Origin of the sequence: Maricaulis sp. (assembly GCF_048270265.1) — a bacterium.
In the GTDB taxonomy this organism is placed as follows: domain Bacteria; phylum Pseudomonadota; class Alphaproteobacteria; order Caulobacterales; family Maricaulaceae; genus Maricaulis.
This window is the reverse complement of the sequence record NZ_JBLWTD010000009.1, coordinates 1-84,117: the sequence shown is the minus strand read 5'-3', so window position 1 is coordinate 84,117 and position 84,117 is coordinate 1. Positions and strand designations below refer to the sequence as shown.

Sequence of the window (84,117 nt, the reverse complement as noted above, 5' to 3'; positions counted from 1 at the left end):
CCAGACTTGTCAGCAGGGGCGGCGTTGTGAGATCGGTCATGGGATTTCCTGGCAAATGGCATGACGCTCGCCATGCCCGGTGGGATTGATCGACAGGAGTATACTGCGCCCATGCCCGATTATGCGATGCTCGATGACACGGACGCGGCCAGCCTGGCCGGTTTCGATCTGATCGTCGATGTCCGCTCGCCATCGGAATTTGCCGAGGACCATCTGCCCGGCGCGATCAATCTGCCTGTCCTGAACGATGATGAGCGCGTGCGCGTCGGCACGATTTACAAACAGGTCTCCACCTTCGATGCCCGCCGTGAGGGCGCCGCCCTGGTGACCCGCAATATCGGCCATCATCTCGAGACCGCCCTGGCCGGGCTGCCGCGCAAATCGCGCGTATTGCTCTATTGCTGGCGCGGCGGCATGCGCTCGCGCTCGATGGCGCTGGTGCTGTCTGCGGTGGGCTGGAAGATATCCCTGCTGCGCGGCGGTTATCGCACCTGGCGCCGCGAAGTCGTGGCACAGCTGGAGCATTCGGAAGCCCCGCTGCCCTTCATCCTGATCGATGGCCAGACCGGCACCGCCAAGACCGCCATCCTGCACCAGCTCGCCGCCAGGGGCGCGCAAGTGCTCGACCTGGAAGGCCTGGCCGTGCATCGCGGCTCAGCCTTTGGCGATTTTTCTGCCACGCCGCAACCGAGCCAGAAACGGTTCGAGACTCTCATCTGGCAGGAATTGCGGGCGATGGATCTGTCGCGGCCGGTCTATGTCGAGGCGGAATCCAACATGGTCGGCCGGCGACAGCTGCCATCGCGGATCTGGGCGGCCATGAAAGCCGCGCCCCGGATCGCGATCTCGGCGCCGGTCGCCGCACGCGCCGCCTATCTGGTCGAGGCCTATCCCGATCTGGTTGCGGACACCGCCAAGCTCAACGCCTCGCTCGACCAGCTCGCCAGCCGTCACGCCAAGACTCTGATCGCCAGCTGGCGCGAACTTCATGCGGCCGGTGAATACCGCCAATTGGCGGCCGAACTGATCTCGGCGCACTACGATGTCGCCTATAACCGGGCCCGCAAGCATCGCGAGGACGAGCCGGTTCTCACCCTGCGCAGCGACAGCCTCGATACCGGGGCGATTGCCCGCCTGGCCGAAGCGATTCTCGAGGCCGGCGTGAAAGCCTGACGGCGAGGATCAGCCGTCGGCGGACTGTTTCAGCGCGGCGGCCAGCATCCAGCGATACAGCCTGTCCATCAAACCCGAAGGCCGGTCGAGCGCCATGCGGGCCAGGGCCTCGTCATCGGTCCGGCCTTTCAGCGACAACAGCGCGCCGGCCAGGGCGAGACGCAGCGTCGAGACCGCCGAGGCGGAGGCATTGCTCATCAATTCCAGCGCCGGCATCAGGCGTTGCTCGACCGGGGTGAAATCGGTGCCGAAGGGGAAGTCGGGCAGATGGCCGGCCTTGCGGGCCCCGTCCAGGGTCGCGCGAATCCGTTCCGGGGTGTTGTTGCGGTAGCAGGCGGGGATTTCGTAATCCGCGGCGATCTTGCCGGCCTGTTTGGCGGTCGCGAGCAAGTCGTCCTGGAAGCGGGAATCGGCGATGTTGAGCAGGCTGGCGACCACATCCGCATCGGATTTGCCGCGCAGGTCGGCGATGCCGTACTCGGTGACGACAATATCGCGCCGATGCCGCGGGATCGTGGTGTGGGGATAGGACCAGACAATATTCGAGACCGTCTTGCCGCGCTTGGTGCGCACCGCATCAATGGTGATGATGAAACGCGCGCCGTCGAGGGCGAAGGCCTGTTCGGCAAAGTCGAACTGGCCGCCGACCCCGCTGACCACCTGGCCGTCACCGGTCGCATCCGAGACCACCGCACCGAGCAGGGTCACCATCATGGCGCTGTTGATGAAGCGCGCATCGACCCGCGCCCGCCGGCGCTCCTCCACGCCGCCATAGAGCGAATTGGTGAAGCTGACCGGTGACATCGCAAAGCGCCGCCGCCGTGCCTCGGGCAGGGTGCGCAGGGCGGTATAGAAATCGCGGCATTCCACGAAGAAGGCCGCATGGGCCACCGCGCCATCGACCTCGCGCTTGAGCACGCCGGCCTTTTCCAGCTGCAGGAAACCGTCAGTCAACATCTCGCTGGCGCCATAGAGTCCCGCCTCGAACGGCTGGTCCTCACAGGCCAGGGCTTCGCAATCGCCGGTGTGCAGGGCCGCGGAGAGCGGTCTGAAGGCATCGTTTTGGGCATGGCGCATAATCAGGCCCTGGGCGACGGCATCGCCGACAGCACCGATGCCGATCTGCAATGTGCCGCCATCGGGGACGAGACGCGCCACCTGCAGGCCGACCGCCTGCTGCGCCATGCTCACGGGCCGTTTGGGCGCGGAATAGAGCTCGAAATCCGTCGCGTCGCTCTCGAGTATATGGGCGAATTCCGACTCCGCGACCTCGGCCGCCGCGCCGCCCATGAAGGGCATCTGGGAATTGACCTGGCCGACAAACATGAAGTCCGCCCGCCCCTCGGCGCGTGCCTGGAGCAGGTCGGGCGTGATGTCGGGATTGCTGCCCAGGCTGTAGAGCGGCCCCGCCTCGCCGGTCTGTTTCGCGACCAGCTGGCCGACCACATTGACGCCGCGGTCGAGGATATAGCGCTGCGCGTCCGTATAATTGGCGCAGATATAGTTCTGCTGCGCCCGCGCGACGCCGCGCCAGCGTCCGGCGAGAAAGAAGAACTCGTCGACGCGGATATTGTCCGGCAGGGAGCCATCGCGCAGGGCCGCCGCATAGGTCAGCGGCGGATAGGCCCCGAACAGACGTTCCATCGCCGGCTCGAGAAAACGCCGCTCCAGCTCGCTGCCGAGCGCCGGGGTTTCCAGAGTCAGGGCCGTGAAGATCGTCAAATCGATTCCCGGATCGGCGATGGCCCGCGCCACCAGCGCGTTGACGATGTGGTTGGGCTTGCCGAGTCCGAGTGGCAGGGCGAGCACGATCTTGCGGCCAACCGTGGCGATGATCGCATCGGCGACGGCGTCCGGCTCGTCATGAAAACGGGGGGCGGATGGCATGGCAGGTCCTCGAACAAGGGATCAGACCAAACCTAGCGCAGCGCGCAGGCACACGCCATGCGGCGATTGCGGCAGGGCTGTGGGCGGGTCGGGCGATCATGTCTTGGAAGACAATGGCGGAGAGGGAGGGATTCGAACCCCCGGAACCTTGCGGTTCAACGGTTTTCGAGACCGCCCCAATCGACCACTCTGGCACCTCTCCGCGGGGAGGCGCTTTCTGTACCAGCCCGATGACAAAATCAAGAGGCGGAAACTGCCAATGCCAGCAGGCTTGTTGCTGTTGCCAGCGTTGACTCTGCCTGTGGCGTGCGTATAACGCCCGCTCCTGTCTGTGCAGCCCGCTGCGCGGACCGGTAATTGTTGAAACAACGCTCCGGGGATACGGGGTGAAGAAAAAGAGCCGCGCCATTGCCGGAAAAACCGGTGAAGGACGTTGCTGAACAAAGGAAACCGAGATCATGTTTGCAGTGATCAAGACCGGCGGTAAGCAGTACCGCGTTGCAGCCGGCGACGAAATTCGTATCGAGAAGCTCGAAGGCCAGCCTGGTGACACCCTGTCGCTTGGTGATGTGCTGATGCTGGGCAGTGATGAAGGCGTGACCGTCGGTTCGCCGGTGGTTGATGGTGCCCAGGTGATCGGCGAACTGCTCGACACCAACCGCGCCCGCAAGATCATTGTCTTCAAGAAGCGCCGCCGCAAGAATTACCGCCGTACCCAGGGCCACCGCCAGTGGGGCACGGTTGTGCGCATCGCCGAAATCGTGATGCCAGGCGCCAAGGCCAAGACAGCCCTGAAGACCACGACTGCGGCCCCGGCCGAAGCCGAGGCTCCAAAGGCTGCTCCGAAAGCCAAGGCTGCAGCGCCGAAGAAGGCCGCTGCGCCGAAGGCCGAAGCCAAGCCTGCTGCTGCCAAGAAGGCCGCTGCACCAAAGAAAGCCGCCGCGGATGACCTCAAGGTCCTCTCCGGCGTTGGCCCTGCCCTGGAAAAGAAGCTGCACGCTGAAGGCATCACCACCTTCGCACAGATCGCAGCCTGGACCCCGGCTGATGTTGAAGAGTTCGGCGAAAAGCTGAGCTTCAAAGGCCGGATCGAACGTGAAGGTTGGATCGAGCAAGCCAAGACGCTCGCTCAAGGAACGGAGGGCTAATCAATGGCTCACAAAAAAGCAGGCGGTTCATCCCGTAACGGTCGCGACTCCGCTGGTCGCCGCCTTGGCGTCAAGAAGTTCGGTGGCCAGGTCGTCATTCCGGGCAACATCATTATGCGTCAGCGCGGCACCAAGGTGAATCCGGGTGCCAATGTCGGCATGGGCAAGGATCATACCCTCTTTGCACTTACCGAAGGCCGTGTGGTTTTCGCCAAGAAAGCCAACAACAAGGCCTATGTATCGGTTCAGCCGATGGCAGACGCCGCTGAATAAACGGTTCGCACATATCGAGCCGTTCGCTGTTACCAGCGGGGCTCGACAGCGCAATCGCGCATCAGGGGAGACGGGTCACCGTCTCCCCTTTTGTTTGCCTCCCCGCAACCCAATGGAGACCATGATGGGTCCGCGGATCGAAACGACGAGATTGCTGCTGCGCCCGCCAGAGATGAGCGATGCGCCGGACATCGCCCGCTATGCCGGCGATTACGATATTGCGAAAATGACGATGCTGATCCCGCATCCCTATCCGGAGCCGGCAGCGGAAATGTGGGTGCTGATGCGCCTGGCCGGCTGGGACAAGACCGCCAACCGCCACCTGATCCTCCAGACGCGCGACGTGGATGGCGGCGAAATGTGCGGCATGGCGGGGGTTTTCAAGCGCTCGCCCGAGGCGGATTGGGAAATCGGCTACTGGATCGCCAAGCCTTTCTGGGGGCGCGGCCTGGCCACCGAGGCCGGGCAGGCCCTGATCGATTATGCCCGCGACGAACTGGCGGCACAGGCCGTCACAGCCGGCCATTATGACGACAATCCGGCGTCCGGCCGGGTACTGGAAAAGCTCGGCTTTCGCTATACGGGCGAGGCCTGCGAGCAATTCTGTCTCGGTCGGCTGGCTCGCGCCAATTGCCTGGATATGAAACTGGATCTGGCGGCGGCCTGAGGCCGGGCGCGGCAATGACGAGAAACGCTTATTTATACCGGGGAAACCGGTATAAGGGGCGCACACAATAGAGATTGTCCGATGAAATTCCTCGACCAGGCTAAAGTTTATGTCCGTTCCGGCAATGGCGGGGCGGGGTGTATGTCCTTCCGGCGCGAAGCCTTTGTCGAATTCGGTGGCCCCGATGGCGGCGATGGTGGCAAGGGCGGGGATGTCTGGGCCGAAGCCGTGGAGGGTCTCAACACCCTGATCGACTATCGCTACCGGCAGCACTTCAAGGGCGATACCGGGGGTCATGGCCATGGCCGCGACCGTTCGGGCAAGGGCGGCGAAGACGTCATCCTGCAGGTTCCGGTCGGGACGCAAATCCTCGATGAGGACAAGGAAGAAGTCCTCGCCGACATGACCGAGCTGGGCCAGCGCGTCTTGCTGGCGCGTGGCGGCGATGGCGGCCAGGGCAATGCCCGCTTCAAGTCGGCGACCAATCGCGCCCCGCGCAAATCCACCCCCGGCTGGCCGGGCGAGGAACGCTGGGTCTGGCTGCGCCTGAAACTGATCGCCGATGTCGGCCTGGTCGGTCTGCCCAATGCCGGCAAGTCGACCTTCCTCAGTGTCGTCTCCAAGGCGAATCCGAAGATCGCCGCCTATCCCTTCACCACGCTCTATCCCAATCTCGGCGTCGTCGATCTGGGCCCGGGCTCGCGCTTTATCGTGGCCGACATTCCCGGCCTGATCGAAGGCGCGCATGAGGGTGCCGGCATTGGCGACCGTTTCCTCGGCCATATCGAACGCTGCGCCTCGATCATCCATCTGATCGACGGCACGCAGGACGATCCGGTCGTGGCCTATCATACGGTGCGCAACGAGCTGGCGGCCTATGGCGGCGGCATTACTGAAAAGCGCGAAATCCTCGCGCTGAACAAGATCGACGCCATTCCCGAAGAGGAAGTCGAGGCCAAGGCGAAACTGCTCGAGGAGGCGACCGGCAAGAAGGTCATGCGCCTGTCCGGCGTCTCCGGTGACGGCGTGAAGCGGCTGTGTTCGGAAGCCTGGCGTATCGTCCAGCAGGTCCGTGCCGGCGTTGCCGAACCCGACGAGGAAGGCTGGACCCCGTGACACGCCCCGGCTTCGACGCGGCCCGCTGCATCGTGGTCAAGGTCGGATCGAGCCTGCTGCAGTCAGGACCGTCCGTCATTGACGCGATCGCAGACGATATCGCGTCGCTGGCCGGGCAGAACAGGCGTGTCGTGCTGGTCTCCTCCGGTGCCGTCGCCCTCGGCCGCCCGCGGCTGGGCCTCGGCGCCGGCTCGCTGACCCTGGAACAGAAGCAGGCCGCCGCCGCGGCCGGACAGCCCGTGCTGATCGGTGAGTGGGAGCGCGCCTTTGCCCGCCATGGCCGCCCCACGGCGCAGGCCCTGCTCACCCTCGACGTCACCGAATCGCGCCGCCACTGGCTCAATGCCCGCGCGACGCTGAACACCCTGCTCGATCTCGGCGCCGTGCCGGTGGTCAATGAGAATGACACCATCGCCACGGATGAAATCCGCTATGGCGATAATGACCGGCTCGCAGCCCGGGTCGCGCAATTGATCGGGGCGGACCTTCTCGTCCTGCTCTCGGATATCGACGGTCTGTTCGACCATGATCCGCGCACCCATCCCGGTGCGCGCCGGATCGGCGAGATCGAACGCATAGACGCCGCGATCCATGCCATGGCCGGCGGTGCCAATACCGAGACCGGTGTCGGCACGGGCGGTATGCGCTCGAAGATCCTGGCCGCCGAGATCGCCACCGCCTCGGGCTGCGCGACAGCCATCGGGCCCGGCGCCGCCGCCCGGCCCGTCCTGGGACTGGCGCAGCAGGAATGTGGCAGCTGGTTCCACCCGACCGGATCAGCCGTCAGCGCCCGTGCCGCCTGGATCGCAGGCGCTCACAGCCCGAATGGTGAAATCCGCATCGATGCCGGCGCCGCGTCAGCGCTGCAGGCTGGCAAATCGCTGCTGCCCGTCGGCACCATCGCCATCGAGGGTCATTTCGAACGCGGCGACGCAGTGCGCATTACCGGGCCGGACGGCGCGGCGATCGCGCGCGGGGTCAGCGGTTATAACGCCAGCGAGGCACGCCGGATTTGCGGCTGCAAGAGCAGCGAAGTCGAAGCGCTGCTGGGCTATCGCCGCGCTGCAGCGCTGGTCCATGCCGACGATATCGTGCTCGCCACTCCAGGCGGCGGCGCCCGTGGCTGAGCGCCGGTCCAGCCCCATGGCACACGGCCGCCTGATCAGCGCGCCGAGGGCCGGCCGGCCCTTGCGCAGTGAGGCGCTGGCCCGCGGAATGAAAATCGGCCTGTTTGGCGGCAGTTTCGATCCGCCACACAAGGGACACCTCCATGTCGCCGAGGCCGCCAAACGGCGGCTGGGGCTCGACCGGGTCTGGTGGCTGGTCTCGCCGCAGAACCCGCTCAAGCAACGCCAGGCTGACGATCTGGAGACCCGCATGGCTGCCGTATCGGCCCTGGCCGACCGGCCCGGCATGGTGATCAGCGATTTCGAGTCGCGGCTGGGCTGCAATCGCACGATTGATCTGGTACGCGCCCTCAACCGGCTCTATCCCGGCGTTCACTTTGTCTGGCTGATGGGCGCCGACAATCTCAAGAGCTTTCATCGCTGGGGCCAGTGGCGCGAGATATTCGAATCGATTCCGATCGCGGTGGTCTCGCGCCCGCACGACGCGGTCCGCGCCCGCCTCGCTCCGGTCGTGCGGATGTATGCGCACTCAAGGATTCGTGAACAGGGTCTCGCCCAGCTGCCCCTGAAAAAGGCGCCGGCGTGGACCTATCTGATAGAACCGTTAGACTGGCATTCCTCGACGGCGCTGCGCGCGCGAAGCTGAAACCTCCAATTCGAAGCAGGCAGGACCTCATCATGACCGATCTCACCCTCGGCCAATCTCCGGTTCATGCCGCGCTGGATTTCTTCGACGACCAGCACCCGCCCGCCGGGGATTTTCTGCGCGATGTCCTGACGGGCCTGGCTGCGACACCCAAATCCATCCCGCCGGTCTATTTCTATGATGCCGCCGGCTCGGCCCTGTTCGACCAGATCACCGGGCTTCCGGAATATTATGTGACGCGGACCGAGCTGGCCCTGCTCGACCGGATCGGGCCCGAACTGGCCGACCTCGCCGGGCCCGGCGCCGTTGTCATCGAACCAGGCTCGGGTTCAAGCGTGAAGATCCGCAAGCTTCTCGACGCGCTCGACAGTCCGGCCGGCTATGTCGGGCTGGATATTTCCGGCGAGCATCTCATCGCGGCCTGCGAGGAGCTGGCGCGCGATTATCCCGATCTGCATACGGGTGCCATATGTGCCGACTTCACCACCGGACTGTCGCTGGACCATCTGCCACTGCCGCAGGGCCGGCGGATCCTGTTCTTTCCCGGCTCGACGATCGGCAATTTCGAGCCCGATGCCGCGCGAGACGTGCTGGCCGGCTTCCGGCAGGGCATGCGCGCGGGCGATGCCATCCTGATCGGTGCCGACCGCGTGAAATCACCGGCTACCCTGGAAGCGGCCTATGACGACGCCCAGGGCGTCACCGCCGCCTTCAACCTCAACCTGGTCGACCGCATCAATGCCGAGCTCAAGGGCACGCTAGACCCGTCACAGCTGAAGCATGTGTCGGTCTGGAATGCGGACAAGTCCCGCATCGAAATGCATCTCGAAGCATTGGAACCGCAGAAGTTCGAAGTGGGTGGACAGGCCTTCTCGCTGGCCAGGGGGGAGCGGATCCACACCGAGAATTCGCACAAGTTCACGCCTGAGAGTTTTCAGACGCTGGCGCGCTCGGCAGGTTTTGACGTTCTCAGGAGCTGGTCCGACCCAGCTGAACTCTTCTCGCTGCATTGGCTCGAACCAAACGCGAAAGCGTGATATAGGCACAAAATTGTATTGGTTGTCAGAAAGGACACCCGCCCTGTCTACGGAAACATCGCGCCGGACCAAGGAAGAAACGGCAGCTGCCGTCCGGGTCATCGGAGAAGACGGTCCCCTCGAGGAAATGGAAGCGCTCATCCTCGAGACTCTCGATGACGACAAGGCTGAAGACGTTGTTGCGATCGATCTTCGCGGCAAGTCCTCGGTTACCGACATCATGATCATCGCCTCGGGTCGGTCTTCGCGCCACGTCAGCGCCATCGCCAATCATCTGATTGATACCCTGAAGGAAACCGGACGCGTCAAGACACGCATCGAGGGATTGCAGACCTGTGACTGGGTGCTGATCGATGCGGGCGATATCGTCATCCATCTGTTCCGCCCGGAAGTCCGCAGCTTCTACAATCTGGAAAAAATGTGGTCCGTCGATCCGGAAACCCCGACATCACCGGACCAGCCGGCCGTCTAGGTGAAGCTCCGCATCGCAGCCATCGGGCGTGTACGCTCCGGCCCGGAGCGCGAGCTCGTCGATGACTACACCAACCGGTGCTCAATCGCGGGCCGGGCCATCGGTCTGGGCCCGCTCACCGAAACCCAGATCGACAATCGCAGCCTCAAGACACAGGCGGATGAGAGCCGCGCCCTCGCGGAAAGCCTGGGCGGGGACGTCAAATTCGTGCTGCTCGACGAGCGCGGCAAGGCCTTCAAATCGCCCGATCTCGCCCGCAAGCTGGGCGAATGGCGTGATGCTGGCTGCCGCGAGGTCGTGTTTGCGATCGGCGGGGCAGACGGGCATGACCATGAGGTCCTGCCCCGGCCCGACCTGATGCTGGCCTTCGGTCCGGCGGTATGGCCGCACAAGCTTGTGCGGGTCATGCTGGCAGAGCAAATCTACCGTGCCGTCTCGATTCTCGCCGGCACGCCCTATCATCGTGAGTAAGCCTTAACCGGGAAGCAGCTAGCGTCAGCGCATGTATCTCCTCGCCCTCACCCTCGTGCTGACCCAGGCTCAGCCGGCTGGCGCCCCGCCAGCCGATGCGGCCACGGCCGAACAGCTCGAGCAGGAGGCCCGCGAAGCGGCCGCGCGCGCCGAAGCGGCCCGTGAACAGGCCGAAGAAGTCGCCGCGGAAATCGCCTTGATGCAACGCCAATTGGTGGAACTGGGCCAACGCGTCGGCAATAGCGAACAGGCCGCCCTGGCCGCCACGGGCGAGCTGGCCCGGCTGGGCAGCGAAGAGGCTGACATCCTGGCGCGGCTCGCCGCTGAACGCGAAACCCTCACCGATATTCTCGCCGCGATCCAGAGAATCGAGACCCAGACCCCTCCGGCTATCCTGGCAGCACCGGACGATGCCGCGCAGGCCGCCCGGGCCGCGACCCTGATGGCGCAGGTTGCTCCCGAACTCCAGGCGCGCGCCCAGACATTGTCCGAGGAGCTGGCGCGGCTGCGCGCGATTCGCAGCGACATCGAGACCCAGAGCACTGTCCTGGCCAGCGCGGAAGACGCGCTGTCGGCCCAGCGGCTGGAGCTGCAGGCGCTGATCGCCGAGCGCCGGGCACTGGAAGCCCGCCGCCGCGATGAGGCGGTGGCCTTCCTCGAAGCCTCCAGCTCGGCCGGTGAACGGGCCCGCTCGATCCGCTCGCTCCTGAGCGAGCTGACGCAGATGGCCGCCGTCATGCCCAGCCTCAATCCGCGCCGAATCGAACTGCCGGACAGCATTCCCGCGCCGCATATGCGCCCGATGCGGGACCTGGTTGCGGCCCGCGCACCCGATGCGCCCCTGGAAACCCTGCGATTTGCCGATGCGCGCGGCCGGCTGAGACCCCCGGCAACGGGGGACGTGGTGCGCCGTTATGCCGAACTGGCTGAAGATGGCACAGCATCTGAAGGAATATTCATTCGGACTCGCAGCCAGGCGCAGGTAGTGTCTCCCTTCGACGGACGCGTCGAGTTCGCCGGACCGTTCAGCACGTATGGTGGACTCTTGATACTCAATGTCGGGGAGGGCTACTATATGGTCCTGTCCGGCATGGCCGTAACTTACGCCAGCGCCGGGCAGAGCGTTCTGGCTGGCGAACCGGTTGGTGCCATGCCCGATGGCGGGCAAACGGCCCCAGAATTGTATCTGGAGCTGCGTAGAGACGGTCATGCAATGGATCCCGGGCCCTGGCTCAGATCCGGCGCACAATCGGAATAGGACTTTCGCGCACAAAGGACGCGAGTTGGTATGCGCATCAATGTCTTCGCTTCAATCCTGGCCTTTGCGCTCGGGGCGGTTGCCATCACCGTGGCTGCCGAGGGGCGGCAGGAGGACCATTCGGAGACGTTCCGTCAGCTTGAGCTGTTCGGTGACGTGCTGAGCCGTATTGAGTCCGACTACGTCACCGATACCGACCAGACCCAGCTGATCGAAGCAGCCATTGAAGGCATGCTGACCTCGCTCGACCCCCATTCCGCCTATCACAATCCCGACAGCTATGAAGACCTGCGCGTGACCACGCGCGGCGAATATGGCGGTCTGGGCATGGAAGTGACCAAGCGCGACGAATTCATCACCATCGTGTCACCAATCAGCGATACCCCGGCCGAACGTGCCGGTCTGCGCACCAATGACCGCATCATCGCCGTCGATGGCGACAGCATTATCGGCATTACGGTCGACAGCGCAGTCGAGATGATGCGCGGTGCCGTCGGCGATCCGGTGACGATCACCATTTCCCGCTCTGGCGAGGACCCGTTCGACGTCACCCTGGTGCGCGACACCATCCCGCTGCGCACGGTTGCCACGCGCATCGAGGAGGATGGCACCCCCTATCTGCGCATTGCCGGCTTCAATGAGCGCACCACGGAAATGGTGCTCGAAGGCATTGCCGAGCTGGAAGCCGAGAATGGCGGACCACTGCCGGGCCTGATCCTCGACGTCCGCTATAATCCGGGCGGTCTGCTCGACCAGGCGATCGGGGTGACGGATGTCTTCCTCGATGGCGGTGAGGTCGTTTCAACCCGCAATCGCGATCCGCGCGACACCCAGCGCTATAACGCCCGCCCGGGCGACCGCCTCAATGGTGCGCCGATCGTGATCCTGATCAATGAAGGCTCGGCCAGCGCCGCCGAAATTGTCGCCGGTGCCCTGCAGGACCGCGAACGCGCCGAACTGGTCGGTATGACCAGTTTCGGCAAGGGTTCGGTCCAGACCATCATCCCGCTGCGCGGCGGCCGTGACGGCGCCCTGCGCCTGACCACCGGACGCTATTACACGCCGGCGGGCCGCTCGATCCAGGGCACGGGTATTGTTCCGGACCTTCAGATCAGCTCCTTCCCGATTTCCGCGGATGAAGAGGACGCCGGTCCTTCGGTGCGGCTTGAGGCCGACCTCCCCGGCGCGCTCGAGAATGAAAACGGCGAAGGCCGAGCGGAAGCCGATATCGCGGCCATCGAACAGCCGCCGGCGGACTGGCCGGAAGACGAGGATTTCCAACTCTCCCGTGCCCGCGAAGTCCTGCGCACTGCAATGGAAAGCCAGCAGGCCGCGCTGCACTAGCTCAACGACAACAACACCCTGCCCGCACACCGTTGTGCGGGCAGGGTTGTGTCACCGGGCGTTAACCGTTTCTTTTCCGGGACAGGGCAGTTTTGACAGTGAATTGGTGCGTCTGATCGGACGCACAACCGGTTAATTCGCTTGTCGAAGATTGCTCCGATGCCCAGTGCTGTCCTGCGTCATGTCGAACCTCTCCTGACCATCAAGGCACCGCTGTTTGCCGGGCTGGGTGCCGCTGTCCTGTTTGGCGGCGTCATCCTGAGCGTCGCCGTATTCGGCGAGGCCGACCTGCAGCCACCGCTCGCCCGGGGCGGAGTTGCACCGGCACCGGCGGAGACCGTCTATCCAGCGGCAGAATTGCGGATTGCCCCGGCAGAGGATGACCCGCTTCCGATCCGTTTCATCGAGCCGGAAGGTGTCGAGGAAGCACATCTGCCCGGCGTCGATGACCGGTTCGAGACGGCTCGCGCTGCCACGACAACGGGCTCGGATCCCGCCGATGCCGAGGCCCGCCATGCCGCCAGCGCCAACAGCGCGGAGGCTCTGGCGCCCGCGCCCTTGCCGGGACTGACAGAAAACACTCCCAATGGGCCCTTGCCGGTGATTCCGCCGAATGGCCTGCGCGCCTCGCGGGCCTATGCCCGCCCCTTCCATGGCGATCCGACCGCGCCAACGATTGCCGTGGTGATCGGCGGTCTCGGTCTCAACCGGACCGTGACCCAGGCGGCGATCGATGAATTGCCACCGGAAATCGCCCTCAGTTTCGCGCCCTATACCCGCGACCTGCAGACTTGGGTCGATCGGGCCCGCGCAGCCGGACATGAAGTCCTGATCGAAGCGCCGATGGAGCCTTTCGACTATCCCAATAATGATCCCGGCCCGCAGACCCTTCTGGCCGACGCTCCTGCAGCGGACAATCTTGCCCGTCTGGAATGGATATTGAGCCGGACAACCGGGTATTTCGCGGTCTCCAACTATCTCGGCGCCCGTTTCTCGGCGTCGGAACCGGCGATGACCCAGCTGCTGCAAGGGCTTGAGTCGCGGGGCGTCGCCTTCCTGCATGACGGTGCCGGACGCCGGACCGTGATCGATTCCGCGGCGCGGGCCACCAATGTCCAGTACGCCATTGCCGACCGGGTGCTCGACGAGGACCCCAGCCCGACGGCGATCGACAATCACTTGCTGACGCTTGAAGCGCTGGCGCTGCAGAATGGCGCCGCGCTCGGGGCCGGCTTCTCCTATCCGACGACCGTGGATCATGTGCGCGACTGGGCCCGCACCCTCGATACGCGCGGTTATCAGCTCGCACCGCCGTCGGCGGTCATGGCCCGCCGGCGCCTGCAGGCCCGCATGGAAGCCGAGGCCCGGGCGCTCCAGCCCGAGCCGGAACAGGTCATCGACAATCGCTGGTCGCGACCTCCGGCTGAAGCATCGAGTGCGGCCGAGCACGCACCGGCGCCTGCCGCATCGGGGCATTGATGCCTGCGTCCGCCGATCCCTGGCCCCATCACCGCGCCAATGTCGGGATCGCGTTGTTCAATGCCGCGGGCCAGGTCTGGCTGGGTCGCCGGGATGACACGCCGCCGCCCTGGAACTGGCAATTGCCGCAAGGCGGGGTCGATGCCGGGGAGGTGCTTGAAACCGCTGCCCTGCGCGAGCTGGAAGAGGAAACCGGCATACGCCCCGACCGCGTGACGCCGCTCGGCAATATTCCTGGCTGGATCGCCTATGACTACCCGCCCGAGGTGCGCGAGGATCCGCGCTTTCACAAGAAGCGCCATCTTGGACAGAAGCAGCGCTGGTTTGCCTTCCGCTTTCACGGCAGCGATGCCGATATCGACCTCCAGCGTCATGCCGAGGTTGAATTCGATGCCTGGCGCTGGGGCGAGCTGGCCGAGATTCCGGACCTGATCATTCCCTGGAAACGGGATGTCTATCTGCAGGTGGCCGAGGCATTCCGCGCTTTCGCCCGCTAGCCTCACCACCGCGAGATCCTTGCCGGCAACCAGCCAACCCCTCACTCCATGGTCACCATTCGCCGTGCGGACAGCTCCGCGCGGTCGATCACCTCGCCGGCGAGAATAACGGTCTCGATCCGGTCATAGGCGTTGACATCAGCGAGTGGATTGCCGCGCAGGATCAGCAAGTCAGCGCGCTTGCCCGGCTCGATCGTACCGATCTCGCCGTCCAGTCCGAAGGCCAGGGCATTGTCGATCGTCATCGCGCGGAACAGGACCGGCAGCGGGATGCCGGCATCGGCCCAGTTCTGCATCTCCCAATATCCGGCCAGGCCCGGCGGCGAGGCCCAGCCAAATCCGCCAACGGCGGTATCGCTGCCGAAAAGGAAGTGTGCGCCCTCGGCCGACATGCTCCAGATCAGGCCCTGATACCGACGCAAGAATGCCGACTGGGCCGCCCCCATATCGGCGGCATCGCCGCCCGGCGCGATCATCTCGCCGAACATGGCGATGAATTGCTCACGCTGGACCTGGGCTTCACTGTGCAGATAGCCCAGATAATCCCGCGGGACCGCATCGGCCCAGGCGGGATCTGCGAGCACGGCAGGATCGAACAGGCTGGCGGTATTGCGGATGGTCTGGATGGTCGGCTGAACGGCGATCGGCGAGCGCGCGACTTCGCGGGCAATCGCCGCCGTTGGCGGCGCCGGCCGGGGGTCGGTGAAGGACTGACCGGTCCACTCCCACATTCCGTGCGCGAGAATATCGATTCCGGACTGAAGCGCGAATTCATGTCCGGCCGGAGTGGTCGCATGCAGCAGGACCGGCAGGTTGGCCGCATGGGCAGCCTCGACTACATCGCGGGCGATCCCGACCGAGGGCAGACGGAAGTCTGGCGCCCCTCCAGGCCACCACAGGGCCTCTTCGTAGTAGAGCTTGATGCATTGACCACCCTGACCAAGAACGGACGCCACAGCGGCCTCAGGCGTGTGCGCCGCCGGATTTTCTCCGGCCGGCACGAGACCGCCAGCATGGCTGTCGATCAGATAGCCTGGATAGGTCTCTCCCACCGGCGCCCCCTCAAGCTCGAGCGCCATGAAGCCGTCCGACAGCACAACGCCCTGGCCGCAATGGACCAGATGGGGGTGCAGCGGTGCGGCTTCGAACCGCGCATTCGTCGGCGCGTCGGCATTGAGCTCGATCACCGTCGTGAATCCATGGAACAGAAAGCTGCGCGGTTGCTGCTGCATGTAATCATCATAAAGCGCGGCGTAATTGTCGGTGTAGCGCGCCCGCAATCCTGTGGCGTGGTAGAGATGGACATGGCTGTCGATCAGGCCGGGGATGAGATAGCCGCGTTCGGCGTCGATCACCCGTGCGCCGCCGGGATCGACGGCGCCGCTGCCAATCTCCACGATCCGGTCACCGCTGACCCTCACCCAGGCATCCTGCAAAGGGGCGGCCCGCTCGGGGCTGAGCAGGGTGGCATGCATGATGACGAGGTCGTCTGCGGGTTCAGACTGGCAGAGCGCTGGCTGGGTTATGACAAGGCCCAGCAACAGGGCAGCGGCGAACGGGGTGCGGGTCTTTGAGCGTTTCATGGCGGGCCTCCTTTGGCGACGCCGCAGACAACACGCTTTCATGCCGGGCCGCGCCCTCAAGCGCGATCGAGGACAGGCCCGAGCGCGATCTTGGACAAGACAGCAAGACGCCGTATCAAGTCAGGATGACGTCAATCCTGCACATCTCGACCGCGCTGTCGGCAATCATCGCCCTCTATCTGGCCAACCTGCGCCCCGGGCCCAGGCTCGCGCACCGGCTGCTGGCCCTGGTGTTTGCCCTGTTTGCGATCCAGCACACGCTCACCAGCCTGGCCCTGCTGGGTCTGATGCCGTCCCTGGTCTGGTGGCGACCGGTCCTTGCCATGGCCATGCCGCCGGCGATTTTCCTGCACCTGCGCACGGCCGCCCGGCCCGATCAGGGCCTGGCCCTGCCCGACCTCGCCCACCTGCTCGGACCGGCCGGACTGATTCTGGCGCGGCTCGTCCTGCCGGATGGCCCCTATCTCGATGCCGCCATCATCGCGGCGCTGGTCTTCTACGGCGTCCATGCGATGATCACGGTCCGGGCCCCGACGCCGGCCGGGCAGCGCTGGAAATACATGGTGTGCGGCTGGCTGTACGCGATGGCCCTGACCGACCTTCTGGTGATGATCGAACTGGTAGGAAATGAGGATCTCGGGCACTCGCTGACCCTGGCGATCACCATCGCCGGCTTCTTTGTCTTCCTCGTCTATTTTCTGCTCACCAGCCTGCACCAGAACGGACCGATCAGCTGGATCATGACCCGAATACGCCGTGGCGGTGCCGGTGGCGAGACGATCCGCGCCCGCCTGGACGCGCACATGACCGAGGCGCGCCCCTGGCTGGACCCGGAATTGACCGTGGCCCGTCTGGCACGCCAGCTCGCCCTGCCACAACGCAGCGTCTCGGAAGCGGTCAATGACCTGCACGGCACCAGCGTCAGCCGCTGGATCAATGGCTGGCGCATTGCCGAGGCCCAGCGCCTCATGAGGGCAGCGCCGGAGCGCCCGCTGGTCGAGCTGATGCTCGATTGCGGCTTCCAGACCCGCTCCAATTTCAACAAGGCGTTCAAGGATGTCACCGGCGAGACCCCGAGCGAGTGGCGCAAGCGGGCCCGCGCGGAGCCCCCCGCTAGCCAAGGAAAAGGGCCGCTCCATCCGGAACGGCCCTGATCATGTTTCAATCGGTGCGCGAAATCAGTTTGCCGCGACCGCCTGCATCGCTTCCAGCTTGCTCACCAGGGCTTCGGCGCTCTCGCGAGCTTCCTCGGTCTTGGCGAAGCCGACATCTTCACGGGCATCAACCAGTTCCCGCTCGACCTTGGCGACATCAATCTCGGAAACCGGGATCGCTTCCTCGGCCAGGATGGTCAGGCCTTCCGGCGTCACCTCGGCGAAACCGCCATGGATGAAGGTCCGCTCGTTCACGCCGTCCCGCGTAATGATGATCGCACCGGATCGGATCACCGACATGAAGGGCGCATGCTTCGGCAGGACGCCGAAATCGCCGTCTTCACCGGGAACCACAACCATATCGACTTCACCCGCAAACAGGCGGCGCTCAGGCGATACGAGGTCAAAATGCAGCTTGTCAGCCATCAGGTTACTCTCCGGCTAGTGCCGGAGACCGCTTATGCGGCCTCCGCAGCCATTTTCTCGGCTTTTTTCACCGCGTCTTCGATCGTGCCGACCATGTAGAAGGCCTGCTCGGGAAGGTGATCATATTCGCCGTCACAGATCGCCTTGAAGCCCTTGACCGTATCAGCCACAGGCACCTGGATGCCCGGGAAGCCGGTGAAGATTTCGGCCACGTCGAATGGCTGCGACAGGAAGCGCTCGATCTTGCGGGCGCGGGTCACCAGCATCTTGTCCTCTTCGGACAGCTCGTCCATGCCGAGGATGGCGATGATGTCCTGCAGGGCCTTGTAACGCTGAAGCGTTTCCTGGACCCGGCGGGCAGTGTTGTAGTGATCGTCGCCCACGATGCGTGGCTCGAGAATACGCGAGCTCGAATCGAGCGGATCCACAGCCGGATAGATACCCTTTTCCGAAATCGCACGGTTGAGAACCGTGGTCGCATCGAGGTGGGCGAAGGTTGTGGCAGGCGCCGGGTCGGTCAGGTCATCGGCGGGCACGTAAACGGCCTGCACCGAGGTGATCGAACCCTTGTTGGTCGAGGTGATGCGTTCCTGCAGCGCGCCCATGTCCGTCGACAGGGTTGGCTGATAGCCCACCGCGGACGGGATACGGCCGAGCAGGGCGGACACTTCGGAGCCGGCCTGGGTGAAGCGGAAGATATTGTCGACGAAGAAGAGAACGTCCTTGCCCTCTTCATCGCGGAAATACTCAGCCTGGGCGAGACCCGACAGGGCGACGCGGGCACGGGCTCCCGGAGGCTCGTTCATCTGGCCGAAGACCAGCGAACAACGCGAACCTTCGGTCGAGCCTTCATGCTCTTTCGGGTCCTTGTTGACGCCTGATTCGATCATTTCCCAGTAGAGGTCATTACCTTCACGGGTCCGCTCGCCAACACCGGCGAAGACCGAGTAACCACCGAACATCTTGGCGATGTTGTTGATCAGCTCCTGGATGAGAACCGTCTTGCCAACGCCGGCGCCGCCGAACAGGCCGATCTTGCCGCCCTTTGCGTAGGGGCAGAGCAGATCGACGACCTTGATGCCGGTCGGCAGGATTTCAGCTTCCGTTGCCTGTTCGGCAAAGGATGGAGCCGCACGGTGAATCGGGGCCGTCATCGTGTGCGGGATATCGCCCGCTTCATCGATCGGCGCGCCGGTCACGTTCATGATGCGGCCGAGCGTACCCGGACCAACCGGAACCATGATCGGTGCGCCGGTGTCGACAACTTCGACGCCGCGTTGCAGGCCCTCGGTCGCGTCCATGGCGATGGTGCGAACCGTGTTCTCGCCGAGATGCTGCGAGACCTCGAGGGTCAGCGGCTTGCCGTCATTGGTCGACAGCAAGGCGTTGAGGATGTTGGGCAGTTCACCATCGAATTCAACGTCGACGACGGCGCCAGTGATCTGGACAATACGGCCTTTAGAAGTGCTCATGATTGGTCTTCCCCTCGTCTAGAGAGCTTCGGCGCCGGAGATGATTTCGGTCAACTCCGTCGTGATTTGCGCCTGACGGGTGCGGTTATAAAGAAGGTTCAGCTTGTCGATCAGTTCGCCGGCATTGCGGGTGGCATTATCCATGGCGGCCATGCGGGCCCCCATTTCGCCAGCCGAATTCTCCAGCAGGGTCGACAGAATTACGGTCGTGACATAACGCGGCAGCAGGACGTTGAGGATGCTCTCCTCGTCCGGCTCGGCTTCATAGATGGCGCCCGCGGTATCGGGCCGCTCGACGCCTTCATCGATGGCATCGAGCGCCGGGATCAGCACTTTCGAGTATGGCTTCTGCGAGATCACCGAAACGAATTCCGAGGCAATGATTTCACAGACGTCAAACTCGCCAGCCTCGAACATATAGGTGATCTTGTCACCGATACGTCCGGCGACAGCGCCGTTGAGGGTTTTCTCGCCCTTGAAATCGACCATCTCGACGATCAGGGAGGCAAACTGGCGCTTCAACTGATCGAAGCCCTTCTTGCCAACGCAGACAATCTTCACAGTCTTGCCGGCGCGCTGCAGCTCATTGATCCGCGTTCGCGCCAGACGGGCGATATTGGTGTTGAAGCCGCCACACAGGCCACGATCGGCCGTCATGACGAGCAGCAGACGTGTGTCGTCCTTGCCGGTGCCAACCAGGAGCGGCGACGCCCCCGGAGTTCCGGCCATGGAATTCGACAGGTTCGCCATCACGGCAGCCATGCGCCCGGCATAGGGACGCGCGGCTTCCGCGGCTTCCTGGGCCCGGCGCAGCTTGGCTGCTGACACCATCTGCATCGCCTTGGTGATCTTCTGCGTGGATTTCACGCTGGCGATACGATTTCGAAGGTCCTTAAGGCTCGCCATTCGGCACTCCTAGCGGTCGTTACGGTTCAAATTCACGCGAAATGTTCGGTGAACTTGTCCAGAACGCCCTTCAGCTTGGCCTCAGATTGGTCGCTCACCTTCTTCTCATCACGGATCGTCGTCAGGAGAGCGGCGTGTTCGGCGTGCAGGTGACGGAGGAAGTCCGCCTCAAAACGCTGAATGTCGCCAATGGCGATACCGTCGAGATAGCCACGCGTACCAGCATAGATCACCGCAACCTGTTCTTCCATCGACAGCGGCGAGAATTGCGGCTGTTTCAGAAGCTCGGTCAGGCGCTGACCACGGTTCAGAAGCTTTTGCGTCGCGGCGTCGAGATCGGAACCGAACTGGGCAAAGGCCGCCATTTCGCGGTACTGGGCCAGTTCGCCCTTCATCTTGCCGGCAACCTGCTTCATCGCCTTGGTCTGGGCAGCCGAACCAACGCGCGACACGGACAGGCCGACGTTCACAGCCGGGCGGATGCCCTGGTAGAACAGGTCGGTTTCCAGGAAGATCTGGCCGTCAGTGATCGAGATCACATTGGTCGGGATGTAGGCCGAAACGTCATTGGCCTGGGTTTCAATGATCGGCAGAGCCGTCATCGAGCCGGAGCCATTCGCTTCGTTCAGCTTGGCCGAACGCTCGAGCAGACGAGAGTGGAGATAGAAGACATCGCCCGGATAGGCTTCGCGGCCTGGTGGGCGGCGCAGCAACAGGGACATCTGGCGATAGGCAACAGCCTGCTTGGACAGATCATCATAGACGATCAGTGCATGCATGCCGTTATCGCGGAAATACTCACCCATGGCAGAGGCGGTAAACGGTGCCAGGAACTGCATGGGAGCAGGATCCGATGCCGTTGCGGCCACGACGATGGTGTAATCCATCGCGCCGTTTTCCTCGAGCGTTTTCACGATCTGGGCGACCGTTGAACGCTTCTGACCAACAGCGACATAGATGCAGTAGAGCTTGGCGCTCTCATCCGTGCCCTGGTTGATCGCCTTCTGGTTCAGAATGGTGTCGAGCGCGATCGCGGTCTTGCCGGTCTGACGGTCACCAATGATCAGCTCGCGCTGGCCACGGCCGACCGGGATCATGGCGTCGATCGCCTTGATGCCCGTTGCCATCGGTTCGTGAACCGATTTGCGGGGAATAATACCCGGCGCCTTGACGTCAACGCGGCGGCGTTCGGCGACATCGGCCAGAGGGCCCTTGCCGTCGATCGGCTCACCGAGACCATCCATGACGCGGCCGAGAAGGCCCTTGCCAACAGCGGTATCGACGATGGAGCCGAGACGTTTGACGGTGTCGCCTTCCTTGATGCCCCGGTCTTCACCGAAGATCACGCAACCGACATTGTCGCGTTCCAGATTGAGGGCCATGCCCTTAATCCCGCCCGGGAACTCGACGAGCTCACCGGCCGCGACCTCATCGAGGCCGTAAACGCGGGCAATACCGTCACCGACGGAAAGCACACGACCGACATCCGAAACCTTAGCTTCGGTGCCGTAATTTTTGATCTGATCCTTCAGGATCGCAGAAATCTCTGCAGCCCGGATGTCCATGGCCTACGCCTCTTTCATCGCATTCTTCATCCCGTCCAGCTTGGTGCGGAGAGATGAATCGAACATACGGGAACCGATCTTGACGATCAGCCCGCCCATTAATTCAGGACGCACTTCCGTGCGAACTTCGATTTCGCGCCCGAAGGCACTTTTCAGAGAAGCCGCAAGGGCTTCAGTCTGTTTCTTGGTCAGCGCTGCGGCCGATGTCACATCAGCCCGGACAATGCCGCGATCGGCATCGAGCAAGGCTGCGAAGATCGTCGCAATATCGCCGAGTTCGGCAGCGCGGCGATTATCCGCGACGACGCCGAAAGCGTTCTTTGTCAGCTCGTTGAAGCCGGCCTTGTCGGCCAGGGCATTCAACACGCCGGTCTTCTGCTCAGCCGAATACAGCGGCGAGGTCAAAAGGTCGGACAATTCGTCCGACGTTTCGAGCGCTGCGCGCAGGGCTGACAGGTCCGCGGCAACCGCATCGAGGCTGCCGGCGGTCTTGGCCAGCTCGAATACTGCTGTCGCATAGCGACCTGCAGCATTGGCTGTGATGGCGTCTTCGCCGGTGCTCACCGTGACGTCACTCTCTGGCTGGGGAAGTGCCTGTAAATCACCGGAAGGTGCAAACACTTGAAAATCAACGATTTGTACGAATGAACGAGTCAACTTGCGCGACCCGTTCCCGGGGTTCGGCGCTGCGATAGCACAGGGCGATCAGCGCAGCAAGCCGGAGCAGGTATCGATTCAGCAGGCGAACCGCTGCCGGGGTGCGACTCACCGGGGGGAAATCGCCGCGGCACGGGGGCCTGGCAGCAGGAAGCGGGTGCTGTTTCGTGAGCGTCAGGGGCCGGTTTATCCTGCCTGCACTGAGGTTTCGGCCCGCGCGCCGGCCCGGCACCGGCGGCAGGCAAACGGGAAACCGGCCGGTCCCGGGCCCGGCCGGGTTTATTTTGAAGCATTCGCGCCTGCCAGCGCACGATGCGGGAGCCGGCTGCAAGGCCGTACCGGAGACCGCTCCGCCGGCGCTAGTGCGCGGCATTGCCCTTCCCGGCACCTGACACGCCCGCCCGGTTCTTCTGGGCGAAAATGTTCAGCACTTCGACGAAGAGCGAGAAGGCGATGGCGAAATAGAGGTAGGCGCGCGGAATATGGAAGCCGACACCATCGGCAATCAGCGACATGCCGATCAGCAGCAGGAAGGCCAGGGCGAGCATTTTCGTGGTCGGGTGCGATTCGATGAAGCGGGAGACGGTGCCCGCGGCAAACAGCATCACGCCCATGGCGATCACCACGGCGGTGACCATGATGATGATCTGGTCGGTCATGCCGACGGCGGTGATGACGGAGTCGAGCGAGAAGACGACATCGATCACCATGATCTGCAGCACGATCATGGCGAAGCTGGCCGAGGCGGTGTTTGTCTTGACCTCGGTTACGCCTTCGACCGTGTGGTGGATTTCCAGCGTGCCCTTGGCCAGCAGGAAGAGACCGCCGCCGAGCAGGATCAGGTCGCGCACCGAGACATCATGCTCGAACAGGGTGAAGAGCGGTGTTTCCAGATGCGCCATCCACACCAGGCTGATCAGCATGAGCACACGCAGGACCAGAGCCATGGTGAGGCCGATGAAACGGGCGCGGGGCCGTTTCTCGACGGGCAGTTGCGCCGCCATCACGGCGACGAAAATCACATTGTCGACCCCGAGAACGATCTCGAGAAAGGTCAGTGTCGCCAGCGACATCCAGATTTCGGGCGAAGTCAGTAATTCGAGCATCGGAGGCATTCCTGTTGGGGATCACATGAAACTATAGGGATCGACATCAATCGTCACGCGGATCGAGGGGGGAATTTTCACCCGCTCCTTCCAGGCCCGCAGATAGGCGGAAATATCGATTGTCTTGTCGGCGCGCACCAGTATGCGCCGCCTGTGCCAGCCGCGGACGAGCGCGCGTGGCGGTTCGGCCGGCCCCCAGATCTCGACACCATCGGTCAGCGGCGCGGCTGCGGCATAACGTCCGGCGGCGGCCTCGACCGCCTGGACATCGCGCGCCTGGAAGCTGATCGCCGCCATGCGTCCGAAGGGCGGCAGGCCAAGCGCCTCGCGGGCCATGATCTCGGTTTCGAGGAAGGCATCACGATCCCCGGCGATCAGCGCCTGGATCGCCTCGTGCTCGGGCTGGTGGGTCTGCAACAGGGCGCGGCCCGGCCGTTCGGCGCGACCGGCACGGCCGGCGACCTGGACTAGGGTCTGGAAGGTTCGTTCGCCGGCGCGCGGATCACCGCCGGCCAGGCCAAGATCGGCATCGATCACCCCGACGAGGGTGAGATTGGGGAAATTGTGCCCCTTGGCGGCAATCTGGGTGCCGACAAGGATATCGATCTCGCCGCGCTCCATGCGGTCAACCAGATCGGCACCGGATGAACTGTCGGAGGAATAGATCTCGATCCTCGCATCGGGGAAGAGATGTTTCGCTTCCTCGGCGACACGCTCCACTCCCGGCCCGACACTGGTGAGACTGTCCTCGGCATTGCACTCGGGGCAGAATCTCGGCCGCGGCATGGAAAACCCGGTGACATGGCAGACCAACCGCCCGGTATAGCGATGCTCGACCAGATAGGACTGGGTGTCCGGCGAGGTCATGCGATGCCCACAGGCGCGGCACAGCACCAGCGGGGCATAGCCGCGGCGGTTGAGATAGAGCAAGACCTGCTCGCCGGCCTGCAGGGTCTCGACCATGGCCGAAATCAGCGGCGGCGAAATCCAGCGCCCGGCCTCGGGCGGATGGTCGCGCAGATCAATCGTATCGACCTGTGGCAGCACGGCGGCACCGGGCCGCGCCGGCAGGCGCACATGCACATAGCGGCCGGCCTGGGCATTGGTCAGGCTTTCCAGCGACGGCGTGGCCGAGGCGAGCACGATCATCGCGCCCTCGATCTTGGCGCGCAGCACCGCCAGGTCGCGGCCCTGATAGGGCAGGCCCTCATCCTGTTTATAGGTCGGGTCATGCTCCTCATCGACAATGATGAGTTTGAGATTGGTGAAGGGCAAAAACAGCGCCGAACGCGCACCGACTACGATCCGCGCCCGCCCCTCGGCGACCTCGCGCCAGCAGCGCCGCCGCGCCTTCGGTCCGGCCGCCGAATGCCAGATCGCCGGGGCGCAGCCAAAGCGCGCCTCGAAGCGCGACAGGACAGCGGCCGTCAGGGCGATCTCCGGCAGCATGATCAGGATCTGGCCCTCGGGGTCGCGGCGCAGGACTTCTGCGATCGCCTCGAAATAGACCTCGGTCTTGCCCGAGCCGGTGACGCCGTCGAGCAAGGCGGCCTGGAATCCGCCGGCCCGCACCAGACGCCGTAGCACGCCGCCGGCCTCGGCTTGCAGCATGGTCAGTGACAGGCCCTCGGCTTCGGGATCGGGAATGCCATAAGGCGGATCGATCGGGCGTGTGACGGCGGTCAGGGCGCCGGCTGTCGCCAGCCCCTTCACGACACCGGCCCCCACGCCAGCCTCGCGCGCGATATCGGCCGCCGAAGCCTCCCCCAGCGCCAGCGCCGCATCGAGCACGGCCGTCCGTGCCGCAGTCATGCGCGGCGGCTCTTCGCCACTGACCGTGTAGAGGGTTTCGGTGGGTGAAGGTTTCAGCGCCTCGGCACTGCGCAACACCGACCGCAGGATCACACCGGGCGGCTGCACGAGATAGCGCGCCAGCCAGTCAACGAATTTGCGTGTCCCCTCCGGCAGCGGCGCACCACCCATCGGCGCCTCGACAGATTTCAGCGCCCGGCCCCCGGCCCCCGGTTTCAGAGCCCAGACGACACCGTGCACCATCCGCTTGCCCAGCGGCGCCAGAACATGATCACCCAGCCCCAGCTCAAGCCCGTCCGGCACGAGATAGTCGAAGGCCTCCGGCAGTGGCAGCGGAAACAGGATCGAGGCGCGGGATGACGATTCGGAGGACACGGCCGCAAGTGTGCCCCTTTGCGCGGGGGAGTTCAAAAGGGAATAGCGTTGCCAGGAGCACCGCGGTCCGGCGCGACAGGGCCCGGGACCGGCCCTGCTGCATTTTCCCTGGCCGGTTTCCTTTTCGGAAACCGAATACGGCAAGTCTGGGCTCTGATCGCTATGGAGCCGAATCATCATGACGGAAAATGCCGAGGGCATGCTTGCCGACCCGCTGGATACCGACCGGGTCCGCAACTTCCTGCTCTCCAATCCGGATTTCGTACGTGAGGATGCCGAGCTCTTCGCCCTGCTGGCGCAGCGCGATGCCGGCGACGGCGTGATTGATCTGGGCGCGGCGGCGCGCGGCAAGCTGCTGGCCGAACTGCGCCAGCTCAAATCGCTCAATTCCAGCATTGTCGAGACCGCCCGCGCCAATCTGGCGACCCAGTCGCAAATCCACATGGCCGTTCTGGCCCTGCTGGAGACGGATTCGCTGGCGGCGCTTGATCGCAAGATGTCCAGCCGGCTGACCGGTGCGCTCGGCGTCGATGTCTGCCGTGTCCTGATCGAGGGGCATGCACCATTGCCGGCCGGCGAATCAATTCTGGGTGCCGCTGAAGGCTTTGTCGGCGAGGTTCTCGGCAACAAGGTGGAACGGCTCGGGCCCGTCAATCCGGCAATCGCGCACGCGCTTTATGGCCAGCAGGGCGCACGCGTGAAATCCGAGGCGATCGTGCGGCTCGATTTCAACGGGCATGACGGCCTGATGGCACTGGCTGCACGCGACCCGGCCATGTTCGAGGCGGGCCAGGGTACCGAATTGCTCAACTTCCTCGCCCGCAGCGTCGAACGGATGGTCACCCGATGGCTGCACGCGAGCTGAACCTCCCCCTCGCCAATGCGCGCCTGGTCTTCGGCCAGCATCTCGCCGGCGAACGCCGGTTGAGCCCGAAAACCGTCGAGGCCTATGGCCGCGATCTCGACCAGTTCGCTGAATTTCTGGGCCAGCATCTCGGCCGCACCATCAGCCTGGATGACCTCGCCGGTCTGAAGGCGACCGATTTTCGCGCCTTCATGGCGGCACGCCGCCGCGACGGGCTGTCGGCGCGCTCGCTGGCACGCTCACTCTCGGCGATCCGCACCTTCTACAGCTATGCCGAGCGGCGTTGGGGCGTCGAGAATGCGGCCCTGACCCTGATTGAGGGCCCGAAACTGGGCCGGTCCAAGCCCAAACCCGTCAGCGAGACCGGTGCCCGGGCACTGATTGATGAAGCCGGCCGGGCCCAGGGGACCGACTGGATCGAGGCGCGCGATGTCGCTGTCCTGTCGCTGCTCTATGGCTGCGGGCTGCGGATATCCGAGGCGCTCGGCCTGACCGGACAGGATCGGGAATTGCGTGACAGCATGCAGATCACCGGCAAGGGCGGAAAGACGCGCCTGGTGCCCATCCTGCCCGTGGTCCGCGAGGCGGTGGCGCATTATGCAGCGCTGTGCCCGTTCGAACTGGCCGCCGACGGGGCCCTGTTTCGCGGCACCCGTGGCGGCGCACTGGGTGCGCGCTCGGTCCAGAAACGTATGGAGACCCTGCGGCAACGCCTCGGCCTGGGGCCAACTGCGACCCCGCACGCCCTGCGGCATTCCTTCGCAACGCATCTGCTGGCCCATGGCGGTGATCTGCGGGCGATCCAGGAATTGCTCGGCCATGCCAGCCTGTCGACCACACAGATTTATGCCGATGTCGAAAGCTCGCGCCTGATGGCGATCTATGACGGCGCGCATCCGCGGGCCCGTCAGCGCTGAGGCTGGCCTCAGGCCGCGAGCTGGGCCCGGTCATGCGACCAGAGCGTCACCTCGAAACCTTCTTCCGGATCCATATGGGTCGGCCCCTGGGTGAAGCCCGCCTTTTCAAGCACCCGGTGGGACGGATTGCGGTCACTTCGGGTGCGGGCAATGACGCGCTTGACCTCGTCATGGGCATAGGCCCAGCCCAGCAGGGCATTGACCGCCTCGGTCGCCAGACCGCGTTCGCGGTAGGAGACCAGCATGGAATAGCCGATTTCCACTTCGCCCTCTTCGGTCGGAGCGCCCTGAAAGCCGCCAATACCCAACAGTCGGTTCATGATCGGCGAAATATAGACCCAGGAATACCAACCGACATGCTCGGGGTGTTCCGCGAGCCGGTCCCGATTCCACTCGATCTGCGGCGTATCCATCAGTTCCGGCGGCCATGACGGCTCGGGTTCCACGCCCAGCGCGGCGAAGAAGGCCTTGCGGTCCGTCAGCTGCAATTCCGCCAATTCCCGGTCGAGAGCGACCAGCCGGAGGCGTTGTGAGACGATTTCGGTTCTCTCAGGCATGGGACTGCATTCCATCTACTCGACCCGCGCACCATTCCACGAGCACGGACGCGCCGTCATCAGGGTGCGTTCACGGCAGTCATGCCGCATTGTTCAAGGCTTGTCGTCACAAGTTTTTGCGAAGTGGCCCTTGCCGCGACGGGCGCGATATTGTCAATCCGGCGCGTCGGAGACAAGCCTGACCCGAACAGAAATCATAGCCGATTCCCGGCGGGCTGTCAGGCCTGCATGCTCCAGCCCTCGACGCCCATCGCCGCCTGGCGCACGGCCTCGGTCAGCGTCGGGTGAGGATGGCAGGTGCGGGCAACGTCCTCGGAAGAGGCGCGGAATTCCATCGCCAGACAGATCTCGGCGATCATTTCCCCGACATTGGCGCCGATCATGTGGGCACCGAGAATCTCGTCGGTTTCCGCATCGGCCAGGATTTTGACAAAGCCGTCCGTGGCGTTGTTGGCCCGGGCGCGGGAATTGGCCTGGAAGGGGAATTTGCCCTTCTTGTATTTACGGCCTTCCTGCTTGAGCTCGTCCTCGGTTTTGCCGACGGATGCCAGTTCGGGATAGGTGTAGACGACGCCGGGAATGACATCGTAATTCACATGCCCCGCCTTGCCGGCAATGCGTTCGGCGCAGGCCACGCCTTCATCCTCGGCTTTGTGGGCCAGCATCGGGCCGGTGGTGCAATCGCCGACCACCCAGACATTTTCCGCCGAGGTGCGGAAATGATCATTGGCGATGACGCCGCGGGCATCGGGCTCGATGCCGACATTCTCCAGGCCCAGACCGGCCGTGAAGGGCCGGCGGCCGATGCAGACCAGAACCGTATCAGCCTCGATCGTCTCGGCCTCACCGCCCTTGGCCGGCTCCAGCGTCACCTTCAGCGTGTCGGGATCGGAACTATCGACGCCGGTCACCTTGGTGCCCAGACGGAAGTCCATGCCCTGTTTGGCAAAAATGCGCTGCGCGGCCTTGGCCAGCTCATTGTCCATGCCCGGCAGGATGCGGTCGAGATATTCGACCACAACGACCTCGGCGCCCAGACGGCGCCACACCGAACCGAGCTCGAGCCCGATCACGCCGGCACCGATCAGGACCAGGCGGCCGGGAACCTTTTTCAGGTCCAGGGCACCGGTCGAGGAGACGATGCGCGCCTCGTCGATCGTTACGCCCGGCAATGGCGTCACTTCGGAGCCGGTAGCGATGACGATGTGCTTGGTATCCAGCACCGAGGTGCCGCTCTCGGTTTCAACCTGGACCTTGCCCTGGCCGAGAATCTTGCCCTTGCCGCGGATATATTCGGCGCCGTTCTTCTTGAACAGGAATTCAATGCCCTTGGTGAGCCCGTCAACGGTCTCGTCCTTGTGGGCGAGCATGGCCGGCAGATCGAGTTCGACTTCACCTGTCACAATGCCCAGCCCGGCAAATTCGGTCGAGGCGGCCTCGAAGAGTTCCGAGGCGTGCAGCATTGCCTTGGAGGGAATGCAGCCGACATTGAGGCAGGTACCGCCCAGCGTGCCGCGCATCTCGACGCAAGCCACTTTCAGGCCAAGCTGGCCGGCGCGAATGGCGCAATTATAACCGCCAGGGCCGCCGCCGATAATGACGAGATCATAGGGTTCGGACATTTTGGGCCTCACAGCTCGGAATGAAAGTCGAAATCGGACACGCTCACTATATGCAGTTTTCTTGCCGCGAACGTAAGACCCGGCCCTGCTGTCCGGACCGGGCGTCGCAAGCGGTCATCCCGACCGTCGCGGCCCATAGCGCAAGGCGGCGGCGCCGAGAAGGGTGGCAAAACTGGCGAGATTCATGATCACATCGTGAAGGAGGAAGGCCGGCCGGTCGACAGCGACGTACAGGGGTTCGGCGATGATCCAGACCCAGTATCCCAAATCCAGGGCAACGGCGGTGGCGGCGGTCAGGAAAGCCAGATTGATGCCTTTCGGCCAGGCCGCGATCAACAGGACAGCGGTCGCCAGAAAACCTCCGATATAAAGGGTCCAGATAATGCGCAACCAGGCGGGCACTTCCTGCAAGGCCGTCAGGATGGCCGGTTCATGCGCACCCAGTGGCAGGAACAGCCAGTCACCGACCCAGGCGGCCAGCAAATAGGGCAGGCTGTAAGTGACCCGGCCCAGCGCAAGTATCACGATTGTCCAGCGTACGATCTGCATTCCAACCACACCAATCCGTCGCTGGTTCTGTCATTCCCCCGGCCAGCTTCTCTCCACCATCTCTGTGTCTTAGAGGTCGAACAGCATGCGCTGCGGATCCTCGAGATTTTCCTTCACGCGCACCAGCCAGGTGACGGCTTCCTTGCCGTCGACAATGCGGTGATCATAGGACAGGGCCAGATACATCATCGGCCGGATCACGACCTGCCCGTTCTCCGCCACCGGGCGCTCCTGGATCTTGTGCATGCCGAGAATGCCCGATTGCGGTGCGTTCAGGATCGGCATCGACATCAGCGAGCCATAGACGCCGCCATTCGAGATGGTGAAGCTGGCGCCCTGCATTTCGTCGATCGTCAGCTTGCCGTCGCGGGCGCGCTTGCCCAGGCGGATGATCTCTTTTTCGATCTCGGCCAGCGACATCTGGTCGGCATTGCGCACCACCGGCACGACAAGGCCGCGATCCGTGCCGACAGCGACGCCGATATCGTAGAAATTCTTGAAGATGATGTCGGTGCCGTCGATCTCGGCATTGACCGAAGGAATATCCTTCAGGGCTGCGACACAGGCCTTCACGAAGAAACTCATGAAGCCCAGCTTCACGCCATGCTTGGCGACGAAGGCTTCCTGGTGGGCTTTGCGCGCATCCATGATGGCGCCCATATCGGCCTCGTTATAGGTCGTCAGGATGGCGGCGGCGTTCTGGGCATCCTTGAGGCGTTTGGCGATTGTCTGGCGCAGGCGCGTCATGCGAACACGCTCTTCGCGTGGACCGGTCTCGCGTGGCGCAGCCGGTGCGGCAGGAGCGGATGGCGCAGCAGGCGCGGCCGGGGCTGCCGGCCTTGCGGCGGGTGCTGCCGGTGCGGCAGCGGCCTGGAGCGCGTCGCCCTTGGTGATGCGGCCATCACGGCCGGTGCCGGCAATGGCGCCGGCATCGAGCTTGTTCTCTTCGATGATGCGGGCAGCCGACGGCATGGCGACGGCATCGCTGCTCGCGGCAGGAGCTGCGGTGGCAGCCGGGCTTGCCGCAGGTGCGGCAGCTGCGCCTTCGGTGATTTTCGCCACGGCATCGCCTGGCGCGACGGTGTCACCCTCACCCACCAGCAGCTCGGCGATCACGCCCGCGGCCGGCGATGGCACCTCGACAGCGACCTTGTCGGTCTCGATCTCGACCAGGGCCTGATCAACGGTGACCACATCGCCAACCTTAACCAGCCAGGCACCGATCGTGCCCTCGGTCACCGATTCGCCCATTTGCGGCACGGTGGCCTCAATCGTCTTGCCGGCAGAGCTGGCCGCCGGTGCAGCAGCCGGCGCTGGCGCTTCGGCCGCAGGCGCGGCTGCGGCGGCGTCACCACCGGAATTCATCGTGGCCAGGCGGGCGCCGATCTCGACGGTCTCGCCTTCCGGGACCAGGATTTCACCGATCGTGCCATCGCTTTCGGCACGGACCTCGATGGCGACCTTGTCGGTCTCGAGCTCGACGAGGACATCGTCTTTCCTGACCGCGTCGCCGGCCTTGACCGACCAGCTGCCGACGGTGGCTTCAGTGACGGATTCGCCCAGTTGTGGAACGGTGATATCGGTCATGATCGTGTCTTTCCTGTTCGCGGCGAGGCCGGGCGTCAGCCCAGGGCCTCGTCAACCAGCGTTTCTTGTTGATGCTTGTGCTTGGCGGCAATACCGGTCGCCGTCGAGGCCGATGGCGGCCGCCCGACATAGACCGGGCGAAGGGCCGAGCCCTCCAGCTTGGCCAGCACGAATTCGAGATTGGGCTCGACGAAAGTCCAGTAGCCCATATTGCGCGGCTCTTCCTGGCACCAGACGATCTCGGCCTGCGGGAAGCGGGCGAGTTCGGCGAGCAGGGCCTTGAAGGGGAAGGGGTAGAGCTGCTCGACACGCATCAGATAGACGTCATCAATGCCCTTGGCTTCGCGCGCCTCGAGCAGGTCGTAATAGACCTTGCCGGTACACAGCACGACGCGGCGGATCGCGGCATCAGGCTTCAGCTCGGTGGTCGACTGGGAAACCTCGCCCTCCGGCCGTGAGGTCTTGTCGGCATCATCCCACAGCACGCGGTGGAAGGAAGAACCAGGCCCCATCGCCTCGAGCGTCGAGACGCAGCGCTTGTGCCGCAACAGGCTCTTCGGCGTCATCATGATGAGCGGCTTGCGGAAACCACGATGGATCTGGCGCCGCAGGATGTGGAAATAGTTCGCCGGGGTCGAGCAATTGGCGACCTGCATATTGTCCTGGGCACACATCTGCAAAAAGCGCTCGGGACGGGCCGAGGAATGTTCGGGACCCTGGCCCTCATAGCCATGCGGCAACAGCATCACCAGGCCGGACATACGCAGCCACTTGCGCTCACCCGAGGAGATGAACTGGTCGATGATGACCTGGGCACCATTGGTGAAATCGCCGAACTGGGCTTCCCACATCACCAGCGTATTCGGTGCGGCGAGCGAATAGCCGTATTCGAAACCAAGCACCGCCTCTTCCGACAGCATGGAATCGATGACTTCGTATTTCTTCTGGTCATCGCCGAGATGATTGAGCGGCGTGTAACGCTCGCCCGTTTCCTGGTCGATGATGTGTGAATGGCGCTGGGAGAAGGTGCCACGGCCGCAATCCTGGCCGGACAGGCGCACCGGGAAACCTTCGGTCAGCAGCGTGCCGAAAGCGAGATGCTCGGCCGTCGACCAGTCGAGTCCCTCGCCGGTCTCGATCGCGGTGCGGCGTGCGCCGATCACCCGGTCCAGCGTGCGATGGATATTGATCCCTTCGGGCACAGTGGTCATCGCCATGCCGACCGCGCGCAAACTCTCCATCGTCGCGCTGGTCTCACCCTTGCGGTCATCGCTCTCGGGCAGGCCGAGACCTGACCAGCGGCCATCGAGCCAGTCGGCCTTCTCGCGCGAGAAGGTCCTGCCGGCATCAAATTCGGTCTCGAGAAAACGGTCGAACTCGTTTTCCATCGCCTCGGCTTCGGCCGCGGTGAGCGTGCCCTCGGCGATCAGCCGGTCCTGGTATTTCTTGCGGACCGGCGGCAGATCCTTGATCACCCGATACATGATCGGCTGGGTGAATGTCGGATCATCGCCCTCATTATGGCCGTAACGGCGGTAGCAGAACATGTCGATCACGACATCCTTGCCGAAGAGCTGCCGGTATTCGGTGGCGATGCGCGTGGCATGCACGACAGCTTCGGGGTCGTCGCCATTGACGTGGAAAATCGGCGCCTGGACCATCAGCGCCACATCGGAAGGATAGGGGCTGGAACGGCTGTCCTTCGGGTCGGTGGTGAAACCGATCTGGTTATTGACGATGAAATGGATCGCGCCGCCGGTGCGGTGACCACGAAGACCCGACAGGCCGAGACATTCCGTCACGATGCCCTGTCCGGCAAAGGCGGCATCGCCGTGCAGCAACAGCGGCAGGACCTTCGAGCGCGGCGTGCCGGCGAGTTCGCGGCAATTCTGCTCCTGCTTCGCGCGCGCCTTGCCGAGCACGACCGGGTCGACCGCCTCGAGATGCGACGGGTTGGCGGTCAGCGAGAGGTGGACCTTGTTGCCGTCGAACTCACGGTCGGAAGACGCGCCGAGATGGTATTTCACATCGCCGGAGCCGAACTCTTCCTCGCCCTGGGTATTGCCGCCCTGGAATTCGTGGAAAATCTGGTGATAGGGCTTGCCCATCACCGCGCCGAGCACGTTGAGGCGGCCGCGGTGCGGCATACCGATGATGATGTCGTCGACACCCATGGCGCCACCGCGCTTGATGATCTGCTCCAGCGCCGGGATCATGGCTTCGCCGCCATCGGCGCCAAAACGCTTGGTGCCCGGATAGCGCTTGTGCAGGAATTGCTCGAAACGCTCGGTCTCGATCAACTTGCCGAGAATCGCCCGCTTGCCGTCATTGGTGAAACGGATTTCCTTGTCCGGCCCTTCAAAGCGCTCCTGCAGCCAGGATTTCTCTTCCGGGTTGGAGATGTGCATGAACTCGATGCCCACCGGGCCGCAATAGGTGCGGCGCAGGATTTCCAGCATTTGCCGCGGCGTCGCGGTTTCGAGACCGAGATAGCCGTCGATGAAGACGCTCTCATCCATCACCGACTCGTCAAAACCATAGGTCAGCGGGTCAAGTTCCGGCTGCGCGCCCTGGTCGGACAGGCCAAGCGGATCGAGATCGGCTGCCAGATGGCCACGCATGCGATAGGCGCGGATCATCATGATGGCGCGGATCGAGGACTGGGTCGCCTTGCGGATCGCGGCCGGGTCGGCCTGCGGCGCGGTGCGTGTCACATGTTCCGCGACCTTCTCGACCATCGTTGCTTCGTCAGGACCGATATCACCCAGCGCCGAAACCATTTCGCCATCGCTGGCGCGCGGCCAGCCGGCGCGCTTCCAGCTTGGCCCGGCAGCCGCGCGTGCGGCATCGGCCGGCGCATCGCCCATGGCAGCAAAGAATTGTCGCCAGCTGTCAGGAACACTCGCCGGATCGGCCGCGAAGGCGGCGGCCATCTGTTCGAGATAGACGGCGTTCGCACCTTGCAGGAAGGACGTGTCCAGGAAGGATTGATTGTCGGAAGAGCGGGTCTGGTCAGACATGGGGGGAAGGCCTGAAATCGCAAAAAGATTCGTAAGGAACTAAGCCGATACGGTTAACAACCATCTATGGCCGTTCTGTGGAAAACAGAAGGTTTTCGCAGGCGACTGGTGCCAACTTGCTGACAGCTGACGCCAGACATGAAAAAGCCGCGCCGGAGTGGTTCCGGGCGCGGCTCCTTCAACTCGGTCAAAAGCCTCAGCCCTTGAGCAATTCCGCCAGCGTGGTGCCAAGACGGGCCGGACTTGGCGAGACTGTGATACCGGCCGATTTCATGGCTTCGATCTTGTCGTCCGCGCCGCCCTTGCCGCCGGAAACGATGGCGCCTGCATGGCCCATGGTGCGGCCTGGCGGGGCTGTGACCCCGGCGATGAAGCCCACCGTAGGCTTGGAACGGCCCTTCTTGGCTTCATCCTTGAGGAATTGCGCCGCGTCTTCTTCAGCCGAGCCACCGATTTCGCCGATCATGATCATCGACTTGGTTTCCGGATCGGCGAGGAAAAGCTCGAGCATGTCGATGAATTCGGTGCCCTTGACCGGGTCACCACCGATGCCGACGGCCGTGGTCTGGCCAAGGCCGACCTGGCTGGTCTGGAACACGGCTTCATAGGTCAAAGTGCCGGAGCGCGAAACGACGCCGACCGAGCCCTTTTTGAAGATCGAGCCCGGCATGATGCCGATCTTGCACTCTTCAGGGGTCAGGATACCCGGGCAATTGGGGCCGAGCAGGCGGGAGTTGGATTTCTCCAGCCGCGCCTTGACCTGGACCATGTCGAGCACGGGAATGCCTTCGGTGATGCAGACGATGAACGGGATTTCCGCGTCGATCGCTTCAATGATCGCCGCGCCAGCCCCTGCAGGCGGCACATAGATCACCGAAGCATCGGCCTTGGTGGCCTCCTTGGCTTCGGCCACAGAGGCGAAGATCGGCAGGCTTGCCGCGCCATCAACGCCGGAAGACCAGGTCGAGCCACCCTTTTTCGGGTGCACGCCGCCAACCATTTTGGTGCCGTAATAGGCCAGCGCCTGTTCGGTGTGGAAAGTACCGGTCTTGCCGGTCAGGCCCTGGACGATAATCCGGGTGTCTTTATTGACGAGGATCGACATCTATTTGGCCTCCTTCACGGCGGCGACAATCTTCTGGGCTGCGTCATCGAGATCGTCCGCAGCGATCACATTGAGACCGGATTCATTGATGATCTTCTTGCCGAGCGCGACATTCGTGCCCTCGAGGCGCACCACGAGGGGAACCTTCAGCCCGACTTCCTTCACCGCGGCGACCACGCCCTCGGCGATGACGTCGCAGCGCATGATGCCGCCGAAGATATTGACCAGAATGCCTTTGACGTTCGGGTCAGCGGTGATGATCTTGAAGGCCGCCGTGACCTTCTCGGTCGTGGCACCGCCACCGACATCGAGGAAGTTGGCCGGCTCGGCGCCATAGAGCTTGATGATGTCCATCGTCGCCATGGCGAGGCCGGCACCATTGACCATGCAGCCGATATCACCATCGAGGGCGACATAGGCGAGGTCATGCTTGGAGGCTTCGATTTCCTTGGCGTCTTCTTCCGTCTCGTCGCGCAGGGCGAGAATGTCGGGATGGCGGAAGAGGGCATTGCCGTCGAAGGAGACCTTGGCGTCGAGCACCCGCAGATGACCGTCCTTCATGACGATCAGCGGATTGACCTCGAGCATGCTCATGTCTTTCTCGGTGAAGGCCTTGTAGAGGATTTTCGCCAGCGAACCCATGTCAGTCCGGGCGGCACCGGTCAGCTTCAGCGCGTCCGAAATCCGTTCCGCATCGGCGTCGGTGACACCGGCGAGCGGTTCGATATTCAGGGTCTGGATTTTTTCCGGGGTCGAATGCGCGACATCCTCGATATCCATTCCGCCCTCGGTCGAGACCACGAAGGCAACCTTGCCGGTTTCGCGATTGACCAGGATGGAGAGATAGAGTTCGCGCTCGATGTCGGCGCCGTCCTCGATATAGAGGCGGTTGACCTGTTTGCCGGCCGGGCCGGTCTGGTGGGTGACCAGCGTATTGCCGAGCATTTCTTTCGCGTTCTTGACCACATCCTCTTTCGAGAAGGCCAGGCGTACACCGCCCTTGGCGTCGGGGCCGAGTTCCTTGAACTTGCCCTTGCCGCGTCCACCGGCATGGATCTGGGATTTGACGACCCAGAGCGGTCCGGGGAGCTGGTCGGCGGCGGCCTTGGCCTCGTCGACGGAGAAAATCGCAACGCCTTCAGCGACCGGAGCGCCAAAGCTTTTCAGGACGGCTTTCGCCTGGTGTTCATGGATATTCATGTGTGCGGGCCTCGCGGGGGAGAGAACGACAGATAGGCCGGGTGAGACCCGCCTTATAACACCCGCCCACGTCAGCGCAATGGCTTCACACGGGTCGGGATTCAATCAGATACGTACGATGTGCGCCTCATCGTCTGGCGGCACGGGCCTGTGTACAATCTCGTTGAATTCAAGCGGCCGGGCCGGCTCCGGGGCCGGCTGGTCAGGCCCGATCAGATCGCCGCTGAACAGCCGCACGCCGGCGCTGACCGAGGCGCCCAGCAGGGACGCGTTCTCGATCTGCGTCAAAAACGTTTCGGCCTTGAGCAACTGGGCTGCCGTCACGAGCGCCAGCACAGCCTGAACCGTGGTCGTCGAGACTTCACCATCACCCAGCCGGTAGGGAATTTCAGTCCCGAATGCCCCGACACCGCTGCCCTCGAAACGGCGCAGATCACTGACACCATAGGGCAGCCGCGCGATGATCTGCGACCCGAACGGGATCATCGAGCGAAACAGTTCCTGCATCTGCGCCACAGGCGCGCCATCGGGGATCGCATCGATCCGCAACTGAAAATGCCGCCGGATCGGTACCGGCACCGCCTGCAGGATCGCGAAATACTGCATCCGCTCGGAGAGCGAGGAAATCGTGTCGTAGTGAACCGGGATGATAATGCCGCAGCTGCCCCCCCCGGCATGGACGCGCTGGAATCCGCGCTGGGCGGCCTTCGCTACGGAATGGTCAAGCAGCCGGTTGAGCGGACGGGAATCGAACACCGGAAAGGTCTCACGGCCGTAGGCCGGCCAGCCATTGATCACCCGGCGGGCGACGCAGAGATGGTGGGTGACAGCATTATTGCGGGCATCCCAACAGGGCTTGAAGACAATCTCGTCCCAGGGCGTCGCCCGGGCCTTGCTGGCAGACTCTGTCCAGCGCGGCACCGGCCGGGCCTCGCCACTTGCCGCCGCACTATCAGGGGTGCTGGCCGGCCGCATTTCGGATTCCTGCGGCTGTGACCGGGTAATGATTTCCAGGAACTCCTCGGTCGAAACGCTGCGGGATTCCGACCCGATTTTGAGCACTTGCATCGCCCGGTCTCCGAGGAAGAATGTGCAGAGTTCAGCCGTGATGTCCGCGACTTTCTGCGCTGCATCATCGCCGCTCAAAACGCTGAAAATGATGAGAAACCCGCCTTGGCAGCGGAAGATCACATCGTCTGGGTCGAGCCGCTTTTCGATGAAATGGGCGCTGACATCATAGATCTTGGTGCGCAGATTGGGCCAGTCCGGGCCAGCACGTTGTTTCACTTCCTCGAGATTGAGAAACTGAAACTGCCCCATCTCGACCTTCGCGCGCCCCGCGAGTGCCAGTTTGAGCTTCATTTTGAGTTCGGGCTGCATCGCGTTCCTGCTCCAGCCGCGCCAGTAAACACCCGTGAGTGCAAACAGACAGTTACGACAGGCGCTGGTCAGGCTTTTGCAGACCGGCTGGCGGCGTCCGGTGCAGGGCGCCTAGCTCACACACCCCAGCAGTGCGCGGTCAGAGTCGCGTATAGCCTCGGCGCGTTCCAGCAATGTTGCGAACGGAACCTCATGTTCGGGCACCGGCAAAACGGAATCGGTGCCGACCGCATCGCCGGCAAATCCGCGCACGCCAACACTGATGCCGGCGACCAGTGCCTCGAAACTGTCAACCTGGTTGAGGGCCGTTCCGGCCCCTTGCTGCTCGGCAGCCTTGGTTCTCCGGTCGAGGAATTCGATATGCGCGTCGGAGATTTCACCGGCGCGGACAGCGGCAGGGATATCAGCTCCGAATATATCGATGCCGCAATCCTCAAACCGGCTGAGATCTGTCTGGTCGAAAGGAACGGTGGCGAACAGGTTCGACCCGAACCACTTCATCGAGCGAAACATATCCTGCATCTGCGCCAGCGGTGCATCGCCGGGAATATGGTCAACCCTCAAGAAGAAGTGCCGCCGCAGATGCACAGGCACGACTTGGAGAATCGAGAAGTAGCTGACGCGGTCAGCGACAGTGCGAATCGTGTCGTAGTGAACCGGGATGCAGATATTGCAGTTGTCGCCGCGGACATACATTTTTTGAAAGCCGCGCTGGGCGGCGATCGCCACGGCGCGATCAAGCGCGGTGTGCTGGTCGGGGGCGCGACTGTCCAGCAGCGTGTCCCGACCATAATACACGGCGCCATCCTTGAAGCGCCGGGCCAGACAGATGTTGGAACAGACCGCATTGTGCAGCGCATCCCAGCACGGCTTGAAAATGATATCATCCCATTGCCGGGGGACATCGATCGGCATCGGTTCCGCCAGCGCGGGCTCACTCATCAAACTGACCGCCTCATCATCGGTCGAGTGCGCAATCCGGTGGTCGCCCCCGGCGCCGGCGCGGCCGGCCACCACGCCAAGGGGGTATTGCGGTTGAGACGATTTTGAAACCGGACCCGCCCGCCATCGCCCTGGCGCCTTGTCTGCGTTTCGGGCCTCCTGCTGCAGGTCGCGCTTCAATGCTGGCGAAGTGGCCTCGCCTCCTACCCATCGGGCGACGGCCTCGGGAACCGGCGATCCAGCTTCGCGTCCAAGCACGGTGCTGGCCTGGTCACGCTGGCCGTCCCGGGTCCATTTGGCATCCTTGCCGGATGCTTCATCAGGCGCCTTCGCCACCCGCCGGCGCCCGCCGGCACTGGCTTCGGCGGGATCGGCCTGGGCGCTCATCTGGATGAATTTTGCGAATTCGGCCGCATTGACCGTGCGCGCGCACGCATTGATATCGAGATTTTTGAGAATCTGGTCCCCGAGGAAGAACACATTGAGCTCCTCCGAAAGGACTTCGAGCCGGGCCCGAGATTCCTCTGCCGACAAATGCGCGAAAATCAGGATGAAGCCGCCACGGCAGCGCACCACGACGTCGTCGGGATGCACCCGTTTTTCGACGAAATGCGACGCGACGCTATAGATCTTCTTGCGGACCTCGATCCAGCGGTCGCCGGTCTCGACCTTGACCATTTCGAGGTTGAGAAACTGAAACTCGTTCATTTCCGCCGGGGAGCGGCCCGCCAGGGCTTTCTTCAACCGCTCCTCAAGTCCCGACGACATCACATTTCCAATTCAACAACCTGCCCAATGGGGGCGAACTTGCGGAATAGTGTCGATGAAGCTCGATCCGATCAAATCATCAATAATGCATCATTATGAAATCGTTTACCTTTTAAAATAGAAGAGGGGCTTTTCCTAGCGCAGGGTCGCCACGATGGCGCCGTCGACCGACAACGCGCCGCCGCCGCGAACGCACAGATAGAAGGCCAGCGCGCCATACACGGCCGCGCTCGTCCAGGCCTGCGGTGCGACCCACCAGGCAAAGACCGCCGTCGCCAGGAGGAGCGCAAGCCCGACAAAACGCGTGAGAAACCCGACCGCCAGCATGGCTGCGGCCAGATGCGCACCCCAGACAGCGGCCTGGGCCAATTGTTCCGGCGTGATGAAAGGCACGGCCCAGATCCGGGCCGCACTGACGACCGAGGGGACCACATCCGGCCAGTCCCCGGCATGCGCCCGGCCCCAGGCCCACAGCCCCGGGATCAGCGACCAGCGGATCGCCGCGCCGACAATCCAGTCGGGCATGAACCGCTCGGCGCGAGCCGTCGTTCTTGTTTCCTGCATGCCAGTCCCCACTTGCCCCGGACTCCATTGGAGACCGTCTCGGGGCAAGCATGCCCGGTGGCCGTCACACTGGCAATCGAATGCACCTAACGCGCGAACCGCGGCCCGGCCCAATGGTCAATCGAAAGCCGGCCAGGGCCGTACGCCGCGATATAGACCGCCAGCACAACCCACAGGGCATGCGTTCCCCACCAGGCGTCCGGATAGACAAACAGCTGGATCACCACGGTCATGCCGAGCAGGGCCAGCGCCGAGGCGCGGGTCAGGACACCCAGCACAAGCAGGATCGGAAAGGTGAATTCCGCCAGGGTCGCCATCCAGGCGGCGATCTCCGTCGGGATCAGGGGGAGCGCGTATTCATTCTCGAACAGGTTGAAGGTTGAAGCCTTCAGGCTCAAAGGGAGCTCGGGCAGACGCAGATGGAAGCGCTGCACCGCGAAATCATTGATCATTTCGGTGTAACCGAACAGGCCAAAGGTCTGGACCTTGGTCAGGAGCGAGCGCCAGAACACGCCCGCCAGGGTGAGGCGCGCAAGGAGGGGCAGGAGATCGCCTGCCAGGAGAGTCCGCCCCCGCTCGAACAGGCCCTGATAGGCTGCATGGCTGCGCGCGAGCAGGCGCGCGGCGGTTGCCGGAAAACTCATGATGTACTCCCTTTGAGGATGGAATGGGTGAGGGCTTCGCCGAACAGCGCAGCTGCATCGCCGGCAGGGTCCAGCGAAAGGAGGCTTTCGGCGGCCGATTCAAGGCTTTGCCCCTGCGCCAGGGCGTTGAAGAACGCGTTTTCGCCCGGTGTCAGGGCGCGATACCGGACCACGCCGCCATGTCGCCAGACCAGGGCAAATTCAGGATCCGGCGTGAGCATCGTCTGCACCGGCTCTGCACCCTCGCGATTGCTGCGCCAGACCTCATAGACCGGCCAGGAGGAAGACCAGAGGCTGACAGAGGGATGCAGCCCAGGCGCCAGCTGCGGCAGATCCTGCGGCGGCAGGCCGGCAATCTGACCCGGGCCGAGGGCCGGCAGGTCGCTGGCATGGTGCGCCTCGAGCCAGGCACGATCGAGACGGGCGATATCGGGGAGATAGACCAGGGCCTCAGCCGGCGCGTAGCCTGCGATAAAGTCCGCGAAACCGGCGCCATACAGGCTCAGTGACGGTTCGACCGGCGGCGACACCTCCCAAAAGGCCCGCGCCATGCTTGCGAAGAATTCGGTCCCGACCAGCCGCGCCACAGCCGGGTAGGCGGCCCGCAGGGCCTCGCTGATCCCGTGCACGATATTATTGCGGTAGACCGCCATCCGCCGCAGCGCCGACGGCGTGGTGAGACGGGCCTCGATGGCTGCTGGATCGCCGGAACGGATCGCGGCGGCGAAATCTTCGTGGAAATGATCAGACATCGGCGTCCGCCTTTTCCAGCGCCGCATCCAGCACGCCCTGGGCCTGCTCGCGCTCGGCCAGGAGCTCGCTGAAGGCGGGCAGGTTATTGTCGCGTTCGATCAGCACCGGCCGCGGGCCGATGCGCTCGATCACCGCCTGGTACAGTGCCCAGACCGGGTCGGCGATGGGGGCACCATGCGTATCAATCAGCAATTCCCCGCCCAGCGCGGCATCGGCCTCGTGCCCGGCCAGGTGGATTTCACCAACGGCGGAGGCGGGAATCGTATCGAGCCAGGCCGGAATGTCGAAACCGAGATTATGGGCGCTGACATGCAGATTATTGACGTCGAGCAACAGGCCGCAGCCGGTGCGGCGCACGGTCTCGGCGAGAAACTCCGCCTCGGGGATTTCCTCGCGCAGGGGCAGATAGCGCGACGGGTTTTCGATCAGGACCTGACACCCCAGCGCCGTCTGCATCGCATCGACATGCGAACAGAAGCGATCAAGCGCCGCGCGGGTCATCGGGGTTGGCAGAAGGTCATTGAAATAGATGCCGGAATGAACCGACCAGGCCAGATGCTCTGAAATCCGCACCGGCTCATAGCGTTCCAGCAGGCGTTTCCAGCGCTTCAGATGCTCCGGATCGGGCGGTTCCAGCCCGCCCAGGGACATCCCCACCCCGTGAAGCGATAGCGGACGCTGCGCCCGGATGGCGTCCAGCCATGCCAGGCGCGGGCCGCCAGCCGACATGTAGTTCTCGGGATGAACCTCGAACCACAGGCCGGCTGTCTGCTCGTCCAGCGCCGGGCGAAAATGCTCCGGCTTCAGGCCGAGGCCTGCTGAGGGGGATGTTTCAGGACTGGACAAGCGATATCGCCTCACGCTGCGCTGGCGGGGAACCAGCGCATTTGCAGGAATTGAGGATCAGGGGCGCTCGATCGGCGTCAGCGAACCATTGCCATAGGGCGTCGCGATATCGACGCAGGTGCCGGCCGGAACATCGGTCCAGGCATTGCCCTGATAATCGATGGTCGAGGTGCCGGCGCAGGTGGTGCCGGGACCGGCAGCGCAATCATTCTCTCCTGCCAGCGCAACGCCATAGCAATGCTCCATCGCAGGCTCACCCTGCCCATCCTGGGCCTGGGCAACGGCCGCAGAGAGCGACAGGGCAAAAGCGGAGGCCGCAAGGGCCGCGATCGTGGCGGTTTGGGTACGGGATTTCATGTGACTTCATCTCCAGCAACGGGCCGGCCGGTGATTGGGGGGGACATGTATGAATGGCCGACAGCCGGACCTTATCCGCAGGTCGGCGGAACACCAGTCACGACCCCGTCCGGCGGCTTCACCAATCCGTTATCGCAGACGTGATGTGGTGTGAGCGCCGGTGCCCAAGCCTCGCTACTGGCCGACATACATCGTCAAACGACCGGTCTGCTCACCGAAGACAACGGTCTCGTAGCTGCCCCGCAAGGGCCGCTCGTTCGGGCAGGTCACGTTGTGGTCGGCACGCGGTATGGCGAGGATCAAACCTTGCGTGTTTTCAGTCATGCAGACCAGCCCGTCATTTTGCACATGGTCGGAAGCGGACACCAGCAGGATCTGCCGGTCACGGGGAAAGCCGCGATAGATCACACGGCACTCGCCGGCGGCCAGCGCCTGCCAGCCCAGGAATTCCATGCTGCCGTCAGGCTTCATTTCACCAACTGTGGTCGGCACAGCCCCAGACACGAGATTGCAGACCTCCAGCTCACGCACAAATTCGGCCATGCCGCGCCGGTCTGTCGGCGCGCCGGGGCAGAGGCCGGCATCGGCGGCCCCCAGGTCCGCACAGCGAACCCGGTGACTGACGCGGCCGAAATTACGGCCGCCCGGCCCCCGGTGACTGGTCGGCTCGATCGGCAGCCGGGTGAAGGCGCGCGCCTGCCGGCCAGCGGCACACGGCGGGGCAGACGCGGGGGTCATCGTCGCGTCAGCCGGCACGCAATAGGTCTGCACGGTTTCGCGTGACGGCCAGACCCAGCTGCCCGACATCACATGCAGATCGAGATCATCCCCGACCACGCCATTGAGGGCCCCGTTGAGACACTCGCCCGGCGCAATCATGAACCAGCTTCGCAGGGTACGCGACTGAGCCGGCGTCGTCCGGTAGGCCGCCGCAGCTGCGACGGCAAATCCGGTCTGGTTACAGACCTCAAGCAGGACATCTCGCGGTGCCTGGGCCTGAACCGGGGCACACACGCCAAACGCAAGAAGAAGGGCAAACAAACCGGCACGCATACGAGTCTCCATCGAGGCGATGTTTGCGGGCCGGCGGCGCAAGGTCAACAAGGAATGCCCTCGGCCTGCACGTTTGCGCGCCGGAACCTTATCCCGCTTCAGCAGGCTCGGGCAGGGCCAGACGGTCTCACCGCAAGGCTCTCGCGAACATGGAGGGGAGATGAACCGGCGATCACAGACTCGCGAGCAGGACCGTGTGCATCAGGCGGCCCGGGATGAAAGACAGCAGGCCGGGAATGATCAGGGCGCCGTAGAAGAGTCCCATGACCTGGCCGCGATGGCCCCTCCGGTCACCCCGGCGGGCCGAGAGGACGAGACGGAAGACGCCGATTATCGTCAGCGGCACGAAGATGTGGATGAAGGAGAAATTGCCGCCATTGATCTGCCGGATGAAAATCGCGGTGATCGCAGCCGAGGTCATCAGCAGGACGAACAGGATCCCCATCGTGCGGTGCGGCAGGTTTCCCTTTGGCGCGAACATCTGGATGGATCCGATCAGCAGCGCCCCGACGGCACTGAAGACATGCAGCTGGACGACGAAGGGGGCGGACAGGAAGGCTTCGGTATTCATGGCGTTCTCCTCGGTTGTTGTGGGCCGTTGAGAAACAGAAAGACCGGTCGCGGCGGCAATTGAAGCGCGATTGCGCAAACGGGCTGATGCGGTACGCGAAATGCGCTAGGTGTTGATCCACGCTTCGTGAATGGACGTCATGATCAGGACTGAATTTATCAACGGCCTGCTGCCAGCCCTCGCCACCATCCTGGTGCTGGGCAGTTTCCTGTCGGTTCTCGGACCATATCAGACACATCAACTCGGATTTCCGGGCGTCTGGTTCTATTGGACCGGCCTGATGTGTGTGGGCTGGTTGTCCAACACCCTTGTGACCCTGGTGCTGCGACGCTTCACCGGAAACTGGCCCCGCCTCGCCCATTATGGCCTCGCCTCATTCCTGATCAGCATCCCCGTCACGCTTGGCGTCGCGACGATCCAGGCCCTGATCTCCCGGCCGTTCATGCTCGGGGCCCTGCCCGTGGTCTTCATCTTCGTCTGGGTGATCTCCGCCGCCGTGACTGCACTGGGCTGGCTCCTGGACCGCCGCAGTACCGCGCCGGACGTGCCGGCAATCGGCCGCACCCTGCTCGACAAACTGCCGCCGCGGCTGCAACGGGCTCAGTTGCTGGCCCTGCAGTCGGAAGATCATTACCTGCGCGTCCACACCGCCGCCGGCGATGCCCTGATCCTGATGCGGCTCAGCGATGCGATGGCCGCCGTCGAGGGGCTGGACGGGCGCCAGACCCACCGCTCCTGGTGGGTGGCGCGCGCAGCGGTCGATACGGTCTCCCGCGGTGACGGACGCGCAACCCTGACCCTGAGCAATAATGTGCAGGCTCCGGTCAGCCGTACCCATGCCCCCGCCCTGCGCGAGGCGGGCTGGTATTGACCGGCGCGGCGGTCTGCGACCGCATGCCGCCTGAGGGCAAGCTTGCCCGAAACGGCACCAGGTCACACACTCACATCCCTACACCACCGACTGCAGGATAACCGCGCCGATGAGTTCAAAAATCGATTTCAGACTGAATCCGGATCTCGATGTCGAGCATTATGCCCGCCTCTATGCCGAGACCGGGCTGGTGCAGATCCCGGGCATCCTGTCGGAAGAGACCGCGAATGCAGTGCATGAATTGCTGGCCCGGCAGATTTCCTGGCGGCTCGCTTTCGTCGCTCCCGATGGCGGTCAGATGGCGGACTACGGATCCGTCGTCTGTCTTGACCAGGCTGAAATGCAGGCGCTGGGCCGCCAGGGAATGCAGAACATTCTCGGCGGCGTGATGGAGATGGCGCGCAAGAATATCGGCTTCCTCTACTCGTCCTATCCGATGATCCAGGCTTATTCGGAGGGCTGGGATCCGGGTCATCCGATCCACCAGCTGACCGAATTCATGAACTCGCCGGCCTTCCTCGATTTCGGCCGCCAGGTGATCGGTGCGCCACGCCTGACCAAGGCCGACTGCCAGGCGACCCTGTATTCACGCGGGCATTTCCTCACCCGCCACCGCGATGACGGCGCGAATAACGAGCGCCGGGCCGCCTACACTTTCGGCTTCACCCGCGACTGGCAGACGGATTGGGGCGGGCTGTTGATGTTTCTCGACGAGCAGCAGGACGTCTCACGCGCGTTGATGCCGCGATTCAACGTGCTGTCGCTGTTTGACGGCCATCGCATCCATTCGGTCAGCCCGGTTTCACCCTTTGCCGGTGCAGGGCGCTATCAGATCACCGGCTGGCTGCGTGACGACCTGCCCGCCTTTTTCTCCTGATCCCGGTTCAGTGGGCCAGGAGCAGGGCGAAAGCCGTGCCGTCGATCAGTCCCGTTGTCTCGTCACGTCCGATTGCCCGCACCAGGGCTGGCGCGCCGAAACCGCCCATGACCAGCAAGTCGGCACTGGCTGAAGTCGCGGCCTCGATCAACGCCTTGGCGGCACTACGGCCCTCGAGGGCCACCGTGCTGGTCGATGTCGCGATACCATGCAGGTCAAGATAGGCGGCGACCGCTGACAGCTGGTCGGACGCCTCGGCATCGCTGCCGGCATGCAGCAATGACACCGCCTTGGCAGCCTCTAGCATCGGCATGGCACCAATCGTGGCGCGCATCGCCTCGAGCGATCCGTCCCAGGCGATCGCCATGCGGTCAAAACCCGCCTTCGCGTCACGCCCGGCCGGCAGCAGCAGGACCGGCCGGCCCGATTGGGTCGCGGCCATGCTGATCGACTGCAATTGATGGGCCCCGGCACGCCCCTCGGGCTTGGCCATCACCAGCAGGTCGCAAAGACGCCCCTCATCGGCGAGCGCCTCATCGGGCAGGCCGACATATTCGATGAATTGGCCGATCACCGTCTCATCGGCCTCATCGGCGACGGTGTTGAAGGCCGCATGGGCGCTGTCACTGGCCGCGGCCGCCGCATCGGCCAGGGCTTCAAGGACGGCCTCCATGCCGTAGGTCGAGAAGGAATCACCGAGGAAGTCGGCCCCGCTGGCCAGGTTGCGGCGAACAAACAGGGCGTCGAGACGCGCTGCATATTGCCGGCAAAGCTCAACCCCCTGCCGCAGGACCGGCGCGTCAGATTCAGATCCGTCGAGCATGACCACAATACGACGCAGTTTCATGATGCTGTCTCCAATCAAGGGTTTGTCAGCGGGGGGCCGCCTTGACCTGCTTGCGGCTGGCACGCCAGTCATCGGCGCTCTGGCCCCAGACATCCACCAGAATGCCAAAGCCGGGAACTTCCACCTCTTCGCCGCTATTGGACGAGCCAAGCCGCGCCGCCACGGCCTGGCTGCCACGATTGTCGGCATGGATCAGATGAATGACACTGTCCCAGCCCAATGTATCGAAGACATAGTCCATGCAGGCGCCGGCAGCCTCGGTCGCATAGCCCTTGCCCCAGCTGGCGCGGTTGATGGTCCAGCCGATTTCCGGCTGCGGCCAGCCATGCGGGTACCAGGGACCGATGCGTCCGAGCCATTGCCCGCTTTCCTTCTCGATGACCGAGAAAAATCCGTAGCCGCGCAATTGCCAGTGGCCGACAATTCCGCACAGGCTGCGCCAGGCGAGAGCGGGCGACTGAACGCCGCCGATAAAGCGCGCGACCTCCTCATCGGCCATCAGCGCGCAAAGGGGTTCGAAGTCGCTGGCGTCCGGCGCGCGAAGCACGAGGCGCTCGGTTTCAAGGATGGGTGTGGTCATGCCCTGAAAGCGACACCACGCCGCCACAAACGTCAAGTAGAAGCCGGGGTAGAGCAGGCATTGCGGTCACCCCGCGGGTTCCGGTTTGCAGCACCGGCCACCGGCATGGCGCAGCGCTTGCAGAGAATGAAGTTGAAACCGCCTTTGGGAGAGCACCCGCCGCTATGGACGCCAAGAACCGTCCCGGAGTGATACGCCTGCTGATCTACATGCTCGTCGCGGCGAGCATGTCAGGCGGATTTGCGGGCTGGGTTCAGTCCAGCGAAGCGGCATTGTGGGCTGCAAATCTGAACACGCCGGACTGGACGCCGGTCGGCATTTGGCCAAACCTCGTGTCGATCCTCAGCATGCAATTGATCGCGATCAGCCTCTGGATCACCCAGCGCAGTGACAGCGGTCCGCTTCGCTTTGTCGCAGCCGGGATGACGCTCGGACTGGTCGTTGGCCTCGTGCTCCAGGTCTGCATCACCTTCGGCGGGCACGATATCGAATCGGGCTTCCTCGCCGCCCTGGCATTGTGGCTCTACGCCCTGTTCACGCTCGCCCTTGTCGGGCGCTGTTCGCGGCCGGCCGGCTGGCTGCTATGGCCGCTCTTCGGCTGGCTCACCTTTGTCGTCGCGCTGAGCTTCGAGGTCATGCGGCTCAACAATGTCGCCTCCTATGTCGGCGGCCTCTGAAGCGAGACCCTGTCGGACAGCAAAACGGCCGCCGGATCACTCCGGCGGCCGTTTGTCATTCTACGCGGACATGGATCAGCCGAGCGACGGGTCCAGCGCCTTGCAAGCCGCTACCAGGCCTTTGACCGAGTCGACGGAGACGTCGAACATGGCCTGCTCTTCAGCATTGAGCTGGATCTCGACCACTTTCTCGACACCACCGGCACCGATCACGACGGGCACGCCAACATACATGTCGTCCTGGCCGAACTGACCGGTCAGGTGTGCGGCGCATGGCAGAACGCGCTTCTTGTCGCGCAGATAGGCGGTCGCCATCTCGATGGCGCTTTCGGCCGGCGCATAGAAGGCCGAACCGGTGCCGAGCAGGGCCACGATCTCGCCGCCGCCACCGCGCGTGCGCTTGACGATTTCTTCCATCTTGGCGTCGGTCGACCAGCCCATCTCGATCAGATCGGGAACCGGGATGCCGGCGACAGTGGAATAACGCAGCAGCGGCACCATGGTGTCGCCATGACCGCCCATCACGAAGGCGGTGACGTCTTCAACCGAGACCTTGAACTCATCGGCGAGGAAGTGACGGAAGCGGGCGCTGTCGAGCACGCCGGCCATGCCGACGACCTTGTTGTGGGGCAGGCCGGAGAACTGGCGCAGGGCCCAGACCATGGCGTCGAGCGGATTGGTGATGCAGATCACGAAGGCGTTGGGGGCGTGCTTGGCAATGCCCTCGCCGACGGCTTTCATGACTTTCAGATTGATGCCGAGAAGGTCATCGCGGCTCATGCCAGGCTTGCGCGGCACACCGGCGGTGACGATGCAGACATCGGCGCCGGCAATGGCGGCATAGTCATCGGCGCCGGCCAGAGTGGAATCCTTGCCGAAAACCGGGCTGGCTTCAGCGATATCGAGGGCCTTGCCCTTGGCAACACCGGCGGCAATGTCGAACAGCACGACGTCGCCGAGTTCTTCACGCGCGGCGATATGGGCCAGTGTGCCACCGATCATACCGGATCCGATGAGCGCAATCTTGTTACGGGCCATGGGGGAGAGCTCCTCTTGAGGGAAGTGAATTGCTGCAGTGCGGTCTAACGCTGCGCGCGCGTCCCTGCAAGGGGAGTTCTCGGGCTGGCCGACCGGTTGGATCGCCGGGAGGTGACCTTCAGGCCAGGCAAAATGCCTGTCGCCGCGGGAAGGCCGCGGGGGCGCGGATCAAACCTGTAGCGCTTCTCCCTCTTCCGGTTCGAGGAAGAAGGCCTCCTCAACCGCTACGCCGAGCGCCGCGGCCAGTTTCAGCGCCAGCAGGGCTGAGGGAATAAACACCCGGTTCTCCACCGTATTGATTGTCTTGCGCGTCACCCCGACCATCTCGGCCAGTTGCGCCTGGGTGAGATTGTGACGGGCTCGCAATTCCTTGAGACGGTTTCCCAGCGGGGCCGGAGCGGTCATTCCACCCCCCCGTCACCGTCCTGCCGATCCAGAATGAGAAAGGCAAATTGCGGCACGCAGACACCGACGATCAACAGGCCGCGTATCATCAGTTCAACGTTCAGCTCGACGAAGTCCGTCAGCACGTAGAGCGCCACAACCGCCGCCATCAGGGCGATATAAGCGATCCGCACGGCCCCGGCCTGGTTGTGGTCGAATAACTCATCCTGGATCGTCGCCTGGGTATTGGTGCGGGTCACCCGGCTGGCATAGACAAGAAACATCACCATGGCCCCGGCAAAGCCGAGACTGCCCACGAGGGCGAGCAGGGTCAGCAAGCCATAGGCACCGGAGTCCGGAAAAATCTCCTGGACAATCTGCATGCCCTGCCAAACCAGGAAGGATGTGGCGGACAGCGCGAGGAAACGATTGCGCATCCGGATGAGGGCGTCGATATCCGACATAAGACAGCTCCATATAACCTTGAGGTGACATGACACCTAAGCGTTACATCGAGATACGTCAAGGTTACATCTCAGTCGCGCTTGACCGCCATCAGGATACCGTCGCCGATTGTGGTAAAGGCCATATCGACACGGGCATCGTCCCGGATCTTGTCGGCCAGGGCCTTGAGCGCTGCGGTATCGGCATCGGCAGCGCAGCGCTCCGGATCAGCGACACTGCCCGACCACAAGACATTGTCGAACAAGACCAGCCCGCCCGGACGCAGAAGCTGCAGCGCCGCTTCGTAATAGGCATCATACCCGGTCTTGTCGGCATCGATGAAAACCATATCGACGCTTCCGGCGATCTCGGCGATCAGTCCGGCGAGGGTTTCGCGCGCATCGCCAATTCGCAGTTCGATCTGCCCATCAAGGCCGGCCTCCTGCCAGTAGGAGTGAGCGCGCCCGGTGTAGTCATCCGAGATATCGCAGCCATAGAGCCGCGCCGCCGGCCCGTGCATGTCGCCCATGGCCAGCATGGTCGCCAGCGCGGAATAGCCGGTGAAGACGCCGATCTCGACGGCCGTCCGGGCCTGCACCAGACGTGCGCACATCTGCAGGAAGGCGCCTTGCTCCGGGCTGATCTGCATCACGGATACCGAGCCCATCGCTTCAGTTTCGAGCCGGCATCTTTGCAGCGCCGGGGTCTCGGTTCGGTTGGCATTGCGGACATAGGCGGTGAGGCGGGCATCGAGCCCGAAGGAAGAGGACATGGTCGGTCTCCGCAAATGGAAGGATCAGATCAGTTGGCCGGTCCAGTGTCGTGAACCTGCCACCGCGCCGCAAGGTAATCATGACTGCGCATTTCCATCAGCCGCGAGGCCGTGCGTTCGAATTCGAAGGCACCATCACCGTCCGGGTAGAGCCGGTCGGGCTCGGCATCGGCGCTCATCACCAGCTTGGCCTTCGCCTCATAGAGCGCATCGATCAGCGTCACGAAACGCTTGGCCTCATTGCGTTTGTCGCGCTGCAGCTGGGGAACGCCGTCGAGCAGCACCGTGTGAAACCGCGCCGCGATGGCAAGATAATCAGCGGCACCCAAAGCGCGCGAACACAATTCTGCAAAGCTGAAACGGGCGACGCCGGCGACTTCGCGTTCGACCTTCAATTGGCGACCGAGAACTTCGATCACGCAGTGCTGCGACGCCGCGCCGTGGGTCAAACGCGCCCAGGCGGCGTCCATCGCGCGCTCGGCATCGGGCCCCAGCGGGGTGTAATAGACCGGCGCCGCTTCGAGCTGGCGCAGGCGGTGGTCGACACCGCCATTGAGTTCGACGATGTCGAGACGCGATTTCAACGCTTCGATGAAGGGCAGGAAGAGCTGGCGGTTGAGACCGTCGAGATAAAGATCATCGGGATGGCGATTGGAGGTCGCGACCACCACGACACCTTCAGCAAACAAATGGTCGAACAGACGGCCGAGGATCATCGCATCGGCAATATCGCTGACCTGGAATTCGTCAAAGGCGAGCAATTGCGCCTCGCGGGCCAGGGCCCGGGCAACCGGCGGGATGGGATCATCACCGGCCTTGCGCACATATTCCGGCCGGCGCCTGCGCTCGGATTCGCTCAGGCCGCGCCATTCGCCGATGCGGGCATGCACATCCTGCATGAATTCGAGAAAATGCGCCCGGCGCTTCGCTTCAACCGGCGCCGTTTCGATGAAGAAATCCATCAGCATGGACTTGCCGCGCCCGACCCCGCCCCAGAGATAGAGGCCGCGCGGCGTGGGCTTCAGCTTTCCGAACAGGGTTTTCGCACCCGGCGTCCAGCCCTGCAGTCGCCCGGACAGATCGGTCAGTGCACGCGCTGCGCGCTCCTGGTCCGCATCCGCCGACAGCACCCCGGAGCCAACCCGCTCCTGCCACAATGAGATCGGCGTCGTCATGGGAGAAGCCTAATGGCGAGGGGTTGCGATGGCGTCAATGGGGGAAGACGGTTCAGGCGTGGGCGACGGCCGGGACCCGCAGGCCCTCGAGCCAGGCGATGATGTCTTCGACCCGTTCCTTCATGCCCTCACGGCCCGATGCGCGCTCGGCTAGCACCCGCATGCCGGTGATATCGGCCTGGAGTTTGCGCGCGAGACGTCCGGGCGATTCTTCGTCGCCGACCTCTCCCGCCGCGATCGCCTCGGCAAAGGCCCGGGTAAAGCCCAGCTCGAAATCCTTCAGCAGGCCTTCGGCCGCCTCGCGCATGACGCCCTGCCCGGAGGGCATTTCCAGAACCGTCTTGACTGCCATGCAGGCCCGGGCCGGCCGGTCGCGATCACACTCGGCGGCCATGGAGCGGATATAGGCCACCAGGCCATCAATCGGGGAGACCTGGCTCTGCATGATCCGCATATAGTCGGCCTTCGCGGCGCGGCCGTAATCGGCCAGGGCCTCGCAGAACAAGGCTTCCTTGCTGGTGAAGGCGGCATAGATACTGCCCGGGCGCATGTTCAGCGCCTGTTCGAGATCCTTCAGCGAGGTGTTGTGGAAGCCCTTCGACCAGAACAGGTCGAGCGCCTTCCTCAGACTTTCCTCTCGCGACTGGTTTGCCGGGCGTGCCATCTCTGCCTCTCCGTTCCAGGGTGCATTCTATAGGGGATGGCGCCGGATAATCAATTCTTGAGCGATCACTAAAAATTGAGTTGAGCAATCGCTCAAGAATGGGCATGTATCGGCTGCCCGCCGCGAATGGCGCTCAGGAACAATCACACCAAGGATATTCGAGATGACCGATTTCACCCTGCATACCGTCGAAACCGCGCCGGAAGGCAGCCGCCAATCGCTTGAGGAAAGCAAGGCGGCCTTCGGTTTCGTACCGGGCCTGCACGCCGTCATGGCCGAGTCGCCGCAATTGCTGGCCGGCTACAAGGCCCTGCACGAGGGCTTCGCCAGCACGAGCTTCAATGCTGACGAGCTGACCGTTGTCTGGCAGACGATCAATGTCGAACATGCCTGTCATTATTGCGTCCCGGCGCACACCGGCATCGCCTACAGCATGAAGGTCGATGCGGCGATCATCGACGCCCTGCGCGATGAGACCCCATTGCCGACCGAGCGGCTCGAAGCCCTGCGCACCTTTACCCTCGCCATGTTGCGCCAGCGCGGCGAAGTGACCGACGCCCAGATCCAGGCCTTCCTGGACGCCGGCTATACGCGCCAGAACGTGTTCGAGGTCATTCTCGGCATGGCTCAGAAATTGATGAGCAATTACACCAACCACATCGCGAAGACGCCTGTGGACGCACCCTTCACCAAATTCGCCTGGCAGAAGGCCGAAGCGGTCGCCGCCGAATAGGGCAACGTCCGGCATGCCCGGGGGCGGTGACATCACCGCCCCTGCGGCACCGCACTAGCCTTGCGGCCACAGACCGGTCACGGCTGCCACGAGCAAGGCCAGCGTCACGACACATGCCACGGCCAGCCAGACCGGTTTCTCAACCTCACGCATGCACAGCCTCCAGGGCTGCGCGCATGGTATCGGGGATCGGCACGGGCCGGCGCGTCTCGCGGTCGACATAGACATGGACAAAATGCCCTTGGGCAGCGGCTTCGGGCTCGCCCGGCTTGAACAGGGCGATTTCATATCGCACGGAAGAGCGGCCGATTTTCGCGATCCGCAGACCGCCCTCAATCAGGTCGGGATAGGCCAGCGGTGCGAAATAATTGCAGCCGGTCTCGACCACGAGGCCGATGACGGCTCCGGCATGGATGTCGAGCCCCGCCTCCTCGATCAGGAAACAGTTCACGACCGTATCGAAGAAGCCGTAATATGCGGCGTTGTTGATATGGCCGTAGATGTCATTATCGGCCCAGCGCGTCGGCAGATCGCGCCAGCGGCCATAGGCGCTGCGGGGCATGGGCCCGGTCACAGCACGGCCTCATAACAGGCCAGGGCGGCATCCTGGGTCATCTCGCGCGGATTATTGACCAGCAGACGCGTCACCAGCATCGCCTCCTCGGCCAGGCGCGGCAGGTCATTGTGGCTGACGCCGACCTGGGAGAGACGCGTCTCGATCCCGACCGATGCCGCGATCCGTTCCATCTCCTCGACCAGTCCCTGGGTCGAGGCATGCAGGCCGAGATGACTGGCGAGCTCGGCATAGAGCGGTTCCGCCACTGGCGCATTGAAACGCAGGACCGGCGGCAGCATCAGCGAATTGGAGAGCCCGTGCGGCACGTGAAACACGCCCCCCAGCGGATAGGCCAGCGCATGCACCGCCCCGACCGGCGCATTGGCAAAGGCCTGGCCGGCGAGCAACGCGCCGAGCAGCATGTCCTCGCGCGCCTCAGCGTCCTGGCCATCCTGGCAGGCTCGCTCGATGGCGCCGTGCAGCTTTTTGAGACCGGCCAGCGCCAGCGCGTCAGAGACGGGGTTCTTCTGCAGCTTGGTCGTATAGGCCTCGATCGCATGCACCATGGCATCGATGCCGGTCGCCGCCGTCGTGCCGCGCGGCAGGCCATAGGTCAGCTCGGCGTCGAGCACGGCAAGATCGCCGTAGAGCGCGGGCGCATTGACGCCCATCTTCGAGCTCTCGCCAACCGTGATCACCGAGATCGGCGTCACCTCCGAACCGGTCCCGGCCGTGGTCGGGATCAGGATCAGCGGCAGGCGCGGACCGGTGGCATTATTGACGCCATACATCTGCGCCAGCGTCTGTTTCGAGCCGAGCAGCATCGCGACCAGCTTGGCCGCATCCATCGAACTGCCACCACCAAAACCGATCACGACCTCAGCACCGAAGGCGCGGGCCTCATCCTCGGCTTGCAGCACAACGTCTTCAGGCGGATCGGCAACCACCCGGTCGAAAATTGCGACGGACAGGCCCGCCGCTTCCAGCGCCGCGACGGCAGGGTCGATCAGGCCGACCGACCGTACGCCGGGATCCGTGACGAGAAATATCCGGCGGCGCTTGCCGATCAGGGGCGCGGCGATCACGGCCAGCCTGGCGGCGGAGCCGGCGCCGACATGAACATGCGGCACGGTGCGAAAATCGAAAGCGGTCATGGTCTTCCCGGGCTTGTCTGACGGACGGGCTATCTGGAGCGGTTCATGGTTGCCCCGTTGCCGGCTCATGGCAAGCGCGGGCCTGACGCTGATGGCAGCCTTCGTCCTGACTGAATCCGGCCGCCCGCCCCGATACCGACGTGCCAGAAAAGGTCAGGTGTGGCGGCCCGATTCCTCACGACAGGTAGACCCAAATCATCAAGAAATACTGGCCTGCCCGCCCGGCCGCCCCTAGGGTGAAGCCAACGCCTTGGAAAGGCTCGGGTCGAGGACGTGCGTATGACGGTCAAGGTCAGCTTCAACGAAGAGACGTCGATTCTGGCCGTCGAGGGTCGCGGCCAGGTCCTGCGGCGCGAGGCGGGCTGGGCTGCGGAACGATCATCAGAACTGATCCGGACCCATCCGGTCGGCGGTGTCCTGGTGGATTGCTTCGCTATCCAGCAGCAATCCTCGCCTGCTCTCTCGGCCGAAATGATTTCCGAATTCGTCGCCGCCATCGAAACCGGCGTGCCGATCGCCTATGTGCGTTCGGAAAGCTGGAATGCAGATTATTGCGAGCGTGTTGTGGCGTCCCTGGACTCGCTGCCGGAGAATGCCCGTGTGTTTCTCCAGGTCGACATCGCCGTAGACTGGCTGCGCGCCGAAGTGCCGGCCCCGGCGCCCGTTGACTGACCCAGACGGCCGCGACGGCGGAGCCGGCTAAAACCCGACCCCGCCGCCACAAGCGATCATCAATTCATCGTTGGAATGACAAAGGCCTGATCGCCGATATCGCCGGTTGGCCAGCGCTGGGTCACCGTCTTGATCTTGGTGAAGAAGCGGATGCCGTCGGTGCCATACTGATTGGTGTCGGTGAAGGCCGAACGCTTCCAGCCACCAAACGAGTGATAGGCAACGGGAACCGGGATCGGCACATTGATGCCGACCATGCCGACATTGACCTTGGCGGCGAATTCACGCGCCGCAAGGCCGTTGCGGGTGAAGATGGCGACGCCATTGCCGTACTGGTGATTGCTCGGCAGGGCCGCAGCCTCTTCCAGGGTTTCAGCGCGAACCACCTGCAAGACAGGTCCGAAGATCTCTTCCTGATAGGAACGCATTCCCGGCTTGACGTGATCGAACAGCGTCGGGCCGATGAAGAAGCCCTTCTCATGCCCCGGCAGCTCGAAACCCCGTCCGTCGAGCAGCAATTGTGCGCCCTCGTCGATCCCCATCTGGATGTAGTTCTCGATATTGGCCCGGTGCGCGGCTGAAACGACCGGTCCGTAGTGGGCCTTGTCGTCGGTGGAGACGCCGATGCGCAGATTGACCGCCTCGGCCTTGATGCGCGCGACGAACTCATCGGCAGTCTTCTGGCCAACAGGAACAGCGACCGGCAGCGCCATGCAGCGTTCGCCGGCCGAGCCATAGGCGGCACCGAGGAAATCATTCACGACCTGGTCCATATCGGCGTCGGGCATGATGATGCCGTGGTTCTTGGCCCCGCCCATCGCCTGGAAACGCTTGCCGTGCCTGGTGCAGCCCTGGGCGATATAGTGAGCGATATTGGAGGAACCGACGAAGCTGACGGCCTTGATGTCGTCATGCTCGATCAGGGCGTCGACGGCCGTCTTGTCACCGTGGACGACTTGCAGCACGCCTTCAGGCAGACCGGCCTCGATCATGATTTCGGCCAGGCGAACCGGCACGGACGGATCCTTCTCCGAAGGCTTCAGGATCATCGCATTGCCGGTCGACAGCGCCATGCCCATGAACCACATCGGGATCATGGCCGGGAAGTTGAACGGGGTAATGCCGGCGACCACACCGAGCGGCTGGCGCATGGAATAGACGTCAATGCCCGGACCGGCGCTCTCGGTATATTCGCCCTTCATCAGGTGCGGCACGCCGCAGGCGAATTCGATCACTTCCAGACCGCGGATCAGGTCGCCCTTGGAGTCGGCAATCACCTTGCCGTGCTCGGAGGACAGGAGATGGGCCAGCTCGTCCATCCGGTCCTCAACCAGCATCTTGTATTTCATCAGGACGCGGGCCCGGCGCTGCGGGTTCATCGCGGCCCAGATGGCCTGGCCCTTCTTGGCCCCCTCGACAGCACGGGCGACTTCATCGGACGTCGCGAACTGGACGCGCGCCTGCACCTTGCCGGTATTGGGATTGAAGATATCGCCGTAATTGCCCGACGCGCCAGTGAACGACTGGCCGTCGATGAAATGATTGACTTCACGCGTCATGGTTTCCGCTCCCGAGGATTTGGGCGACGGGTGGCACGAGCGATCGCGCCTCCCGTCTTTGCGGCTGACTTAATACGCTGCGCCGGACCTGTCGAGACGAGCCGGTGAGGCCGGGCACTGCCGCTGGTTGCAAATTACCCACAAAAGACTGATTTCGCGCCGCGCGACCCATAGTTTTCTTGACCGGCAAGGTCGCGCGCAGCTAGAAATACGATCAGCAACTCGGTTTGCCACTGCAGATGGTCTGTAGACCACAAACCGTTTCATCACATCGGGGAAATCTATGTCGAAACAACACCTTTCGGGGAAATTCAAGCATGCCATGGGCGCGAGCTGCTCAGTGCTGGCCCTGCTGCTGGCCGCACCGGCCGCCATGGCACAAACCGAAGTGCCGACTATCGTTCCGGCCGACCCGGGCACATCGGAGACAATTCTCGACACCGCAACGGACGTCACCGGCGTCGGCATGTTCTTCCGCAATGATGGTTTCGTCTGCACCGGCACGCTGATCAATCCGCGCACCGTGATTTTCGCCGCTCACTGCGTCAATGACCGCCCGGCCAGCGATTACGGTACCGACGGCGCCATCGCCGCCGCCTTCTCCTTTGGCGCCGATTCCCTGCCCGGCTTCCTGAGCTGGATCAACAATTCCTTTACCTCCAATCCGGACATGGCCGTCTTCAACATCAACCAGATCATCTACAATCTGGATTCAATCGCCCGCCCTGGGAGCTTTGGCTTCCAGGAAGGTGATGTCGCCCTCTCCGTGCTCGACACGCCTGCCAGTGAAGTCCCGACCTGGGCCCTGCTTTTCTCGGCCCTCCCCGCGCCAACCAGCTACACCCAGGAAACCGGCTCCGGCTATCACGTCAATCTGACCGGCTATGGCCGTTCCGGGACCGCCCTTGACGGCGCCATCATCGGCATCGACTGGCGCCGCCGTGCCGCCGAAAACTTCATCGGCGCGCTGACCTCCTTCGATGAGCGCAACACTTTCCTGTTCGGCGCCCCCTTCGGCGATCTGCCACAAAACCTCTACCGGCTCGATTTCGACGACCCGAACCGCACCAACCCGTATGATTTCGACCTCTATCGCGGCAATGCGGCGACCAATGAGGGCACGACGGCCGGCGGCGACTCCGGTGGCCCGCTCATCCTCGACGCCGCCAATAATCCGGGTATTGACGAAGACCTGGTGATCGGCGTCCTGTCCGGCGGTTCGCGCTTCTTTGGCCCACAGGCCTTCAGCTCCTATGGCACCGAGAGCTTCTACCAGCCGCTCTACCTGTTCTGGGACTGGATCGTCGCCAACAGCCCCTACCGCTATGTCGCTGCCGCCGAAGGTGATGGCGCCTGGGAAGATGCCAGTCACTGGCTGACCGAAATCGATCCGGCTTTCCGCGTGATCGACGCCAACGGTAATGTCGTGAACGGCCTGCCCACCAATCCGGGCGTCGGCGTCGCCGGCACGGATCCAAGCTGGGGCGAGGTCTGCTTCGCTCCCGGTGGTGTCAGCGGACCCGGATTTGAGTGCGTGACGCTCGAAGACGGCGATGTGCACCCCTATGATGGCACTGCGCCATCTGCTGGCGGCGACAGCAATGCAATCGGCGAGGTCGGCAACAATATTCCGGGCGCCAATTCCGGCCTGATGGTCGAGGACGCTCCACAAAACGGCACCGGTACGCTGGCACTGGTCGACGGTGAATACACCTCCGACCCGCTCCCGGCCGCGACGCTGGAAAACGGCCTCCCCGGCGCCACCGGATTCGTGCCCGACAATATCGACCCGAATTCGGGCCTGGGCATCAATGCCCGCTATTTCGACGTCAACCTGTCGGCCGCCGGCACGACGACGCTCGACAGCACCGTTGAAATCGATGTCCTGACCATCAGCGGCGCCGCCGCCGGTCTCGACATCGGCGCCGCCGGCGACCTGACCAGCCTCAGCGAAATCATGCACCAGGCGGGCAGCGTCAATGTCGACGGTACGCTGACCACCTATGGCGATTACCTGCTGATGTCCGGCATGCTGTCCGGCTCGGGCACGGTGAGCACACCATTCCTGACCAACATCATGGGCCTGATTGCTCCGGGTGAAGTCGGCGGTATCGGTACGCTGACCATTGACGGCAATGCCGTCCTCGCTTCCGCAAGCGGCCTGTCCATCGACATTGATGCCAGTGGTGCGAGCGATCTCCTCGTGGTCACGGGCGGCGCCTCCCTTGGCGGGACCGTGCTGCTCAACCCGGTTGCCGGCTATCTGCCACGCTTCGGCGACAGCTACACCTTCCTGACGGCAGGCAGCATCACCGACGCTTTCGGTGCGGTCTACGACCTGCCGGGCGTTCTCAAGCCGGTCCTGTCCTACACCGCGACCTCGGCCAGCGTTGAGATTGAAGCCCAGAACTTCAGATCGCAGGCGACCTTCACCAATAATTTCCAGACCGCCCTCGGGCGTGCACTGGATGGTGGCCGCGCCGGCTCCTATGACGATCTGGCTGAAGTGTATGGCCTGCTCGACCTGCTCGAGGGCGACGCCCTCACCACCGCGCTCGACACCATGTCGCCTTATGAGGCGGTGATGTTCGATCGTTCGGTACGGACGCACTCTGACGTTCTCGGCCGCGCCCTGCGCGAGCAGATCGGCACCCTTGGCATGATGGCCAATGGCGGCGATGACATCCTGGCAGACGCCAAACAGGCCAATGGCCTCGCCGGCATGAGCGACCTCGGACTGCTGGCTCGCGCCACCGTCAAGTCGGGCAACTCGACCAGCGGTGTCGAGAACGGCGACATGCGCCGGATCTTCGGTTCCATCGGTACGATCGACGCCACTGCAAGCACATTCGCGGGCAGCGCGGACAGCCTGATCGACGGCAATTACTCGATGTTCGGCCTTGATATTCCGCTTACCGAAACGGTCCGCATCGGTGCCGCAGCCGGCTTTGCCAACTCCGACAACACCGCCGGTGCCTCACTGGGCGGAACCAATGTCAGCACCGAAACCGAGCAATTGACGGCTTTCGCGTCCTACTCGGCGGGCCGCATCTCGGCGAGCCTGGCGCTTGGCCGTGCCAGCCACGAAAGCAACGCGACCCGGACTATCAATCTGGGCGGCGTGATGGTGCCGGCACAGACCCGGACCACCGCGGATGAAAGCACGGTTGATGCCGCGATCCGTTATGATCTCTACTCGAGCGATGACGGTATCCGCGTCACACCGATGGCGAGCATCACGGCGAGCAATGTCGATTTCAAGGCCACCACGAGCTATTCCTCGATTGGCAGCCTCGACATCAATTCTCGCTCGGGCAGCAATACGATCGCCCGCATCGGTTCAGCCTTCGGCCTGGATCTGGGGACGCATATCTCCACGACCCTCTATGTCGGCGCTGCCGAGCAATATGGTGATGGTGCCGAGACCTATTCGGCCTCCTTCCACGACACCAACGGTGTGAACTTCTCTGCACCGAGCGGCGTCGATATGGGCGGAAACTGGTGGGAAGTTGCCGGCAGCCTGTCGGCTGACCTCAGCTTCGGTGGCACACTCACCGTCAGCCATGAACGTCAGATCGATCGCGACTTCTCCGAAATCGAGGTCACGACGCTCAGCTACAGCCTGCCATTCTAGTCAGACCTGACTGAGTGTAATGCCAACACCCGGACGCTTCCCGCGTCCGGGTGTTTTTCTTTTTCGGCACAGGCGACGGAATTCCGGGGCCCGGGCGTTGACGACCTGTCACTCACGCCGCTAGGAGCCCGTTCCGGATGGCCCGCTTATCAGTCCTCATCCCCACCGCCCTGTTTCTCCTCGCCGGCTGTGCCTCGCACGATGGCCCGCCTCCGGGCGAGCGCGGCGGACGCCCCGGCGGTCCCGCTGGCGGCGCCAGTGGCTTCGACATGGCCGTCCAGCTCGTTGATCGCGGGGAGTATCAGGAGGCGCTGCCGATCCTGCGCTGCGTCGCGGGACAGGGCAGCGGATTCGAGATCGCCCAATACCTCGCCGGCTACAGCGCCATCCGTCTGGCGACAGCGGAAGCCACACCGGCCATCCTGCGGGACGAAATGCGCGTGGAGGGTTTCGACCGTCTGACCAGCGCTGCCCAGGCGGGCTGGCCAACGGCGCAGGCCGAACTGGCGGTGCAATTCGCATCGCTGGACAGTGCCGAAGCACCGGTGCGCGCCGCCTATTGGGCCGCCGTCTACCGGCGCAATGCCCGGGACCGGACCTATGGTCTCGATCGTCTTGATGATGGAATCGAAGCGCGGATCGCCAGCCGGATCGACGCCGAGCAGACGGCTGAGATCGAGAGCCAGGCAGCGGCGTTTACCATCGAACCACTGACAGCGATCCCGGCGACACCTGCCTGCACACCCTATCTCGGCTCACCAAGCTTCGGGCGCCAGCGCGGCGGTGGCGAACAGCGCCGTGGCCGCGGTGGGCGCGGCGGTGGCGGCGGCGGTGGCGGTCGCGGCGGGCCGTCCCTGCAGGAGGGCTAGCGGCGGGCCGCTAATCAGCGGCTGCGGCGGGCGAGCTCACGGGCGCGCGTGCGTGCACGCCAGGTCTGCAGGCCGTGCACCATGCTGGCGACAAGGCCCATTTTGAGGCCGCGTGGGGTACGACGCGGATTGCCCGCCTCCGACAGGCGAGCCCGCGTTTCGGCCTCGTCAAAGGCCCTGGTCTTGCGGAACACGGCGACATCGCCGGCGATCATTTCCTGCAGCGTCCAGCCCTCATCGGCGCTCAGTGCGTCGGCGAGCCGGGCCGCCGAACCCTTTGCCGCACCCATCAGCACCAGCACACCGCCCAGCTTCAGCCGGCTGGCGATCTGGCGCCAATTCCCCGCCATGGCCGGGAAGCCGAGATCGGAACCGATCAGGGCCGCATCGAGCGGCGTGCGATCCGGTTCGGCCATAAGGCCGGCCTGACGGCGCAGGCGATCGACCTTCACCGAGCGCCGTTCACACTGCGCCTGCAGGATGTCGGTATCGGCCAGCGACGCGATCACTTCATGGAAGGCACCACGCTGCAGGAAGACCGTCCCGAGTTCGGAACCGCCGACCTGCAGGGTCTTGTCGCCGGGCTTGACCAGCAGCGCGAGATAATCGGCGACCACATCGTCCTCGATCCGGGCCCGCTTGGCTGGCATTCTGCGCGTGCTACCGGCGGCGATTGCTGTTTGCATCATCATGGCGCGTCCCATTCGTGAACAAGGTGTTAATCCTGTGGACGCACATCGCAAGCGGCGGGCCAAAGCGTAAACGGGGCATTAACCCTGCGGGCACCGCTGGCGAAAATGTCGATTGCGCCGCGGCGCGAGGCGGGCTTCTCTGCAGGGATGGATACAGATGATTCCCAGCTCCCTGCGGTTCCGAAACATGTCGTTGATGACCTGATCGAGGATCGGGCCCCGCGGCTGATTCACACGCCGCTCTGGCCGGTGATCAAATGGATCGGCTATCCGCTCCTGGGCTATCGCCGCGCCGTCGCCATGGTCGATGCGATCGCACACCGCTCGGGTACAGATTGTCTGGAATGGTGTTCGGAATATCTCGACCTGGATGTCGAGCTCTCCGGCCTCGACAATGTGCCCGCGAGCGGTGCCTGCGTGATTGTCTCCAATCACCCCGGCGGCATCGCCGATGGCGTCGCTGTCTGGGATGCGCTGAAAGCCAAGCGCCCGGACCTGCTCTTCTTCGCCAATCGCGATGCGCTCAAGGTCTGCCCGGGCCTGGAGGAGCGCATCATCCCGGTGGAGTGGCGCGACGAAGCCCGTTCGCGGACCCAGTCACGTGACATGCTCAAACGCGCCATCGAGGCCTTCAAGGCCGGACAATGCATCGTCATCTTCCCCTCCGGCCGGATGTCGGAATGGAGCTGGAAGAAATGGCAACTGGTCGAAAAACCCTGGCACCCGACGGCCGTCAGCCTGGCGCGGAAGTTCAAGGCGCCCATCATTCCGCTGGCCGTGCGCCAGCGCATGCCGATTCTCTATTACGCCCTCGCCCAGCTCAATGAGGAGCTGAAGGACATGACGATCTTCCACGGCTTCATGGGCAAGGCCGAAGCGCACTACAGGCTGGCCTTTGGCCGGGCGATGGAGATCGGTCCCGATGACGGCACGGATGCGGAAGCGACGGCGATGATGCGCGATATTTGCGAACGCACCGCCTGGGGCAAATAGACGCCGCCCTCAGACGTGCTGGTCGATCAGGATCGGATTGCCGTCGGGATCGGTGAGCATGAAGTGCGCCGGCCCGGAGCCCGGCTCGATCGGTTCGCCGACATCAAGCCCGGCCGCCTTCAACCTGGCCTGCAGCGCGCGGACATCCTCGAAATCCGTCAGGGTTTCGCGGTTTTGCCCCCAGCCCGGATTGAAGGTCAGCATGTTCTTCTCGAACATGTTCTGGAACAGGCCGATGACCTTGCCGCCCTGGCGCAGGACAAGCCAGCCCTGGTCGATATTGCCGCCGGTCTCGGTGAAGCCCAGGGCTTCATAGAATGTCTTCGAAGCCCGGATATCCTTGACGGCCAGGCTGATCGAGAAAGCTCCAAGTGCCATTGCACATCTCCTGGCGCGACACGGCCGCTGCTAGAGGCCGCCTGGGTGAAAACTCCGGCGGTCGCGCTTCGCCCGCATGGCCGTAATCGTGCCAGACGCCCCGGCAGATATCAATCGCGCGGCTCGATCCGGTTGAGCGCCACGTAATTGCGGCCTTCGGACACGGCAAAGACCAGATCCGGCCGGCCGTCATCGTTCAGATCACCGACACTGACATTGTAGCTATCCGACGCTTCCAGCTCCACAAGATCGACGGCCTCGAACCCGTCCCCGGTCGCCATATAGACCCGGTCACGGGTCTCGGAATTGGCAACGGCAATATCCAGACGCCCGTCGCCATCAAAATCCGCCAGGGCCAGGCCGTACATCTCGTCATCATCACCGCCGAACGAGCCCCGCTCGGAGAAACCGCCAGCCCCGTCATTGATGAAGATAACGCCAGAGCGTTCCATCCCGCCCGCGAGGATGTCCGGATGGCCGTCCCCATTCATGTCGCCAAGCGCAACGGCGCGGACTTCCATATCCAGATCGGCACCGACCGCGATGGGGGGCTCAAAGGCACCACCACCCGCACCGAAATACAGCATCACGCCTTCACCGCCGCGGTTCGAGAAGACCAGATCCACCACCCCGTCGGCATTCAGATCACCGATCTCGACCTGAATAGTCTGAAAGGCGCCCGGCAGCTCGACAATGTGGTCAAAGCCGCCGCGTCCATCGTTGAAGAAGACAAGATTGGCCGCGCCGCGCTGGATCAGGACCAGATCAAAATCACCATCGGCATCAAGGTCGGCAGCGGCAATGGAGCGCGCCTGCGCGATCGGCCCGATCTCCTGGCCGGCGTCGAAATGCCCGCTCCCGTCATTCAACTGGATCAGGACGGGCAGAAGATCGCGGGCAATCGCGGCGTCGAGATCGCCATCGCCGTCGAAGTCGGCCAGCGCCGCTTCATAGCCCGTCGCCCGGACAGAGCCGGCGTCATAGGATGAGCGGAAGTATCCCATCCCGTTATTGAGATAGATTTCGTCCTGCTGGATCCAGTGACGGCCATTGACGGCAAACCCGTCCAGATCGCCATCACCATCCAGATCACCCAGATTGACCGAGGCGGTCAGCGCCGTGGTTTCACCGAAAAAATTGTAGGGATGAATTCGAAACGGGGCGTCCTGGGCCAGGGCGGGCGCGGACGCGCCCAGGATCAGGCCTATTGTGATCAGGTAAGGGCGCATAATGCCTCCTGCGTGCCGGGACACATGGAGTACCCGCCCAGCCATGCCGTGGCAAATAACCAGTCGGAGAGGCGGTGATCGTGCGGCGCGGCCAGTCTTGAGCGCAAGACCGGAGCAGGTCCGGCATATCCTCAGGGGGCGTGCACTGGTGCCAAGCGAATTCGTCCCTGCCCATCCAGCGTCACGGGCTGGATGGGCAGGGGAAATTCAGGTGGTCAGCTTTCGCGTTCGACCAGCATGCCCTTGATCTTGCCGATAGCTTCGGCAGGATTGAGGCCCTTCGGACAGACCTGGGCGCAATTCATGATGGTGTGGCAGCGATAGAGCTTGAACGGATCGTCGAGCTCGTCGAGGCGCTCACCCTTGGCTTCATCACGGCTGTCGGCCAGCCAGCGATAGGATTGCAGCAGCGCGGCAGGGCCGAGATATTTGTCGCCATTCCACCAATAGGACGGGCAGGCGGTCGAGCATGAGGCGCACATGATGCACTCATAGGCGCCATCGAGCTGGGCCCGCTCTTCGGGAGACTGTTTCCACTCCTTCTCCGGCGCCGGTGTGTCAGTCTGGAGATAGGGTTTGATCGCCGCGTGCTGGGCGTAGAACTGGGTCAGATCCGGGATCAGGTCGCGCACCACAGGCTGGTGTGGCAGAGGCGAGATCGTGATCGTGCCGTCATACTCGTCAATGCCGGAGGTGCAGGCGATGGTATTGCGCCCGCCGATATTCATCGAGCAGGAGCCGCACACGCCCTCGCGGCAGGAGCGCCGGAAAGCCAGGGTCGCGTCGACATTGTTCTTGATCCACAGGATGGCATCGAGAACCATCGGGCCGCAATCATCGAGATCGACCTTGTATGTGTCCCAGCTCGGCGGATTGCCGCTTTCCGGATCATAGCGATAGACGCGGAAGGTCCGCACATTCTTGGCGCCGTCCGGCTTGGGCCAGGTCTTGCCTTTGGTCGGCTGAGAGCCGCGGGGAAGTGTGAGTTCAACCATGATCGTCTTCCCTTAGTAAACCCGAGCTTTTGGCACGATATAATCGATATCCTTCGACATCGTGTAGTCATGCACCGGGCGATAATCGATCCGCACATCGCCCTTGTCGTCGCACCAGGCGAGGGTGTGCTTCATCCAGGTCTTGTCATTGCGATCGGGGAAATCCTCGCGGGCGTGGGCGCCGCGGCTTTCCTCGCGATTGGCCGCACCATTGACGGTGACGGCGGCCTGGGCGAGCAGATTGTCGAGCTCCAGCGTTTCCATCAGATCGGTATTCCAGACCATGGAGCGGTCGGAGACGCCGATATCGGCCATGCCGGCATAAACCTCGCGCATCGCCTCGATGCCTTCATTGAGGACGGGGCCGGTGCGGAAGACGGCGCAGTTGTTCTGCATGCCGCGCTGCATTTGCAGCCGCAGCTTGGCCGTCGGCGTGCCGCCGGCGGCATTGCGGTATTTGTCGAGCCGGTCGAGGGAATTCTGGCCCTCTTCAGCCTTGAATTCCGGCTGCGGCGCGCCAGGGGTGACGGTCTCGCCGAGGCGCAGGCCGGCGGCGCGGCCGAACACCACGAGATCGATCAGCGAGTTGGAGCCGAGGCGATTGGCGCCGTGCACCGAGACGCAGGCCGCTTCGCCGACCGCCATCAGGCCCGGCACGACCGTGTCGGCATTGTCGCCAACCTTGGTGAGAACCTCGCCGTGATAATTGGTCGGGATGCCGCCCATATTGTAGTGGACCGTCGGCAGGACCGGGATCGGCTCCTTCGTGACATCGACACCGGCGAAGATGCGGGCGCTGTCGGAAATGCCCGGCAGGCGCTCGGCCAGCACGGCCGGGTCGAGATGGTCGAGATGGAGATAGATATGGTCCTTGTTGGGACCGACACCGCGGCCATCGCGAATTTCCATCGTCATCGAGCGTGAGACGACATCGCGCGAGGCGAGATCCTTGGCCGATGGCGCGTAGCGCTCCATGAAGCGCTCACCCTCGGAATTGGTCAGATAACCGCCTTCGCCGCGCGCACCCTCGGTGATCAGGCAGCCGGCGCCATAGATGCCGGTCGGGTGGAATTGCACAAATTCCATGTCCTGCAGCGGCAGGCCGGCGCGCAGCACCATGGCATTGCCGTCACCGGTACAGGTGTGGGCCGAGGTGGCGGAGAAATAGGCCCGGCCATAGCCGCCGGTCGCCAGGATAACGGTCTGGGCGCGGAAGCGGTGCAGCGTGCCGTCATCGAGCTTCCAGGCAGTGATGCCGCGGCAGACACCGTCGTCCATGATCAGGTCGAGGGCAAAATACTCGATGAAGAATTCCGTCTCATGGCGCACGGACTGGCCATAGAGCGTGTGCAGGATGGCGTGACCGGTCCGGTCGGCGGCGGCGCAGGTGCGCTGGACCGGGCCTTCGCCGAAATTGCGGGTCATGCCGCCAAAGGCGCGCTGATAGATCTTGCCGTCCTCGGTGCGCGAGAAGGGCACGCCCCAGTGCTCGAGCTCGTAAACAGCGGCCGGCGCTTCGCGGCAGAGATATTCGATCGCGTCCTGGTCACCGAGCCAGTCGGAACCCTTGACGGTGTCATACATGTGCCAGCGCCAGTCATCCTCGCCCATATTGCCGAGCGAGGCGGAAATCCCGCCCTGCGCTGCAACCGTGTGGGAGCGGGTCGGGAAGACCTTGGAGATACAGGCGGTCTTCAGACCGGCTTGCGAGGCACCCAGTGCGGCGCGCAGCCCGGAGCCGCCAGCGCCAACGACCACGACATCATAGGTGTGATCGATCCATTTATAGTCGGCCATGAAGAACGTCCGTTACAGCGCGAGTTTGACAAGTGCGAACACGGTGACCAGCCACAGGCCCAGTGTCAGAAAGGTATTGCCGAGCAGAAGAAAGGCCTTCGTGCCGGCCTTGTGGACATAATCCTCGATCACGACCTGCAGGCCGGAGCGCATGTGATGGAAGCCGGCGGTCAGCGTCAGCAGGGTGACAATGGCGCCCATCGGCGAGGCGAGGAAAGCCCGCATCGCGGCCGGGTCCGGCGCGCCCGAGGTGGCGAGCATCCAGACAAAGACCGGGATGAGAAAGAAGAGCGCGATCGAGGTGACGCGCTGGGCGATGAAATGCGCCGTACCGTGTCCGGAGGCGCCGAGGCCGCGCACCTTGGCGGCAGGGGTTCTGTAATCGGTCATCGATCAGCTCCCGAAACCAAGCCAGATGGCGATTGTCGGCACCAGGGCCAGAAACATGATCGCCATCGAGCGGAAATTCGAACCCTGGGGATCGAAGCCCTTGCCGAAATCCCACATCAGGTGGCGCAGGCCGTTGAGCCAGTGATAGCTCACCGAATAGGTCAGCAGGATCAGGCCGACGCGCGTCACCCAGGCCATCCAGCCCTCGAACAGGAAGGCGACCGAGCCCTCGGCGCCAAACGCCAGAAGGACGATCCAGATCGCGATCGCGACGGCGCCGATATAATTGCCGATGCCGGTTGCCCGGTGAAGAATGGAAGACGCCATCGTCGCGTGCCAGCGCCACACCTGAAGATGTGGCGACATCGGCCGCGGATCGGACCAGTCGGAAGCCATGAGGCACCCTTTCGAAATCTGTGTCGGTATCACTGAGCGCAGAACGCGTATCAGCTTTGAGTCTCGCACCGCACAATAGGCCGCACAATGTCAGCGTCAACGCGATCAGGCGCAGACCGCTGACAAGTTGCAGACATTTTGATCCGGCAGCAGCGCAGTGGCGCCTGGGCCCGGCCGCCCAAAGGCGGCCGGAATTACCCTATTCCATGCGCATATTCGCCGGAAGCAGGTCCTCATTCACCTGCCCGTCCTCGACATAGACCGTGCCGCCCTTCATCACGAAATCGACGTGTTGCAGCAGATTTGGATAGGTCATCAGATCGCCATCGATGGCGATAATGTCAGCGGCCATGCCCGGGGCGATCGAACCGGTCTGATCCGCGACACCCATGAAGACGGCGGGCCAGTAGGTCGCCGAACGGATCGCGTCCATCACCGGCACATCGAGTTCGCGGGTCCAGACGTCGAATTCATTCCAGGTCGACTGACAATGGAATTTCATCGGGATGCCGCTATCGGTGCCGATCAGCATCACCACACCGGCCTCACGCAATTGCTCGAACTTGCGGCGCAGGGTCGGGGCACGCAACGGCGTCAATTGTGTGTAGGACAGGCGCTCGGGATGCTCGATCGAGGCCGCGATGTCGGCGATCGTGTCGGGCTCGAGCCCGCGATGCCAGCAATCATCGTCGAGGAATTCGGAATTCTCGCGCGTGCGTCCGTAATTCCACAGCCCCTCGATCGTCGGGGTCCAGTAGAGCGGGCCACCCGAAATACGTCCGCGCGCCGTGCGCGCCCGCAGCGCCTCGATCACATTGGGCGGATATTCCGGTGCCGTGGTCAGGCCGGTATGCTCGAAATTATCGATCCCGATTTCCAGCCCGAGCATGATTTCCTCGGGACGGTGGGAGTGACCGACGACCCGCAGGCCCCGCGCATGCGCCTCGTCGACGACGGCGCGGGCTTCGGCGGTGGTCATCTGGTCCTGGTTGACCAGTTTGATGACGTCGACGCCGGCATCGGCCAGCGTGCGCACATGGGCACGGGCCTCGCCGACGCTGCTTACGCCCCAGCGGAAGGCTTCCGTGCCCGGATAGGGCTCATGCTGGATAAAGGGCCCTGAGACATAGAGATTCGGGCCCGGCAGCTCGCCGGCATTGATGCGGTCACGTACCGAGATGGAGGGTTCAAGCGGCGCGCCGAGATCGCGCACCGAGGTAATCCCGGCGAGCAGAAGCTGCACGGCAGAGGCCGGCATGATCTCGTCTTCGAGCCGGTCGAGATAGGTGCGGTCCCAGTGATCATAATCGGAATGCCCGTTGAGCATCAGGTGGGCGTGCATTTCCCACAGGCCGGGCATGACTGTCATACCCTCGGTGGAGATCACCTCATAGCCATCCGGGATCGGCGTATTGTCCTGGTTTCCGGTCGCGACGATGCGGTCATCCTCGACCAGGATGACGCTGTCATGGACCGGCGGACCGCCATAACCATCGATCAGCGTGCCGCCCACAAGCGCCTGGCGGCCCTCTGACCAAGCCCCGGCCGTGACACACAGTGCCAGCGCGCCCGACAATAATCCCATTCTGTATTTCATAACGCTCTCCCCGACAGATTCGTGCAACAGACTAACCGCGCTGGTGAAAAAGCAAAATCCATATGGCAAATGCCTCGCAGCAGACTAGCCTGTAGCCAAAGCAGGGAGCTGATCATGACCAACCCAACACCATCCGCCGTCGTCACCGGGGCCTCCACCGGCATCGGCCATGCCTGTACCGCCGAGCTCGCCGCCAAGGGCTGGCACGTCTTTGCCGGCGTGCGCAAACAGGCCGATGCTGACCGGTTGAAGGAAGAATTCGGCGCTGCGGTGACGCCCCTGATCATGGAGGTCACCGATATGGCCTCGATGCAGAGTGCTGCCGACACGGTGCGCGCGACTCTCAATGGCGTGACCCTGAAAGGGTTGGTCAATAATGCGGGGATCGCGGTCGCCGGGCCGATGCTCACACTGCCGATCGAGGAATTCCAGCAGCAGATGGATGTCAACGTCACCGGCGTTGTGCGCACCACACAGGCTTTCGGGCCACTGCTTGGCGCCGATGAGAGCCTGACCGGCGATCCGGGCCGGATCGTGATGATCTCCTCGGTCGCCGGCGAGATGGGCGCGCCCTTCCTCGGGCCCTATTCGGCCTCCAAACATGCGGTGGAGGGCCTGTCCAAATCCCTGCGCCGGGAAATGATGCTGTTCGGGATCGAAGTGATCGTGCTGGGCCCCGGTGCGGTGGCAACGCCGATCTGGTCGAAATCGGACGAGGTCGACATCACGCCCTATGAGGGTTCGGTCTACTACAAGGCCCTGACCCGGCTTCGCAATTACATGAGCAAGAGCGGCCCGGAAGGCTTCCCGCCCTCGGTGATCGCCGACCGCGCCTTCCGCGCCCTGACCGAGGACAAGCCGCGTTTCCGCTATGCACTCGTGCCCCAGCGGCTGACCAACTGGTCGCTGCCGCGCATGCTGCCGGAGCGCATGGTCAACAATATCCTCGCCAAACGCCTGGGCCTGACCCGGCGCGAACGCTGAGTCGACACCGCTTGCCGGGCCTGTCTGGCTGGTGAAGAATGACGGCAGAGACAATTCGCATCGGCGCCGCAGCGCCCGGGGGACTGACATGAAGTATCGCACGGTTTCGCACGCCTCACTGGCCGGCCTGATGGCGCTGGCCCTGACCGCCTGCGGGCAGACGGAGAACACCCCTGCGTCCGGGGACACTGCGCCGGCGAATGAAGCCATTGCCGAAACGGCCAGCCCGGCACCGACGACCGCACCCGCCGAGGCCGCCGATAGCCGGGCCAGCGAGGCCTTCGCCGGACTGGTCGCCGATTTCGAGGCTTTCGAACTGGCAAACAGTCCCGACGAACGCGGCCGCCGCGGCGATCTGGTGGCAGCGGGACAATGGCCGGACTTCTCGCCGGAGGCCCAGGCCACGCAATTCGCCGCCGAGGCCGGCTTCCTGGAACGCCTCGATGCCATCAACGCCGCAGACCTGTCGCAGAGCGACCAGATCTCCCATGCGGTGCTCGATTACATCCTGCGCTTCCGGACCGAGCTCGCCCCCTTCAACGAGGCCCGTATCGCCTTCGATTCCGACAGCGGCTTCTTCTACTGGCCATCCTATGCCGCCGCATCGGCACGCCCGCGCACGATTGCCGAGGGCGAAGCCTGGATCACCCGCATCAACGGCATCGCCGGCTATTTCCAGCAGAATATCGACTGGATGCGGCGCGGCCTCGACAGTGGTTTCACCCAGCCGCGGATTATTGCGGAATCCGCCGCCGGCCAAGTCGAAGGTCTCCGCGACCCGGCCAGCCTGCGCGCCATACTGATCGCGCCGATCGACAGCCTGCCCACCTCGCTGCCCGCCGCCGAGCGGGCGCGGCTCTATGCCGAGGCGGTCGCCGCAATCGAAACCTCGGCCCAGCCGGCCTATGCCGGCCTGGCCAGCTTCCTCCGCGACGAATACGTGCCGCAAACCCGCACCAGTCTCGGCATCTCCGAAGTGCCCGAGGGGCGCGCCTATTATCAGACGCTGGTGCGCTTCCACACCACGCTCGATACATCGCCGGAAGAGGTACACCAGCGCGGCCTCGCCGAAGTCGCACGGATCCGGGCCGAGATGGAAGCCGTGATCGAGGATGCCGGCTTTGAAGGCAGCTTTGCCGAATTCCTCAACTTCCTGCGCACCGACCCGCAATTCTACGCCTCGACGCCGGAGCAGCTGTTGATGCACGCCTCCTGGATTGCCAAACGGCTTGATGACCAGATGCCGGCCTATTTCGGCCGTCTGCCGCGCCTGTCCTATGGCGTGCGGCCGGTGCCGGACACGATGGCGCCGACCTATACGACCGGCCGTTACTGGCCCGGCGATATGGAGCGCGGCATTGCCGGTGGCTATATGGTCAACACCTACGACCTGACCCAGCGCCCGCTCTACACCCTGCCGGCCCTGACCGCGCATGAGGCCGTGCCCGGGCATCACCACCAGGGCTCGATCGCGTCGGAGCTGGAAAACGTGCCGGACTTCCGCCGCGACACCTATATCACCGCCTTCGGCGAGGGCTGGGGCCTGTATTCGGAGACGCTGGGCCGCGATATGGGCATCTATACGACGCCCTATGAGGAGTTCGGCCGCTTGAGCTACGAGATGTGGCGCGCCTGCCGCCTCGTGGTCGATACCGGCGTGCATTATATGGGCTGGACCCGCGAGGAAGCCGAAGCCTGCTTCCTCGAGAACTCCGCCCTGGCGCCGCACAATATCCGCACCGAAGTGCTGCGCTATATCTCCTGGCCCGGCCAGGCGCTGGCCTACAAGACCGGCGAATTGCTGATGCGCGACCTGCGCGCCGAGGCGGAAGAACGCCTGGGCGAGAATTTCAACATCCGGGATTTCCACGATGTCCTGCTCGAGGATGGCTCCATGCCGCTCTCGGCGCTCGAGGCCAAGATGCATCGCTGGATGGATGAACAAGAAGCCGGAAATCGGAACTAGAACACGATGCTCTTCGCCCTCACAGACTTTCTCGTCGTCATCGGCTGCGGCCTCGGCATCTGGCGGCTCTGGCCACACCGGCGCAAGGGCGATGTCCGCATGGTCCGGCTCGGGCTGGCCTTTGTCGGGCTGGCGGCACTGATCGGCGCCGTCCGTTTTGCCAGCGGGCAGGTCAACGAGCTGGCGCAAATGCACAGCCTCGCCAGCACATTCGCCGGGGCTGCCGGCATGTTGCTGATCGCCCTCGGCCTCGCCTGGGAAGCCTTCCCCATCAAACTGGCGCCGGGCATTGGACGCTATCTGCGGGTGGGCATCCCGGTTCTGACCGTGGGCATGATGGCCTGGCCGGGCAGTGAGGGCATTCTGGCGCTGATTCCGCAACTGGCCCTGCTGCTGGGGCTCGCCGCCAGCATCGCGCTTCTGGTGCATCGCCGCTTTCAGACCGGCCTCATCTGGCTGTTTGCCTGGCTCTTGCTGGGCTATGCCTCGGTCGCCGTCGGCTCCAGCCGTGAAGCGACGACGCTCGGCATCGCCAACTGGCACGTCTATCACACGCTTCTGGCGCTCTGGGCGGTTCTGGCGGGCGAGGCGATGCGGCGGGTGATTGCCAGCCGCGCTTGACCTGAAGGCCTGGCTCCACCACTTATCCACGCTCCATGAGCGCGCACACAGACAATCCTGCCGCCTCCGGTGCCGACACGCCTTCCACGCGTGAGACGGATCCGGAAAACGGCCTTGAAATCCTGACCTTCGGCTGCCGGCTGAATGCCTGGGAGAGCGAAGTCATGCGTGCCCATGCCCGCGAGGCCGGGCTGGACAATGCCATTCTGATCAATACCTGCGCCGTGACATCGGAAGCCGTGCGCCAGGCGCGCCAGTCGATCCGCAAGGCCCGCCGCGCCAATCCCGACGCAAAGATCATCGTCACCGGCTGCGCGGCCCAGGTCGACCCGGCCATGTTCGCCGCCATGCCAGAGGTCGACCGTGTCGTCGGCAATGCCGAGAAATTGCGCGCCGAGACCTTCAATCCCGTCACCCTGCTGGGCGGCACCGAGAAGGTGCGCGTCAATGATATCATGAGCGTGCGCGAGACCGCCGGCCATCTGGTCGAGGGCATGGAGGGGCGTGCGCGCGCCTATGTCCAGGTCCAGAATGGCTGCGACCATCGCTGCACCTTCTGCATCATCCCGTTTGGCCGCGGCAATTCGCGCTCGGTTCCGGCCGGCGAAATTGTCGATCAGATCAAGTCACTGGTCGCCTCCGGCCATAGCGAGGTCGTGCTCACCGGGGTGGATCTGACCTCCTGGGGCGGCGACCTGCCCGGCACACCGCCGCTGGGCCGGCTGGTACAGGCGATCATGAAACAGGTGCCGGACCTGCCGCGCCTGCGCCTGTCCTCGATCGATGCGATCGAGATCGACGAGGCCCTGTTCGAGGCCGTCACCGGCGATGAACGGATCGCGCCCTATCTGCACCTCTCGCTGCAGGCCGGCGACAATATGATCCTCAAGCGCATGAAGCGCCGCCATTCGCGCGAAGACGCCATTGCCCTGTGCAACCGGCTGAAGGCCGCGCGGCCGGAGATCGCCTTTGGCGCCGATATCATCGCCGGCTTCCCGACCGAGACCGAGGCCATGTTCGAGAATTCGCTGAAACTCGTTGATGAGTGCCAGCTCGCCTATCTGCACGTCTTCCCCTATTCGCCGCGCCCGGGCACGCCGGCGGCGCGCATGCCGCAGCTGGAGAAGGCCGTCATCAAGGCCCGTGCCGCGCGTCTGCGCGAGAAGGCGGACCAGGTGCTCAGCGCCCATCTCGACAGCATGGTCGGCACCGTCAGCGGCGCCCTGATGGAAAAGCCCGGCTTTGCCCGGGCCGGGAATTTTGCCGCCATTCGTCTGCCCGAATCCGAATTTCCGCGCGCCGGGGCGCTGGTCAATGTCCAGGTGACCCACCATGACGGGCGCGAGCTGCACGGGGAGCTCACAGCATGAGCGACGACAAACCAGCCGAGAAGAAACGCGGCTTCTTTTCCCGCCTCGTATCGGGCCTGAGCAAGAGCTCATCCAAGCTCGGCGAATCGGTCACCGCGATCTTCACCAAGCGCAAGCTGGATCGCGAGGCGCTGGACGAGCTGGAAGACCTGCTGATCGCCTCCGATCTCGGCACCGCCGCTGCGCTGCGCGTGACCGACCGGCTGGCCCGCGATCGTTTCGATAAGGAAATAACCGACGAGGAAGTCCGCGAGACCCTCGCCGAAGTGATCTGCGAGACCCTGCAACCGCTGGAAAAACCCTTGCAGCTGACCGGTACGGACGGCCCGCATGTGATCCTGTTTGTCGGGGTGAACGGCTCCGGCAAGACGACGACGCTCGGCAAGATCGCGGTCAAGCTCAAGCGCGAGGGCCGCGACCCGATCCTGGTTGCCGGCGACACTTTCCGCGCCGCGGCGATCGAACAGGTCTCGGTCTGGGGCGAGCGCGCGAAATCGCCGGTCATCAAGCGCGAAATCGGAGCCGATGCGGCGGGCCTTGCCTTTGACGCGCTGGAACAGGCCGAACGCGAAGGCCGCGACACGGTGCTGATCGACACCGCCGGCCGCCTGCAGAACAAGGCCGAACTGATGGACGAGCTGCGCAAGATCGTGCGCGTCATCCGCAAGAAAAACCCGTCCGCCCCTCATGAAACCGTGCTGGTGCTGGACGGCACCGTCGGCTCCAATGCCGTCTCCCAGGCCCAGGCCTTCCTCGATGCGGCCCAGATCACCGGCCTGGTGATGACCAAGCTCGACGGCACCGCCAAGGGCGGCGCCCTGGTGCAGGTGGCGGAGAAATTCCAGCTGCCGATCCACTATATCGGCATCGGCGAAGGCGAGGACGATCTCCAGGCCTTCAACGCCCGCGACTTCTCGCGGGCGCTGGCCGGTCTGGAGAGCTGACAGATTATCCGCTCGCGACCACCGTGTTCTTCTTGAGAAGATTTGCCAACAAATTCAGGTCACGCGCCTGGTTGGAAAAGTCGAGACGCGCCTGCCGCAGCTGAAGGTTTATCTGATCGACATAATACAAAATCGCGGCCCAATCCGCCAGATTCGGGGCGCCCGCAGCCTGCCGGACGCTGCGCTGGCCGTTTGCCAGGGCCGAGCCAAGGCCTTCGGGAACCGGCTCCACCCGTTTGAGGTCGCGCTCGATTTTCCTCAGGATGGAATTGACCTCCGTAACCCATTCAGCCCGGACGTGAGTCTGGCCCGAGCTCGCGCCGGCGAGCGACTGGAATTTAAAAAAGGACAGGTCGCGCAGTTGGCATTCCGTGAACTGGTCGCGATGCACATTCGAACCCGAAAAATCCGCCCGGTTGACCGTGCAGCGCTCGAACACGGCATCGGTCAGATCGACATGCCGGAAAATCGTATTCGACAGATCGCAGAACCTGAATACGGCGCCTTTCAGGCTAGAGAACGAGAAATCCGCACCGGTGGCTATGGTGCCGTCGAACAGCGACTGATCGAGGAGTGAATTGCAGAAGAAGCTGTTCTTGATCGAGACATCGGTGAAGTCCTGCCCCGGGTCTTCGACGTCGGAGAAGTCCGAGTCGCAGAGAAAATCGGTGTCGATCAGGCCGGAGGCCCGAGACAAGGCGTGAAATGAATCCGCGTCAGAATTGACAACGGCGGAAATTATTCGCCCGACCTCGGGGCTGACATGGATTTTGCTCATAATGCGTCACACACCCTGACCGTCATGTGCTCATCGATTTTGGCGAGCTTTGCGAGCACGCGTTCGAGAAAACCCATCTTTCTCACGCTGCCGTCCGCGGCAAGCTTGGAAACGACAACATTGTGCCCGTGAATGAACTTGTCCACCTTGAGGACAATTTCGGCGTCCGCCTCCTGCTTGCTCATGACACCGGCCCGCAAGTACTCCGGCTCGGAATAGTCGAGGCAGCCGCCCTGTTTGGGCGTAAACTTCCATCCCTGTCTGTTCCGGAGGCCATTGACGGGCTTTACGTAATCATACCGTGCGCGCCGGGCGTCCTTGACGCTGACCTGCTTTTCCTTTTTCACCGCCTTTTTGGCGCCGGCGACCCCGGGCACACCCGTTCCGATCTGATCGCCGCGAACGACGCGCTTTTGATCACGTTGCTCGATGCTGCGATCCAGGTCTGCCAGATTGTCCGGCCGCTGCACCTGACAGTTCCAACCAGCGACCTCGAACACGAACTGGACATCACGAAGGGCACACTTCACATTCGGGATCGCAACGCCATCGGTCACGATATCGATGTCGGAAAAGTCAAACTTGATCCAGATATCGCGATGGTTACGGCGCTTCGCCGTATCCACCCGGATCGATATCGAGCCGCAACCGAATTCCACGCATTTTTCCCGGGACTTCCCCAGTTCGATCTCAACAGGATAACTCATTGATGCGCCACACCCAGCCCCTCCAACCCAGGGTAGATTTCACCATCACACTAGGGTTTGCAATGCCGGGCGAGCAACCTCTTTTGGCCCGGAGCCCCCGCAGGTGACCCCCGCACTCGCCTATGGCGCCCTCGCCATGCTCGGTTCGGCCCTGGCCCATGCCGGCATGACACTGCTGACCAAGCGCGCGAAAGACCGGCTTGTGTTCCGAGCCCTGTCGCTGATCTTCGTTGCTCTCCTGATGCTGCCCTGGCTGGTGTTTCAACCCTTTCCCGGCTGGGAAGTCTGGCGCTTCCTGCTGCTCGGCTCGGCCACGATCTGGGCCTTCAACATGTTGCTGATCGCGGCCTTCGAGCGCGGCGAGATGAATCTGGTCTATCCGGTGATGCGCGGCAGCGCGCCGGCGCTGGCGACGCTGGCCGCCTATCTGTTTCTCGGCGAAGCGGTCTCGCTCTGGCAATTGCTCGGCCTGGCGATTGCCTCGGCGGCGCTGGTCGGCTTTGCCTGGCCGGAGAAGGACGGCGCGCCCAAGGCGCAGGTCCTGCTGCTCGCCCTCGCTGCCGCCGGCATGACCGCCAGCTATACCGTCATCGACGCCGCCGGCGTGCGCGCCTCCGGTGACGTGATGGTCTATACGGGTTGGTTCTTCGTGCTTTCAGGTGTCACGATTGGCACCACAGCAGTCATTCGGCGCGGTTCGCGGTTCTGGGCCATGGCGCGCCAGGAGACCCGACCCGCCGCCACCTCGATGCTGTTCAATCTGACGACCTATGGCCTGGCGCTCTACGCCTATTCCATCGCTCCGGTGGCGCCGATGGCGGCGCTGCGCGAGACCAGTATCGTATTCGGCGCACTGCTTGCGGCGCTGGTCCTGAAGGAGGCTTTCGGGTTGAAGCGTATTGCGCTGGCCGTGCTATTGGTCACCGGACTTGTCGTGATGCAGACATTGTGAATGCCGAGGAGAACCCCGTGAGCCAGACCGAGACCACGTCGAAACAGACCGCCAGCATGCTGGTTGATTTCGGTCCCATCGGGGTCTGGATCGTCGTCTACAACCTGGCGCGCGCCTATGCCGGCGACCAGGCGATCTATATCGGCACCGGCGCCTATATGATCGCTGCGGTGATCGGGCTGATCTACGCCATCCAGGTCGAGAAACGCTTCCCGCCCATGTTGATCTTCACGACGGTGATCGTTCTCGGCATGGGCACGATCGGCATCGTGCTGCAGGATCCGATCTTCCTCTATCTCAAGCCGACCATCATCAATTTCTTCTATTCCTTCCTGATCCTGATCAGCGTCGCGCTGGGGCATAATGTCTGGAAGGTCTTCTTCGCCAGTGTGTTCAACCTGCCCGAGGAGGCCTGGACCATGCTGGCCGTGCGCTGGGCGCTCTGGTTCCAGTTTCTCGCCCTGCTCAACGAGTTCATGTGGCGGCACATCACGGATTCCGTCGTGCCGGAATCGGCACGCTGGTTCGCCGAGATCGAGATATCCGAAAGTTTCTGGGCCAATGCCAAGCTCGGTGTGATGGTGCTCAGCCTGATCTTCGCCGGGCTGCAGATGCCGCTCCTGCTCAAATATCAGCGCCCCGGGGACGAAGACGGCGAGGAAAGCGGAGAAGCCGCATAAGAAATGCGACGCTCCGTGATCGGACAAATGTCATTTTTGCGTTATAAATCCGCCCTAGAATGACCCAGCCGAGACCCGGAGACCGATATGGCGAGCGAGAAGCACAGCCCCAAAGTTTTCGACCTCGCGGATTCGCCCGGACATCTCCTGCACCGGGCCCAGCAATTCGCCGCCGAACGCTTCACCAAGGCGATGGCCGGCGCCAAGCTCACCCAGCGCCAGTTCGCCGTTTTGCACGCCACCGCCCAGAATGAGGGCCTGACCCAGACCGAGCTGGTCAAGACGACCGGGATCGACCGCTCCACCCTGGCCGAGCTGGTCTCGCGCATGGCGCGCAATGGTCTGCTGGAACGCGAAAAACTGGCTGATGATGCCCGCGCCAATGCGATCCATCTCAGCGCCTCCGGCCGCGCCCTGCTGGACGCCGCCACGCTCGGCGCGATGGAGGCCGATCGCGCCATCATCTCCGCCCTGCCCAAGAACAAGCGTGCCAATTTCCTGGAAACCCTGCGCCGCATCGCCCTGACCCTGGAAAAGGGCGAGGAAGCGGTCAAGAAGGCGAAGGTGAAGGACAAGGAAAAGAAGAAAAAGGCCAAGAAGCGCGCCAAGGAAAAGGCCAGACTGAAGGCCAAAAAGGCCGAGAAGAAGGCCCGCAAGGACGCTGGCGAGCGCTCTGCGGCCTGAGCTCTGACGGCGTGCTGACTTGATTTTTTCGCACAAAGTATGATCAAGTATGCGCATGAGCGCCATGGAACGCATCACCATTACCTTGACCAGTGAGATCGCCGCCCTCGTCCGCGGCGCTGTCGAGACCGGTGATTACGCCTCGTCCAGCGAGATCATCCGCGAAGCCCTGCGTGACTGGCGGGAAAAGCGGCTGGCCACAGAGCACAACTCGGCGCAGATGCGCGCATTCATTGCCGCCGGTGTCGAAGATCATGATCAGGGCCGGGTCCGCGCTTTCGACGCTGACGATATCAAGACGCTCGGGAGACTTCGGTCATCGGCCGCCGACCCATCCGCATAACCGACGCCGCCCGCCTGGATCTGGCTGATATCTGGGCCTTCATTGCCCTCGATTCACCGGCGCAGGCCGATCTCTTCATTGATGAAATCCTCGACAAGCTGGAACCCTTGCGGGATTTGCCGCAATCGGGCGCCTCGCGGGAAAAGTTCGCCCCGGGCCTGCGGGTCACATTTTGCCGGAAATATGCCGTGTATTACCGCCATGACGCGACAGCGGTCACGATCCTGCGCGTCGCGCATGGGGCCAGGGATCACGCCGCGATGTTCAAGGACGATTGAGGCCTGAACCTATTCCCGCAACGCCCCGCGCTCGAGCGCCGGATAGATCCGGTTGCGCAAGACGCGCTCCGACATGGGACCGAACCAGCGCGCCAGGATCTGCCCGTCGGCGCTGACCACCAGGGTTTCCGGTGTTCCGGTTATGCCGAGCGCCTGTGCGGAGAGCCCGTCGACATCAAGCATGACGCCGGCATAGGGGTCACCATGCCGGTCGAGCGTGGCATTGACCGCTGCCGCCGTGTCACGCCAGGCGATGCCATAGATCGCGATGCCCTCGGCCTGCAGCGCCATCAGGACCGGATGCTCCATCTGGCAATAGGGACACCAGGAACCCCAGACATTGATCAGATAGGGCCCTTCGATCGCCGCCGGATCAAAGCTCGCGCGCCCGTCCACCGCGGCCAGCGTCAGGGCGGGCATGGGCTCGGGCGGCGCAGGGCGATCCTGATACCAGCGCAGGCCCAGCACGGTGAGCAGGGCGAAGATGCCCAACAGGGCGAGAAGGCGCACAGCCTGCATCATGCCTCGTCATTCTCCAGACGCCGCAACCGCTCCGAGGCCGCACGGCGTTCGGCGAGCGTGAAAATGACCAGCGCGATCAGGCCCGCCGCCGACAGTCCCCAGGCCGACCAGACCCAGACCGCATAACCGCCCATGGCGAGAAATTCGCTCATTTGAAATCCCCGCGCTCTTTCTGCCGCATCAGCGCTTCGGCCCGGCGCGCGATGGCGCGCGAGCGCAGACGGTAGAAGACCAGCCAGCCGGCCAGTGTCGTATAGCCCAGCGCCATCAACCCCAGCGGCCAGAGCTGGCTGGGATCAATCGTCGGCCCGTCGGCGCGGAAAACCGAGGCCGGCTGGTGCAGGCTCGACCACCATTCGACAGAAAATTTCACGATCACCAGATTGATCACCCCGGCCATGGCCAGGATGGCACCGGCACGCGCCGCCTGCTGGGCATCTTCGAGCGCCGAGCGCAGCGCCATATAGCCAAGATAGACCAGGAAGAGCACCAGAACCGAAGTCATGCGGGCATCCCATTCCCACCAGGTGCCCCACATCGGCTTGCCCCAGATCGAGCCCGTCGCGAGCGCCAGCGCCGTAAACACGGCCCCGATCGGCGCGATCACCGCCGCAGCCGCATCGGCAATGGCATGGCGCCAGACAAAATAGACAAAGCTCGCCCCGGCCAACGCCGCATACAGCGCCGAAGCCATATAGGCGGCGGGCACATGCACATACATGATCCGCACCGTATCGCCCTGCTGATAGTCCGGCGGCGAGGCGAAGAAGGACATGTAGATGCCCGCGCCAAGCAGGATCAGCGTCAACACGCCAAACACCGGAATGGCGATGCGGGCCAGCTGGTCGAAACGTTGCGGGTTGGCGAAATAGGACAGCATGGCGCTCACTTACTTTGCGGGAAGCCGGGCGGCAACTGCCGGGTGGTCGCAGCTTGCCCGTTCATCCCAGCCGCCCCCGCACCGCCGCGGCGATCCCGAACGGCGCCAGCGCCACCGTGCCAAGGCTGATCGCCAGCGTCAGCAGCAAATTCGCCACCGCCCGCTCATCGCCGGCAAAGGCCGAACGGCCCGCCCCGGCGGCGAAGATCAGGACCGGGACCATCATCGGCGTCGCGATCAGGGCGATCAGCAGGCCGCCGCGCTTGATGCCGGCGGCCAGGGCGCCGGCGAAACCGGCAATCAGGGCGAGGGCCGGGATGGCGGCGAGCAGGGCTGCGCCAAGCACCAGGGCTGAAATTGGCGGCAGGCCATACATCAGCCCGCCGAGGACACCGATCAACGACAAAGGCCACAGGGTCGCGCTGGCCTGGCCCATCACCTTGGCCAGGCACAGGGCCGCCAGGCTGGTGGGCGTGAGCAGGTAGAGATCGAGCGTGCCGTCGGAGAAATCATCGCCGAACAGGCGTTCGGCTGATTGCAGCACGGAGAGCAGGGCCGCGAAGGCGAGAATGCCGGGACCCGCGGCCGCGAGCAGGTCGGCAGCGGGGCCGATGGCGAGCGGAGCGAGGGTGATCGCGGCGAGGAAGAAGGCGGCCGGTCCGGCCGCACCGCCACCGCCGGCCCAGGCGAGGCGGGCTTCGCGCGCAAAGATCGCTGTGAGAACACCCATCAGAGCCGCCCCATATCGAGGCTGCGCGCATCGGGCCAGTCGAGCGGCTGATGCGTCGCGGCGATCACCAGGCCGCCCTGGGCGCGATGCGTGGCGACAAGCGCCGCCAGACAGGCCCGGCCTTCTGCATCGAGCGGGCCGGCGGGTTCGTCGAGCAGCCAGAGCGGGCGATGGGCCAGCACGATGCGCGCCAGGCCACAGCGCCTTTGCTGCCCGCGCGACAGGCGCGCGGCGGGGCGGTCGATCAGATGGTCGATCTCGAGGGCGCGCAGGGCGGGCATGATCGCGGTGCGCGGCTGGCCATAGAGGTCGGCCCAGAAACGCAGGGCGCTGCGCGGTGTCTCGCCGGGCTTGAGCCCGTCGGCATGGCCGAGCCAGGCGATGGTGTCAGCCGCGGCATCGGATGGCGGGGCATCATTGAGGGTGATCGCGCCGGCATCGGGCTCGATAAAGCCGGCCAGGGCGCGCAGCAGGCTGGTCTTGCCGGTGCCATTGCGGCCCGTCAGCATCACGGCCTCGCCCGGTGACAGCTCGAACGCCAGATCGCGCGCCAGCACCGTATCGCCGCGCGACAGGCCCAGACCGCTCACGCCGAGGCGCAATGGCGGGAAAGCTTGGGGCGGCTCGAAGGCCCGGGAAATCGGCGCTGAGGTCATCACAGCATGTCGCCCAAATGCGGGTCATACGTCAACGTACTGCGTGCCGCATTGCAGCAAACGGGGATGAGGGGTAAAACCCGCGCAAACATGTGGCC

86 protein-coding genes and 1 tRNA gene are annotated in these 84,117 nt (G+C 63.7%); 35 read left to right on the top strand and 52 right to left on the bottom strand.

Features of this window, described 5'->3' with window-relative positions:
- The first annotated feature begins 111 nt into the window (after positions 1–111).
- On the top strand, positions 112–1,173 hold the full coding sequence (gene mnmH, locus ACN0YF_RS07135; protein ID WP_417493851.1) for a tRNA 2-selenouridine(34) synthase MnmH: 1,062 nt from the start codon (positions 112–114) through the stop codon (positions 1,171–1,173).
- Positions 1,174–1,182: 9 nt separating this feature from the next.
- On the opposite strand, the gene ACN0YF_RS07130 is transcribed toward mnmH, so the two are convergent.
- Together ACN0YF_RS07130 and ACN0YF_RS07125 are read right to left on the bottom strand one after the other, a co-directional pair.
- A complete protein-coding gene (locus ACN0YF_RS07130) occupies positions 1,183–3,060 on the bottom strand; it encodes an acetyl-CoA hydrolase/transferase C-terminal domain-containing protein (RefSeq protein WP_417493850.1) in 1,878 nt (625 codons plus the stop codon).
- A gap of 114 nt (positions 3,061–3,174) precedes the next feature.
- Positions 3,175–3,262 (bottom strand) — tRNA-Ser (locus ACN0YF_RS07125).
- A gap of 256 nt (positions 3,263–3,518) precedes the next feature.
- On the opposite strand from ACN0YF_RS07125, the gene ACN0YF_RS07120 reads away from it, so the two are divergent.
- The 13 genes from ACN0YF_RS07120 (at position 3,519) to ACN0YF_RS07060 (ending at position 14,595) form a co-directional block, all read left to right on the top strand.
- On the top strand, positions 3,519–4,208 hold the full coding sequence (locus tag ACN0YF_RS07120) for a 50S ribosomal protein L21 (RefSeq protein WP_417482697.1): 690 nt from the start codon (positions 3,519–3,521) through the stop codon (positions 4,206–4,208).
- 3 nt (positions 4,209–4,211) lie between these two features.
- A complete protein-coding gene (rpmA, locus tag ACN0YF_RS07115) occupies positions 4,212–4,481 on the top strand; it encodes a 50S ribosomal protein L27 (RefSeq protein WP_417482696.1) in 270 nt (89 codons plus the stop codon).
- Positions 4,444–5,148 carry a GNAT family N-acetyltransferase gene (locus ACN0YF_RS07110; RefSeq protein ID WP_417493870.1) on the top strand — a complete coding sequence of 235 codons (705 nt, stop codon included), beginning with the start codon at positions 4,444–4,446 and terminating at the stop codon, positions 5,146–5,148. Before rpmA ends, ACN0YF_RS07110 begins: the two co-directional genes overlap by 38 nt.
- An 81-nt stretch (positions 5,149–5,229) precedes the next feature.
- Positions 5,230–6,264 (top strand): GTPase ObgE, encoded by a 1,035-nt coding sequence (gene obgE, locus ACN0YF_RS07105; protein WP_417493849.1) that lies wholly within the window; start codon positions 5,230–5,232, stop codon positions 6,262–6,264.
- Positions 6,261–7,391, top strand: a complete 1,131-nt coding sequence (gene proB / locus ACN0YF_RS07100; RefSeq protein WP_417493848.1) for a glutamate 5-kinase — start codon at positions 6,261–6,263, stop codon at positions 7,389–7,391. The genes obgE and proB overlap by 4 nt, the downstream gene beginning before the upstream one ends.
- An 88-nt stretch (positions 7,392–7,479) precedes the next feature.
- Positions 7,480–8,037 (top strand): nicotinate-nucleotide adenylyltransferase, encoded by a 558-nt coding sequence (locus ACN0YF_RS07095; RefSeq protein WP_417493847.1) that lies wholly within the window; start codon positions 7,480–7,482, stop codon positions 8,035–8,037.
- Between the two features lie 32 nt (positions 8,038–8,069).
- Positions 8,070–9,074, top strand: coding sequence for an L-histidine N(alpha)-methyltransferase (gene egtD / locus ACN0YF_RS07090; RefSeq protein WP_417493846.1), 1,005 nt, complete (start codon positions 8,070–8,072; stop codon positions 9,072–9,074).
- A 100-nt stretch (positions 9,075–9,174) separates the two neighbouring features.
- Positions 9,175–9,546 (top strand): ribosome silencing factor, encoded by a 372-nt coding sequence (gene rsfS / locus ACN0YF_RS07085; protein ID WP_417469648.1) that lies wholly within the window; start codon positions 9,175–9,177, stop codon positions 9,544–9,546.
- On the top strand, positions 9,547–10,017 hold the full coding sequence (rlmH, locus tag ACN0YF_RS07080) for a 23S rRNA (pseudouridine(1915)-N(3))-methyltransferase RlmH (protein ID WP_417483564.1): 471 nt from the start codon (positions 9,547–9,549) through the stop codon (positions 10,015–10,017). It abuts the gene before it with no gap.
- Positions 10,018–10,048: 31 nt separating this feature from the next.
- A complete protein-coding gene (locus tag ACN0YF_RS07075) occupies positions 10,049–11,275 on the top strand; it encodes a murein hydrolase activator EnvC family protein (RefSeq protein WP_417493845.1) in 1,227 nt (408 codons plus the stop codon).
- Positions 11,276–11,305: 30 nt separating this feature from the next.
- Entirely contained in the window at positions 11,306–12,619 is a 1,314-nt protein-coding gene (locus ACN0YF_RS07070) for a S41 family peptidase (protein WP_417493844.1), read from the top strand.
- A 159-nt stretch (positions 12,620–12,778) separates the two neighbouring features.
- Complete coding sequence (locus ACN0YF_RS07065) at positions 12,779–14,098, top strand: divergent polysaccharide deacetylase family protein (RefSeq protein WP_417493843.1); 1,320 nt, start codon at positions 12,779–12,781, stop codon at positions 14,096–14,098.
- Positions 14,098–14,595: an RNA pyrophosphohydrolase gene (locus ACN0YF_RS07060; protein ID WP_417493842.1), complete on the top strand. Its 498-nt coding sequence runs from the start codon at positions 14,098–14,100 to the stop codon at positions 14,593–14,595. Before ACN0YF_RS07065 ends, ACN0YF_RS07060 begins: the two co-directional genes overlap by 1 nt.
- A gap of 41 nt (positions 14,596–14,636) precedes the next feature.
- On the opposite strand, the gene ACN0YF_RS07055 is transcribed toward ACN0YF_RS07060, so the two are convergent.
- Entirely contained in the window at positions 14,637–16,178 is a 1,542-nt protein-coding gene (locus ACN0YF_RS07055; RefSeq protein WP_417493841.1) for an amidohydrolase family protein, read from the bottom strand.
- Between the two features lie 125 nt (positions 16,179–16,303).
- Here ACN0YF_RS07055 and ACN0YF_RS07050 point away from each other — a divergent pair, with 125 nt between their 5' ends.
- On the top strand, positions 16,304–17,332 hold the full coding sequence (locus tag ACN0YF_RS07050) for a helix-turn-helix domain-containing protein (RefSeq protein WP_417493840.1): 1,029 nt from the start codon (positions 16,304–16,306) through the stop codon (positions 17,330–17,332).
- Between the two features lie 24 nt (positions 17,333–17,356).
- Here the strand turns inward: ACN0YF_RS07050 and ACN0YF_RS07045 are convergent, their stop codons facing one another.
- The 7 genes from ACN0YF_RS07045 to ACN0YF_RS07015 all read right to left on the bottom strand — a co-directional run bounded on the left by ACN0YF_RS07045 (position 17,357) and on the right by ACN0YF_RS07015 (position 25,651).
- Positions 17,357–17,758 (bottom strand): F0F1 ATP synthase subunit epsilon, encoded by a 402-nt coding sequence (locus ACN0YF_RS07045; protein WP_417483571.1) that lies wholly within the window; start codon positions 17,756–17,758, stop codon positions 17,357–17,359.
- 32 nt (positions 17,759–17,790) lie between these two features.
- Positions 17,791–19,230: a F0F1 ATP synthase subunit beta gene (gene atpD / locus ACN0YF_RS07040; RefSeq protein ID WP_417493839.1), complete on the bottom strand. Its 1,440-nt coding sequence runs from the start codon at positions 19,228–19,230 to the stop codon at positions 17,791–17,793.
- A gap of 18 nt (positions 19,231–19,248) precedes the next feature.
- A complete protein-coding gene (locus tag ACN0YF_RS07035; RefSeq protein ID WP_417493838.1) occupies positions 19,249–20,136 on the bottom strand; it encodes a F0F1 ATP synthase subunit gamma in 888 nt (295 codons plus the stop codon).
- Positions 20,137–20,168: 32 nt separating this feature from the next.
- Positions 20,169–21,701, bottom strand: a complete 1,533-nt coding sequence (gene atpA / locus ACN0YF_RS07030) for a F0F1 ATP synthase subunit alpha (RefSeq protein WP_417493837.1) — start codon at positions 21,699–21,701, stop codon at positions 20,169–20,171.
- Between the two features lie 3 nt (positions 21,702–21,704).
- Positions 21,705–22,322 (bottom strand): F0F1 ATP synthase subunit delta, encoded by a 618-nt coding sequence (locus tag ACN0YF_RS07025; protein WP_417493836.1) that lies wholly within the window; start codon positions 22,320–22,322, stop codon positions 21,705–21,707.
- A 395-nt stretch (positions 22,323–22,717) separates the two neighbouring features.
- Entirely contained in the window at positions 22,718–23,464 is a 747-nt protein-coding gene (locus ACN0YF_RS07020) for a TerC family protein (RefSeq protein ID WP_417493835.1), read from the bottom strand.
- A 21-nt stretch (positions 23,465–23,485) separates the two neighbouring features.
- Complete coding sequence (locus ACN0YF_RS07015) at positions 23,486–25,651, bottom strand: primosomal protein N' (protein ID WP_417493834.1); 2,166 nt, start codon at positions 25,649–25,651, stop codon at positions 23,486–23,488.
- 178 nt (positions 25,652–25,829) lie between these two features.
- Between ACN0YF_RS07015 and ACN0YF_RS07010 the strand changes: the two genes are divergently transcribed.
- Positions 25,830–26,516, top strand: a complete 687-nt coding sequence (locus ACN0YF_RS07010; RefSeq protein WP_417493833.1) for a DUF484 family protein — start codon at positions 25,830–25,832, stop codon at positions 26,514–26,516.
- The gene (locus ACN0YF_RS07005; RefSeq protein WP_417493832.1) at positions 26,498–27,433 is read left to right on the top strand and encodes a tyrosine recombinase XerC; all 936 of its coding nucleotides are present in this window, start codon (positions 26,498–26,500) and stop codon (positions 27,431–27,433) included. Before ACN0YF_RS07010 ends, ACN0YF_RS07005 begins: the two co-directional genes overlap by 19 nt.
- Before the next feature lie 8 nt (positions 27,434–27,441).
- On the opposite strand, the gene ACN0YF_RS07000 is transcribed toward ACN0YF_RS07005, so the two are convergent.
- The 16 genes from ACN0YF_RS07000 to ACN0YF_RS06925 form a co-directional block, all read right to left on the bottom strand.
- The gene (locus ACN0YF_RS07000) at positions 27,442–27,990 is read right to left on the bottom strand and encodes a GNAT family N-acetyltransferase (RefSeq protein WP_417481083.1); all 549 of its coding nucleotides are present in this window, start codon (positions 27,988–27,990) and stop codon (positions 27,442–27,444) included.
- A 218-nt stretch (positions 27,991–28,208) separates the two neighbouring features.
- Entirely contained in the window at positions 28,209–29,612 is a 1,404-nt protein-coding gene (lpdA, locus tag ACN0YF_RS06995) for a dihydrolipoyl dehydrogenase (RefSeq protein ID WP_417493831.1), read from the bottom strand.
- A gap of 114 nt (positions 29,613–29,726) precedes the next feature.
- The gene (locus ACN0YF_RS06990) at positions 29,727–30,161 is read right to left on the bottom strand and encodes a hypothetical protein (protein ID WP_417481085.1); all 435 of its coding nucleotides are present in this window, start codon (positions 30,159–30,161) and stop codon (positions 29,727–29,729) included.
- Between the two features lie 69 nt (positions 30,162–30,230).
- Positions 30,231–31,748, bottom strand: a complete 1,518-nt coding sequence (gene odhB / locus ACN0YF_RS06985; protein WP_417493830.1) for a 2-oxoglutarate dehydrogenase complex dihydrolipoyllysine-residue succinyltransferase — start codon at positions 31,746–31,748, stop codon at positions 30,231–30,233.
- 35 nt (positions 31,749–31,783) lie between these two features.
- The gene (locus tag ACN0YF_RS06980) at positions 31,784–34,768 is read right to left on the bottom strand and encodes a 2-oxoglutarate dehydrogenase E1 component (RefSeq protein WP_417493829.1); all 2,985 of its coding nucleotides are present in this window, start codon (positions 34,766–34,768) and stop codon (positions 31,784–31,786) included.
- A 196-nt stretch (positions 34,769–34,964) separates the two neighbouring features.
- Complete coding sequence (sucD, locus tag ACN0YF_RS06975; protein ID WP_417481088.1) at positions 34,965–35,873, bottom strand: succinate--CoA ligase subunit alpha; 909 nt, start codon at positions 35,871–35,873, stop codon at positions 34,965–34,967.
- Complete coding sequence (gene sucC / locus ACN0YF_RS06970; protein WP_417481089.1) at positions 35,874–37,073, bottom strand: ADP-forming succinate--CoA ligase subunit beta; 1,200 nt, start codon at positions 37,071–37,073, stop codon at positions 35,874–35,876. It abuts the gene before it with no gap.
- A 105-nt stretch (positions 37,074–37,178) separates the two neighbouring features.
- Positions 37,179–38,453: a hypothetical protein gene (locus ACN0YF_RS06965; RefSeq protein ID WP_417493828.1), complete on the bottom strand. Its 1,275-nt coding sequence runs from the start codon at positions 38,451–38,453 to the stop codon at positions 37,179–37,181.
- A 111-nt stretch (positions 38,454–38,564) separates the two neighbouring features.
- Positions 38,565–40,163 carry a hypothetical protein gene (locus ACN0YF_RS06960; protein WP_417493827.1) on the bottom strand — a complete coding sequence of 533 codons (1,599 nt, stop codon included), beginning with the start codon at positions 40,161–40,163 and terminating at the stop codon, positions 38,565–38,567.
- 135 nt (positions 40,164–40,298) lie between these two features.
- A complete protein-coding gene (locus ACN0YF_RS06955; RefSeq protein WP_417481093.1) occupies positions 40,299–40,727 on the bottom strand; it encodes a DoxX family protein in 429 nt (142 codons plus the stop codon).
- Positions 40,728–40,813: 86 nt separating this feature from the next.
- On the bottom strand, positions 40,814–41,371 hold the full coding sequence (locus tag ACN0YF_RS06950) for a DoxX family protein (protein WP_417493826.1): 558 nt from the start codon (positions 41,369–41,371) through the stop codon (positions 40,814–40,816).
- Complete coding sequence (locus tag ACN0YF_RS06945) at positions 41,368–42,123, bottom strand: DNA-binding domain-containing protein (RefSeq protein ID WP_417493825.1); 756 nt, start codon at positions 42,121–42,123, stop codon at positions 41,368–41,370. The genes ACN0YF_RS06950 and ACN0YF_RS06945 overlap by 4 nt, the downstream gene beginning before the upstream one ends.
- A complete protein-coding gene (locus ACN0YF_RS06940; RefSeq protein ID WP_417493824.1) occupies positions 42,116–42,970 on the bottom strand; it encodes a DUF692 domain-containing protein in 855 nt (284 codons plus the stop codon). The genes ACN0YF_RS06945 and ACN0YF_RS06940 overlap by 8 nt, the downstream gene beginning before the upstream one ends.
- Before the next feature lie 57 nt (positions 42,971–43,027).
- Positions 43,028–43,327 carry a DUF2282 domain-containing protein gene (locus tag ACN0YF_RS06935; protein WP_417493823.1) on the bottom strand — a complete coding sequence of 100 codons (300 nt, stop codon included), beginning with the start codon at positions 43,325–43,327 and terminating at the stop codon, positions 43,028–43,030.
- Positions 43,328–43,501: 174 nt separating this feature from the next.
- Positions 43,502–44,380 (bottom strand): hypothetical protein, encoded by an 879-nt coding sequence (locus ACN0YF_RS06930; protein WP_417493822.1) that lies wholly within the window; start codon positions 44,378–44,380, stop codon positions 43,502–43,504.
- Positions 44,381–44,552: 172 nt separating this feature from the next.
- A complete protein-coding gene (locus tag ACN0YF_RS06925) occupies positions 44,553–44,951 on the bottom strand; it encodes a DUF2306 domain-containing protein (protein ID WP_417481099.1) in 399 nt (132 codons plus the stop codon).
- 139 nt (positions 44,952–45,090) lie between these two features.
- Between ACN0YF_RS06925 and ACN0YF_RS06920 the strand changes: the two genes are divergently transcribed.
- Both ACN0YF_RS06920 and ACN0YF_RS06915 read left to right on the top strand, forming a co-directional pair.
- Positions 45,091–45,822, top strand: coding sequence for a LytTR family DNA-binding domain-containing protein (locus ACN0YF_RS06920; protein ID WP_417493821.1), 732 nt, complete (start codon positions 45,091–45,093; stop codon positions 45,820–45,822).
- A gap of 109 nt (positions 45,823–45,931) precedes the next feature.
- Positions 45,932–46,699 carry a 2OG-Fe(II) oxygenase gene (locus ACN0YF_RS06915; protein ID WP_417493820.1) on the top strand — a complete coding sequence of 256 codons (768 nt, stop codon included), beginning with the start codon at positions 45,932–45,934 and terminating at the stop codon, positions 46,697–46,699.
- A gap of 7 nt (positions 46,700–46,706) precedes the next feature.
- Here ACN0YF_RS06915 and ACN0YF_RS06910 read toward each other — a convergent pair whose 3' ends face one another.
- A complete protein-coding gene (locus ACN0YF_RS06910) occupies positions 46,707–47,546 on the bottom strand; it encodes a universal stress protein (protein ID WP_417481102.1) in 840 nt (279 codons plus the stop codon).
- A 25-nt stretch (positions 47,547–47,571) separates the two neighbouring features.
- On the bottom strand, positions 47,572–48,126 hold the full coding sequence (locus tag ACN0YF_RS06905; RefSeq protein WP_417493819.1) for a GNAT family N-acetyltransferase: 555 nt from the start codon (positions 48,124–48,126) through the stop codon (positions 47,572–47,574).
- Positions 48,127–48,290: 164 nt separating this feature from the next.
- On the opposite strand from ACN0YF_RS06905, the gene ACN0YF_RS06900 reads away from it, so the two are divergent.
- Positions 48,291–48,803, top strand: coding sequence for a tryptophan-rich sensory protein (locus ACN0YF_RS06900; RefSeq protein WP_417493818.1), 513 nt, complete (start codon positions 48,291–48,293; stop codon positions 48,801–48,803).
- A 75-nt stretch (positions 48,804–48,878) separates the two neighbouring features.
- Here ACN0YF_RS06900 and mdh read toward each other — a convergent pair whose 3' ends face one another.
- The 6 genes from mdh to ACN0YF_RS06870 all read right to left on the bottom strand — a co-directional run bounded on the left by mdh (position 48,879) and on the right by ACN0YF_RS06870 (position 53,280).
- Positions 48,879–49,841 (bottom strand): malate dehydrogenase, encoded by a 963-nt coding sequence (gene mdh / locus ACN0YF_RS06895; RefSeq protein ID WP_417481105.1) that lies wholly within the window; start codon positions 49,839–49,841, stop codon positions 48,879–48,881.
- A gap of 168 nt (positions 49,842–50,009) precedes the next feature.
- Positions 50,010–50,246, bottom strand: a complete 237-nt coding sequence (locus ACN0YF_RS06890) for a helix-turn-helix transcriptional regulator (RefSeq protein WP_417481106.1) — start codon at positions 50,244–50,246, stop codon at positions 50,010–50,012.
- A complete protein-coding gene (locus ACN0YF_RS06885; protein ID WP_417481107.1) occupies positions 50,243–50,689 on the bottom strand; it encodes a hypothetical protein in 447 nt (148 codons plus the stop codon). Before ACN0YF_RS06885 ends, ACN0YF_RS06890 begins: the two co-directional genes overlap by 4 nt.
- A 71-nt stretch (positions 50,690–50,760) precedes the next feature.
- Entirely contained in the window at positions 50,761–51,441 is a 681-nt protein-coding gene (locus ACN0YF_RS06880; RefSeq protein ID WP_417481108.1) for an O-methyltransferase, read from the bottom strand.
- Positions 51,442–51,470: 29 nt separating this feature from the next.
- Positions 51,471–52,616, bottom strand: a complete 1,146-nt coding sequence (gene zapE, locus ACN0YF_RS06875) for a cell division protein ZapE (RefSeq protein ID WP_417481109.1) — start codon at positions 52,614–52,616, stop codon at positions 51,471–51,473.
- A gap of 52 nt (positions 52,617–52,668) precedes the next feature.
- Complete coding sequence (locus ACN0YF_RS06870; protein WP_417481110.1) at positions 52,669–53,280, bottom strand: TetR/AcrR family transcriptional regulator; 612 nt, start codon at positions 53,278–53,280, stop codon at positions 52,669–52,671.
- A gap of 163 nt (positions 53,281–53,443) precedes the next feature.
- On the opposite strand from ACN0YF_RS06870, the gene ACN0YF_RS06865 reads away from it, so the two are divergent.
- The gene (locus tag ACN0YF_RS06865) at positions 53,444–54,013 is read left to right on the top strand and encodes a carboxymuconolactone decarboxylase family protein (protein ID WP_417481111.1); all 570 of its coding nucleotides are present in this window, start codon (positions 53,444–53,446) and stop codon (positions 54,011–54,013) included.
- Positions 54,014–54,158: 145 nt separating this feature from the next.
- Here the strand turns inward: ACN0YF_RS06865 and ACN0YF_RS06860 are convergent, their stop codons facing one another.
- Entirely contained in the window at positions 54,159–54,575 is a 417-nt protein-coding gene (locus tag ACN0YF_RS06860) for an acyl-CoA thioesterase (protein ID WP_417481112.1), read from the bottom strand.
- A gap of 8 nt (positions 54,576–54,583) precedes the next feature.
- The gene (locus tag ACN0YF_RS06855) at positions 54,584–55,723 is read right to left on the bottom strand and encodes an iron-containing alcohol dehydrogenase (RefSeq protein WP_417481113.1); all 1,140 of its coding nucleotides are present in this window, start codon (positions 55,721–55,723) and stop codon (positions 54,584–54,586) included.
- Positions 55,724–56,002: 279 nt separating this feature from the next.
- Between ACN0YF_RS06855 and ACN0YF_RS06850 the strand changes: the two genes are divergently transcribed.
- Positions 56,003–56,395 carry a hypothetical protein gene (locus ACN0YF_RS06850; RefSeq protein WP_417481114.1) on the top strand — a complete coding sequence of 131 codons (393 nt, stop codon included), beginning with the start codon at positions 56,003–56,005 and terminating at the stop codon, positions 56,393–56,395.
- Between the two features lie 59 nt (positions 56,396–56,454).
- Here the strand turns inward: ACN0YF_RS06850 and ACN0YF_RS06845 are convergent, their stop codons facing one another.
- The gene (locus ACN0YF_RS06845) at positions 56,455–57,954 is read right to left on the bottom strand and encodes a CoA-acylating methylmalonate-semialdehyde dehydrogenase (RefSeq protein ID WP_417493817.1); all 1,500 of its coding nucleotides are present in this window, start codon (positions 57,952–57,954) and stop codon (positions 56,455–56,457) included.
- A gap of 283 nt (positions 57,955–58,237) precedes the next feature.
- On the opposite strand from ACN0YF_RS06845, the gene ACN0YF_RS06840 reads away from it, so the two are divergent.
- Both ACN0YF_RS06840 and ACN0YF_RS06835 read left to right on the top strand, forming a co-directional pair.
- A complete protein-coding gene (locus ACN0YF_RS06840) occupies positions 58,238–61,588 on the top strand; it encodes an autotransporter domain-containing protein (RefSeq protein WP_417493816.1) in 3,351 nt (1,116 codons plus the stop codon).
- A gap of 137 nt (positions 61,589–61,725) precedes the next feature.
- Entirely contained in the window at positions 61,726–62,457 is a 732-nt protein-coding gene (locus ACN0YF_RS06835) for a hypothetical protein (RefSeq protein WP_417493815.1), read from the top strand.
- A 14-nt stretch (positions 62,458–62,471) separates the two neighbouring features.
- Here ACN0YF_RS06835 and ACN0YF_RS06830 read toward each other — a convergent pair whose 3' ends face one another.
- Positions 62,472–63,107 carry a hypothetical protein gene (locus tag ACN0YF_RS06830; protein ID WP_417493814.1) on the bottom strand — a complete coding sequence of 212 codons (636 nt, stop codon included), beginning with the start codon at positions 63,105–63,107 and terminating at the stop codon, positions 62,472–62,474.
- Positions 63,108–63,296: 189 nt separating this feature from the next.
- Between ACN0YF_RS06830 and ACN0YF_RS06825 the strand changes: the two genes are divergently transcribed.
- Positions 63,297–64,142: a 1-acyl-sn-glycerol-3-phosphate acyltransferase gene (locus tag ACN0YF_RS06825; protein ID WP_417493813.1), complete on the top strand. Its 846-nt coding sequence runs from the start codon at positions 63,297–63,299 to the stop codon at positions 64,140–64,142.
- Positions 64,143–64,151: 9 nt separating this feature from the next.
- On the opposite strand, the gene ACN0YF_RS06820 is transcribed toward ACN0YF_RS06825, so the two are convergent.
- From ACN0YF_RS06820 to ACN0YF_RS06790, 7 genes are all read right to left on the bottom strand, one after another.
- Positions 64,152–64,520 carry a VOC family protein gene (locus ACN0YF_RS06820; protein ID WP_417493812.1) on the bottom strand — a complete coding sequence of 123 codons (369 nt, stop codon included), beginning with the start codon at positions 64,518–64,520 and terminating at the stop codon, positions 64,152–64,154.
- 110 nt (positions 64,521–64,630) lie between these two features.
- On the bottom strand, positions 64,631–65,749 hold the full coding sequence (locus tag ACN0YF_RS06815; protein WP_417493811.1) for an FG-GAP repeat domain-containing protein: 1,119 nt from the start codon (positions 65,747–65,749) through the stop codon (positions 64,631–64,633).
- Positions 65,750–65,964: 215 nt separating this feature from the next.
- Positions 65,965–66,744 (bottom strand): succinate dehydrogenase iron-sulfur subunit, encoded by a 780-nt coding sequence (locus ACN0YF_RS06810; RefSeq protein ID WP_417481122.1) that lies wholly within the window; start codon positions 66,742–66,744, stop codon positions 65,965–65,967.
- Between the two features lie 12 nt (positions 66,745–66,756).
- Positions 66,757–68,541, bottom strand: coding sequence for a succinate dehydrogenase flavoprotein subunit (gene sdhA / locus ACN0YF_RS06805; protein WP_417493810.1), 1,785 nt, complete (start codon positions 68,539–68,541; stop codon positions 66,757–66,759).
- 12 nt (positions 68,542–68,553) lie between these two features.
- Positions 68,554–68,931: a succinate dehydrogenase, hydrophobic membrane anchor protein gene (gene sdhD, locus ACN0YF_RS06800; RefSeq protein ID WP_417481124.1), complete on the bottom strand. Its 378-nt coding sequence runs from the start codon at positions 68,929–68,931 to the stop codon at positions 68,554–68,556.
- Positions 68,932–68,934: 3 nt separating this feature from the next.
- Positions 68,935–69,327: a succinate dehydrogenase, cytochrome b556 subunit gene (sdhC, locus tag ACN0YF_RS06795; RefSeq protein ID WP_417481125.1), complete on the bottom strand. Its 393-nt coding sequence runs from the start codon at positions 69,325–69,327 to the stop codon at positions 68,935–68,937.
- Between the two features lie 199 nt (positions 69,328–69,526).
- Complete coding sequence (locus ACN0YF_RS06790; protein WP_417493809.1) at positions 69,527–70,924, bottom strand: amidohydrolase family protein; 1,398 nt, start codon at positions 70,922–70,924, stop codon at positions 69,527–69,529.
- Between the two features lie 114 nt (positions 70,925–71,038).
- On the opposite strand from ACN0YF_RS06790, the gene ACN0YF_RS06785 reads away from it, so the two are divergent.
- From ACN0YF_RS06785 to ftsY, 5 genes are all read left to right on the top strand, one after another.
- On the top strand, positions 71,039–71,908 hold the full coding sequence (locus ACN0YF_RS06785) for an SDR family oxidoreductase (protein WP_417493808.1): 870 nt from the start codon (positions 71,039–71,041) through the stop codon (positions 71,906–71,908).
- 88 nt (positions 71,909–71,996) lie between these two features.
- Positions 71,997–73,874: a DUF885 domain-containing protein gene (locus ACN0YF_RS06780; protein WP_417493807.1), complete on the top strand. Its 1,878-nt coding sequence runs from the start codon at positions 71,997–71,999 to the stop codon at positions 73,872–73,874.
- A gap of 6 nt (positions 73,875–73,880) precedes the next feature.
- Positions 73,881–74,495: a hypothetical protein gene (locus tag ACN0YF_RS06775; protein WP_417493806.1), complete on the top strand. Its 615-nt coding sequence runs from the start codon at positions 73,881–73,883 to the stop codon at positions 74,493–74,495.
- Positions 74,496–74,530: 35 nt separating this feature from the next.
- Complete coding sequence (mtaB, locus tag ACN0YF_RS06770) at positions 74,531–75,865, top strand: tRNA (N(6)-L-threonylcarbamoyladenosine(37)-C(2))-methylthiotransferase MtaB (RefSeq protein ID WP_417493805.1); 1,335 nt, start codon at positions 74,531–74,533, stop codon at positions 75,863–75,865.
- Entirely contained in the window at positions 75,862–76,809 is a 948-nt protein-coding gene (gene ftsY / locus ACN0YF_RS06765; RefSeq protein WP_417481131.1) for a signal recognition particle-docking protein FtsY, read from the top strand. Before mtaB ends, ftsY begins: the two co-directional genes overlap by 4 nt.
- 4 nt (positions 76,810–76,813) lie before the next feature.
- Here ftsY and ACN0YF_RS06760 read toward each other — a convergent pair whose 3' ends face one another.
- Positions 76,814–77,587 (bottom strand): pentapeptide repeat-containing protein, encoded by a 774-nt coding sequence (locus tag ACN0YF_RS06760; protein ID WP_417493804.1) that lies wholly within the window; start codon positions 77,585–77,587, stop codon positions 76,814–76,816.
- Positions 77,584–78,294: a hypothetical protein gene (locus ACN0YF_RS06755; RefSeq protein WP_417493803.1), complete on the bottom strand. Its 711-nt coding sequence runs from the start codon at positions 78,292–78,294 to the stop codon at positions 77,584–77,586. Before ACN0YF_RS06755 ends, ACN0YF_RS06760 begins: the two co-directional genes overlap by 4 nt.
- Positions 78,295–78,397: 103 nt before the next feature.
- On the opposite strand from ACN0YF_RS06755, the gene ACN0YF_RS06750 reads away from it, so the two are divergent.
- The 5 genes from ACN0YF_RS06750 (at position 78,398) to ACN0YF_RS06730 (ending at position 81,231) form a co-directional block, all read left to right on the top strand.
- Positions 78,398–79,246: an EamA family transporter gene (locus tag ACN0YF_RS06750; protein ID WP_417493802.1), complete on the top strand. Its 849-nt coding sequence runs from the start codon at positions 78,398–78,400 to the stop codon at positions 79,244–79,246.
- A gap of 17 nt (positions 79,247–79,263) precedes the next feature.
- Positions 79,264–79,926, top strand: coding sequence for an inner membrane-spanning protein YciB (locus tag ACN0YF_RS06745; protein WP_417481135.1), 663 nt, complete (start codon positions 79,264–79,266; stop codon positions 79,924–79,926).
- An 87-nt stretch (positions 79,927–80,013) separates the two neighbouring features.
- Positions 80,014–80,610, top strand: a complete 597-nt coding sequence (locus ACN0YF_RS06740; RefSeq protein WP_417481136.1) for a MarR family winged helix-turn-helix transcriptional regulator — start codon at positions 80,014–80,016, stop codon at positions 80,608–80,610.
- Between the two features lie 55 nt (positions 80,611–80,665).
- Positions 80,666–80,953 (top strand): ribbon-helix-helix domain-containing protein, encoded by a 288-nt coding sequence (locus ACN0YF_RS06735; RefSeq protein ID WP_417493801.1) that lies wholly within the window; start codon positions 80,666–80,668, stop codon positions 80,951–80,953.
- Positions 80,929–81,231 carry a type II toxin-antitoxin system RelE/ParE family toxin gene (locus tag ACN0YF_RS06730; protein ID WP_417493869.1) on the top strand — a complete coding sequence of 101 codons (303 nt, stop codon included), beginning with the start codon at positions 80,929–80,931 and terminating at the stop codon, positions 81,229–81,231. Before ACN0YF_RS06735 ends, ACN0YF_RS06730 begins: the two co-directional genes overlap by 25 nt.
- Positions 81,232–81,240: 9 nt before the next feature.
- Here ACN0YF_RS06730 and ACN0YF_RS06725 read toward each other — a convergent pair whose 3' ends face one another.
- The 5 genes from ACN0YF_RS06725 to ccmA form a co-directional block, all read right to left on the bottom strand.
- Entirely contained in the window at positions 81,241–81,753 is a 513-nt protein-coding gene (locus ACN0YF_RS06725; RefSeq protein ID WP_417481138.1) for a redoxin family protein, read from the bottom strand.
- The gene (gene ccmD, locus ACN0YF_RS06720) at positions 81,750–81,905 is read right to left on the bottom strand and encodes a heme exporter protein CcmD (RefSeq protein WP_417481139.1); all 156 of its coding nucleotides are present in this window, start codon (positions 81,903–81,905) and stop codon (positions 81,750–81,752) included. Before ccmD ends, ACN0YF_RS06725 begins: the two co-directional genes overlap by 4 nt.
- Positions 81,902–82,633: a heme ABC transporter permease gene (locus ACN0YF_RS06715; RefSeq protein ID WP_417481140.1), complete on the bottom strand. Its 732-nt coding sequence runs from the start codon at positions 82,631–82,633 to the stop codon at positions 81,902–81,904. The genes ccmD and ACN0YF_RS06715 overlap by 4 nt, the downstream gene beginning before the upstream one ends.
- Positions 82,634–82,694: 61 nt before the next feature.
- Entirely contained in the window at positions 82,695–83,363 is a 669-nt protein-coding gene (locus ACN0YF_RS06710; protein WP_417493800.1) for a heme exporter protein CcmB, read from the bottom strand.
- Positions 83,363–84,019 carry a heme ABC exporter ATP-binding protein CcmA gene (gene ccmA, locus ACN0YF_RS06705; protein ID WP_417481142.1) on the bottom strand — a complete coding sequence of 219 codons (657 nt, stop codon included), beginning with the start codon at positions 84,017–84,019 and terminating at the stop codon, positions 83,363–83,365. The genes ACN0YF_RS06710 and ccmA overlap by 1 nt, the downstream gene beginning before the upstream one ends.
- Positions 84,020–84,117: the final 98 nt, after the last annotated feature.

Coding starts and splice junctions, on each gene's coding strand:
- mnmH (WP_417493851.1), top strand. CDS start 112: ATGCCCGATTATGCGATGCTCGATGACACGGACGCGGCCAGCCTGGCC.
- ACN0YF_RS07130 (WP_417493850.1), bottom strand. CDS start 3,060: ATGCCATCCGCCCCCCGTTTTCATGACGAGCCGGACGCCGTCGCCGAT.
- ACN0YF_RS07120 (WP_417482697.1), top strand. CDS start 3,519: ATGTTTGCAGTGATCAAGACCGGCGGTAAGCAGTACCGCGTTGCAGCC.
- rpmA (WP_417482696.1), top strand. CDS start 4,212: ATGGCTCACAAAAAAGCAGGCGGTTCATCCCGTAACGGTCGCGACTCC.
- ACN0YF_RS07110 (WP_417493870.1), top strand. CDS start 4,444: ATGTATCGGTTCAGCCGATGGCAGACGCCGCTGAATAAACGGTTCGCA.
- obgE (WP_417493849.1), top strand. CDS start 5,230: ATGAAATTCCTCGACCAGGCTAAAGTTTATGTCCGTTCCGGCAATGGC.
- ACN0YF_RS07095 (WP_417493847.1), top strand. CDS start 7,480: ATGAAAATCGGCCTGTTTGGCGGCAGTTTCGATCCGCCACACAAGGGA.
- egtD (WP_417493846.1), top strand. CDS start 8,070: ATGACCGATCTCACCCTCGGCCAATCTCCGGTTCATGCCGCGCTGGAT.
- ACN0YF_RS07075 (WP_417493845.1), top strand. CDS start 10,049: ATGTATCTCCTCGCCCTCACCCTCGTGCTGACCCAGGCTCAGCCGGCT.
- ACN0YF_RS07070 (WP_417493844.1), top strand. CDS start 11,306: ATGCGCATCAATGTCTTCGCTTCAATCCTGGCCTTTGCGCTCGGGGCG.
- ACN0YF_RS07065 (WP_417493843.1), top strand. CDS start 12,779: ATGCCCAGTGCTGTCCTGCGTCATGTCGAACCTCTCCTGACCATCAAG.
- ACN0YF_RS07060 (WP_417493842.1), top strand. CDS start 14,098: ATGCCTGCGTCCGCCGATCCCTGGCCCCATCACCGCGCCAATGTCGGG.
- ACN0YF_RS07055 (WP_417493841.1), bottom strand. CDS start 16,178: ATGAAACGCTCAAAGACCCGCACCCCGTTCGCCGCTGCCCTGTTGCTG.
- ACN0YF_RS07050 (WP_417493840.1), top strand. CDS start 16,304: ATGACGTCAATCCTGCACATCTCGACCGCGCTGTCGGCAATCATCGCC.
- ACN0YF_RS07045 (WP_417483571.1), bottom strand. CDS start 17,758: ATGGCTGACAAGCTGCATTTTGACCTCGTATCGCCTGAGCGCCGCCTG.
- atpD (WP_417493839.1), bottom strand. CDS start 19,230: ATGAGCACTTCTAAAGGCCGTATTGTCCAGATCACTGGCGCCGTCGTC.
- ACN0YF_RS07035 (WP_417493838.1), bottom strand. CDS start 20,136: ATGGCGAGCCTTAAGGACCTTCGAAATCGTATCGCCAGCGTGAAATCC.
- atpA (WP_417493837.1), bottom strand. CDS start 21,701: ATGGACATCCGGGCTGCAGAGATTTCTGCGATCCTGAAGGATCAGATC.
- ACN0YF_RS07020 (WP_417493835.1), bottom strand. CDS start 23,464: ATGCTCGAATTACTGACTTCGCCCGAAATCTGGATGTCGCTGGCGACA.
- ACN0YF_RS07010 (WP_417493833.1), top strand. CDS start 25,830: ATGACGGAAAATGCCGAGGGCATGCTTGCCGACCCGCTGGATACCGAC.
- ACN0YF_RS07005 (WP_417493832.1), top strand. CDS start 26,498: ATGGCTGCACGCGAGCTGAACCTCCCCCTCGCCAATGCGCGCCTGGTC.
- ACN0YF_RS07000 (WP_417481083.1), bottom strand. CDS start 27,990: ATGCCTGAGAGAACCGAAATCGTCTCACAACGCCTCCGGCTGGTCGCT.
- lpdA (WP_417493831.1), bottom strand. CDS start 29,612: ATGTCCGAACCCTATGATCTCGTCATTATCGGCGGCGGCCCTGGCGGT.
- ACN0YF_RS06990 (WP_417481085.1), bottom strand. CDS start 30,161: ATGCAGATCGTACGCTGGACAATCGTGATACTTGCGCTGGGCCGGGTC.
- odhB (WP_417493830.1), bottom strand. CDS start 31,748: ATGACCGATATCACCGTTCCACAACTGGGCGAATCCGTCACTGAAGCC.
- ACN0YF_RS06980 (WP_417493829.1), bottom strand. CDS start 34,768: ATGTCTGACCAGACCCGCTCTTCCGACAATCAATCCTTCCTGGACACG.
- sucD (WP_417481088.1), bottom strand. CDS start 35,873: ATGTCGATCCTCGTCAATAAAGACACCCGGATTATCGTCCAGGGCCTG.
- sucC (WP_417481089.1), bottom strand. CDS start 37,073: ATGAATATCCATGAACACCAGGCGAAAGCCGTCCTGAAAAGCTTTGGC.
- ACN0YF_RS06965 (WP_417493828.1), bottom strand. CDS start 38,453: ATGCAGCCCGAACTCAAAATGAAGCTCAAACTGGCACTCGCGGGGCGC.
- ACN0YF_RS06960 (WP_417493827.1), bottom strand. CDS start 40,163: ATGTCGTCGGGACTTGAGGAGCGGTTGAAGAAAGCCCTGGCGGGCCGC.
- ACN0YF_RS06955 (WP_417481093.1), bottom strand. CDS start 40,727: ATGCAGGAAACAAGAACGACGGCTCGCGCCGAGCGGTTCATGCCCGAC.
- ACN0YF_RS06950 (WP_417493826.1), bottom strand. CDS start 41,371: ATGAGTTTTCCGGCAACCGCCGCGCGCCTGCTCGCGCGCAGCCATGCA.
- ACN0YF_RS06945 (WP_417493825.1), bottom strand. CDS start 42,123: ATGTCTGATCATTTCCACGAAGATTTCGCCGCCGCGATCCGTTCCGGC.
- ACN0YF_RS06935 (WP_417493823.1), bottom strand. CDS start 43,327: ATGAAATCCCGTACCCAAACCGCCACGATCGCGGCCCTTGCGGCCTCC.
- ACN0YF_RS06930 (WP_417493822.1), bottom strand. CDS start 44,380: ATGCGTGCCGGTTTGTTTGCCCTTCTTCTTGCGTTTGGCGTGTGTGCC.
- ACN0YF_RS06925 (WP_417481099.1), bottom strand. CDS start 44,951: ATGAATACCGAAGCCTTCCTGTCCGCCCCCTTCGTCGTCCAGCTGCAT.
- ACN0YF_RS06920 (WP_417493821.1), top strand. CDS start 45,091: ATGATCAGGACTGAATTTATCAACGGCCTGCTGCCAGCCCTCGCCACC.
- ACN0YF_RS06915 (WP_417493820.1), top strand. CDS start 45,932: ATGAGTTCAAAAATCGATTTCAGACTGAATCCGGATCTCGATGTCGAG.
- ACN0YF_RS06910 (WP_417481102.1), bottom strand. CDS start 47,546: ATGAAACTGCGTCGTATTGTGGTCATGCTCGACGGATCTGAATCTGAC.
- ACN0YF_RS06905 (WP_417493819.1), bottom strand. CDS start 48,126: ATGACCACACCCATCCTTGAAACCGAGCGCCTCGTGCTTCGCGCGCCG.
- ACN0YF_RS06900 (WP_417493818.1), top strand. CDS start 48,291: ATGGACGCCAAGAACCGTCCCGGAGTGATACGCCTGCTGATCTACATG.
- mdh (WP_417481105.1), bottom strand. CDS start 49,841: ATGGCCCGTAACAAGATTGCGCTCATCGGATCCGGTATGATCGGTGGC.
- ACN0YF_RS06890 (WP_417481106.1), bottom strand. CDS start 50,246: ATGACCGCTCCGGCCCCGCTGGGAAACCGTCTCAAGGAATTGCGAGCC.
- ACN0YF_RS06885 (WP_417481107.1), bottom strand. CDS start 50,689: ATGTCGGATATCGACGCCCTCATCCGGATGCGCAATCGTTTCCTCGCG.
- ACN0YF_RS06880 (WP_417481108.1), bottom strand. CDS start 51,441: ATGTCCTCTTCCTTCGGGCTCGATGCCCGCCTCACCGCCTATGTCCGC.
- zapE (WP_417481109.1), bottom strand. CDS start 52,616: ATGACGACGCCGATCTCATTGTGGCAGGAGCGGGTTGGCTCCGGGGTG.
- ACN0YF_RS06870 (WP_417481110.1), bottom strand. CDS start 53,280: ATGGCACGCCCGGCAAACCAGTCGCGAGAGGAAAGTCTGAGGAAGGCG.
- ACN0YF_RS06865 (WP_417481111.1), top strand. CDS start 53,444: ATGACCGATTTCACCCTGCATACCGTCGAAACCGCGCCGGAAGGCAGC.
- ACN0YF_RS06860 (WP_417481112.1), bottom strand. CDS start 54,575: ATGCCCCGCAGCGCCTATGGCCGCTGGCGCGATCTGCCGACGCGCTGG.
- ACN0YF_RS06855 (WP_417481113.1), bottom strand. CDS start 55,723: ATGACCGCTTTCGATTTTCGCACCGTGCCGCATGTTCATGTCGGCGCC.
- ACN0YF_RS06850 (WP_417481114.1), top strand. CDS start 56,003: ATGACGGTCAAGGTCAGCTTCAACGAAGAGACGTCGATTCTGGCCGTC.
- ACN0YF_RS06845 (WP_417493817.1), bottom strand. CDS start 57,954: ATGACGCGTGAAGTCAATCATTTCATCGACGGCCAGTCGTTCACTGGC.
- ACN0YF_RS06840 (WP_417493816.1), top strand. CDS start 58,238: ATGTCGAAACAACACCTTTCGGGGAAATTCAAGCATGCCATGGGCGCG.
- ACN0YF_RS06835 (WP_417493815.1), top strand. CDS start 61,726: ATGGCCCGCTTATCAGTCCTCATCCCCACCGCCCTGTTTCTCCTCGCC.
- ACN0YF_RS06830 (WP_417493814.1), bottom strand. CDS start 63,107: ATGCCAGCCAAGCGGGCCCGGATCGAGGACGATGTGGTCGCCGATTAT.
- ACN0YF_RS06825 (WP_417493813.1), top strand. CDS start 63,297: ATGGATACAGATGATTCCCAGCTCCCTGCGGTTCCGAAACATGTCGTT.
- ACN0YF_RS06820 (WP_417493812.1), bottom strand. CDS start 64,520: ATGGCACTTGGAGCTTTCTCGATCAGCCTGGCCGTCAAGGATATCCGG.
- ACN0YF_RS06815 (WP_417493811.1), bottom strand. CDS start 65,749: ATGCGCCCTTACCTGATCACAATAGGCCTGATCCTGGGCGCGTCCGCG.
- ACN0YF_RS06810 (WP_417481122.1), bottom strand. CDS start 66,744: ATGGTTGAACTCACACTTCCCCGCGGCTCTCAGCCGACCAAAGGCAAG.
- sdhA (WP_417493810.1), bottom strand. CDS start 68,541: ATGGCCGACTATAAATGGATCGATCACACCTATGATGTCGTGGTCGTT.
- sdhD (WP_417481124.1), bottom strand. CDS start 68,931: ATGACCGATTACAGAACCCCTGCCGCCAAGGTGCGCGGCCTCGGCGCC.
- sdhC (WP_417481125.1), bottom strand. CDS start 69,327: ATGGCTTCCGACTGGTCCGATCCGCGGCCGATGTCGCCACATCTTCAG.
- ACN0YF_RS06790 (WP_417493809.1), bottom strand. CDS start 70,924: ATGAAATACAGAATGGGATTATTGTCGGGCGCGCTGGCACTGTGTGTC.
- ACN0YF_RS06785 (WP_417493808.1), top strand. CDS start 71,039: ATGACCAACCCAACACCATCCGCCGTCGTCACCGGGGCCTCCACCGGC.
- ACN0YF_RS06780 (WP_417493807.1), top strand. CDS start 71,997: ATGAAGTATCGCACGGTTTCGCACGCCTCACTGGCCGGCCTGATGGCG.
- ACN0YF_RS06775 (WP_417493806.1), top strand. CDS start 73,881: ATGCTCTTCGCCCTCACAGACTTTCTCGTCGTCATCGGCTGCGGCCTC.
- mtaB (WP_417493805.1), top strand. CDS start 74,531: ATGAGCGCGCACACAGACAATCCTGCCGCCTCCGGTGCCGACACGCCT.
- ftsY (WP_417481131.1), top strand. CDS start 75,862: ATGAGCGACGACAAACCAGCCGAGAAGAAACGCGGCTTCTTTTCCCGC.
- ACN0YF_RS06760 (WP_417493804.1), bottom strand. CDS start 77,587: ATGAGCAAAATCCATGTCAGCCCCGAGGTCGGGCGAATAATTTCCGCC.
- ACN0YF_RS06755 (WP_417493803.1), bottom strand. CDS start 78,294: ATGAGTTATCCTGTTGAGATCGAACTGGGGAAGTCCCGGGAAAAATGC.
- ACN0YF_RS06740 (WP_417481136.1), top strand. CDS start 80,014: ATGGCGAGCGAGAAGCACAGCCCCAAAGTTTTCGACCTCGCGGATTCG.
- ACN0YF_RS06735 (WP_417493801.1), top strand. CDS start 80,666: ATGAGCGCCATGGAACGCATCACCATTACCTTGACCAGTGAGATCGCC.
- ACN0YF_RS06725 (WP_417481138.1), bottom strand. CDS start 81,753: ATGATGCAGGCTGTGCGCCTTCTCGCCCTGTTGGGCATCTTCGCCCTG.
- ccmD (WP_417481139.1), bottom strand. CDS start 81,905: ATGAGCGAATTTCTCGCCATGGGCGGTTATGCGGTCTGGGTCTGGTCG.
- ACN0YF_RS06715 (WP_417481140.1), bottom strand. CDS start 82,633: ATGCTGTCCTATTTCGCCAACCCGCAACGTTTCGACCAGCTGGCCCGC.
- ACN0YF_RS06710 (WP_417493800.1), bottom strand. CDS start 83,363: ATGGGTGTTCTCACAGCGATCTTTGCGCGCGAAGCCCGCCTCGCCTGG.
- ccmA (WP_417481142.1), bottom strand. CDS start 84,019: ATGACCTCAGCGCCGATTTCCCGGGCCTTCGAGCCGCCCCAAGCTTTC.